Here is an 85,362-nt window from a genome sequence, read left to right on the forward strand (position 1 = left end):
TAGTATTAGCTCTGTATGGTTCTTTTTTATTTAAGGATAGATTAATCCAACAATGGAATGAGATTAGAAAAGCTAAGAGAAAATTCTTCTTTGGCGTCTTAATAGGATGGCTCTTTCTCATTCTGATGACGGTTTTCTTTGGCTTTATATCAGGAATATTGAGACAGTTTTTGGGGCTAGACGGACAAGGTCTAAACCAGTCGAATATTCAAAGTACCTTTCAAGAACAACCAATACTGATAGCCGTTTTCGCCTGCATCATTGGACCTTTGGTGGAAGAACTCTTTTTCCGTCAGCTCTTATTGCATCACTTGCAGAAAAATCTGCCAAGTTGGTTAAGCATTCTTCTGGTAGGACTTGTTTTTGCTCTGACTCATATGCACAGTTTGGCTTTATCAGAGTGGGTCAGTGCAGTCGGTTATCTAGGTGGAGGCATCGCCTTTTCTATTATTTATGTGAAAGAAAAGGAGAATATCTACTATCCCCTACTTGTTCACATGTTAGGTAACAGCCTTCCCTTGATTAGTTTAGTTATCAGTAGTATGTGACGTTTTAGTAGTTATACAAGAGAAAAAGCTGAGAAATTCCTCTCAGCTTTCTTTGTTATAGTCAAAGCGAATGACTTGCTCCTGTGCATCTACATAAGCGTGAACACCAAAGGGCACAATGGCTCTTGGTGTGGCGTGCCCAACGTTTAGATTATAGACAATTGGGATATTGCTGTCAACGATGCTCATTAGTGCCTCTTTATAGTCGTCATAGAAGGCTTCATCCATTGGCTTTCCGACCAAGAGTCCACTGATGACCTCAAATACCCCAGTTTCTTTCAAAGCCTGTAACATCTTTTTGAAGTTTTCCGGTTCAGGCTTTTCTTCGCTTGTTTCTAACAAGAGAATCTTTCCTTCCCAGTCGGATAAGTCAGGGAAGAGTTTGTACTTTTGGCAGAGGTCCGTGCTGTCTGCGTATCGAGAATTGTCAAAGATATCATAGAGAGATTCAAGACAACCGCCGAGAATTTCTCCCTCAAACTGAGCACTTCCTTGCAACAAGTCAAAACCAGTATTTGCATGACTGACACGAGCTGTTCCCAGAGCCTTGGGACTAAAATCAGTCCGTTCCTCATACCAAACGTCGCTAGGGCGGATTTCTGAAATTCTTCCAGTCTCAATCAATTCTTTAAAGTAGTGAAGGCTATAGGGCAACATCTCCTTGTCTAATTCACAAATGTCTGCTAGAAAGGATTGACCATAAAAAGTCTTGATTCCTAGTTTATGCAACATAAGGTGGTTCATGGTTGTATCTGAGAAGCCAAGAAAAATCTTTGGTTTGATAACCTTTTGGAGTTGGTTATTTTCAAAAAGATAAGGTAGCAAGCGATAGGTATCATCCCCACCGATGGCGCAGAGGATCATGTCGATGCTATCATCAGAAAAGGCCTGCATCAAATCCTCTGCACGTGCTTCAGGACGGTCCTTGATAAAGTCCAAGCCCTTTAGCGAATGGGGCAAAAAGACAGGATTGAGTCTCAGATCCTTGAGACGTTGGACACCCAAATCGACTTCGTGTTTGACAAAATCCTCTCCGATAATGCCACTAGACAAACTAACAATACCAATAGTAGAAACCATATCTTATCCTCCTAGAAATAGATTGAGCCTATTTTATCACAAATGGTGAGAGAAAACTACAAGAATGAGACTCAGAAGTTCTATTGAATCTCAAGAAAGCAAGTGAAAAAGCAACCACCTTTGCAGTTGCTTTTCGTTTTTCTAATTTCTAATCTCACTAGATATGAGTTACTTGGTTAACTCTTGATTATAGGAGAGGGCTAAATCAATCCAGTAAGGAAGTTCTTTTTGACCTTCGATATCTAGGTCTATATAGCCATGATAAGGTCGCCCTCTCATCAATGTAGTATGAGCTCCTGTTCGGGGTAGAACTTGCTTTTCCATTTCTTTGCCAATTCTCACCATAAGCAGCTCGTCTTTTCTGGAACTGACTGTAAGGACCATTTTCCCACGAATCATAAAGGCCAGGCCACCAAACAGTTTCTTTTCTTCTAACTCTTCTTCGAAAATTTGGGGAGGAAGTTTAAGTGCTAGAATTTTTCGAATCTGCTGAGCTAAAGATTGACTATATGCCATAGCTTTTCACTTTTCTTAATAACGTGATGGGCCCGCGCTTGCACTTCGGATGTTGAAACGTTTCTTGAGATAGAAGCGAAGGGCGAGAAGGGCAGCTCCCAGGATAGCCAAAGGCAATGGAGCAAGGACTGGATTGAGGTTGGCTGGTAGGAAGCTTGTTGCAAAGAAGACAACCAACCAAAGGACCATAGAGGCCAAAATTACTAGGATGGATTTCCAAAATGGAGGACGTTGGCTACGGTCTGTGTCTGGTCCATAGTACTGGTAGACAAAGTAGTACATCAAGTAGAAGGCAAGTCCTCCTACAAGTCCAACCAACAAGAGGGTAATCAACCCATAGCCAATAGCCTGATCTGTAGAGAAGAAGGTAGTCAGGGCGCTAATCAATGCAAAGAGGCTGGTGATGAAAAGGGCTGAGTCCATAATCATGAGTTTTGGATCGTCATTTTCTTTTGGATGCTCTTTTTCATATTGCTCCTTGGCAGTGAAGCTGTGAGCCCAGTGGGTTGGAGCTCCATAGAGGGAACGAGCGGTCGTTCCTTTGGCTTGTTCTTCAAGGATTTTAGGAATGACTTCCTCAAAGACAGCCTTGATTTCAGCGTCTGTTTTACCGTCTTTGATGAATTGTTGGGTAGCGATGTGGATAAATTCTTGGTTTTTTTTGGTTAGTTTTTGTAAATCAATCTGAGACATAGGGATTCCTCTTAGAACCATTTTTTATGGATGAGATAGAGAGTGAGCGAGACACTCATAGCAAAGGCGATAAAGACGATTAACCAGAAGGCGTGTGGTTCACCGTTTAGAGGGATTTCATTATCTTTAAAGTTCATCCCGTAGGCTGAGAAGATCATGGTTGGGATAGACATGACAATGGTCACGAGAGCCAGGGTTTTCATGATGTTGTTCTGGTTATTGGAAATGATAGAGGCAAAGGTCTCTGTCATAGAGTGAAGGACGTTTCCATAGATATCTGCCATCTCGATGGCCTGTTGAGTTTCAATCAGAGTGTCTTCGAGTAGGTCTTCGTCTTCTAGGTATTTCTTGATATTGCTAGTTGCGCTGGTCAATTTCTTAATCACGCGCTCGTTCGTCTTAAGTGAGGCCTTGAAATAGACGATGGTCTTTTCCAATTCCATGAGCTCGATTAGCTCTTCGTTTCGAGTAGATTTGTGAAGTTGACTTTCAATTTGTTCACTCTTACGGTCAATCGAACGAAGGGCAGTCAGGTAAAGCTCAGCATTGCGATAAAGGAGTTGAAAGATAAAGCGTGACCGCATGAAAGTGTAGAAGTTACGCAGCTTGCGGTTGATGAAGACATCGAGAACTGGGAGGGATTCCAAGCAGGTGGTGATAATGGTTTCCTCGGTGATGATAATCCCCAGCGGAATTGTTACATAGTAGGTGCGGTTGTTTCTCTCCTCTGTGATGGGGACGTCCACGATGATCAAAGTATACTCGTCTTCAATCGTAATACGAGACATTTCTTCCGCATCAAGCGGTGCTCGAAGGTCGGCGATATCAATGTCAAAGGCATTAGCAATTTCCAACGACTCATTTTGTGTAGGATTGACGAGGTTGATCCAAGTACCCGGTTCAAGCGTGTCGATCTCTTTAAATTCAGTCGTTGTTGAGAGAAAAACTTGTTTCATATCCCCTATCCTTTCCTACTATTTCAGTGATTCATTTTTTGCACCGTACTATTATACTACAAAAACAGCTTTTTGGGTAATAGAATTTCACATTTTTTGGTATAATGGAAAGCAATAATGGACTAGAAAGAACAAAGATGCAAGATAAAATTGTGATTCATGGGGCACGTGCCCATAACTTAAAAAATATCGATGTGGAGATTCCGCGAGACAAACTGGTTGTCGTGACCGGTTTGTCGGGTTCGGGGAAATCCAGTCTGGCCTTTGATACCCTCTATGCGGAGGGGCAACGTCGCTATGTAGAGAGTCTATCAGCCTATGCTCGACAATTCTTGGGCAATATGGAAAAACCAGATGTGGATGCCATTGATGGTCTCAGCCCAGCTATTTCCATCGACCAGAAAACCACCAGCAAAAACCCTCGTTCGACCGTGGGAACCACGACTGAAATCAACGATTATCTGCGTCTCCTCTACGCACGTGTGGGGACGCCTTACTGTATCAACGGGCACGGGGCTATCAAGGCTTCTTCTGTAGAGCAAATCGTGGATAAGGTCTTGGAATTGCCAGAACGTCAGCGCCTGCAAATATTAGCTCCTGTCATTCGTAAGAAAAAAGGGCAACATAAGAGCGTCATTGAAAAGATTCAGAAAGATGGCTATGTTCGTGTTCGTGTGGATGGGGAAGTCTATGACGTGACCGAATTGCCAGAACTGTCCAAGAGCAAGCAACACAATATCGATGTTGTGGTCGACCGTATTGTCATCAAGGAGGGCATCCGTAGCCGTCTCTTTGATTCCATTGAGGCTGCCCTTCGTATCGCAGAAGGCTATGTGATTATCGACACTATGGACGATTCGGAGTTGCTCTTCTCTGAGCACTATGCCTGCCCAGTTTGTGGCTTTACTGTTCCAGAGTTAGAGCCACGTCTCTTCTCCTTCAATGCTCCTTTTGGCTCTTGTAGTGAGTGTGATGGTTTGGGCATCAAGCTGGAGGTTGATACTGACTTGGTAGTGCCAGATGCCAGCAAAACGTTGCGTGAGGGAGCCTTGGCACCTTGGAATCCTATCTCATCCAACTACTATCCAAATATGCTGGAACAAGCCATGATAGCCTTTGGAGTGGATATGGATAAGCCTTTTGAGGACCTGTCAGAAGAAGATAAAAACTTGATTCTCTATGGGTCTGATGGCAAGGAATTCCATTTCCACTATGAAAATGAATTTGGCGGTGTGCGCGATATTGACATTCCTTTTGAGGGGGTTGTCAATAATATCAAGCGTCGTTACCATGAGACTAACAGTGATTACACGCGCACCCAGATGCGCCTCTACATGAATGAGCTGACTTGTGGAACCTGCCACGGCTACCGTCTCAACTATCAGGCCCTGTCTGTCCGTGTTGGTGGGGAGCAAGGACCACATATCGGAGAAATTTCGGACCTGTCTATCGCAGACCATTTGGAATTAGTGAGCCAGCTGACCCTGTCTGAAAATGAAGCCATCATTGCCCGTCCTATTCTCAAGGAAATCAAGGATCGCTTGACCTTCCTCAATAATGTGGGGCTTAACTATCTGACCCTATCTCGATCAGCAGGGACCCTTTCAGGTGGTGAGAGTCAGCGAATTCGCTTGGCAACCCAGATTGGGTCTAACCTATCAGGTGTCCTCTATATCCTGGATGAGCCGTCCATCGGTCTTCACCAGAGGGATAATGACCGCCTGATTGCCAGTTTGAAAAAGATGCGTGACTTGGGCAATACTCTCATCGTAGTGGAACACGACGAAGATACCATGCGTGAGGCGGATTATCTAATTGACGTTGGTCCGGGTGCCGGTGTTTTTGGTGGCGAGATTGTTGCTGCAGGAACACCCAAGCAGGTGGCTCGCAACAGCAAGTCCATAACAGGTCAGTATTTGTCAGGAAAACGTGCGATTCCAGTACCAGACGAGCGCCGTGCTGGAAATGGTCGCTTTATCGAAGTGACAGGTGCGCGTGAGAACAACTTGCAAAATATCACTGCTCGCTTCCCACTAGGAAAATTCATTGCGGTGACAGGGGTATCAGGTTCAGGGAAATCGACCTTAATCAACAGTATCCTCAAAAAAGCCATTGCTCAAAAACTTAACCGTAATTCAGACAAACCTGGTAAGTTTAAGACGATTACAGGGATTGAGCATGTAGACCGCTTGATCGACATTGACCAGAGCCCTATCGGACGAACGCCGAGGTCTAACCCTGCTACCTATACGGGAGTTTTTGATGATATACGTGACCTCTTTGCCCAGACAAATGAAGCTAAGATTCGAGGCTACAAAAAGGGGCGTTTCAGTTTTAACGTTAAGGGGGGGCGTTGTGAAGCCTGCTCGGGTGACGGGATCATCAAGATTGAGATGCACTTCTTGCCAGATGTATACGTAGCTTGTGAAGTCTGCCACGGAACTCGCTATAACAGTGAAACCCTTGAAGTTCACTATAAGGAAAAGAATATCTCGCAGGTTTTGGACATGACCGTCAACGATGCTGTGGAATTCTTCCAACACATTCCCAAGATTCAACGCAAACTTCAGACTATCAAGGATGTGGGACTGGGCTATGTAACGCTAGGGCAACCGGCTACCACCCTTTCTGGAGGAGAAGCTCAGCGTATGAAGTTGGCTAGTGAACTCCACAAACGCTCGACAGGGAAATCCTTCTATATTCTGGATGAGCCAACTACAGGGCTTCATACTGAGGATATCGCTCGCTTGCTTAAAGTTTTGGCTCGCTTTGTCGACGATGGCAATACCGTCCTTGTTATCGAGCACAATCTAGATGTCATCAAGACAGCAGACCATATCATCGATTTGGGCCCTGAGGGCGGTGTCGGTGGTGGAACCATCATCGCAACAGGAACTCCAGAAGAAGTAGCGGCCAACGAAGTCAGCTACACAGGACACTATTTGAAAGGAAAGTTACATCATGAATAAACGTGTGCAAGCATTTCTAGCTAAAATGCAAGAAAAAGAACTAGATGGAATCATTATCAACAACCTTAAAAATGTCTACTATTTGACAGGATTTTGGGGCTCAAATGGAACAGTCTTCATCAGCCGTGATCGTCAGGTCTTGGTGACAGACTCTCGCTATATCATTGCAGCTAAGCAAGAGGTGACAGGTTTTGAGATTGTGGCTGACCGCGATGAATTGGCTGTCATTGCAGGCATTGTTAAGGATATGAGCTTGTCTCGCGTCGGTTTTGAGGACGAGATTTCGGTCTCTTATTACCACCGTATGCAGGCAACTTTTGCAGGGATTGACTTGCTTCCTCAGACTCAGTTTGTTGAAGGTCTTCGAATGATTAAGGATGAGAAGGAGATTGCGACTATTCGTAAGGCATGTTCTATCTCAGACCAAGCTTTCCACGATGCACTTGACTTTATCAAACCTGGAAAGACTGAGATTGAAATTGCCAATTTCCTTGACTTCCGCATGCGGGAGCTAGGAGCATTTGGCTTATCCTTTGATACAATCCTAGCAAGCGGTATCAACTCTTCCAAACCTCATGCTCATCCGATGCACAAACCGGTTGAAGCGGGAGAAGCCATCACCATGGACTTTGGCTGTCTCTACGATCACTATGTCAGCGATATGACACGTACCATCTATCTAGGCCATGTCAGTGACGAGCAAGCAGAAATCTACAACACAGTTCTGAAAGCCAACCAAGCTCTGATTGACCAAGCCAAGGCAGGTCTAGGTTTCCGTGACTTTGACAAAATTCCTCGTGATATCATTGTGGAAGCAGGCTATGGAGAATACTTTACACATGGTATCGGACACGGTATCGGACTGGACATCCACGAAGAACCCTACTTTAGCCAAACTTCCAAAGAAGTCATTAAATCTGGTATGGTCTTGACTGATGAACCGGGTATTTATATTGAAGGTAAATACGGGGTTCGTATTGAAGATGATATCCTGATTACAGATAACGGTTGTGAGTTATTGACACTTGCTCCAAAAGAATTGATTGTTATCTAAAAAATGAGATAAATCGTTGACTTTTATATTTTAAAGGTTTATACTGATAGACGAAAACGGTAGGTGAGGCTACCATAGGGATACGGATGACTACCGCAAAGTAGTGGAGACACTACTCGTTGGTCAACAGTCCTGGTCGCGAAGGCCAAGACTAAGCTCATTTCATTGCCCTATGGAGTTAAAGCTTGAACGAAAAACAGATAATTAGTTTTTTAATCCTGCCATTTTATGGCAGGATTTTCTACTGTTTTAGAACAGGGAAAGGAGACAGACGATGCAAATTGACGACCACCCAGAACCGCACATACACAGCCAATCGCTGATTTGTGTCGTTCTGCCCTTATAAAGTGATTGGTCTCTGTGTATGAAACAATACAGATAGGAGAAACCAATGAAAACTACAAAAGAAAGATTAGCAACAGCTATTCGCACACCTTTAAACGAAACTCTATCTTTTTATAAGACAAGTCTAACAGGCTTGACTGAGGAGCAGGTGGAGAAAAATCGTGATCTATATGGCGAAAATACCATCACCAAGGGTCAAGAAGACAGTATCCTTAAAAAGATTTACGAATCTATTATCAATCCATTTACAATCATCCTTCTTGTCATCGCTATGATTTCCATGGTGACCAATGTCTGGTTGGCGAAGCCTGGACAAGAAGATCCGACGACCTCTATCATCATCGTTGTCCTAGTCCTCATTTCTGGTGGCATTCGATTTGTCCAAGAACTGCGAAGCGACAAAGCTGCGACCAATCTTTCAAAAATGATTGTGAATACAGCTACGGTTATTCGCGAAGGCCAGAGTTTAGAGATCGCAATTGAAGATTTGGTCGTTGGAGATATAGTCAAATTGAGTGCTGGGGATATGATTCCGGCAGACCTCCTTTTGATTGAATCACGTGATTTCTTTGTTCAACAGTCTGGCTTGACAGGTGAAAGTGATTCGGTTGAAAAATTGGCTTTGTCAAAAATGAGTCAGTCAAATTTTGATAGTCTGCTAGAAGCAGAAGCGCTCGCCTTCATGGGAACCAACGTGATATCAGGAAGTGCCAAGGCTTTGATTCTAGCAGTTGGTGATGACACCATGATGGGGAAAATAGAGCAGACTCTCAATACTTATGACGAGCCTACCTCTTTCGAACGGGATATGAACAGTATCTCCTGGCTTTTAATCCGTTTGATGTTGGTCATGGTTCCCATCGTATTTCTTTCCAATGGTTTGACGGATGGAGATTGGTTAGAAGCTGGCGTATTTGCTTTGAGCGTGGGTGTCGGGCTTACACCTGAGATGCTTCCCATGATCATCACGGCCAGTCTAGCAAAAGGCTCCATTATCATGGCCAAGGAAAAAGTCGTTATCAAAAAACTCAATGCCATACAAGATCTAGGTGCTATTGATATCCTGTGTACGGATAAAACCGGAACACTTACCCAAGACGAAATTGTCCTTGAATATCCTTTGGATATACATGGGGATTTGGATTTGTCTGTGTTGAGACGAGCCTACCTCAATTCCTATTTTCAAACCGGTTTGAAAAACTTGATGGACCGTGCCATTATCAGTAGAACTGAAAAAGAAGCTAAAGAACACGCTATTCTACAAAATTTGGATACTAGCTTCCAAAAAATAGATGAATTGCCCTTTGATTTTGAACGTAGACGGATGAGTGTCATCGTCAAGGATGAGAATGAAGCTGTTAGTTTGGTAACCAAGGGTGCCTTAGAGGAGATGCTTGCGATTTCAACCCATGTGGAATATCAAGGTCAGATTAGCCCTCTGACGGATGATATCCGAGTGGAAATCTTAAAAGAAGTGGACCAACTCAATCAACAGGGCTTACGAGTCTTGGGAGTCGCTTATAAAACAGGCTTAAAGGAAGGTTTTGCTTACTCTGTTGAAGATGAAAAGGAGATGATTCTAACAGGATATCTTGCCTTCCTAGATCCACCAAAACCATCTGCAGCCCCTGCTATCCAAGCTTTATTAGAGTATGGTGTTCAAACCAAGATCTTGACTGGGGATAATGAGAAGGTAACCCAAGCAGTATGCGAAAAAGTTGGTTTAGACGTTGATCAAATCTTGTTGGGTTCTGATATTGATGCCATGACGGACGAAGAGTTGTCCCAAGCAGTTGAGAAGGTGACGGTCTTTGCCAAACTCTCTCCGGATCAAAAAGCACGAATCATTTTACAAATTAAGTCTAATGGACACTGTGTCGGCTATATGGGAGATGGGATCAATGATGCCCCTTCTATGAAAGTGGCCGATGTGGGGATTTCTGTTGATACAGCAGTAGATATTGCCAAAGAAACGGCTGATGTCATTTTGCTAGATAAGGATTTGATGGTGCTTGAAAAAGGGCTGGTTGAAGGACGCAAAGTCTATGCCAACATGACCAAATATATCAAGATGACGGTCAGCTCTAATTTCGGGAATATTCTGTCACTCTTAGTGTCTGGTATCTTTTTACCTTTCCTCCCTATGGCTCCGATTCACTTGATTGTGTTGAACCTCGTCTACGACCTTTCTTGCATCGCCTTGCCATTTGATAATGTAGATGAAGACTTTTTGAAGCATCCCCATAAGTGGGAAGCTAAGTCTATTACTCGTTTTATGATTTGGATGGGTCCGATTTCTTCTGCCTTTGATATTTTGACCTTTATCTTACTCTATTTTGTCATTGTCCCAATGGCGACAGGCCAAGCCTATGCTCACGGAGCAGAGTCTGCAACGGGCTTTATCATCTTGTTCCAGACAGGTTGGTTCATTGAATCCATGTGGTCCCAAACTATGGTTATCCATATGCTCCGTTCAGCAAAACTTCCTTTCTTACAAAGTCGTCCATCATGGTTTGTTCTTGGAACAACCTTGCTAGCAGCTAGTTTTGTGACCTTCCTTCCCTACTCTTCAATTGCTAGCCTGCTTCATTTAACCCCTTTGGAACCCATTTATTTCCTCTTTTTGCTTTTGATTATCGTTCTCTATATGATAAGTGTTACAGTTGTAAAACGATTGTATATCAAAAAATTTAAAAGTTGGTTATAAATTGATTTTGTCAAGAAAAAAGTACGAAAATCGCGAAAAAAGTTAATTTTTTTTAAAAATAGGTCGCAAGTCGGATGTTTTTTATGGTATAATAGACTAAACTGATAGTAACATGTAGCGAAAGGGGTAGGCACATGATTAAGATTTATACCGTCTCCAGTTGCACAAGCTGTAAGAAAGCGAAGACTTGGCTCAACGCACACCAGTTAAGTTATAAAGAACAAAACCTTGGTAAAGAAGGGATTACGAGAGAAGAACTACTTGATATTCTGACAAAGACAGATAATGGAATTGCCAGCATTGTATCATCAAAAAACCGCTATGCGAAAGCTTTAGGGGTTGACATCGAAGATTTGAGTGTGAATGAAGTACTCAACTTAATCATGGAAACACCACGGATCTTAAAGAGTCCGATTCTCGTTGATGAGAAGCGCCTGCAAGTCGGCTATAAAGAAGATGATATCCGTGCCTTCTTGCCACGCTCTGTCCGTAATGTAGAAAATGCAGAAGCACGTCTACGTGCAGCTCTGTAAAACATCAAGGCTGGGAGTGATTCCTGGCCTTGTTTTCTCTTTTATTTCAAAATCATGTGAGGAATTATGAAAAAGTTACTAATTGCTAGTTTTGCTCTCCTCTTTTTGCTTGCAGGATGTGGGCAAAAAAAGGAAACCCCTGCTGCTTCCACAACAGCATCTGAACCTCTCCAATCAAACCTTCCCGTTTTGGACAATGCCGAAAAGAATACGGTTGTCACCAAGACCCTGTTGATGCCGAAGTCAGAAAATGGAACGCAGCAGATTCAGACTATTACCTATAAAGGCAATCAATTTTTGACCTTAACCATCCAGCAAAAACGACCTGTCGGGGATGAACTCAAGAACTTTATCTCTGAAAATGGCCTAGAGGAGACACAAAAAGCGCTTCAAGAAGCTGAAGAGAAGGATGAGACCATCCAAGAGGCACGCAAACTAGCAGGATTTACACTGGAAACCAAGCTACTCAGCGAGACCGAAATCCAGACAACAACGACTTATGATTTTCAAGTATTGGATGTCAAAAAGGCATCTCAGATCGAATATTTAAAAAATATCGGTCTTGAAAATCTCTTAAAAAACGAACCTAGCCAATATATTGCAGACAGAGTGGCAAATGGGGCGACAGAACAATAGAAAATCCAAATTAATAGACTGACTTATTTGTAGAACGTCAGGGAATGTGCTATAATAGTACTATTCTAAGGAAAGAGGGTGTTAGAATGGGATTTACTGAAGAAACTGTACGGTTTAAATTGGATGATTCCAATAAGAAAGAAATTAGCGAAACGTTGACAGATGTTTATGCTTCTTTGAATGACAAGGGCTACAATCCGATTAACCAGATCGTCGGTTATGTATTGAGTGGTGACCCTGCCTACGTTCCTCGTTACAACAATGCACGAAATCAAATCCGTAAGTATGAGCGTGATGAAATTGTTGAAGAACTGGTACGCTACTACCTTAAAGGACAAGGAGTCGATCTATAATCTATGAGAATTATGGGATTGGACGTCGGTTCAAAAACAGTAGGGGTGGCTATTAGCGATCCCCTAGGCTTCACCGCTCAGGGACTTGAAATCATCCAAATCAATGAGGATCAAGGCCAGTTTGGTTTTGACCGTATCAAGGAATTGGTTGACAGCTATAAGGTGGAACGCTTTGTAGTAGGTTTGCCAAAGAACATGAACAATACCAGCGGTCCGCGAGTGGAAGCCAGTCAAGCCTATGGTGCCAAGCTAGAAGAACTCTTTGGTTTGCCAGTAGACTATCAGGATGAGCGTTTGACAACGGTCGCTGCGGAACGTATGTTGATTGAACAAGCAGATATCAGCCGTAACAAACGCAAGAAAGTTATTGATAAGTTGGCTGCTCAGCTGATTTTGCAAAATTATTTAGATAGAAAATTTTAAGACAGAGGAGAAACTATGTCACACGATCACAACCATGACCACGAAGAACGTGAATTGATTACACTAGTAGACGAGCAAGGAAATGAAACCTTGTTTGAAATTCTTTTGACCATCGATGGGAAAGAAGAATTTGGTAAAAACTATGTTCTGCTAGTGCCAGTTAACGCAGAAGAAGATGAAAATGGTGAAGTTGAAATCCAAGCTTACTCATTCATCGAAAATGAAGACGGAACAGAAGGCGAATTGCAACCAATCCCAGAAGACTCAGAAGACGAATGGAACATGATTGAAGAAGTCTTCAACAGCTTTATGGAGGAGTGATACAGTCTGGGAGACTGTATCACCCCAACTCCTAGAAATTGGAAGAGTTGGAACATCCAGTGGATGTTTTTAGCCCTGCGCCAGAAATTAGAAACGCAGGAATGTCCGGTGGACGTCTTTAGCCCATGTTGAAATTCATAGTAGCTAGTGATTAGCTAACCAGGTAAGAGGTCGGGATTTTAGTCCCGACCTCGTTTTTTATTTATAATCATACTTTGATACTGTAGTTGATTGGACTTTTGTTAAGGAGACATGTATGTTTGAAGTAGAAGAATGGCTTCATAGTCGGATTGGTTTAAACTTTAGATCTGGTCTTGGACGAATGCAGCGAGCTGTGAATTTGCTGGGGAATCCAGAGAGGACTTATCCTATTATCCACGTAACAGGGACTAACGGTAAGGGGTCAACTATTGCCTTTATGAGAGAGTTGTTTGTAGCTCATGGTAAAAAAGTTGGTACTTTTACCTCTCCTCATATCATCAGTATCCATGATCGAATCTGTATTAATGGGCAACCAATCGCTGGTGAAGACTTTGTTCGTATAGCTAACCAAGTCAAGGAGATGGAAAAAACTCTCTTAGAAACACATGATCAATTGTCTTTCTTTGAGTTGTTGACCCTGATTGCTTTGCTTTACTTTAAAGAGCAGGGAGTGGATCTAGTCCTGCTAGAGGTGGGAATTGGTGGTTTGCTTGACACGACTAATGTCGTAACAGGCGAGATTGCAGTTATTACTTCGATTGATCTAGATCATCAGGAGACCTTGGGCGATAGTCTGGAGGAAATAGCCGAGCAGAAAGCCGGTATTTTCAAGGCTGGAAAGAAGGCGGTCATTGCTAAGCTCGCTCCAGAAGCTGAGCTTGTCTGTCAAAAAAGAGCAAGAGAGTTAGATGTTGAACTTTATCAAGCTGGGCGAGACTTCACTTTGAAAGCTGGGAATTTTTCAAGTAAACTAGCAAGCTTTTCCCAGCTTGAAATCGGGTTGGAAGGTGCTTATCAGCAAGAAAATGCTTCCTTGGCTTTACAAACTTTTCTTCTGTTTATGACGTCAAGAGAGGAAAAAGTCGAAGAAGAGCTTGTCAGACAGGCTTTGAAGGAGACACACTGGGCGGGTCGATTAGAACGGATTCGCCCGCAGATTTACCTAGATGGGGCTCACAATCTGCCAGCCTTGACTCGTCTAGTAGAGTTTATCCAGGGGAAAATCCAGCAAGGTTACCAGGTTTGCATCCTTTTTGGAGCACTTAAACGCAAGGATTATCAGGGGATGCTAGGCTATCTATCTAAGCAGTTGCCTCAGGTGGAACTTAAGGTAACAGGCTTTGACTACCAAGGCTCTCTGGATGAAAAGGATGTGGTAGGTTATGATTTGATTCCTTCCTATGGCGACTTTATCAGAGAATTTGAAGATAAGGCCAATGGCCAGGACTTGCTTTTCGTGACGGGATCCCTCTACTTTATCTCGGAAGTCCGAGCAAGTTTGGTAGAAAGCGACGAGATTAGTTGACCTTATAGGTTTATGTTGCTATACTGTAGGTAGGAGGTGTATCTGGAAACGATTCCAGCAAAACATTGGCACAAAAGAAAGGAAATCGCTATGAAAACGAAAACATTCACACTTTCTATTGCTTCCCTAGCAATTCTTAGTCTTTTAGCAGCTTGTGGACCTAAGGCACAAGCCCCTACCCAGCAATCTGCTCAGCAATCATCTACTCAACAAGAATCATCTTCTAGCGCTACGACAAGTGCTAGTCAACCGCAGGCATCCTCAAGTCAGGACACTACTGTAGCTCAACCTACGAATATCGATGGTACCTATACTGGAAAGGATGAGAATGACCAAATCACTCTTGTTGTAACAGGTAAAACTGGTACATGGACTGAAGTCGAACCAGATGGAGATAAGGAAATCAAGCAAGTTAGCTTTGAGCCAGAAAATCAACGTGTCATTATCGGTGATGATATCAAAATTTACACGGTTAATGGTAATCAATTGATTATCGATGATATGGACCGAGAGCCATCTGACCGAGTGGTATTAACTAAGCAATAATCATTCAGTAAAAGTTCCAATGAGATAAAATCCATCTTTTTGGAGCTTTTTTGTTAAAAAACGTGACCAGTGCTTCTTTACCGTTTTTTTACTTAAAGCGCTTACAAATATTTGTAAAACTTCTTATAAGGTCGTATACTTATAGTAAATAATCAAATAGCGCAAAGGCGCAGGAGGAAAAACATATGGCTACATTTTACGTTCCATCAGTTAACCTTATCGGTAAAGGTGTTGTAAATGAAGTAGGTCCGTATATCAAGGAACTGGGGTATAAAAAGGCTCTTTTGGTGACAGACAAGTTCATCGAGGGAAGTGATATTTTACCTAAGGTCCTAAAACCATTAGATGCTGAAGGGATTGAATATGTGATCTTTAGCGATGTGGAGCCAAATCCGACTTGCAAGAACGTCACAGACGGAGTGGCTGCTTTGAAAGAGCATGGTTGTGACTTCATCATCAGTCTTGGAGGAGGCTCTCCTCAGGATGCGGCTAGTTGCATCTCTATCATTGCTACAAATGGTGGCAAACCACAGGATTACGAAGGCCTCCACAAGTCTGCTAAAAAAGGGTTGCCAGTGGTTGCGATCAATACAACTGCAGGAACTTCAGCAGAAATCACCATCAACTATGTCATTACTGATGAAGAACGCAAGGTCAAGATGGTAATGGTTGATAAGAACAGCCTCGCCCTTATCTCTGTAAATGATCCAGAACTCATGCTTTCAAAACCGAAAGGATTGACAGCAGCGACAGGTATGGATGCTCTTACTCACGCTGTCGAGGCTTTAGTAACACCAGGTGCTTATAATGTTACCAAGAAACTCTCTATCGGAGCGATTGAACTCATCAAAGAGTATCTTCCTCGTGCTGTGGCAAATGGTCAAGATATTGAAGCGCGTGAGGCGATGGTCAATGCCATCTTCCTCGGTGGTATGAGTTTTAACAACGCTGGTTTGGGCTACGTTCACTCAATGGCTCACCAACTCGGTGCAGTGTATAATTTACCACATGGCGTCTGCTGTGCCATGCTTCTTCCAGTTGTTGAACGTGAAAATGCTAAACGCGTGCCAGAAGCTTTCCGCAATGTAGCCAAAGCTTTGGGACTCCATATTGAAGGGAAAACAGACCAGGAATGCGCTGACTATGCTATTGCTGAAATTGAGAAACTGTCTGAAACAGTAGGAATTCCGAAGAAACTCACTGAACTTGGTATCCAAGAAAAAGACTTTGACTTTGACTATCTTTCTAAAAATGCTTTGATCGATGCTTGTGCGCCAGGCAATCCATTCATGCCGACTTTAGAAGAGACCATTGCTCTTTATAAAGAACTCTTCTAGAGATTAACTTAAGAGGAAGTGACGTATTCCCGATAATATAAATAATAATGGAAAGAACTATCATTATGGTAGTTCTTTTTTTAAAAATTTGCTATCCTAGACATATGAGAAAAATCAAAATTGATGTGGTTGTAGTACCCTTAAGTGGGCATCTCTTCCCGACACTCAATCTACTCGCACCCTTGTTGAAGGATCCCCTGTATGAGATTCGATTATTTACAGGACCGCAACGAAAAGCGGTCGCAGAGGAGATGGGATTTCAGGTGCTTCCCATTCTAGAAAATTCTGTAGATGAGTTTGAGCGAGTAGCCAACAATGAAGGGCAATTAAACCTGTTTTCTGCTTATCGACAGTTGTCAGCTAGTCTTGATTTGATCAATGTGGTGTCTGACCATTTAATAGAAGAGTGGCAGAAAAATCGGCCAGATATTGTGATTGCGGATTTTATAACCCTCTCTGGAGGACTTGTAGCGGAACAGTTGAATATTCCCTGGATTACCACTATGGCGACACAGTTTGCCATTGAAACAACAGATGGACCGCCTTGTTTCTTTGGGGGAATGGGCAGTCCAAAGAATCCTTTCCAATCTACCCAGCAATGGCTAGGAAGAAAAGGGACTCGTTTAGGGAAACGAATCGTAACCTTTTTATTGAGAGAACGATTGAAACGTTACGATTTTAAGCTCTACAATCAGAAAGGTCAGGAAACCATTTATTCGCCCTATTCCATCTTGGGAATTGGGATGAAAGAGTTGGAGCTGAAAAGTGGTTTTCCAGAGCATTACCTTTGGGTGGGACCTTTTGGGTCTTCGATTGAGAGGGCAGAGAATTATCCCCTAGATTTGGCTCCTTATGCAAATCATAAGAAAGTCCTCGTATCTTGTGGGACTCAGCTAGCATGGGCCAAAGACAACCTCCTCTACCAGACCCAACAATTGGCAAAAGCCCATCCAGACTGTCACTTCTTTGTGACTCTGGGGTTTGGCGGACAAGACTTCCAATGTGAGGAGATCATGGACAATGTTTCTGTGGTATCTTATCTTCCCTATAAGGAATACATTCCCCAGATGGACTATGTGATTCATCATGGCGGTGCGGGCATTTTTTACCAATGTATTATCTATGACAAGCCTGCCTTGATTCTCCCCCATGACTATGATCAGTATGACTATGCGGTTCGTGGCTTAGAGACAGGGATTGCTTTGACCGCTAAACGAGAGGATACGGAAGCGATTGGGCGAGCTTTTGATGAATTATTGGCTCGGGAGAACTGGCCAGATTTGAAGAACCTCAGTCGTGCAGCTCAAATCTATCAGCCAACAGAGATTCTGAAGAGCGAAATACATCGGCTCTTAGGGGACAAGGAGAAGTAAAAAATGAAGAAAGTATTGGTAACAGGTGCTACGGGCTTTCTAGGCAAGTATGTTGTTGAAGAGCTCAGTCAGCAGGGCTATCAGGTACGCGCTTTTGGACGCAATCCCAAGGCAGGTCAGTCTTTGGAAAATTCCTTAGTAACATTTTTTCAGGGAGATTTGACCAAGCAAGAGGATTTGGCTCAGGCTTGTCAGGGGATGGACATGGTTGTGCATGCGGGTGCTCTTTCTACCGTTTGGGGTCCTTGGGAGGATTTCTACCAGACAAATGTCTTGGGAACCAAGTATGTTCTGGATGGTTGTCGAGAGGCCGGTATTCAGCGTTTAGTTTATGTATCATCGCCGAGCATCTATGCTGCGCCTCGAGATCAGCTTGCTATCAAAGAAAGCGAAGCTCCGCAGGAAAACAAGCTTAACAACTATATCCGTAGTAAACTGGCTTCGGAGAAGCTGTTTAAGGATTATCCCGATGTTCCGAGCATTATCTTACGACCTCGTGGACTTTTTGGAATTGGGGATACCAGTATCTTGCCCCGAGTTCTCAAACTCAGTCAGAGGATTGGCATTCCCTTGATAGGAGATGGCCGTCAGCTCATGGATATGACCTGTGTGGAAAATGTTGCTCTGGCCATTCGTTTGGCTCTAGAGACCCCTCAAGCTAGTGGCGAAGTTTATAATATTACCAATGGGGAACCAAGAGCCTTTAAGGATTTGATAGAAGAAACCTTAAGAGGGTTGGGCTATCCAATAACATACAGAAAAGTGCCAGCTCCTCTTCTTTCAGTTATTGCCAGTAGTTTAGAGTTTCTATATAGAGTCTTGAAACTCAAAGGTGAACCGGCTCTGACACGCTATACCTATTATCTGCTCCGTTATAGCCAGACGTTGGACATCAGCAAGGCGGAGCGAGACTTGGGGTATCGCCCTCAAATCAGTATTTCGGAAGGGATTGAACAATATGTCCAAGATTATCGAAAGTATTGATTATTTCCCTGCCGGATATTGTACTAGTTATGCGGGTTTGCTATTTAAAGGAGTCAAGAATAAAAAGATGACCTTCCCAGCTGGCGTCTTTCTGATTAAGCACAGAGACAAGGGCTATCTACTATATGATACGGGTTATCACTATAACATTAAAACTAAACTACGCTATGGTTTTTACCGTCTAGGAACTCCTGTTCAGATGACGGAAAAGGATCAGATTTCATACTTATTGAAGGCAAAAGGAATTAGACCAGAAGAGATTACTTATGTCATGTTGTCTCATCTCCATCCAGACCATTTAGGAGGGGCAAGTTTTTTCCCGAACGCTCAATTTATCCTGACTCAAGAGGTTTTTGAAGTTTACCAGAAACCCAAGCTCAAGGATTTGGTCTTTAAAGAGTTTTTACCAGCTGATTTTGAGAAAAGACTGACCGTTATCAAGGCAAATCAGCGCTATTCAAATTTTCCCTATGGTCCAATTTGTGACCTCTTTGGAGATGGCAGTATCCTAGTAGCATCAGTAGATGGACATGCCAAGGGGCAAGCCTGTCTCTTTACTCCTGATCATGAGCTTCTCATTGCAGCAGACCTCTGTTGGGGAATTGACCTTCTGCCTTACACCAAGCAGATGCACCTGCTTCCTTCCCTGGTGCAGGACAACAAGAAAGCCTATATCAAGGGGGCAGAGTTCTTAGAAAATGTTCTAAGAGATGGTATCGAGGTACTGGTCAGCCATGACCCTGTAGAAAGGATTGAGCGGATTTTGTATGAAAAAAATAACCTTTCTTAAAACTTTTATCCAAACTCGTTGGCTTCATAATTTTAAGTCTCGAGAAGCCTTAGAAAACTATCAGAAAAAGCAATTATCTGCTTATATGGATTTTTTGAAGCGAGAGTCACCTTATTTTAAAAATGGGATACCAGCCGACTTTAATCATATGGACAAGGCTTTTATGATGAGTCATTTCAATGAACTCAACACCCAAGGAGTTGATCGAGATGAAGCTCTAGCTCTGGCCATAGAAAGTGAGAAGACACGTGACTTTACGGAACTAAAAGGTGAAGTAGCGATTGGGCTGTCTTCAGGGACGTCTGGACATCGAGGCCTCTTTATCACGACAGAGAAAGAGCGCAGTATGTGGGCTGCGGCTATCTTAGCCAAGATGTTGCCCAAGGGCCAGCTGTTTTGCCACCGCATCGCCTTTTTCCTGAGAGCCGATAATGAACTCTATCAGACCATCAATACAGCGCTCATTCGTCTAGAGTACTTTGATATTTTTAAAAATACGGATGACCATATCGGCCGTCTCAATAGCTACCAACCGACCATAGTGGTGGCGCCTGCCTCTATGCTGCTCGAGTTGAGCAAACGACTAAAGGCTGGAGAGTTAGCCATTCATCCACAAAAAATCGTTTCGGTGGCAGAAATTTTGGAAGATAAGGATAGGGAACGCATCGCAGAAGCCTTTTCTCTATCCATTATTGACCAGGTTTATCAGGCAACTGAAGGTTTTCTAGCATGTACTTGCTCAGCTGGCAATCTGCATCTCAACGAAGACATTATCTTTGTGGAAAAGCAGTATCTAGATGACAGCCGTTTTTATCCAGTGATTACGGATTTTAAGCGAAGTAGTCAGCCTGTTTATCGCTACCAGCTCAATGATATTTTGGTTGAAAATCCGGAGCCTTGTCCCTGTGGCTCCTGCTATACACGGATTGACAAGGTCGAAGGACGTTCTGATGATATCTTCTACTTTGAAGGGCAGAATGGGGGGCAGGTAACGATTTATCCAGACTTTATCAGACGTTGCATCCTCTTTGTGGAGAATGTAGGAGATTACCAAGTTAAGCAACATTCCGAGAAATTAGTGGAAGTTTGTCTAAGCCGACGAGATGAGGACGTAGAGACAGCAATTTTAGCACAGTTCCAACTCTTGGCCCAGCAAAAAGAGTTCATAGTTCCTCAAATCCAATTTTCAGATTATCACTGGAATACTAGCCGTAAACTCAAACGTATCCAACGTTTATGAAAGGAAGAAAGACAATGACAGAAGTAAAAAGACATGTGGAAATCGCAGGATATGGAGTTTACCTGCCAAAAAATACAGTACAATTTAAAGACCAAACGCGTTATCGTGTAGTTGAAAATGAAGAAACGCAACTCGACTTGGCAGAAGGAGCTATCCAGCGCGCACTTGAAAAGGCAAATTTAGAGATTAAGGATATCGATTGCCTTGTATCAGCTAGTGCAGTTGGTGTTCAGCCTATTCCTTGTACGGCTGCCTTGATTCATGAGCGCGTGGCAAAAGGACTTTCAATCCCAGCTATGGATATCAATACGACCTGTACCAGCTTTATTTCTGCTCTATCAACCATGTCCCACTTGATCGAGGCGGGCGAATACAATCGTGTTCTGATCGTGTCTAGTGAGGTTGGAAGTTTAGGGCTCAATTCCAAGCAAAAAGAAAGTTTTGAACTCTTTAGTGATGGAGCAGCAGCCTTTATTTTCCAAAAAAGCCATCAGGAAAAAGGGGTCATTGCTAGTCTCCAACGTACTTGGTCGGAAGGAGCTCACGATACGGAGATTCGTGGAGGTCTGACTTCTTTTCAACCAAAAGAGTACTCTGAGACGACGAAGACCAACTATATGTTTGACATGAAGGGGAAGAAAATCCTCCTCTTGTCTGCTCGTAAAATCCCAGTCATGTTTGAAGAGTTTCAAGAAAAAACACAGCTAGCCTTGGCAGACGTGGACTATATCATTCCTCACCAAGCAAGTCGTGCTCTTCCTTTGGTCATGGAAAAACTAGGTGTGGCCGAGGATCAGTACCTCAATCTCGTCACGGACTATGGAAATATGGTATCAGTTTCTGTACCGTTTGGCTTGGCTTATTCTTTGGACCATGGACTTATCAAGGAGGGAGATATCGTCTACCTTATGGGAACTGCTGCTGGTATGACGGTCAATATGTTAGCTCTCAAACTGTAATACGCATCTGAAAATGGAAGGGTAAGAGTAAAAGGTTGCCATCTCCCCCTGAACTGAGGTATACTAGTAGAAAGATTAGTTTATCAAGCAATTAAGGAGAATGTTAGAAAAGAAAGGGGATGTATGACAGCTAGAAAAATGCAGCTACTCATGTCCAAATATGGTTTTAGTATTACCATCATGTTAGCAGAGTTGTTTATCATCTTTGGTTTATTTCTCTATCTAGGTCAGATGGCTCCGATTCTCTGGATTATTCTAGTTATTTTGATGAGTATGGCGACCATTGTATCGATTGTCAATCGGTCCATGAATCCTGAGAGTAAAGTAACATGGCTGTTAGTAGCCTTTGTGCCAGTATTTGGCCCCTTACTCTATATCATGTTTGGAGAACGCCGTTTATCTAAAAAAGAAATGAAGCAGCTAAAGCAGCTCCAATCAATGGTTGACCGAGAGGACAATAGCAGAGCTCTCCGTTTGGAGTTAAAAGAACAAGACAAGTCGGCTTACGGTGTCATCAAATCTCTCCTCAGCATGGACACGAATGCCGATGTCTATGATCGAACGGATACACATTTTTTTGCATCTGGTGAAAGCATGTGGCATCAGATGCTAGAGGATCTCAAGAAAGCAGAGAAGTTTATCTTTCTCGAATACTATATCATCGAAGAAGGTTTGATGTGGAATAGTATTTTGGAGATTTTAGAAGAAAAGGCAGCTCAAGGGGTAGAGGTGAAGCTTCTCTATGATGATATTGGTTGTATGGCCACCTTGCCTGGAGATTACACCATCCACCTTCGTGGTCGAGGAATTGAGGCCCATAAATTTAATAAGGTGATTCCGCGCTTAACCGTCGCCTATAACAACCGTGACCACCGTAAAATCATGGTTATTGATGGCCAAATTGCCTATACAGGTGGTGTCAATCTGGCCGATGAGTATATCAACCATATCGAACGCTTTGGTTACTGGAAGGATAGCGGTATTCGCCTGGATGGATCGGCGGTTAAGGCTTTTACTAGACTCTTTTTGTCAACCTGGTATATCAACCGTGGGGAAATTAGCGACTTTGACCAATACCATCTCGAAAATCAACCCAAAGATGGGATGGGGCTCTGTATTCCCTATAGTAGTGGACCAAAACCCATCTACCGAGCCCAGGTTGGAAAAACGGTCTATCAAAACCTTATCAATCAATCCACAGACTATGTTTATATCACGACTCCCTATCTGATCGCTGACTATGATCTAACTGAAAGTATCAAAAATGCGGCTCTGAGAGGGGTAGATGTGCGAATTGTGACGCCTTGTATCCCAGATAAGAAGGTTATTCAGTTAGTTACTCGAGGAGCCTATCCAGACTTGCTATCTGCGGGGGTTCGAATTTATGAGTATAGCCCGGGATTCCTTCATAGCAAGCAAATGCTTGTCGATGGAGAGGCAGCTACTGTGGGAACCATCAATTTTGACTATCGGAGTTTGCTTCACCACTATGAAAATGCCGTCTTGCTTTATAGGACGCAGTCCATCATCGATATTGAAAGGGATTTCGAAGAGATTTTTAAAGTTTCTCAAGAAATTTATCCCCACACCATCAAAACAAGCTGGTATCAAAGCCTGATCAAGGAAATTGTCCAGTTGTTTGCACCTATGCTCTAACTATCCATCAAGATCTAGCCCAAGGCTGGATCTTTTTTGTCTTCTTACGAATAGATAGGTAAAGGAGAAAACCATGCTTAATCTAGAAGATGACGATTTCATTAGAGAGTATAGAGACAGTCGATTCCACCGTTTTCGTGAAATCGAACGCTTTGCGCTATTGGATAAGAAATTCAGCAAATATCAATCCCAAGCTGACATTCCTGTAAGATTTTGATATACTAAAACAGATAAACTTAGAGGAGAAATTGAATGAATGTATATGGGAAAATAGATGAGAAACAAGAAGAATCTCATTACCAAGACTGGTCCGTTCCAGAAAAGCGAGAAGGAGCTCCGATTCCCTTTTTTAGTATCTTGCTTTGGAGTTTAGTGGCTACAGCTATTTCTGTGGTTATCCCCCTTATTTTTGGTTTAGTGAGTCCGCGACAAACTCAGGATCTTTATACCGGTTGGGCTTTGCATCAAAATGGTCAAATGTATACAGATTATTTTGGGACGGAGGGATTGCTCTATTACCTGCTTACCTATCTTTCACAAGGCAGTATTCTGATTGCTTTGGTTGAGTGGTTGGCCTTGTTTGGAGCAGGCGTTTTTCTTTTTAAATCTGCGGATAGTCTTACAGACCGTGTAGAAGAAGCCAAGCAGCTTGTGTTTGTGTTTAATTTGTTGGTAGCAGGTCTCGCTTTTGGTGGTGGCTATGCTCTCTTGCTAGCCTTGCCTTTCCTATTTTATTCACTTAGCATTGTTACGAACTACCTAGCTTATCCAAACGGTGACAAAGGATTTTTACGTGTTGGTATGAGCCTTGCTCTCGCTTTCTTCCTTGCGCCAATCCCAACAGCCTTATTTGCAGCTACACTAGCCTTGGGAATTATCGGCTTTAACTTAGGCAAAGGTCACTTTGTTCATGGTTTATATCAATTTTTTGCGTCAGCCTTAGGGTTCTCACTCTTATTCTATCCTTTGGGCTACTATACAGTATTAACAGGTAGTTTTGGGGATGCCATTAGCCAGACCTTGTATCTGGTAAATACTCTTAGCCTCTTTTCAAATGCACATTTGCTTGAAAATGCAGCCTTCTACGGCTTACTTGCCATTGGGCTAGGTTCCCTTACTTTGCTCTTTTCTGGTTTGTTCCAGTCAAAACCAGCTAAGCAGTATTCCCTATCAATTGCTGCTAGTTTGGGATTGTTGGTTTCTTTGGGGCTCTTGATTTTTTCCAAAGAACCCATCAACGGTACTCATCTTGTGGTACTAATTCCTTTCTTGGTCTTGCTCCTTCTGACAGGAATCAAGGAAGATGTTTCGGATGGAGGCAGTCGTCGTAGAAGAGGACGTGAGAAACAAACTTCTTTCCTTAAAGGAAATTTCTATCTACCACTGATTGCCCTTGCCTATCTTATTGTTCTTCCTATCGTGAGTCGCTACCTTTCGCATCCAGCGACTTATCAGGAGAGAGAACGTCTTGCTAGCATGGTAAAACAGCAAACGAGTTCTGAGGATCGTGTCTATGCTTGGGATGATCGTCCTGATTTCTACCGTGCAAGTGAACGCTTGGCGCCGACTTCTCTATCAACTCCAACACTCTATACTGCAAGCGACGAAAATAAAACCAAACTGATGAATGATCTGAAAGAGAATCAACCGAAGATGATTGTGGTCAATCAAAAAGTTGCCTTGTGGTCAGATGTAGAGAGCTGGCTCAGTGAAAACTATGAGCTTGTTCAGACAGATACTAGCGAGTTTAAGCTTTATAAATTCAAATAACAAAAATCAATATCTTGTGGAATTTTAAAAAATTTAGGATTTTTAACACAAGATATTGATTTTTATTTTTAGAGTGGTATAATACTGAATATAAACTATTTAACAATATTTTAGAAAAGAGCATGGATATGATTGTATTAGAAGAAAAGCTTGCAACCGTTCCCACCTTGTTCGTTGAAAAACGAGATGGTAGACGTGTAGTATTTGATGTAGACAAGATTGACAAGGCTCTCCACAAGGCGGCGGAAAAGGTTATGGACGTTACGCCTCTAGTAGAAAAACGCCTAAATGGTCTAGTTGAAAGAATCGTTACCGAAATTCACAGTCGTTTCCCTAAAGGTGTGAAGATTTATGAGATTCAGAATATCGTAGAACATGAACTTCTTGAAGCCAAAGAGTATGCCTTGGCTGAGGAGTATATCACCTATCGGACACAGAGGGATTTTGAGCGCTCAAAAGCGACAGATATCAACTTTAGCATTCATAAGCTTCTTAATAAAGATCAGGCAGTTGTCAATGAAAATGCCAATAAAGACAGCGATGTTTTTAATACCCAGCGTGATTTGACAGCAGGGATTGTGGGAAAATCAATCGGACTGCAAATGCTTCCTAAGCACGTAGCCAATGCTCACCAAAAAGGGGATATCCACTATCATGATTTGGATTATAGCCCCTACACACCGATGACCAACTGCTGTTTGATTGATTTTAAAGGCATGTTGGAAAATGGTTTTAAGATTGGTAATGCGGAAGTAGAAAGTCCCAAGTCTATCCAGACTGCGACAGCTCAAATTTCACAAATCATCGCCAACGTTGCTTCTAGCCAGTACGGGGGCTGTTCAGCTGACCGTATCGATGAAGTCTTGGCTCCTTATGCAGAGAAGAATTATCAAAAGCACCTCAAGGATGCGGAAGAGTGGGTCCTACCTGACAAACGGGAAGATTACGCTTGGAAGAAAACGCAAAAGGACATCTACGATGCCATGCAATCTCTCGAGTATGAAATCAACACTCTCTTCACTTCAAATGGCCAAACACCTTTTACTTCGCTAGGTTTTGGTCTGGGAACAAATCGTTTTGAGCGTGAAATTCAAAAAGCTATCTTGAGCATTCGTATCAAGGGTCTTGGTTCAGAACATCGAACAGCCATCTTCCCTAAACTCATCTTTACGCTGAAAAGAGGCCTCAACTTAGAGGAAGGTTCACCTAACTACGACATCAAACAGTTGGCTCTTGAGTGTGCAACCAAGCGGATGTATCCAGATGTCTTGTCCTATGATAAGATTATCGAGCTGACAGGCTCCTTCAAGGTTCCTATGGGCTGCCGTTCTTTCCTCCAAGGATGGAAGGATGAGAATGGCGTAGAAGTCAATTCTGGTCGGATGAATCTAGGTGTTGTGACGGTCAACCTTCCTCGCATTGCCCTCGAGTCTGAGGGCGACATGAATAAGTTCTGGGAAATCTTCAACGAGCGGATGAACATCGCAGAAGATGCTCTAGTTTACCGTGTTGAACGGACCAAGGAAGCAACACCAGCAAACGCCCCTATTCTCTATCAGTACGGGGCCTTCGGACGCCGTCTTGGAAAAGACGAGAGCGTTGATCAGCTCTTTAAGAATCGTCGTGCGACAGTTTCATTGGGCTACATCGGTTTGTACGAGGTAGCGACAGTCTTCTTTGGAAATAGCTGGGAACACAATCCAGAAGCCAAGGAATTCACACTGGATATCATTCGCGATATGAAACGTCGGGTGGAAGAGTGGTCTGACCAATATGGCTACCATTTCTCTATCTACTCGACACCGTCTGAAAGTCTAACAGATCGCTTCTGTCGCTTGGATACAGAAAAGTTCGGTTCTATTCCTGATATTACAGACAAGGAATACTACACCAACTCGTTCCACTATGATGTGCGTAAAAATCCAACGCCGTTTGAAAAATTGGACTTTGAGAAGGCTTATCCAGAAGCAGGTGCAACAGGTGGTTTCATCCACTACTGTGAGTATCCAGTTCTCCAACAAAATCCAAAAGCCTTGGAAGCTGTCTGGGACTACGCCTATGATCGTGTAGGGTATCTAGGGACCAATACTCCGATTGATCATTGTTATAAGTGTGACTTTGAAGGGGATTTTGAACCGACAGAGAGGGGCTTTGCTTGTCCAAACTGTGGGAATAGCGACCCTAAAACAGTAGATGTAGTCAAACGAACTTGTGGCTATCTAGGTAACCCTCAGGCTCGTCCGATGGTCAATGGGCGCCATAAGGAAATCGCTGCGCGTGTGAAACATATGAATGGTTCAACCATTAAGACACCTGGACATAAAGTAACAAACTAGAAAGAGACGGAATGGGGAAATACCAATTGGATGATAAGGGACGCGCTCAAGTGACTCGTTATCATGAAAAACATTCTAAAGGTGGGACGGGCAAAAAAGAACGCTTGCTCAATCTTAGAGAACAGTTTTTAAACAAGAACAAGAAAAAAGAAAAGTGAGAGTCCGCTCTCGCTTTTCTCTTAATTGGAGGTGAAAATGATACTACGCAGGCCAACATTGGCAGATAAAGAAACAGTTTTAGAGATGATGGCAGAGTTTGAACAGACTCAATCAGCCCACGATGGTGGGTTTTGGAACGCCAACAATTTTGTTTATGAAGAGTGGCTAGAAGATAATCTTCAAGCGGAAGCGGGACTCAATATTCCTGAAAACTGGGTTCCTGCTATCCAGCTGGTTAGTTTTGACGTAGCAGGCCAGGCTCTTGGCTTTCTCAACCTTCGTCTCCGATTAAATGACTACTTACTAGAAAATGGGGGCCATATTGGCTACTCCATTCGTCCATCTGAAAGAGGCAAAGGTTATGCCAAAGAATCCCTCAGACAAGGCCTGCAAGTTGCCAAGGAAAAGAACATCAAAAAAGCGCTTGTGACCTGTAGTGTGGAAAACCCAGCTAGTAGGGCGGTGATTGTGGCAAATGGTGGGGTGTTTGAAGATGTTCGCAATGGCGTAGAACGTTACTGGATAGATTTGGAGTAGAAGGATGACATGGAATACACCAAAACCAGGTGAATGGAAAAGCGAGGAGCTTAGTAAAGGGCGAATCATTGATTACAAGGCCTTTAACTTTGTCGATGGAGAAGGTGTGCGCAACTCTCTCTATGTATCAGGTTGCATGTTTCACTGCGAGGGGTGCTATAATGTTGCGACTTGGTCTTTCAACGCAGGCATTCCCTATACAGCAGAATTAGAAGAACAGATTATGGAAGATCTTGCCCAGCCCTATGTTCAAGGATTGACCTTACTGGGAGGAGAACCTTTTCTTAATACAGGTATCCTCTTACCTCTCGTTAAACGTATTCGAAAGGAATTGCCAGATAAAGACATCTGGTCCTGGACGGGCTACACGTGGGAAGAAATGATGCTGGAGACTCCAGATAAACTGGAACTCTTATCGCTGATTGACATCCTTGTCGATGGACGGTATGATAAAAGCAAGCGCAATCTCATGCTCCAGTTTCGAGGTTCCTCTAATCAACGGATTATCGATGTGCAAAAATCTCTCAAAAGTGGGCAAGTGGTGATTTGGGACAAGCTTAATGACGGAAAAGAAAGCTATGAACAGGTGAAGAGAGAATGAAGAAAAAAGACCTGATAGAACAACTGGTTTCAGAGATTGAAACGGGAAGGGTTAGGACGCTGGGGATTTACGGTCATGGAGCTTCAGGCAAGTCAACCTTCGCTCAGGAATTATATCAGGCCCTAGATTCTACTACAGTAAATTTACTAGAAACAGATCCCTATATCACTTCGGAACGTCACCTGGTAATACCGAAGCAAGCACCTGATCAAAAGATAACAGCTTGTCTGCCAGTGGCGCATGAACTGGCAAGTTTGCAGAGAGATATTCTCGCCTTGCAGGCAGGTATGGATGTCTTAACAATCGATGAACCGTGGAAGGCTAGCGAGATCTTATCTGGAGCCAAACCGATTCTGATTGTTGAAGGGATGTCTGTGGGTTTTCTACCCAAGGAACTCTTTGACAAAACCATCTGCTTCTACGCGGACGAAGAAACAGAAATAAAAAGGCGTCTAGCTCGAGATACGATGATGAGAAATCGAGATGCTTCCTTTGTGTTAGCTAGCCATCAGATGAGACGGGAGCAGTATCTGCGTTACTATAGAGAAACCGAGTCTAAAGCAGATATCTTAGTGGATCAATCGCAAGACAAATTCAAAGTCAAAATGACTCGTATTACATAGAAGAAAAGATTAGTTTTAATAGTCGTAAATTAGTAATTGTATGAAGATGAAATAGGAAAACAGTTTCATCCCAAAAAAACGAAAAAAAGCTCACAAATCCCTTGCAATCGCAGGGGCTTTGTGTTATTCTATTATGGTGCTGTAAATTACAGCCTTAGCTTTGATGCAAGAGGTTGCGACACGCTCGGTTGCATTGCCACGCAACGCGCGTCGGTTTTCTTGTGGAGCTAGCCTATTATCTTAAATAGACGAAAAGGAGAAAAAGATGGCAAACAAAAAAATCCGTATCCGTTTGAAAGCTTACGAACACCGTACGCTTGACACAGCGGCTGCAAAAATCGTAGAATCAGCTACTCGTACAGGTGCACAAGTTGCAGGTCCAATCCCACTTCCAACTGAACGTAGCCTCTACACAATCATTCGTGCGACTCACAAATACAAAGACTCTCGCGAACAATTTGAAATGCGTACACACAAACGTTTGATCGATATCATCAACCCAACTCAAAAAACAGTTGATGCTTTGATGAAATTGGATCTTCCAAGTGGTGTAAACGTAGAAATCAAACTTTAATCTAAAATATAAAAGAGCAGAAGCTAGTGTATCAATTTAATTGAACACGGGCTAAACTCGGTGTGAAAAAGACAAACTTCCTAGTGTCTGTTAGGCACTGCGTCAGTTTCCTATTTTCGCTTTGAGTTTGACGCCCTTTGCATCTTAGACTTGAGCATGAAAAACGCTCGTTAAAAACTTTTTGAATAAAAAATATAGAAAAGGAACTATTTTCTCATGACAAAAGGAATCTTAGGGAAAAAAGTGGGAATGACTCAAATCTTCACTGAAGCTGGCGAATTGATCCCTGTAACAGTTATTGAAGCAACTCCAAACGTTGTTCTTCAAGTTAAAACTGTAGAAACAGACGGATACAACGCTATCCAAGTTGGTTTCGATGACAAACGCGAAGTATTGAGCAACAAACCTGCTAAAGGACATGTAGCGAAAGCTAACACGGCTCCTAAGCGCTTCATTCGTGAATTCAAAAACGTTGAAGGCTTGGAAGTTGGTGCTGAAATCACAGTTGAAACATTCGCGGCTGGAGACGTTGTTGACGTAACTGGTACTTCTAAAGGTAAAGGTTTCCAAGGTGTTATCAAACGCCATGGACAATCACGTGGACCAATGGCTCACGGTTCTCGTTACCACCGTCGTCCTGGTTCTATGGGACCTGTTGCACCTAACCGCGTGTTCAAAGGTAAAAACCTTGCAGGACGTATGGGTGGCGATCGCGTAACAATTCAAAACCTTGAAGTTGTACAAGTTGTTCCAGAAAAGAACGTTATCCTTATCAAAGGTAACGTACCAGGTGCTAAGAAATCTCTTATCACTATCAAGTCAGCAGTTAAAGCTGGTAAATAATAAGGAAAGGGGAATACAGTCAAAATGGCAAATGTAACATTATTCGACCAAACTGGTAAACAAGCTGGCGAAGTTGTTCTTAACGATGCAATCTTTGGTATTGAACCAAACCAATCTGTTGTGTTTGATGTGATCATCAGCCAACGTGCTAGCCTTCGTCAAGGAACTCACGCGGTTAAAAACCGCTCAGCTGTTTCAGGTGGCGGACGCAAACCATGGCGTCAAAAAGGAACTGGACGTGCTCGTCAAGGTTCTATCCGCTCTCCGCAATGGCGTGGTGGTGGAACTGTCTTCGGACCAACTCCACGTAGCTATGCGTACAAACTTCCTCAAAAAGTTCGTCGCCTTGCGCTTAAATCTGTTTACTCAGAAAAAGTTGCTGAAAACAAATTTGTAGCCGTTGATTCTCTTGAATTTACAGCTCCAAAAACTGCTGAATTTGCAAAAGTTCTTGCAGCTTTGAGCATCGATTCTAAAGTCCTTGTTATTCTTGAAGAAGGAAACGAATTCGCAGCTCTTTCAGCTCGTAACCTTCCAAACGTGAAAGTTGCGACTGCTACAACTGCAAGTGTTCTTGACATCGCAAATAGTGACAAACTTCTTGTTACTCAAGCAGCTATCTCTAAAATCGAGGAGGTTCTTGCATAATGAATTTGTATGATGTTATCAAAAAACCTGTTATTACTGAAAGCTCAATGGCTCAACTTGAAGCAGGAAAGTATGTATTTGAAGTTGACACTCGTGCACACAAACTTTTGATTAAGCAAGCTGTTGAAGCTGCTTTTGAAGGTGTTAAGGTTGCAAATGTCAACACAATCAACGTAAAACCTAAAGCTAAACGTGTTGGACGTTACACTGGTTTTACTAACAAAACTAAAAAAGCTATCATCACACTTACAGCTGATTCAAAAGCAATCGAGTTGTTTGCTGCTGAAGCTGAATAATCTAAGGAGGAAATATCGTGGGAATTCGTGTTTATAAACCAACAACAAACGGTCGCCGTAATATGACTTCTTTGGATTTCGCTGAAATCACAACAAGCGCTCCTGAAAAATCGTTGCTTGTTGCTTTGAAGAACAAGGCTGGTCGTAACAACAACGGTCGTATCACTGTTCGTCACCAAGGTGGTGGGCACAAACGTTTCTACCGTTTGGTTGACTTCAAACGTAACAAAGACAACGTTGAAGCAGTTGTTAAAACTATCGAGTACGATCCAAACCGTTCTGCAAACATCGCTCTTGTACACTACACAGACGGTGTGAAAGCATACATCATCGCTCCAAAAGGTCTTGAAGTTGGTCAACGTATCGTTTCAGGCCCAGAAGCAGATATCAAAGTCGGAAATGCTCTTCCACTTGCTAACATTCCAGTTGGTACTTTGATCCACAACATCGAATTGAAACCAGGTCGTGGTGGAGAATTGGTGCGTGCAGCTGGAGCTTCTGCTCAAGTATTGGGTCAAGAAGGTAAATATGTTCTTGTTCGTCTTCAATCTGGCGAAGTACGTATGATTCTTGGAACTTGTCGTGCAACAGTTGGTGTTGTCGGAAATGAACAACATGGGCTTGTAAACCTTGGTAAAGCAGGACGTAGCCGTTGGAAAGGTATCCGCCCAACAGTTCGTGGTTCTGTAATGAACCCTAACGATCACCCACACGGTGGTGGTGAAGGTAAAGCACCAGTTGGTCGTAAAGCGCCATCTACTCCATGGGGCAAACCTGCTCTTGGTCTTAAAACTCGTAACAAGAAAGCGAAATCCGACAAACTTATCGTTCGTCGTCGCAACGAGAAATAATTTAAAACTAGTCGCATAAGCGCTAGATAATCCGCCAGCTCGGTAGCGCTCCATGTGAGCGCAAGCCGCTGTGGTACAACATTTAAAGGAGAAAACATAAAAATGGGACGCAGTCTTAAAAAAGGACCTTTCGTCGATGAGCATTTGATGAAAAAAGTTGAAGCTCAAGCTAACGACGAAAAGAAAAAAGTTATCAAAACTTGGTCACGTCGTTCAACGATCTTCCCAAGTTTCATTGGTTACACTATTGCAGTTTATGACGGACGTAAACACGTACCTGTTTACATCCAAGAAGACATGGTAGGTCACAAACTTGGTGAATTCGCACCGACTCGTACTTACAAAGGTCACGCTGCAGACGACAAGAAAACACGTAGAAAATAAGGAGAACATAAATGGCAGAAATTACTTCAGCTAAAGCAATGGCTCGTACAGTACGTGTTTCACCTCGTAAATCACGTCTTGTTCTTGACAATATTCGTGGTAAAAGCGTAGCCGACGCTATTGCAATCTTGACATTCACTCCAAACAAAGCTGCTGAAATCATCTTGAAAGTTTTGAACTCAGCTGTAGCTAACGCTGAAAACAACTTTGGTTTGGACAAAGCTAACTTGGTAGTATCTGAGGCATTCGCAAACGAAGGACCAACTATGAAACGTTTCCGTCCACGTGCGAAAGGTTCAGCTTCACCAATCAACAAACGTACAGCTCACATCACTGTAGCTGTTGCAGAAAAATAAGGAGGTAACATCGTGGGTCAAAAAGTACATCCAATTGGTATGCGTGTCGGCATCATCCGTGATTGGGATGCCAAATGGTATGCTGAAAAAGAATACGCGGATTACCTTCATGAAGATCTTGCAATCCGTAAATTCGTTCAAAAAGAACTTGCTGACGCAGCAGTTTCAACTATCGAAATCGAACGCGCAGTGAACAAAGTTAACGTTTCACTTCACACTGCTAAACCAGGTATGGTTATCGGTAAAGGTGGCGCTAACGTTGATGCACTCCGTGCAAAACTTAACAAATTGACTGGAAAACAAGTACACATCAACATCATCGAAATCAAACAACCTGATTTGGATGCTCACCTTGTAGGTGAAGGAATTGCTCGTCAATTGGAGCAACGTGTTGCTTTCCGTCGTGCACAAAAACAAGCAATCCAACGCGCAATGCGTGCTGGAGCTAAAGGAATCAAAACTCAAGTATCAGGTCGTTTGAACGGTGCAGATATTGCCCGTGCTGAAGGATACTCAGAAGGAACTGTTCCACTCCACACACTTCGTGCAGATATCGATTACGCTTGGGAAGAAGCAGATACTACATACGGTAAACTTGGTGTTAAAGTATGGATCTACCGTGGTGAAGTTCTTCCAGCTCGTAAAAACACTAAAGGAGGTAAATAACCAATGTTAGTACCTAAACGTGTTAAACACCGTCGTGAATTCCGTGGAAAAATGCGCGGTGAAGCAAAAGGTGGAAAAGAAGTAGCATTCGGTGAATACGGCCTTCAAGCTACAACTAGCCACTGGATTACTAACCGCCAAATCGAAGCTGCTCGTATCGCTATGACTCGTTACATGAAACGTGGTGGTAAAGTTTGGATTAAAATCTTCCCACACAAATCATACACTGCTAAAGCTATCGGTGTGCGTATGGGATCTGGTAAAGGGGCACCTGAAGGTTGGGTTGCACCAGTTAAACGCGGTAAAGTGATGTTCGAAATCGCTGGTGTATCTGAAGAGATTGCACGTGAAGCGCTTCGTCTTGCTAGCCACAAATTGCCAGTTAAAACTAAATTCGTAAAACGTGAAGCAGAATAAGGAGAAGGCATGAAACTTAATGAAGTAAAAGAATTTGTTAAAGAACTTCGTGGTCTTTCTCAAGAAGAACTCGCGAAGCGCGAAAACGAATTGAAAAAAGAATTGTTTGAACTTCGTTTCCAAGCTGCTACTGGTCAATTGGAACAAACAGCTCGCTTGAAAGAAGTTAAAAAACAAATCGCTCGTATCAAAACAGTTCAATCTGAAGCGAAATAATAGACTAGGGAAGGAGAAATTTCAATGGAACGCAATAATCGTAAAGTTCTTGTTGGACGTGTTGTATCTGACAAAATGGACAAGACAATCACAGTTGTAGTTGAAACAAAACGTAACCACCCAGTCTATGGTAAACGTATTAACTACTCTAAGAAATACAAAGCACATGATGAAAACAATGTTGCCAAAGAAGGCGATATCGTACGTATCATGGAAACTCGTCCGCTTTCAGCTACAAAACGTTTCCGTCTTGTAGAAGTTGTTGAAGAAGCGGTTATCATCTAATCAAGCCTGAAAGGAGAAAACTGAAATGATTCAAACAGAAACTCGTTTGAAAGTCGCAGACAACAGCGGTGCACGCGAAATCTTGACTATCAAAGTTCTTGGTGGTTCTAAACGTAAATTTGCGAACATCGGTGATGTCATTGTGGCATCTGTAAAACAAGCTACTCCTGGTGGTGCGGTTAAAAAAGGTGACGTTGTAAAAGCTGTTATCGTTCGTACTAAATCAGGTGCTCGTCGCGCTGATGGTTCATACATCAAGTTTGACGAAAATGCAGCTGTTATCATCCGTGATGACAAAACTCCTCGCGGAACACGTATCTTTGGCCCGGTTGCACGTGAATTACGTGAAGGTGGCTTCATGAAGATCGTGTCACTTGCTCCAGAAGTACTTTAATTTTTAGAAACAAACTAGTCCCCTAGCTTCAAGCTAGGGTGCCCTTGTGGGCGTAAGAAAAATCAAGGAGAAACCTAATGTTTGTAAAAAAAGGCGACAAAGTTCGCGTAATCGCTGGTAAAGATAAGGGAACAGAAGCTGTTGTCCTTACTGCCCTTCCAAAAGTAAACAAAGTTATCGTTGAAGGTGTTAACATCGTTAAGAAACACCAACGTCCAACTAACGAGCTTCCTCAAGGTGGTATCATCGAGAAAGAAGCAGCTATCCACGTATCAAACGTTCAAGTATTGGACAAAAATGGTGTAGCTGGTCGTGTTGGTTACAAATTTGTAGACGGTAAAAAAGTTCGCTACAACAAAAAATCAGGCGAAGTGCTTGATTAATCACGAAGGAAAGGAGAAGTATAATGGCAAATCGTTTAAAAGAAAAATATCTTAATGAAGTAGTTCCTGCTTTGACAGAACAATTCAACTACTCATCAGTGATGGCTGTGCCTAAAGTAGATAAGATCGTTTTGAACATGGGTGTTGGTGAAGCTGTATCAAACGCTAAAAGCCTTGAAAAAGCTGCTGAAGAATTGGCGCTTATCTCAGGTCAAAAACCACTTATCACTAAAGCTAAAAAATCAATCGCCGGCTTCCGTCTTCGTGAAGGTGTAGCGATCGGTGCAAAAGTTACCCTTCGTGGTGAACGTATGTACGAATTCTTGGATAAATTGGTTTCAGTTTCACTTCCACGTGTGCGTGATTTCCACGGTGTTCCAACAAAATCATTTGACGGACGCGGAAATTACACACTTGGTGTGAAAGAACAATTGATTTTCCCAGAAATCAACTTTGATGACGTTGACAAAACTCGTGGTCTTGACATCGTTATCGTAACAACTGCTAATACTGACGAAGAGTCACGTGCATTGCTTACAGGCCTTGGAATGCCTTTTGCAAAATAATATAGGAGGTAAATCTAATGGCTAAAAAATCAATGATTGCTAAGAACAAACGTCCAGCGAAGTTCTCTACTCAAGCTTATACTCGTTGTGAAAAATGTGGTCGTCCACATTCAGTTTACCGCAAATTTAAACTTTGCCGTGTTTGCTTCCGTGAATTAGCTTACAAAGGACAAATTCCTGGTGTAACAAAAGCATCTTGGTAATATCATGATACAAAGAGCGTAACAACCACAGCAAAAATAGGAAATTTGGTGAAGGAGCGATGCTCCAAAACAAATTTATCTTTTTTGCACAGGTTGTAGCTCGTGTTCAAATAAGAGTTCTCTCATTTGAATGTGTCAATACTATCTGAGCCCAGCTCAATCATTAACTAGCAAGTGCAACTTGCAAACTACTAGTAAGAGGAGAAAAACAAAATGGTTATGACTGACCCAATCGCAGACTTCCTAACTCGTATTCGTAACGCTAACCAAGCGAAACACGAAGTACTTGAAGTACCTGCATCAAACATCAAAAAAGGGATTGCTGAAATCCTTAAACGCGAAGGTTTTGTTAAGAACGTAGAAATCATCGAAGATGACAAACAAGGCATCATCCGTGTATTCCTTAAATACGGACCAAACGGTGAAAAAGTTATCACTAACTTGAAACGTGTTTCTAAACCAGGACTTCGTGTCTACAAGAAACGTGAAGATCTTCCAAAAGTTCTTAACGGACTTGGAATTGCTATCCTTTCAACTTCTGAAGGTTTGCTTACTGATAAAGAAGCTCGCCAAAAGAATGTTGGTGGTGAGGTTATCGCTTACGTTTGGTAAAATCAAGATACAAAGCTCGTAAAGAACAAAGCAAAATTAGGAAGTTGGAGAAGTTTGTTTACAAACAAGCCAACTTATCTATTTTGCACAGTTCTTAGAGCGTGTTCAATTTAGCTATTGAACTCAACAAGTATCTTTAACCCCGTGAAAACTGGCCGTCAAGGCCTGACAATTTAACAGGAGAAAATAAACATGTCACGTATTGGTAATAAAGTTATCGTGTTGCCTGCTGGTGTTGAAGTCACTAACAATGACAACGTAGTAACTGTAAAAGGACCTAAAGGAGAACTTACTCGTAAGTTCTCAAAAGATATTGAAATTCGCGTGGAAGGTACTGAAGTAACTCTTCACCGTCCAAACGATTCAAAAGAAATGAAAACTATCCACGGAACTACTCGTGCCCTTTTGAATAACATGGTAATTGGTGTATCAGAAGGATTCAAGAAAGAACTTGAAATGCGTGGGGTTGGTTACCGTGCACAACTTCAAGGATCAAAACTTGTTTTGGCTGTTGGTAAATCTCATCCAGATGAAGTTGAAGCTCCAGAAGGGATTACTTTTGAACTTCCAAACCCAACAACAATCGTTGTTAGCGGAATTTCAAAAGAAGTAGTTGGTCAAACAGCTGCTTACGTACGTAGCCTTCGTTCACCAGAACCTTACAAAGGTAAAGGTATTCGTTACGTTGGAGAGTACGTTCGTCTTAAAGAAGGTAAAACAGGTAAATAATGTTGAGTGGTTGATTTTCAACCATCAACCTATTTTCCAATTTTGTGCATAGCACGCGATTTAAAACTAAAGAGGTGAAAACTGTGATTTCTAAACCAGATAAAAACAAACTCCGTCAAAAACGCCACCGTCGCGTTCGCGGAAAACTCTCTGGAACTGCTGATCGCCCACGTTTGAACGTATTCCGTTCTAATACAGGCATCTACGCTCAAGTGATTGATGACGTAGCGGGTGTAACGCTCGCAAGTGCTTCAACTCTTGACAAAGAAGTTTCAAAAGGAACTAAAACTGAACAAGCCGTTGCTGTCGGTAAACTCGTTGCAGAACGTGCAAACGCTAAAGGTATTTCAGAAGTGGTGTTCGACCGCGGTGGATATCTATATCACGGACGTGTGAAAGCTTTGGCTGATGCTGCTCGTGAAAACGGATTGAAATTCTAATAGGAGGACACTAGAAAATGGCATTTAAAGACAATGCAGTTGAATTAGAAGAACGCGTAGTTGCTGTCAACCGTGTTACAAAAGTTGTTAAAGGTGGACGTCGTCTTCGTTTCGCAGCTCTTGTTGTTGTCGGTGACCACAACGGTCGTGTAGGATTTGGTACTGGTAAAGCTCAAGAAGTTCCAGAAGCAATCCGCAAAGCAGTAGAAGATGCTAAGAAAAACTTGATTGAAGTTCCAATGGTTGGAACAACAATCCCACACGAAGTTCTTTCAGAATTCGGTGGAGCTAAAGTATTGTTGAAACCTGCTGTAGAAGGTTCTGGAGTTGCCGCTGGTGGTGCGGTTCGTGCCGTTGTGGAATTGGCAGGTGTGGCAGATATTACATCTAAATCACTTGGTTCTAACACTCCAATCAACATTGTTCGCGCAACTGTTGAAGGTTTGAAACAATTGAAACGCGCTGAAGAAGTTGCTGCCCTTCGTGGTATTTCAGTTTCTGATTTGGCATAAGAAAGGGGATAAAATGGCTCAAATTAAAATTACTTTGACTAAGTCTCCAATCGGACGCATTCCATCACAACGTAAAACTGTTGTAGCACTTGGACTTGGCAAATTGAACAGCTCTGTTATTAAAGAAGATAACGCTGCTATCCGTGGTATGATCACAGCAGTATCTCACTTGGTAACAGTTGAAGAAGTAAACTAATGATTTTTAGGGGATGTGGCAATACTCATCCCCTAAAACTAGATATAGTCATCTAAGATGACGATGTATAGGCGAGTTGATAAGGGAGACAACCTTTTCTCTCTTATCGGCGCTAGCATTTTACAAAAGAGGAGAAAATAATAATGAAACTTCATGAATTGAAACCTGCAGAAGGTTCTCGTAAAGTACGTAACCGTGTTGGTCGTGGTACTTCATCAGGTAACGGTAAAACATCTGGTCGCGGTCAAAAAGGTCAAAAAGCTCGTAGCGGTGGCGGAGTTCGCCTTGGTTTTGAAGGTGGACAAACTCCATTGTTCCGTCGTCTTCCAAAACGTGGATTCACTAACATCAACGCTAAAGAATACGCAATTGTAAACCTTGACCAATTGAACGTCTTTGAAGATGGTGCTGAAGTGACTCCAGTTGTGCTTATCGAAGCAGGAATTGTGAAAGCTGAAAAATCAGGCGTTAAAATTCTTGGTAACGGTGAATTGACTAAGAAATTGACTGTGAAAGCAGCTAAATTCTCTAAATCAGCTGAGGAAGCTATCACTGCTAAAGGTGGTTCTGTAGAAGTCATCTAAGAGAGGTGACCCATGTTTTTTAAATTATTAAAAGAAGCGCTCAAGGTTAAACAAGTTCGATCAAAAATTCTCTTTACGATTTTTATCATTCTTGTTTTCCGTATTGGGACAAGTATTACTGTTCCAGGTGTGAATGCGAAAAGTTTGGAAGCTCTCAGCGGATTATCTTTCTTGAACATGCTTAGTCTTGTTTCAGGGAATGCCATGAAGAACTTCTCCGTTTTCGCACTCGGAGTAAGTCCGTATATCACTGCTTCCATCGTTGTTCAATTGCTACAAATGGATATTTTACCGAAGTTTGTAGAATGGGGCAAACAAGGAGAAGTAGGACGGAGAAAACTAAACCAAGCTACTCGATATATTGCACTTGTGCTTGCATTCGTTCAATCTATCGGGATTACAGCAGGGTTTAATACTCTATCTGGAGCGAAATTATTAACGACAGATTTAACTCCGCAAGTCTTTGTTACCATTGGGATCATCCTAACAGCAGGTAGTATGATTGTAACTTGGCTTGGGGAACAAATTACAGATAAAGGATATGGTAACGGTGTTTCTATGATCATCTTTGCAGGTATTGTCGCTTCAATTCCTGAGATGATTAAGGGTATCTATGTTGACTACTTTGTCAATATCCCAAGTAGCCGATTGACTTCATCTATTATCTTTGTTGTTATTTTGATTATCGCTGTCTTGTTGATTGTCTACTTTACAACATATGTTCAACAGGCAGAATATAAAATCCCAATCCAATATACAAAAGTTGCTCAAGGAGCCCCATCAAGTTCATACCTCCCTTTGAAGGTAAACCCAGCAGGGGTTATCCCAGTTATCTTTGCAAGTTCCATTACAGCAGCACCTGCAGCCATTCTTCAATTTTTGAGTGCTACAGGTCATGATTGGGCTTGGGTACGTACAGCACAGGAAATGTTATCTACAACATCTCCGACAGGTGTTGCTATGTATGCCTTGTTGATCATTCTCTTTACATTCTTCTATACGTTTGTACAGATCAATCCAGAGAAAGCAGCAGAAAACTTGCAAAAGAGTGGGGCCTACATTCATGGGGTCCGTCCTGGTAAAGGGACAGAAGAATACATGTCGAAACTTCTTCGTCGTCTTGCTACTGTCGGCTCTCTCTTCCTAGGTGTTATTTCTATCTTACCTATCGTAGCTAAAGATGTATTTGGCCTTTCAGAAGTTGTTGCTTTTGGGGGAACAAGTCTACTAATCATTATCTCGACAGGTATTGAAGGAATTAAACAATTGGAAGGGTATCTATTGAAACGTAAGTATGTTGGTTTCTTAGACACAACAGAATAGTTGTAATAGGAAATAAAATTGACTATTGCTCAGAGAGTGGAGTGTAAAAATCGAAGACTTTGTCAGATTTTTATCTCCTCTCTTCTATTTTGTTTTTAAATAGGGGTTGAAATAGATTTCTGCTTCTATTTAAATACAAAATAAGGAGATCCTATCATGAATCTTTTGATTATGGGCTTACCTGGAGCAGGTAAGGGAACGCAAGCAGCTAAAATTGTGGAGAAATTCCATGTTGCACATATCTCAACAGGCGATATGTTCCGTGCTGCAATGGCAAATCAAACTGAAATGGGTGTACTCGCAAAGTCATACATTGACAAAGGTGAGTTGGTCCCAGACGAAGTTACAAATGGTATTGTTAAAGAACGCCTTTCACAGGACGATATCAAAGAAACAGGTTTCTTGTTAGATGGTTACCCACGTACGATTGAACAAGCGCATGCCTTGGACAAAACATTGGCTGAACTTGGTATTGAACTTGAAGGAGTAATCAACATCGAAGTGAATCCAGACTGTCTCTTGGAACGCTTGAGTGGCCGTATCATTCACCGCAAAACAGGTGAAACTTTCCACAAAGTTTTCAATCCACCAGTTGACTACAAAGAAGAGGATTACTACCAACGCGAAGATGATAAACCTGAGACAGTTAAACGTCGTTTGGATGTCAATATCGCACAAGGTGAACCAATCATTGCTCACTACCGTGCCAAAGGTTTGGTCCACGATATCGAAGGAAATCAAGATATCAATGATGTGTTCAAAGACATCAAAAAAGTATTGACAAATTTGAAATAAAGCGTTTTTCACACTTGCAAAAAATCGCTACAAATGTTATACTGAGATAGTCTGACTTATAATTGTTGTCTCTATGTTTAGAGGCATCAAATCGAAATTTATGGAGGTGCTTTTGCGTGGCAAAAGACGATGTGATTGAAGTTGAAGGCAAAGTAGTCGATACAATGCCTAACGCAATGTTTACGGTTGAACTTGAAAATGGACATCAGATTTTAGCAACAGTTTCTGGTAAAATTCGTAAAAACTATATTCGTATTTTAGCGGGAGATCGTGTTACTGTCGAGATGAGTCCATATGACTTGACACGTGGACGTATCACTTACCGCTTTAAATAATCGAAAAACTTGGAGGGATAAGAAATGAAAGTAAGACCATCGGTCAAACCAATTTGCGAATACTGTAAAGTAATTCGTCGTAATGGTCGTGTTATGGTAATTTGCCCAGCAAATCCAAAACACAAACAACGTCAAGGATAAGATAGAAAGGAGAAAACATGGCTCGTATTGCTGGAGTTGACATTCCAAATGACAAACGCGTAGTAATCTCATTGACTTACGTTTATGGTATCGGACTTGCAACATCTAAGAAAATTTTGGCTGCTGCTGGAATCTCAGAAGATGTTCGTGTACGTGACCTTACATCAGATCAAGAAGATGCTATCCGTCGTGAAGTGGATGCAATCAAAGTTGAAGGTGACCTTCGTCGTGAAGTAAACTTGAACATCAAACGTTTGATGGAAATCGGTTCTTACCGTGGTATTCGTCACCGTCGTGGACTTCCTGTCCGTGGACAAAACACTAAAAACAACGCTCGCACTCGTAAAGGTAAAGCTGTTGCGATTGCTGGTAAGAAAAAATAATATAGGAGGTAAAAGTCTTGGCTAAACCAACACGTAAACGTCGTGTGAAAAAGAATATCGAATCTGGTATTGCTCATATTCACGCTACATTTAATAACACTATTGTTATGATTACTGATGTGCATGGTAATGCAATTGCTTGGTCATCAGCTGGTGCTCTTGGTTTCAAAGGTTCTCGTAAATCTACACCATTCGCTGCTCAAATGGCTTCAGAAGCTGCTGCTAAATCTGCACAAGAACACGGTCTTAAATCAGTTGAAGTTACTGTAAAAGGTCCAGGTTCTGGTCGTGAGTCAGCTATTCGTGCGCTTGCTGCCGCTGGTCTTGAAGTAACAGCAATTCGTGATGTGACTCCAGTGCCACACAATGGTGCTCGTCCTCCAAAACGTCGCCGTGTATAATCATCGCATTACACTGCTTTTCGTTTAAGAGGGAGTAACTAAATGATTGAGTTTGAAAAACCAAATATAACAAAAATTGATGAAAATAAAGATTATGGCAAGTTTGTAATCGAACCACTTGAACGTGGCTACGGGACAACTCTTGGTAACTCTCTTCGTCGTGTACTACTAGCTTCTCTACCAGGAGCAGCAGTGACATCTATCAATATTGAAGGTGTCTTGCATGAGTTCGACACAGTTCCAGGTGTTCGTGAAGACGTGATGCAAATCATTCTGAACATTAAAGGGATTGCAGTGAAATCATACGTTGAAGACGAAAAAATCATTGAACTTGACGTTGAAGGTCCTGCTGAAATTACAGCTGGAGATATTTTGACTGACAGTGATATTGAGATTGTAAATCCAGATCATTATCTCTTTACAATCGGTGAAGGTTCTTCCCTAAAAGCGACAATGACTGTTAACAGTGGTCGTGGATATGTACCTGCTGATGAAAACAAAAAAGATAATGCACCAGTTGGAACACTTGCTGTAGATTCTATTTATACACCAGTTACAAAAGTCAACTATCAAGTTGAACCTGCTCGTGTAGGTAGCAATGATGGATTTGACAAATTAACCCTTGAAATCTTGACTAATGGAACAATTATTCCAGAAGATGCTTTAGGGCTTTCAGCACGTATCTTGACAGAACATCTTGATTTGTTTACAAATCTTACTGAGATTGCTAAGTCAACTGAAGTGATGAAAGAAGCTGATACTGAATCTGACGATCGTATTTTGGATCGGACGATTGAGGAACTGGACTTGTCTGTGCGTTCATACAACTGTTTGAAACGTGCCGGTATCAATACTGTGCATGATTTGACAGAAAAATCTGAAGCAGAGATGATGAAAGTACGAAATCTTGGACGCAAGAGTTTGGAAGAAGTGAAACTCAAACTCATTGACTTGGGTCTTGGATTAAAAGATAAATAAAGGAGGAATACATGGCTTACCGTAAACTAGGACGCACTAGCTCACAACGTAAAGCAATGCTTCGCGATTTGACAACTGACCTTTTGATCAACGAATCAATCGTGACAACTGAAGCTCGTGCTAAAGAAATCCGTAAAACTGTTGAAAAAATGATTACTCTAGGTAAACGTGGTGATTTGCATGCACGTCGTCAAGCAGCAGCTTTCGTACGTAATGAAATCGCATCTGAAAACTATGATGAAGCAACTGATAAGTACACTTCTACTACAGCACTTCAAAAATTGTTCTCAGAAATCGCACCTCGTTATGCTGAACGTAACGGTGGATACACTCGTATCCTTAAAACTGAACCACGTCGTGGGGATGCTGCGCCAATGGCGATCATCGAATTAGTATAAAATCATCAATTTTGTTGAGTGTTATGATGATGGAGTCTTGTGCTCTTAGTCTAGCTCTGGTCTACCGCTGGGACTTCGGTCCTAGCGGGAACACTCATCATCATTTGATAGGGTAGACGCTTGTTTACGAAATTGTTTTTTTCTTAAGAACAACTTCGTAAGCAGGCGTTTTTTTATTATTCTTATTATATAGAAATAATTTGAAAATTAAACTTTTTGACTTGTCTTAATTAAATAAATGTGCTACGATGTAGTTAGGGCTGTATTTATCAAGATTTCACACTTGTATAAGTATGTAACACAACCAATGATTGAAAGTGTCCAGTGTGTAAGAAAGCGTTAGCTTGTTTCAGCTAACAAACACCATGAGGAACTCTCGTTTGTTGGGATTTTCTTTTGGGCTTCGTTAAATCAAGGTCCTAGAGGGAATGGTATAACTTCCATACAGAAATGAATTTCGTCCGGAAGGTGAAATAATTTTAGAAAAGGAGAGGCAATGAAGAAAAAAGGCAGTCTATTTTTAGTTCTAATTCTGCTTATGAACACAATTTTACAAGGAGTGAGTGGTGCTTCTATTGCTTTTGCACAAGGACAGACCAGCCCGTCTTCTGCTCTAGTGAGTAACCCTGCTGAAACTACCAAAAAAGAAGACTCGGACAGCACGAATAGTGAAAAACAGGACAGTTCTAGTAGTTCTTCTAGTCAAGAAAGTAGCAATTCAACGAGTCAAACAACCTCAGCTGCGACTAGATCAGAAGATGATGACGATGCATTGCCACCGGGCCCTCCTCCTACACCGACGGCAACAGTTCCAACTGTCACGATAAAGCCAAATACAAAGACAGCTTATCGTACAGATGAACAGATTACCACTTATGTGGATATTGATGGAACTAGTTTAACCTCAGATTTAGAAGGACCTTATCTAGATATTGAAATGCCAACCACTCTATATCCGGGCGGTAAGGTGCTAAACACAGATGCTTATCTAGATAACTTTACGGTTCCGACCGAAGGTATCCCTCTAATCAAAAGCGCAGAAAAAATAGTGGAAAATGGGAAGACGATTTATCGTATTCGTTTCAATTCCATTACATCAACAACCAAGATTAGCATACCTTATGTTTTTAGCTTTACAAACGGGTTAGTTCCAAAAGACTATAAGCTACAACCAAAGGTTACTCTTAAGGATAAGAATGGCACAGTTTTATATACAGGCGATGATAAGGAGTATACTCCAACTTATCCAAATATGAACCTAACAAAGGTAGTTGCTACTAGTAGCGAAGATGGTCAGCTTCTCTACGGAGGAACAGCTAAGACAGAAGATCCGACTAGAATTTCTGAAACCGGTGCAGAGCCTATACCGTTCAGTTTCACATATCAAGTACAGGCAAATTCAGGTCAGCAGCGGATGATGAAAAAAGTCGTCATCAAGGATACGCTACCGACTTATACGAATAGTCAGGGTCAAAAGGTTACTGCTAAATTTGACCAAGCCCTTAATCCTGGCTGGACTTATGATAGTAGCACTGGCACAGTGACCTATACAAAGGAATTCTTAGAAAGTGAATTTGATACGGACTTCCGTCACAATATTGACGTCAGTAAGGCTATGTTGTACCTATCTTTCCCTGATGCTAAGTATAAAGACGGCAACAACAAACCTAATTTTACAAATCAGGCAGAAATCACTGCAACTCCTTTTAATCCGTCAGCAAATGAAGAATATAAAAATAGTGACGATATAACTTTTAATCTCATTGCAGATGATTTCAGTGGGACGGGGCTTCTTTCCAAGAGGACAGAACACCAGACGGTGCAACACGATGTAGCTGGACTTTACGCACAGCGACTAGACTATACAGTCAAGGTAGAAAACAAGCTATCAAAACCAATGCAAGAGATTACTCTGGTTGAAGATGCCAGCAAGTTTGACTCAAGACTGTATTTCACTAGTGTTGATTCTTTCTTTGAAAGACAAGGCTCAAATAGTAAACCTATCAATGATAAGATGGAAATACGTGCCTATAAGAGCGATGGAACTTATGACACTTTTGCTCCGGGGGATCAAATTAATAAGGATGCACAAGACGAACTAAATACTGCGGCTGAAAAGATCCGAAATGGTGAGTTAACGGAAGCAGACGCGCCGGCCGTCACTCCAAAATATACTAAAATAACCATCCACTTTATTAAGGGCTATGAATTACCAGTTGGAAAGTACATTGATGGTTTCGTCTATATGGCTTTTAAAGACCCTTATCATGTTCCTTATTCTGCTGCAAAGGATATAAAAAATGTGGTCGGTCTTGAAGCTAAAGTGAAAAACTCTCAAAATCAAGATGTTCCAATTAATATATCCGATGAATGGAGCAAACAGTTTGTACCATTTGTTGAAAAGATTGGTCTATCAAAGTCTACAGATGGACAAACTTCAGGCGTTGAAGGAGAATCACTTTTCTTCCTCTTAGGGTTACAACTTGGACAACTTTCCAAAGCCCGCTATCTAAAGAATCCAACGCTTGTTGATCTTCTTCCTAAAGGGGTTAGTATTGCACCAGGTGTAGACAAAACAAAAGCGGAAGATATGCTCGAAGCAATTGGGCTAGCAAATCTGGACATGATTGATAAATTTTCAGTCATTGAAAACTACAATGGTAGTGGTCGGACAGCGATCAAAATCAAATTAAAATCAGGTCTGGTAAAAGACTTAAATAACGGGACAGGTTATGCTTTCAAACTAAAGGGATTAAAAATCAATAGTGACATTATCCCAAGTAAAGCAGAGACCCCAACTTTCAATAACACGAATGAACTTTATTTCTACCAAGACAATGGCCAACCGTTCCCGGATGCCATTCATTCCGATTCAAATCAGATTGTGGATGACGAAAGAGATATCAATATAAACGGCGACACTACGGACAAGGTCGTAAAGGCTACTTCAAAGGTTATAGGGAATGTAACAGAGAGTCTGCAGAGTGTCAAGACGATCCGTAGCACGGAGCCGCTGGTGGAAGGTGGACCTCAATATTATGGTCGAGACTTCAGTAAAGACGGTATTGAAACAGAGTACGGTGGGTTAACTTCCACTTCGGGACATTTCCAATATGACCTGCAAGTGCGAAATTACTACGATAGTGATCTGACAAGAGTAGAAATCTACGATGTTCTTCCTCATGTTGGAGACAGCGGTCGAACGACAGCGGGTGGTGCTGAATCTGCCTTTTCAAACACCTTGACAGGCCCAATCACTGTGAAAGTCGGTGATGAAGATAAGACAGCGGATTTTGATATTTACTATCGAACGGATAAATATCCGACCATGAATGCTGACACAGAGGTAAATAGTTCAAATTGGACAAAGAACCCAAGCGACTACAAAGATGTAACAGCGATCAAGATTGTTTCTAAACCAACAACGGTCATTCATAAATACACCATTTTGCATGCAATCATGAATATGAAAGCTCCGGCTTATGACAAGGATAATAATATTGGTGGCAAGACGGCTGTTAATACTTTCCAAGTAAAATATAATACCGATCCAAAATTCGGTGAATCTAATGTAGTTACCAATAAAGTCAACAAGCGGATTACCATTCCGGTTGAGAAGAAGTGGCGTGACTCTGAAACAACACATTCTAAAATAACGGCACAGCTCTACGCGACTTGGAAGGAAGACGGTGTTGCAAAAGAAGAGCTTAAAGAAGAAAAAGAGCTCTCTGACAGCAATAACTGGAAAGACACCTTTAGTCCGATACCAGATGAGGAATCTGCTGCGAAACTATTACAAAAAGCCGCAGCGGAGAAGAAAATCACCGACTTTAAGTACGTGGTCAGAGAAAAGGAGATTCCACCTGAATACGATGCCGATTATAGCGGTGACGCTCAAAATGGATTTGTCATCACCAACACGAGGTATCCGTCAATTAAGATCCAGAAACTCTGGTATGACAAGGACGGCAATCCGATTGCGAATGACCAGCTACCGAAGAAACTAGAGGTTAAGTTGTACCGGACAACGGACGGACAAACTCAAAATGGAGAGCTTGTTGAGACAATTCAGTTGGAACGAAATGCGACAGCTCCATATCTATGGGAAGCTACAAAACGCTACCCACCTAAGGATAAGACCACCGGTAAGTACTACACCTACTACATCGAGGAGGTTGTTCCAAAGTATTATTTGGAAATCAGTAATGCCTCTGAAAAGAAAGTTACCTTTACAGATACAAATATCAGTGAAACGGCAACCCTGACGGTGAAAAACAAGGTGAATCCGACTTATCCAAACACAGGTGGCTCAGGTATCCTACCATATATTTTGATGGGAGCTTTAACATTAACATTGGCAGTAATTTTACATTATATGCAAAAAAATAGAAAGGCTTTTTAGGAGGCAAAACAATGAAAAACGTAAAACGATATTTCCTCTCGTTCTTAGCAGCTCTTAGTATCGTGCTTTTAGCATTTGGAGCAGTTAAAGCTTTTGCGCAAGACAACGCACCTGGCGAAAACGATACCTACGATGTTGTTTTGACAAAGGTTAAACTGTCAGACTTGACAGGTTGGCCAAAACAAACTGGTGTAAACAATGAAGATTACACTGGTCAAAAATTGAATGTGACAGACTATTTTGGTTCTGGAGCTAAAACATTGGCAAATGTTTGGTTTGATGTCTACAAAGACACTCCAACAGGTACTCCTGTAGCTGGAGCAGCAACAGGAGCTGATGGTACTGTTACATTTACTGGTCTCAAAGCTGGTAAATACTATATCGTTGAAAACAAAGCAAAATCAACACTTACTTCAGATGAACAATTGGCTAACTCAGCTGCTGTTCCTGTGGAAATCAATCTTCCAGTCTTTAAGGCTACAGGTGGATGGTACACAACTGGTACTGACGCTGTTCATGTTTATCCCAAAAATACCGTTGACAAACCAAGTATTGACAAAGTAGTTAGCGAAGATGCTAAACACGATACTGCTCTTGTTGGTGAAACAAAGACCTTCAATGTCACTTCTACAATGCCAGAAGGTATTAAAGACTATAAAGTTTTAAAATTCACCGATAAGTTCTCAGCAGGTCTGACTTACACAGGCAACCTTGTTGTTAAAAATGGTGGCACTGTTGTAAATCCTTCTAACTATTCAACTACTGGTACAGCTGCAGTTGGTACAAAAGGAGCAGCAATTAGCATTGCTTTCAATGAAGATTACATCAAAACATTAAATCCAAAAGATGTTATCACTATTACTTATGACGCAGTCATCAATGAAGAAGCGGTTATGGGTGCAGCCAACCCCAATGATGTTAAGTTGACTTATGGTACTAACCCAGATTCAACAAAAGAAGTTAAACCTAATGAAACTCCAGAACTCCACACTGGTGGTGCTAAGTTTGAAAAAATTGACAAAGCGACATCAGCTAAACTTGCAGGGGCTAAGTTTGTTGTTACAAATGAAGCTGGTGACAAGTATTTGAAACAAACAGCTGCATCAGGAACAACTCCTGCTAAAAATGAGTGGGTTGCTAATAAAGCAGATGCAACTGTCTTCACTTCAGCAGCTGATGGTACTTTTGAAGTTAAGGGGCTTCCTTATGGTGTAAAAGGAAATGACAACGCCACTGGTGAAACTAAGTACAAATTGGTCGAAGTTGAAGCACCAACAGGTTACGCTTTGTTGCAACAACCAGTTGAGTTCACTATCTCATCAACAACTTACACAGGTGGAATTAACCAAGTTAACAACAACAAGGTAACAATTCCACAAACAGGTGGTATCGGTTCTGCTCTCGTGATTGCAGCGGGTGTCTTGGTTGTTGGTTTAGGTTTCATTGCGAAACGTCGTTCAGCTAAGTAATAAAATGAAGAAGTAAGGACAATCCTTACCTCTTCACTAGGGTATTTAAAAGAGTTGAATATCCTAGTGAAGAGTGCAAGTGCTATGTTTTAGGAGGATACTATGACAAGAAAAAGTATATTGAGCAGTCTGCTATCCATACTTACGGCCATTGTTATTTTGGTAGCTTTGCGGCCATTTACAACCGTCTCATCTCAGGAAAATCAAGCCTCGTCAGATGCAACCTACGATATTGTGTTAACCTTGGTTAAGTTAAAAGATTTGAATGGTTGGCCCAAAGGTGGAGGAAAAGATAGTTATTCTGGACAACCATTAGACATTGAGAATTATTTTGGTAGTGAGGCCTCAACCATTGATGGCGTTGCCTTTGATATTCATAAGGATAAGGCGGATGGAGAGCTTGTTCAAACAAAGATAACTGAAAATGGTGGTCGTCTCATCTTTAGCGCTTTGAAGGCAGGTAAGTACTATATTGTTGTCAATAAAGAAAAATCAAAGTTAGCAGGAAATCAGACGTTGGGTGATGCGACACCAGTTCCATTAGAAGTGGAATTGCCTGTGACAAAACCCGACGGTAGCTATTTCACGGTAGGAAATGACGCCGTTCATGTCTATCCCAAGCAGGTTTTAAAACAGAGAGAGGACAAGACCAGCTTTAAAGTTCGAAAAGAATGGAAAGGTAAAAAGTTAAATAGTATCACTGTTCGTCTCAAACAAAATGGGCAAGTCATTGATGAAATTGAGTTGAATGACAGCAACAACTGGGAACATACCTTTATGAATTTAGAAAAAACAGATGCGGCAGGGAAAGATTACACCTACACAGCTGAGGAAGATGTTCCTAACGGCTATATAGCAACTTATCAAAACATGGTAGATAAAACTGGCACTGTGATTACCAATACTCTGGTGCCGCCTACTTCGCCAAGAACACCGATTATCAAAACGGGAACCTTAGCCATTTATTGGTTTTTAGGAATTGCCGTTGTCTTAATCGGGATAGGATATAAGCTTTATAAAAGCGAGAAAAAACACTGATGAATCAGTGTTTTTTTATGATATTCCATAGCCGTTTGCTGAAAAAGAGAAAGATCGCTGTTCCGACAATCACAATCAAATAAGGGGCAAGCCTTTGTAATTTGAAACCAAGTTTAATATGTTGGTTGCTAACAAAGGGAATCAAGGGATTAGTAGATACATTTTGCTTTTTTTCACTATCTGAAACAACTCTTTTTGCATTGACAAGGAGCCGTTTGTCATAGCTTGGTTCGTTCATACAGGTCATGAGCGTAACCATGTCTTCATTTTCGATTGGTTTAAGTTTTTCGCCTTCGTATTCATCAATGATCTCGCTATCGGTCACTTCGTATTCTAGATTTTTTCCAAGAATATCGAAATAAATTTTATCTCCTTTTTTGAGAGAGGGGAGAAAGTAGAAAGACACGTCATTATAATTAATTCTATGTCCTGCAATAATCGGTCGCTGCCCTTTTATACCCAGAGGAGCAGATGTTCCGACGAGAGTCGCTACGCCCTTTAGGAGCTTATCATAGTCAGCGTCAAGATAGAGGTCGAAATGCTGTCCTAAAGCAGGAATGGTCATGCGTCCAGCGACTTGATTGGTATCTAGCAGATCTGAGTAGGGCGTTTTTTGCTTGGCGTCGGTCTCTTTTTTTGTTAGGAAAATATCTTGGATAGCTCCGGTGACAGTGGTTTGTTCTAAGGCTGTTCGTAGTTTTTGGAATGTTTCCTCGCTGGTCTGCTGATAGGTGCGCTGGGCATTGGATTGCCAGATGTCCTCTTTAATCATAGATAAAAAAGGAAAGAGGAAGAGCGCGATTCCAATCAATAGAAGGCTCAGCCCGAGTAATTGTTTTTTCTTCTTCATGAAAGTGATGTTTCTTTTCCTTTCTTTCTTAACATTTTAAAGAGCAGATAGCCTATGAGTAGGAGGACGAGTCCGGCAGCAAGAAGGATAAACCATTTGTATTGGGCAAAAAAGTCAATCTTTGTTTTTTCCTTCTTTTCAGCTTCGTGGAAAGGTATGCGTTTGCCTTGAACGAGTAGGCGATGAGAATTAATCATATAAGGCGTGCAAGTCAAAAGAGTGGCACGATCTTCGCCTTCTTTAACCAGTATTGGTTTGAAATCGGTAGGCTCAACGGTTAAAATCTCATCTACCTGATAAGCCAAGGTTTCCTTGATATTAGTGATGTAAAAGACATCTCCAACCTTCACCTTATCCAGGTCAGTGAAAAGTCTGGCTGTGGGCAGTCCCCTGTGGGCGGTGATGACCGTATGGGTGCTAACTCCACCGACAGGGAGGCTAGTTCCTTCTAAGTGGCCTGCTCCATTTTGCAAGACATTCTCAGATGAACCTGCTCGGATGGGAATTTTTTGATTGATAGAAGGGATAGTGACATAGCCGATCTTTTCTTGCAGTTGCAACATGCGAGCATATTCGGCTACACCTTCCTCTTTTTTTTTGCTTGAGAAAGGATCTCCTATTTTTTCCGGGGACAAGGTGCTGTTATAGGCTTTAGCGAGTTCAATGCGTTTTTCAACATCTTGATCAACTAATTTACCTTTCTCGTCGTCAAATTGCTTTGTTTCCTGCATAGTCACATATTGGTAATAAATCTGACTGACAAAGGGATAACAGATTATCAAGCAACCCAGAATGGTAAGTATCTTATGGCTTAGTTGTAACCATTTTTTGTTTTTCTTTTTTCTTGACATGATAGCTCTTTCTATGCTTTTTTCGATTTCCACTTATTCCAAGCCAAAATAATGAAAATGAGGAATAGAATTGCGAAAACGACTAGATAAAGCGGTGGAATAGAGATATGACTAATCGGACTTTTCACTTTTTCTTCACTTGGTTTGTAAGGGATACGGTGGCCTCGCACAAGTAAACGGTGTGAATTGATCATATAAGGAGTACAAGTCAGCAAAGTCACATAATCTTTGTCAGGTACGATATTTAAGGAATCAAATTGAGTCGGTTCAATCACCGTTATGGAATCAACCTCGTAGGCAAGTGTTTCAGCGATATTTTGAATGAAAAATTTATCGCCTACCTTCATTTTATCCAAGTCGGTAAAAAGGCGATTATTGGGCAAGCCCGTGTGGGCAGTTAGAACAGTGTGGGTGTTCTGACCACCAATCGGCAAACTGGTTCCTTCAAGGTGCCCCACCCCTTTTTGTAAGACTTCTTCACTTGAACCGGCATAAATAGGCAGGTCAACATCAATTTTAGGAATGGAGATTCTACCTATTTTTTCATGAACAGTCAGCATTCGAGCATATTCTGCTTGCCCTTTAGCGTTTTCTTCTTTGGTATAGGGATCTGTTATTGTCAAATTTTGTAAAGAGCGGTTGTAAGCAGTAGCTAGTTTTATCCGTTCCGTCACGTCTTCAGAAGTTAATTTTTGTGCAGACGAATCAAAGTCCTTAACCTCTTGTTTGGTCTGGTAATTGTAATAAATTTGGCTAACAACAGGGTAACTGATGATGAGGATACCGGCTATAATCGTTAAGTTTGTCAATAAATTAAAAAATTTTTTCATTATATTCCTTTGATGTTGGCAGTTATTTTTGTCGCTGGTAAGATTATTATATTTTTATCTACTTAACCATTATATCATAAATAGCGGTTCTATTTGCTGATTCGTTACTAAAAAAATCCCAGCTCCAATCTTTACCTCCTTTTTCAAAAAATGCTATACTGGTCATAAGGAAATAAGTGAGGTGTTTTATGTACGATTTCAAAATCCTAGTGATTACATGATTCAGACCTATTTGGAGATGAGCAAAGTGATTGCAGTTGTCGGACTTTCTGACCGTGAGGAAACGACTAGCAATCGTATTTCAAAGATCATGCAGGGACTGGGTTATCAGATCATTCCGGTCAATTCTAAGTTAGCGGGTCAAAAGATTTTGGGCGAGACGGCTTATGCGCGTTTGCAGGATATTCCTATTTCCGTGGATATTGTCAATGTTTTTCGGCGAAGCGAATTTTTGCCGGATGTGGCGCGTGATTTTATTGAGACGGATGCCAAGATTTTTTGGGCGCAGCTGGGACTTCAAAGTCAAGAAGCGGAAGAAATTTTGCGGGTGGCAGGTCGCAATCATATCGTCATGAACCGTTGTATCAAGCGCGAGTACAATCGTTTGGTGAAGGAGATTGACTAATGGCGCAACTAGTCATCATTCGGGGTAATTCCGACTCTGGGAAAACCAGCCTAGCTAAAAAATTACAAAATCATTTTGGTCGTGGGATGCTTGTGATTTCACAGGATCTTGTCCGGCGTGAGATGCTAAAGGAAAAGGTGGAACCAGATAACTTATCTATTTTTCTAACAGAAACGTTTCCACTTGTAGCCTTTCATCAATGATTTACTCTCGCGAATAACTCCAAGCGGCCTTGCATAACGTCTCTCAGTAATCTGATCGTAAAGAACCTACTCTGTTTGAGAATAAGCATAATATTTAGGCAGGTAGATAGATAGTCCAATGATACCGAGGGGAATACTAACAATGATTGCAATGATTGCTACGGTGATCAACCCGTTGTTTAGCAGGTACTCATTATTAAATGCATTAGGGAGCTGCTCAAAAGATTCACTAACTATTCTACCCCAGTGTTCAATTCCTCCATTAGCTATTACGATGTACCACATCAGTACATAGATTAATACCCCGAAGGTGAAAGTCATGGACAGCGCCCATATTAGACCCCATAGAAAAAGTAATAATGATTTAACAAGAACTGTTACAAAGATCTTTCCGATCAAATCACTTTAAAAGCCACGAAGAGAATCTTTAAAGCTGACAATTTCTGTTTGCTTGCGGATAAGTTCAATCGTTCGGAAAATAATAGATGCTAGCGCAATAGCAAGAATAAAACTGTTGAAAAAATGATTACTCTAGGTAAACGTGGTGATTTGCATGCACGTCGTCAAGCAGCAGCTTTCGTACGTAATGAAATCGCATCTGAAAACTATGATGAAGCAACTGATAAGTACACTTCTACTACAGCACTTCAAAAATTGTTCTCAGAAATCGCACCTCGTTATGCTGAACGTAACGGTGGATACACTCGTATCCTTAAAACTGAACCACGTCGTGGGGATGCTGCGCCAATGGCGATCATCGAATTAGTATAAAATCATCAATTTTGTTGAGTGTTATGATGATGGAGTCTTGTGCTCTTAGTCTAGCTCTGGTCTACCGCTGGGACTTCGGTCCTAGCGGGAACACTCATCATCATTTGATAGGGTAGACGCTTGTTTACGAAATTGTTTTTTTCTTAAGAACAACTTCGTAAGCAGGCGTTTTTTAGTATTTTCTATGGAAATATGCTATACTAGGAAAAAAGAAAATCAAAAACGTTCAGGTTTTCTAAAAATTGTAGAAATGGGGTATAAGGATGAAGGCTATTATTACAGTGGTTGGTAAGGACAAGGCTGGGATTGTTGCAGGTGTGTCTACTAAGATTGCAGAGTTGGGTTTGAATATTGACGATATTTCTCAAACAGTACTGGATGAATACTTTACCATGATGGCGGTCGTTTCTAGTGACGAAAAGCAGGATTTCACCACTCTTCGAAATGAGTTTGAAAGTTTTGGGCAAACCTTGAATGTTAAAATCAATATTCAAAGTGCGGCGATTTTTGACGCTATGTACAATATCTAGGAGGTTATCATGGATATTAGACAAGTTACGGAAACCATTGCCATGATCGAAGAGCAGAACTTCGATATCAGAACCATCACCATGGGGATTTCCCTTTTGGACTGTATTGATCCGGATATCGAACGTGCTGCTGAAAAAATTTACCAAAAAATCACCACTAAAGCTGCAAATCTAGTGGCTGTGGGAGATGAAATTGCTGCAGAACTTGGGATTCCTATTGTTAATAAACGGGTATCGGTGACTCCGATTTCCTTGATTGGAGCTGCGACTGACGCGACGGACTATGTTGTTTTGGCAAAGGCACTTGATAAGGCTGCCAAGGAGATTGGTGTTGACTTTATCGGAGGTTTTTCGGCCTTGGTACAAAAAGGCTACCAAAAAGGAGATGAAGTTCTCATCAATTCTATCCCACGCGCTCTAGCTGAGACGGACAAGGTCTGCTCGTCCGTCAATATTGGCTCAACCAAGTCAGGTATCAACATGACTGCAGTTGCAGATATGGGACGTATCGTCAAGGAAACAGCGAACTTATCAGATATGGGAGCTGCCAAATTGGTTGTATTTGCTAACGCCGTTGAGGACAATCCTTTTATGGCGGGTGCCTTCCATGGTGTCGGTGAAGCAGATGTTATCATTAATGTTGGAGTTTCGGGCCCTGGTGTTGTCAAGCGTGCCTTGGAAAAAGTTCGTGGACAGAGCTTTGATGTAGTAGCGGAAACAGTCAAGAAAACGGCCTTTAAGATTACTCGTATCGGTCAATTAGTTGGTCAGATGGCCAGCGAGAGACTGGGTGTTGACTTTGGAATTGTCGACCTAAGCTTGGCGCCAACTCCTGCAGTTGGTGATTCTGTGGCACGTGTCCTTGAGGAAATGGGATTAGAAACAGTTGGTACGCATGGGACGACTGCTGCACTCGCTCTTTTGAATGATCAAGTTAAAAAGGGTGGAGTCATGGCTTGTAACCAGGTTGGTGGCTTGTCAGGGGCTTTTATCCCTGTCTCTGAAGACGAGGGTATGATTGCTGCAGTGCAAAATGGCTCTCTGAATTTAGAGAAACTAGAAGCTATGACGGCTATCTGTTCTGTTGGGCTGGATATGATTGCCATTCCGGAAGATACGCCTGCTGAAACCATTGCGGCTATGATTGCGGATGAGGCGGCAATCGGTGTTATTAATATGAAAACAACGGCTGTCCGTATTATTCCAAAGGGCAAAGAAGGCGATATGATTGAGTTTGGAGGTTTGCTAGGGACAGCTCCAGTGATGAAGGTCAACGGGGCTTCGTCTGTTGATTTCATCTCTCGCGGTGGGCAAATCCCAGCTCCAATCCATAGTTTTAAAAATTAATAAAAAAGAGAGAAGATTTAAGTTGAGTTTAAGGATGACTGTGTATACTATAATCATTAAATAAAGACCTCCTAACTTTATTTAATAGAAATCCTAAACTTTTTCATAATAATCTCCTAGGGAAGCTACCATGAGGGTAGCTTTTCTTTTGGATAATTTACAAATGTTGGCTTTGCTTTTGAAAGCCGAATATTTCTTTGATCCATGATATAATAGAAGAAAATGGAGGATAGAAAATGTCTAAAGTAAGATTGTACTTGGTCCGTCATGGGAAAACCATGTTTAACACGATTGGACGTGCTCAAGGATGGAGTGATACGCCTCTAACCGCAGAAGGTGAGTTGGGAATTCATGAGTTAGGAATTGGCTTGAGAGAATCTGGTTTACAATTTGACCGCGCTTATTCCAGCGATTCAGGGCGGACTATTCAAACCATGGGAATTATCCTAGAAGAACTTGGATTGCAGGGGAAAATCCCTTACCGCATGGACAAGCGTATCAGAGAGTGGTGCTTTGGTAGTTTTGATGGGGCCTATGATGGGGACCTTTTTATGGGATTGATTCCGAGAATTTTCAATGTAGACCATGTTCATCAGTTGTCCTATGCAGAGCTAGCAGAAGGTTTGGTAGAAGTTGATACAGCTGGCTGGGCAGAAGGTTGGGAAAAACTCAGTGGTCGAATCAAGGAAGGCTTTGAAGCGATTGCCAAAGAGATGGAAGAACAAGGTGGGGGCAATGCTCTTGTCGTCAGCCATGGAATGACCATTGGTACCATTGTTTATCTGATTAATGGCATGCATCCACATGGTCTGGATAATGGTAGTGTGACCATCCTTGAATATGAGAACGGCCAGTTTAGCGTTGAGGTTGTTGGTGACCGTAGTTACCGAGAGCTCGGACGTGAGAAGATGGATGAAATAAAAAATTGATAGAAGTTAGCTCCGATTAGGAGCTAATTTTTTTACTGTTAAATAAGTTAGATTGGCGACTCAGTATTTCTCGTCATCTAAGTTTAAAAGAACATTTCTCGACTTTCAAATTCCCCCAAAAATGGTATAATAGTAACATCATAAAATTGGAGAAATAGCATGAGTTTTTACAATCATAAGGAAATTGAGCCCAAGTGGCAGGGCTACTGGGCAGAACATCATACATTTAAGACAGGAACAGACGCATCAAAACCGAAGTTTTATGCTCTCGATATGTTCCCATATCCATCAGGAGCTGGATTGCACGTAGGACACCCAGAAGGTTATACAGCAACCGATATCCTCAGTCGTTACAAACGTGCGCAAGGCTACAATGTCCTTCACCCAATGGGTTGGGATGCCTTTGGATTGCCTGCAGAGCAATATGCTATGGATACAGGAAATGACCCAGCAGAATTTACGGCGGAAAATATTGCCAACTTCAAACGCCAAATCAATGCGCTTGGCTTCTCTTACGACTGGGATCGTGAAGTCAACACAACAGATCCAAACTACTACAAGTGGACGCAGTGGATCTTCACCAAGCTGTACGAAAAAGGCTTGGCCTATGAAGCGGAAGTGCCAGTAAACTGGGTCGAAGAATTGGGAACGGCCATTGCCAACGAAGAAGTCCTTCCTGACGGAACTTCTGAGCGTGGAGGCTATCCAGTTGTCCGCAAACCAATGCGCCAATGGATGCTCAAAATCACTGCCTATGCAGAGCGCTTGCTCAATGACTTGGATGAGTTGGATTGGCCAGAGTCTATCAAGGATATGCAACGCAACTGGATTGGTAAATCAACTGGTGCTAATGTAACTTTTAAAGTTAAGGGAACAGACAAGGAATTTACAGTCTTTACCACTCGTCCTGATACTCTTTTCGGTGCGACTTTCACCGTTTTGGCTCCTGAGCATGAACTAGTAGATGCTATCACAAGTCCAGAACAAGCTGAGGCAGTAGCTGACTACAAACACCAAGCTAGTCTCAAGTCTGACTTGGCTCGTACCGACCTTGCCAAGGAAAAAACAGGGGTTTGGACGGGTGCTTATGCCATCAATCCTGTCAATGGAAAGGAAATCCCAATCTGGATCGCGGACTATGTTCTTGCTAGTTATGGAACAGGTGCTGTCATGGCTGTGCCTGCCCATGACCAACGTGACTGGGAATTTGCCAAACAATTTGACCTTCCAATCGTAGAAGTGCTTGAAGGTGGAAATGTAGAAGAAGCTGCCTATACTGAAGATGGTCTTCATGTCAATTCAGACTTCCTAGATGGACTGAACAAAGAAGATGCGATTGCTAAAATTGTAGCTTGGTTGGAAGAAAAAGGTTGTGGTCAAGAGAAGGTTACCTACCGTCTCCGCGACTGGCTCTTTAGTCGTCAACGTTACTGGGGTGAGCCAATCCCAATCATTCATTGGGAAGATGGGACTTCAACAGCTGTTCCAGAAAGTGAATTGCCACTTGTTTTGCCTGTAACCAAGGATATCCGCCCTTCAGGTACTGGGGAAAGCCCATTGGCTAACTTGATCGACTGGCTAGAAGTGACTCGTGAAGATGGTGTCAAAGGTCGTCGTGAAACAAACACTATGCCACAATGGGCTGGTTCAAGCTGGTACTACCTCCGTTATATTGACCCACACAATACTGAGAAATTGGCTGATGAGGATCTCCTCAAACAATGGTTGCCAGTCGATATCTATGTGGGTGGTGCAGAACACGCTGTGCTTCACTTGCTTTACGCTCGTTTCTGGCATAAATTCCTCTATGACCTCGGTGTTGTTCCGACTAAGGAACCATTCCAAAAACTCTTTAACCAAGGAATGATATTGGGAACAAGCTACCGTGACCACCGCGGGGCTCTTGTGGCAACTGATAAGGTTGAAAAACGTGATGGTTCCTTCTTCCATGTGGAAACAGGAGAAGAGTTGGAGCAAGCGCCAGCCAAGATGTCTAAATCGCTCAAAAACGTTGTCAACCCAGACGACGTAGTGGAACAATACGGTGCTGATACCCTTCGTGTTTATGAAATGTTCATGGGACCACTTGATGCTTCAATTGCTTGGTCTGAAGAAGGTTTGGAAGGAAGCCGTAAATTCCTCGACCGTGTTTACCGTTTGATTACAAGTAAAGAAATCGCTACGGAAAACAATGGTGCTCTTGACAAGGTCTACAATGAAACAGTCAAAGCTGTCACTGAGCAAATCGAGTCCATGAAATTCAACACAGCCATTGCCCAACTCATGGTCTTTGTCAACGCTGCCAACAAGGAAGACAAACTCTATGTAGACTACGCCAAAGGCTTTATCCAATTGATTGCCCCATTTGCACCTCACTTGGCAGAAGAACTCTGGCAAACTGTTGCTGCAACAGGTGAATCCATCTCTTACGTAGCTTGGCCAACATGGGACGAAAGTAAATTGGTTGAAGACGAAATCGAAATCGTCGTCCAAATCAAAGGTAAAGTCCGTGCCAAACTCATGGTTGCGAAAGACCTATCACGCGAAGAATTGCAAGAAATCGCTCTAGCAGATGAAAAAGTCAAAGCAGAGATCGACGGTAAGGGAATCGTGAAAGTGATTGCGGTACCTAATAAACTCGTTAATATCGTCGTTAAATAACGAGTTTATTAGCTCTATCTGCCACCTTCAATAGTCCACTGGACTATTGAAGCCAACTAAATTGGTTAATATCGTTGTGAAATAATTTTAAATTATAGTCAATTAAGAAGAGAAACAGTTTTTGTTCATTTTTCGGAGGTATTGATGGTAAATAAAAGTCAGAAGGAGATTGTTGAAGAATATTCTGATTCACGTGGGAGTTATGAAGATTGCTTAAATTATGTAGAGAATACTGTAAAGAATATTATTAAAAGTAAATCTATTAACGTTCATGAAATAATTGGGAGAGTAAAAACTGTAGAGTCTCTTGAAGGCAAAGTAAAAAGGAAAAATTATTCTAATTTAGCTGAGATTACCGATTTATGTGGTATTCGTATCATAACGTACTTTAGTGATGATGTTGATAAAATAGCTGAGTTAATCAGTCAAGAATTCGAGGTTGATGTCAAGAATACTATTGATAAACGTAAAAGTGAGGATCCAACAAAATTTGGTTATGTTTCACTTCATTATGTGGTGGGTTTAAAAGAAGAGAATACTTCACCTACTTTATATGGTAGATTTAAGAATATAAAATTAGAGATACAAATTAGGACAGTTATGCAACATGCTTGGGCTGAAATTGAACATGATCTAGGATATAAAAGTGAGGAAGATATACCCGATAAATATAGAAGGCAGTTTTCAATATTGGCAGGATTAATTGAATTAGCTGACGATAATTTTGTACAGTTAAAAAATAATATTGTTAACTATGAGAAAGAGGCAAAAGAAAAATTAGCTAATTTAAAAGCAGAATTGCCAATAGATCGTACTACACTTGAAACTTATATAAAAGAAGATCAGTTTTATGCTGATTGCTTGAGTGAGGTAATTCAAGCATTGAATAGTATAAAGTGCATTACTACTATTAATATCCCTTTACTATCTTCCCTAATTCAGAGGTTGAAAAAATTAGATCTGAGGACTATTGATGATGTGGATGAATTACTAAAAAAATATATTGATGTCTATATAAGAACATTGAAAAAGCGAGATATTTCAGATTTGAAAGCTATTTCGATATTAACTCCATTATTAACAATCACTAGTGTGCTAATATCCGCTGATAGTGTAAGAATTTCTGATGGAGAATTTGAGAAACTATCGGCTGAAATATATTAGGAAGCGCTTTACGAGTTCAAATCAATCCGATGATTAAAAACAACACAAGAGTTCGCTTTGTTTATATTGTTAGATTGATTTTAATTAGAAAGAAAGTGCTTATCTTGTGATTGTATAGAGAAGTGGATTTTTTAGACAAAAATAACTACGTTATTCACTCGTTTGCAAACTCAAACAGTTCCCCAAACTGTTTGAGCCAACTAAACTTGTTAATATTGTTGTGAAATAAGAAATGAATCCTTCAGAGTAGAATCTGGAGGATTTTTTGAATCTTCTTATGAAAGTATGATATACTATGGGCAACTATAAAGTTTGAAAAGTAAAACAAGGAGAAAGCTATGCCAGTAAACGAATATGGTCAGATGATTGGCGAGTCTGTAGTCGGTCACACGTCTGGTGAATTGCCTGCTATTGATTTTTTAGAAGGGCGTTATGCTCGGATAGAGGCTCTTTCGGTGGAAAAGCATGCGGAGGATTTACTAGCTGTTTATGGTCCAGATACTCCTCGGGAGATGTGGACCTACCTCTTTCAGGAGCCAGTGGCAAATATGGAGGGACTTGTTAGCCTTTTAAACCAGATGTTGGCTCGCAAGGATCGCTTTTACTATGCGATTGTAGACAAGGTAACTGGTAAGGCTTTGGGGACTTTTTCTCTCATGCGAATTGATCAGAATAACCGAGTAATAGAAGTGGGAGCTGTCACCTTTTCACCAGCACTTAAGGGGACGAGGATAGGGACAGAGGCTCAGTATCTCCTGGCGAGCTATGTTTTTGAGGAGCTTAACTATCGTCGCTACGAGTGGAAATGCGATGCTCTAAATCTGCCATCAAGACGAGCAGCAGAACGTTTGGGTTTTGTCTATGAAGGCACTTTCCGTCAGGCTATCGTTTATAAGGGACGGACTAGAGATACGGATTGGCTCTCTATGATTGATAAGGACTGGCCTCAAGTCAAAGCTCGTTTGGAAGCATGGCTGGCTCCTGAAAATTTTGATAAAAATGGGCAGCAGTACAAGAGCTTGAGAGAACTCTAAGAGGTGGTGACATGATTAGCGTTAGAAAGCAAGAAGTTGTCAAGTTAGAGAATGTTTTGCATCTCTATCAGGCAGTCGGTTGGACAAATTATACACATCAACCCCAGATGCTGGAGAAGTCCTTGTCTCACTCATTAGCGATTTACCTGGCACTTGATGGTGAGGCAATAGTTGGCTTGGTTCGTTTGGTCGGAGATGGTTTTTCATCGGTTTTTGTTCAGGATTTAATTGTTTTGCCGAGCTATCAGCGCCAAGGAATTGGAAGCGCCTTGATGAAAGAGGCTTTAAGGGATTTCAAAGATGCTTATCGAGTTCAACTATCGACCGACCAAACAGAGAAAAATTTGGAATTTTATCGTTCCTTGGGCTTTGAAACCTTATCTACTTATGATAGCACAGGAATGATTTGGGTAGAACGAAAAAAATAAAATAATTATTTTTTCTTAAGTAAAGTTTAAGTATCCTCGTGTATTATATAGATATTAGATAAAGACCTCCTATCTTTATTTAATGAAATCCCAAACTTTTCTTTTTCATCATAATCTCCTAAAGAAGTCACCCAATCAGGTGGCTTTTTTATGGCTTGGAGAGGAAAATTCCATTCGAAAAAAATTTTTAAAAAAATGATAAATCAGAGAAAAAATTAAGTTAGCTTTAAGATTCATCTTGTATTATATAATCATTAAATAAAGACCTCCTAACTTTATTTAATGAAATCCTAAACTTTTCTTTTTCATAATAATCTCCCTAAAGAAGCCACCCAATCAGGTGGCTTTTTTGTTTGAAAAAACTCCTTAGAAAAGACTACGGAGAAAGAATCATGTTTTCTTTTTAAGTTGTTGATTTCGATACTGTCTAGGTGTTAAGTGATAGTGTTGCTTAAATTGACGATTGAAGTTAGAAAGGTTGGTGAAACCGACCTGGCTTGCAATTTCTTGAATGCTGAGGTTGGTTTGGACGAGTTTCTCACAGGATTTTTCAAGACGTAACTGGAGCAGGTAGTCCATACAACTGGCTCCAGTATGCTGCTTAAAAATACTCATAAAGTGATTTTTACTATATCCAAATGTTGCAGCTAGTTGCTCGATATGAACAGGTTCTGCGTAGTGCTGTTCAAGGTAGCAAATCACTTCTTTTAGTTTTTGGTATTTTTGGTAGGTATCATCTGTATAGTGTCGATTGACATATCTATACTTAAAGAGAAGATGAAGCAATTCGTATAGTTTAGATTTTACGAGTAAATCGTAGTATATGCCTTTTTCTTCAAGGATAGAAAAGAGGGAAAGAAGGCAGGATTGAATTTGATTATAGCCCTTATCGCCTGATGATATTCGAGGAGTAAGGCAAAAGTGACCAGAGTGGAGGGGTTGGATATAGCGTTGGCTAAAGCTGTCAATTTGACTTCTACCAAGATAATCTAGATGAATCCGAAAGCTGGTAGAAAATAGTTCTTGATCTTTGTGAGAATAGATAGCATGGAGAGAGGTCGGTTGGATAAGAAATATATCTCCTTCGCGACTTTCAAAGCGTTCTGAGTTGATATGAACGATGGCAGAACCCTTTGTAACGTAAATAATCTCTAGTTCAGGATGACAATGATAGATTGTGTCAGGAGATGTTTTGGATAGGATTTGTTTTTCAAAATCATATGGGAAGTCAGATGGGTTATCTCGTAAGAAACGTGAACGGTCTGCCATAGTAAATCCTCCCAATATACTATTACTACTTTTATTATACAAAAAAAACTTCCTTATCTAGGAAGTTTTCTAGATTTAAGCTTTCTTTTTCATATAAAAAAGAGTAAGCATAAGTCCAATGAAGGCCAAAGCGATAGCAACATAGAAAGCTACACTATAATTTCCATTATTAGCCATTGCCATTTGAACAGCGACTTTGGGAGCGAAAAATGCTGCTAAAGAATATCCAGTGAAGACGATACCGTAGTTGACTCCCTGATTTGCAGGACCGTAATTTTCCATGACGATAGATGGGAAGACCCCCATAACACCACCAAAGCAGATACCAAGTCCTATAATTCCTAAGGTGAAGCCGAGTTGACCAGGGACGATAGTTAGGGAGAATAAAGCTAGGACAATGACAGAATAAATAATCAATAAGGTCTTTGAACGGCCTATTTTATCAGAGAGTGATCCCCAGATAAAACGACCACTAGAGTTTGCGATTGAATAAAGAGAGACATAGAGAGCTGCAGTGCCTGCAGAGAGTCCAAACATTGATTGACCGATTGGTGATGCTTGAGAGGCAATCATCAAACCAGAAAAGGCGCCAACAAAGAACATGCTAATGATAATGTAAAACAGAGGACTTTGTAGCATTTGTTTCCAGTTTTTATTAGTAGGTCCTTGCTTAGTTTGTACTGGAGCTTTCCAGCCTGCTGGTTGGTAGCCGCTTGGAGCTGCCTTAATAAAGAAAATTGCACAGCTGATAACAACAATATAGACTAGCCCAATTGTACGAAAAGCAAAGAAGGCATCTTGTTGTTGAATGAGACTGCTTGCGACTGGAGAAGCAATAACCGCAGCAAATCCCATGCCGCCTGTCAGAATTCCAGAGGCTAAGCCACGTTTATCAGGGAAGAGGCGAAGTGAATTGGAGAGGGCACCTGAATAGGCAAAACCTTGACCAAGCCCGGCCATTAATCCATAGGTCAAATAAAGCATGGCTGGTGAATTGGCATAGCCGGTTAAGCAAAATCCGCTAGCAAATAGGAGAGCGCCAAGGGCGATGGTCCATTTTACATAACCTTTGTCAACTAAATAACCTCCTAGAATCATGGGGATAGGGCCGATTGCAGAGTTGATAGCAAATGCTAACATAATATCAGACATGGACCAGCCTGTTGAACTGCTAAGTGGTCCGGCAAAAACAGAAAAGGAATAGACGGCACCTGTGCAAAGAAGAATGGCTGTAGACGCGACTAAAACCCGCCAACGATTGAATGTCTCTTTCATAAAAACATCCTCCTTAAATGTATATTTTTTCACCAAGACTATATCATAGTTAAGGAAGATGGTCAATAGTTTATGAAGATATTTTGTTAATTTTTTCACTAACTTATACTAAAGTACGATAATATGATAGAATAACACTATCTTTATTATCAAGGATTTACAAGATTTTTTAAAGTAGTATAATGAAAGTAGATTAAATAAATGAAAGGGGTACCAAGATGAAACTAGTTGCTATCGTTGGAACCAATTCGGATCGCTCAACCAATCGGAAACTCTTGAAATTTATGCAAAAGCACTTTTCGGATAAAGCCGACATTGAGGTATTGGAAATCAAACAATTGCCAGCATTTAACGAACCTGAGGACAAGCAAGCGCCAGCTGAAGTTCAAGCTTTTTCAGAAAAAATTCTTGCCGCAGATGGTGTGATTATTTCAACACCTGAGTACAATCACACAATACCAGCACCTTTGGCCTCCGCTTTGGAGTGGATTGCTTATACCAGTCGTGCCTTAATTAATAAACCAACTATGATTGTAGGTGCTTCTCTAGGCTTGCTAGGAACATCTAGAGCGCAGGCACATTTACGTCAGATTTTAGATGCGCCGGAGCTTAAAGCGAGAGTTATGCCGGGTACAGAGTTCTTTTTAGGTCATTCTGAGCCAGTCCTAGATGATGAGTGTCATTTGAATAATCCTGAAAAGGTTGCAGAACTAGAAGAACATTTTTCAGAGTTTCAAAATTTTGTTGAATTAACAAAAGCTTTAGTAAAACCTGAAGATACAAATCGAAAAAAATCATTCATCTGGGAAGAATGGTTGAAAGCATAAGTATTTCAAGAAAGGAGAGCAGTCCATGAAATTAGTAGCTATTGTTGGAACTAATGCAAAAAAATCCTATAATCGCAACCTGTTGCAATTTATGAAAAGACATTTTGCTCAGAAAGCGGATATTGAGATTTTAGAAATAACAGATGTACCAATGTTCAATGAAACAGATGATCAAACAGATACACCTATTATTCAGAAGTTTAATAAAGCTATTTCAGAAGCTGATGGTGTCATTATCTCGACACCCGAGCACAATCATACGATTCCATCAAGTTTGAATAGCTTGCTCGAGTGGTTGTCTTTTAACATTCATCCACTAGACGGAAAGCCGACAATGATTGTCGGAGCTTCCTACGATATTCAAGGTTCTTCACGTGCCCAACTTCATCTTCGTCAGATTTTGGATGCTCCTGGGGTAAATGCAACAGTTATGCCAGGTAGTGAGTTTTTACTTGGTCGAGCGCATCGAGCGTTTGATGACAATGGAGATTTGATTGATGAGCGAACCGTTGATTTCCTAGATAGTTGTTTTTATCGCTTCCTTCGCTTTGTATCTATTACAAACCAACTAAACCTTCCTGAAGAAGTTCGATTTGAACCGGGGACTTACCATGTTACAACTGAAGGTCATAATGGTAAATTACCAATGGATGTAACGGTTTCTGAGGACCGTATTGAAAAAATCGAAATCGATTCTTCTGGAGAATCTTCAGGAATCGCAGATGTCGTCTTTACCCGTATTCCAGCAGAAATCATTGAGGGGCAAACATTAAACGTTGACGCGGTGTCAGGAGCTTCTGTGACTTCAAATGGTGTTTTAGATGGAGTTGCGCATGCAGTCAAACAAGCGGGTGCAAATCCAGATGTTTTACGCAAGCGTTCAAAAGCGCCATCTGCCCTAGATAAAGAAGATAAAACCTATCAGGCAGACGTTGTCATCGTTGGAGGTGGAGGAGCTGGTTTAGCTGCGGCTGCTGCAGTCTTACAAGCTGGTAAGAAGCCGATTATTGTTGAGAAATTCCCAGCAATTGGAGGAAATACTGTTCGTGCAGGTGGTCCAATGAATGCACCAGATCCAGCATGGCAAGGAACCTTCGCAGCTCATCCAGGTGAGGCACATACGCTTCAAGAATTGATTGCGACAGATGAATCAACGATTGACCCAGAATATTTAGAGGACTTTAGAGCCTTGAAAGTTGAGGTTGAACAGTATTTACAGGACCCGAGCTATTTGTTTGACTCTACCTTACTTTACCGTATCCAAACCTATATCGGTGGGAAACGAAAAGATTTACAAGGAAATGAAATTCATGGCCAATACGATTTAGTATCTGTTTTAACCGAACGGGCCCTAGAGTCTGTTCGTTGGTTGGAAGACATTGGTGTTGAATTTGTTCGTAGCGAAGTGACAATGCCAGTTGGAGCCCTTTGGCGTCGTGGTCATAAGCCGGTTCAACCAATGGGGTATGCCTTTATATCCGTCTTACAAAAATATGTTCTAGAAAATGGAGGCAAAATCTTGACTGACTCTCCAGTTAAAGAATTGCTTGTAAAAGACGGGGCTGTCAAGGGTGTCAGAGCAGAAGGTCGAAACGGTCAAACCATCATTGTCAATGCAGATGCTGTTGTTCTAGCTTCTGGAGGATTTGGTGCCAATACCAAGATGCTACAAAAATACAATACCTACTGGACTGAAATTGCAGATGATATTGCCACATCTAATACACCAGCTGTAACAGGGGATGGTATTCTTTTAGGTCAAAGTGTAGGTGCAGATTTGGTGGGTATGGGCTTTAGTCAAATGATGCCAGTATCCGATCCAGTGACAGGAGCTCTCTTCTCAGGACTTCAAGTTCCTCCAGCTAACTTCATCATGGTAAATACTCAAGGGAAGCGATTTGTAGATGAGTACGGTAGCCGAGACAAGCTATCTCAAGCGGCGATTGATAATGGTGGCTTGTTCTACTTGATTGCGGATGACCGCATCAAGGAAACTGCCTACAACACTAGCCAAGAAAAAATCGATGCCCAAGTCAAGGCAGGAACTCTCTATCGTGCAGATACGATAGAAGAGTTGGCGGTTCAGATTGGTATGGATCCACAAGTTCTAGTGGAAACGATTAAGAATTACAATTCCTATGTAGATGCAGGTTTTGATCCTGAATTTAATAAAGGAAGTTTTGATCTCAAGTGTGAGGTTGCGCCATTTTACGCAACACCGAGAAAACCGGCCGTTCACCATACAATGGGTGGACTCAAGATTGATACTTCAACACACGTTTTGAACGAAAAAGGTCAGATTATTCCTGGTTTGTATGCTGCCGGAGAAGTCGCAGGTGGACTCCATGCAGGTAACCGTCTAGGAGGAAATTCGCTTACGGATATCTTTACTTTTGGACGTATTGCAGGTCAAACAGCTGTTCAAGAAAATTGTTAGTAATGGATTTAAAAATTAAGGGAATTTTAAGTCTCCTTGTGTATTATATAATCATTAAATAAAGACCTCCTAATACTCTTCGAAAATCTCATCAACCTTCGTTAGAGTCGACTTAGCTAACCATAGTTATGCTTGCGTCTATCTGCCTAGTCTGATTTCGATTTTCATTGAGTACCCTTTATTTAATGAAATCCTAAACTTTTCTTTTTCATAATAATCTCCCTAAAGAAGTCACCCAATCAGGTGGCTTTTTTGTTTGTAGGCTGGATTTTTGCTATAATAGGAGCATGAGTAGAATTTTAGATTATGAAATCATGGGTGATGAGGAGTTGGTAGAACGTACCCTCCGTCCCCAATATTTACGTGAATATATTGGGCAGGATAAGGTCAAGGACCAGCTCCAAATCTTTATCGAAGCCGCCAAAATGCGGGATGAAGCACTGGATCATGTACTCTTATTTGGGCCTCCAGGTTTGGGGAAAACGACCATGGCCTTTGTTATTGCCAACGAACTGGGAGTCAATCTCAAGCAGACCTCTGGGCCTGTCATTGAAAAAGCGGGTGACTTGGTAGCGATTTTGAATGATTTGGAACCTGGAGACGTCCTCTTTATTGACGAGATTCATCGCCTGCCCATGTCGGTGGAAGAGGTACTTTATAGTGCCATGGAGGACTTTTACATCGACATTATGATTGGGGCTGGTGAAGGCAGTCGTAGTGTACATCTGGATTTGCCACCTTTTACCTTGATTGGTGCGACGACAAGGGCGGGGATGCTTTCAAATCCTCTACGGGCACGTTTTGGGATTACAGGTCATATGGAATACTATGCCCACGCTGACTTGACGGAAATTGTTGAGCGGACGGCTGATATTTTTGAGATGAAAATTACCCATGAGGCAGCTGCAGAGCTGGCCTTACGCAGTCGAGGAACTCCCCGTATCGCTAATCGCCTCCTTAAGCGCGTGCGCGACTTTGCACAGATTATGGGTGATGGCTTGATTGATGATGTGATTACGGATAAGGCCTTGACCATGCTGGATGTAGACCACGAAGGCTTAGACTATGTGGACCAGAAAATCCTTCGTACCATGATTGAGATGTACGGTGGTGGTCCTGTAGGACTGGGAACCCTTTCTGTTAATATTGCCGAGGAGCGTGAGACGGTAGAAGATATGTATGAACCTTACCTAATCCAAAAAGGCTTTATCATGCGGACAAGGTCTGGACGGGTGGCGACAGCTAAGGCATATGAGCATTTAGGGTATGAATACAATGAAAAATGAGCACGAAATTCTAGAGGCTTTCAGAGAAAATCCGGATATGATGACCATTCTGACCATCCTTCGTGACCTTGATCTGAAAGACTCGTGGTTGGCGGCAGGTTCGGTCCGAAATTTCATCTGGAATCTCTTGTCAGATAAATCAGCCTTTGACCGTGAAACGGATGTGGATGTGATTTTCTTTGATCCAGATGTTTCTTATGAGGAAACGGTATCCCTAGAGAAAAAGCTGAGAGAGGACTTTCCTCAGTATCAGTGGGAGTTGAAAAATCAGGTCTATATGCATCTGCACAGTCCCCACACAGCGCCTTACACGAGTTCTCGTGATGCCATGAGTAAATATCCGGAACGCTGTACGGCGATAGGCCTTCGCTTGCATGCCGATGCAACTTTAGAGCTCTTTGCCCCCTATGGTTTAGAGGATGTTTTAAAGTTTCAAGTTTCTCCGACTCCTCATTTCTTAGAGAATGAGGACCGGATGGAGCTCTATCAAGAACGCTTGTCCAAGAAAAAGTGGCAAGAAAAATGGGAAAATCTCACTTTTTCAAAAAAACTTAAGAAAAATTTAAGTTAGGAACAGTATACTAAGTCCATAAGTTAAGAGGAACTTAACTTAAACTCCTAAAACTTTTTCATAATAATCTCCCTATAAAACTAAGTCGCCCAATCAGGCGGCTTATTTTTTGTTACTTACAAGTAATGATAGTAACTTAGCAATAGAAGAAAATAGGGAAGTATGGTATAATAAAACGATAGATTTTTGAATAGGAATAAGATCATGTTTGGATTTTTTAAGAAAGATAAAGCTGCAGAAGTAGAGGTTCCAATACAGGTTCCTAATCATATTGGCATCATCATGGATGGGAATGGTCGCTGGGCTAAGAGACGCATGCAACCACGGGTTTTCGGACACAAGGCAGGGATGGAATCCCTTCAAAAGGTGACCAAGGCAGCCAACAAACTGGGCGTTAAGGTTATTACGGTCTATGCTTTTTCTACGGAAAATTGGACTCGTCCGAATCAGGAAGTCAAGTTTATCATGAACTTGCCAGTCGAGTTTTATGACAACTATGTTCCTGAATTGCATGCAAATAATGTTAAAATTCAGATGATTGGTGAGACGGACCGTCTGCCTAAGCCGACTTTTGAAGCTTTGACAAAAGCAGAGGAATTGACTAAGAACAATACGGGTTTGATTCTCAATTTTGCCCTTAACTATGGTGGACGTGCTGAGATTACACAGGCTGTTAAGCTGATTTCTCAGGATGTTTTAGATGCGAAAATCAATCCGGGTGATATCACAGAGGAATTGATTGGCAACTATCTCTTCACCCAACATTTGCCTAAGGATGTGCGAGATCCGGACTTGATTATTCGTACCAGTGGAGAATTACGCTTGAGCAATTTTCTTCCATGGCAGGGAGCCTATAGTGAGCTCTATTTTACGGATACCTTGTGGCCTGATTTTGACGAGGAAGCTTTACAGGAAGCAATTCTTGCCTATAATCGTCGTCATCGCCGATTTGGAGGAGTTTAGGAGAAAATATGACCAAGGATTTACAAGAGAGAACACTATTTGCTGGACTGGCTCTGGTTATCTTCCTTCCCGTCTTGTTTGTTGGCGGGCTCCTGTTGCAGATAGGGATTGGCTTGTTAGCAATGCTAGGCGTCCATGAGCTCCTGCACATGAAGGGACTAAAGACTATGACCATTGAGGGCACCTTGACCCTCCTTGCAACCTTTGCCCTCACAATCCCCTTAGAAAATTACCTAACTTTTTTGCCGGTTGATGGCAATGTAGTTGCCTACAGTGTTTTGATTACAATTATGTTAGGGACGACCGTTTTCAGTAAAAGCTATACGATTGAAGATGCCGCCTTTCCGATTGCTGTGAGTTTTTATGTTGGTTTTGGCTTCAATGCCTTACTAGATGCTCGTATAGCTGGATTTGATAAGGTTCTTCTGGCTCTCTTTATCGTTTGGGCGACAGATAGTGCAGCTTATCTGACGGGGGTGAATTTTGGCAAGCATAAGTTAGCCCCGAGAGTTTCTCCTAATAAGAGTATTGAGGGCTTTGTTGGGGGTATTCTAGGTGCGGTATTGATAACAGTACTCTTCATGCTAGTGGACAGTACAGTTGCTCTTCCCTATGGAATTTATAGGATGAGTCTTTTTGCCGCCTTCTTCAGTGTGGCAGGCCAGTTTGGTGACTTGATTGAGAGTGCCATGAAACGCCATTTTGGTGTCAAGGATTCTGGAAAATTTATCCCTGGACATGGCGGTGTGTTGGATCGCTTTGACAGCATGCTGATTGTATTTCCAATGATGCACTTATTTGGCCTGTTTTAAAGAAAGGAAGATTGAATGATTGGATTGCTAACCTTTATCCTGGTTTTTGGGATTATCGTGGTGGTGCATGAGTTTGGACATTTTTATTTTGCCAAGAAATCAGGCATTTTAGTCCGTGAGTTTGCTATTGGTATGGGCCCTAAGATTTTTGCCCATATCGGTAAGGACGGTACTGCTTATACCATTCGGATCCTTCCTTTAGGAGGGTATGTTCGTATGGCTGGTTGGGGTGACGATGCGACGGAGATTAAGACAGGAACTCCGGTCAGTTTAACACTTGCAGAGGATGGTAAGGTCAAACGGATCAATCTATCTGGGAAGAAACTGGATCAAACAGCTCTCCCTATGCAGGTAACCCAGTTTGACTTTGAAGACAAGCTCTTCATTAAAGGCTTGGTCTTGGAAGAAGAAAAGATTTTTGCAGTGGATCATGATGCGACGGTTGTTGAAGAAGACGGAACCGAAGTGCGCATTGCCCCTCTGGATGTACAGTATCAAAATGCTTCTATCTGGGGCAAGCTCATCACCAACTTTGCAGGTCCTATGAATAACTTTATCTTAGGAGTTGTTGTTTTTTGGATCCTGATCTTTTTGCAAGGCGGTGTTAGAGATACTCAAACCAATCTCTTTCATGTCATGCCTGAGGGAGCTTTGGCTAAGGTAGGTGTAGCTGAGACCGCCCAAATTACCAAGATCGGCTCGCATGAGGTTAAGAATTGGCAAGACTTGACCCAGGCTGTGGAAGCAGATACCAAGGACAAGACCGCCCCGACCTTAGATGTGACCATTTCTGAAAATGGTAGCGAAAAACAAGTCACGGTGACTCCAGAAGAGAATCAAGGGCGTTACATTCTCGGGGTTCAACCGGGAGTCAAGTCAGACTTTCTATCCATGTTTGTTGGTGGATTTACAACTGCTGCTGACTCAGGGCTCCGTATCCTTTCGGCTCTGAAAAACTTGATTTTCCATCCAGATTTGAACAAACTCGGTGGTCCCGTTGCTATTTTTAAGGCAAGTAGCGATGCTGCTAAAAATGGTCTTGAGAATGTCCTTTACTTCTTAGCTATGATTTCCATCAATATCGGGATTTTTAACTTGATCCCTATCCCAGCTTTGGATGGTGGAAAGATTGTGCTCAATATCCTAGAGGCTATCCGCCGGAAACCCCTTAAACAAGAAATTGAAACCTATGTCACCATGGCTGGTGTAGTTATCATGGTTGCCTTGATGCTAGCTGTGACCTGGAATGACATTATGCGACTCTTCTTTTAGATAATCGAGGAATATTATGAAACAAAGTAAAATGCTAATCCCTACGCTTCGCGAAATGCCAAGTGATGCTCAAGTTATCAGCCACGCCCTTATGTTGCGTGCTGGTTATGTTCGTCAAGTTTCTGCTGGTGTTTATTCTTACCTACCACTCGCTAACCGTGTGATTGAAAAGGCTAAGAACATCATGCGCCAAGAGTTTGATAAGATTGGTGCGGTGGAAATGTTGGCTCCTGCCCTTCTCAGTGCCGATCTTTGGCGCGAATCAGGTCGTTATGAAACCTATGGTGAAGACCTTTATAAACTGAAAAACCGTGAAAAGTCAGACTTTATCCTAGGTCCGACACACGAAGAAACTTTTACGGCTATTGTTCGTGACTCTGTGAAATCTTACAAGCAATTGCCACTCAACCTTTACCAAATCCAACCGAAATACCGTGATGAAAAACGTCCACGTAACGGACTTCTCCGTACGCGTGAATTTATCATGAAAGATGGATATAGTTTCCATGCTAATTACGATAGTTTGGATGTGACTTATGACGAGTACAAGGCGGCCTATGAACGAATTTTCACTCGTAGTGGTTTGGATTTCAAGGCTATCATCGGTGACGGTGGTGCCATGGGTGGTAAGGATAGCCAAGAATTTATGGCCATCACTCCTGCTCGTACAGACCTTGACCGCTGGGTTGTCTTGGACAAGTCAGTTGCCTCATTTGACGAAATTCCTGCAGAAGTGCAAGAAGAAATCAAGGCAGAATTGCTCAAATGGATGGTTTCTGGTGAAGACACCATTGCCTACTCAAGTGAGTCTAGCTATGCAGCTAACTTAGAAATGGCAACAAACGAGTACAAACCAAGCAACCGTGTCGTTGCGGAAGAAGAAGTAACTCGCGTGGAAACACCAGGTGTTAAATCTATTGACGAAGTCGCAGCCTTCCTAAATGTCCCAGAAGAACAAACAATCAAAACCCTCTTCTACATGGCAGATGGTGAGCTTGTTGCAGCCCTTCTAGTTGGAAATGACCAACTCAATGAAGTCAAGTTGAAGAACCACTTGGGTGCAGATTTCTTTGATGTTGCGAGCGAGGAAGAAGTAGCAAATGTTATCCCAGCTGGCTTTGGTTCACTTGGTCCAGTTGGTTTGCCAGAAAATGTGAAAATCATTGCAGACCGTAAGGTGCAAGATGTTCGCAATGCTGTTGTGGGGGCTAACGAAGATGGCTACCACTTGACGGGTGTGAACCCAGGTCGTGACTTTACTGCAGAATACGTGGATATCCGCGAAGTTCGTGAGGGTGAAATTTCACCAGACGGACAAGGTGTTCTTAACTTCGCGCGTGGTATCGAGATCGGTCATATTTTCAAACTCGGAACTCGCTACTCAGCAAGCATGGGTGCGGATGTCTTGGACGAAAATGGACGTGCGATCCCAATCATCATGGGCTGCTACGGTATCGGTGTTAGTCGTCTCCTTTCAGCGGTTATGGAGCAACATGCTCGACTCTTTGTCAACAAAACGCCTAAAGGGGAATATCGTTATGCTTGGGGAGTTAACTTCCCTAAAGAATTGGCACCATTTGATGTGCACCTGATCACTGTCAATGTCAAAGACGAAGAAGCACAAGCCTTGACAGATAAACTTGAAGCTAACTTGATGGATGCTGGTTACGAAGTCTTGACAGACGACCGTAACGAACGTGTCGGAGTGAAGTTTAGCGATAGTGACTTGATTGGTCTGCCAATCCGTATCACTGTTGGGAAGAAAGCAGCCGATGGCATCGTAGAAGTTAAGATTAAGGCGACTGGTGACACCATCGAAGTTCACGCAGACAACTTGCTCGAAACCCTTGAAATCCTAAGCAAGAAATAAAAACTATAATCAGAAGAAAAACAAGGCAAAAATGTAACTAGTTTTTACCTTGTTTTTTCTATATAATGAGAGTGAATAAATACATAATCAAGTTAAGAGGTATAATAATGTTAAAATTTCCAAAGGATTTTGTCTGGGGTTCCTCTACTTCTGGACCACAGACAGAAGGTCGTGTACCTGGTGACGGAAAGGGAGACAATCTCTGGGATTATTGGTTCCAAGTAGAGCCAAATCGCTACTACAATGGGATTGGACCTGACAAAACATCAACTTTCTATGAAAACTGGGAAAAGGATATTGAGCTTTTGGTAGAGACTGGGCATACAGCCTTCCGAACTTCTATCCAGTGGTCTCGTATTTTCCCACAGGGCCGTGGAGAAGTCAATCCACAAGGTGTGGTTTTCTACCGTCAGGTCTTTGAAGCGATTAAGGCCAAGGGGATTCGTCTCTTAGTCAATCTCTATCACTTTGACCTGCCTTTTGCCCTCCAAGAAGATGGGGATGGTTGGGAAAATAAGACAACCGTCAAGACTTATGAAGACTATGCTCGTTTTTGTTTTGAGACTTATGGTGACTTGGTGGACCAATGGATCACCTTCAATGAACCCATCGTTCCTGTAGAATTTGGCTATTTTTACGATGCCCACTATCCTCACAAGGTAGATGCCAAAGCGGCGGTTAAGGTTGCTTATCATACGCAACTGGCTAGCAGTCTTGCGGTTAAGGTCTGTCATGAAGTTTTGCCTGATTCCAAGATTGGAATTGTCCTTAACTTGACACCAGCCTATCCACGTAGCCAGCATCCTGCAGATGTCAAGGCTGCTCGCATTGCCGACCTCTTCCAAGCCCAATCTTTCCTAGATCCGTCTGTCTTGGGGGCTTATCCACAGGAGTTGGTAGAAATCTTGTCTGAGCATGATTTGCTGCCAGATTCTACAGCTGAAGAGTTGGACCTTATTCGGGAGCATACTGTGGACTTTCTTGGAGTCAACTATTACCAACCCTTGCGCGTCATGGCTCCACGTTTTGCTAAACATCCTGATAGCCCGCTTTTGCCAGAGCATTTCTATGAGCCTTACGTCATGCCGGGCCGTAAAATCAATCCTCACCGCGGTTGGGAAATCTACGAGCAGGGGATTTATGATATCGCTCAAAATATCAAGGAAAATTATGGTAATATTGAGTGGATGCTGACAGAGAATGGCATGGGTGTTGAAGGGGAAGAAAAATTCCGTCAAGATGGGATGATTCAAGACGACTATCGTATTGACTTTATAAAAGGACATCTGCGTGAACTCCACCGTGCCATTGAAGACGGGGCCAACTGTAAGGGTTACTTGATTTGGACCTTTATAGACTGCTGGTCATGGCTCAACAGCTATAAAAATCGTTATGGTTTGATTGAACTTGACTTGGAAACACAGGAACGTCGCCTGAAGAAATCAGGCCATTGGTTCAAAGAACTCAGCGACCATAATGGATTTTAAGAATAAAAAGAGTGAGATGGTGTTCATCTCACTTTTTATTACAATATCATCACCAAGATCCCAATCGTAATCAGGATACAGCCAATAACTGTTTTAAACGTCAGGACATCCTGTAGGAAGAAAAAGGCTAGAACGAGGGTAATGACGAGACTGAATTTATCGACAGCAGATACCTCAGTCGCATTGCCCATCTGTAGGGCCTTGTAGTAGCAGAGCCAGGAGGCGCCAGTGGCTAGACCAGATAAGATGAGAAAGAGCCAACTTTTTCTACTGATGTTGACAATTTCGGTCTGACTATTGGTAAAGAAAACCATGGCCCAGGCCATAAGAATGACGACGACCGTACGAATAGCAGTTGCTAGATTGGATGGAACTCCCTCGATCCCAATCTTGGCTAAAATTGATGTTAAGGCTGCAAAGATAGCAGATAAAAGTGCGAAGAAAAACCACATGGCAAATACCTCCTCTTTTTATTATAAGTAATTGATGCTGACTTGTCAGGTATCAAGTGAAATCTTGATAAAATACCAGATAGAAAAACTATACCAATTTTTATTCTTGACAAGTGAGAAAAACAAGTATATACTGTTTTTGCTGATTCCGTAAAGTGAGAATTAGACTATACCAATTCAAGGAGAAAGCACAGCTGGTCTGTGTCGTATATACTATGTGTGGAATTGTTGGTGTTGTTGGAAACACAAATGCAACTGATATTTTGATTCAAGGGCTTGAAAAGCTCGAATACCGTGGCTATGATTCTGCGGGGATTTTTGTCCTAGGTGGTGCTGAAAATCATCTAGTTAAGGCTGTCGGTCGTATCGCAGAATTGTCTGCCAAGACAGCAGGTGTTGAGGGGACAACTGGTATCGGACATACGCGTTGGGCGACTCACGGAAAACCAACTGAGGATAATGCTCACCCACACCGCTCTGAGACAGGACGTTTTGTCTTGGTGCACAATGGGGTGATTGAAAACTACCTTGAAATCAAGGGAGAATACCTTGCAGGTCACCACTTCAAGGGGCAAACCGATACGGAAATCGCTGTTCACTTGATTGGGAAATTTGCAGAAGAAGAAGGTCTCTCAGTTCTAGAAGCCTTCAAAAAAGCCCTTCACATCATCCGTGGTTCTTATGCCTTTGCCTTGATTGACTCTGAAAATCCAGATGTCATCTATGTCGCTAAGAACAAATCACCACTCTTGATTGGTCTTGGGGAAGGTTATAACATGGTCTGCTCAGATGCTATGGCTATGATTCGTGAGACCAACCAATACATGGAAATCCATGACCAAGAGTTGGTTATCGTGAAAGCTGATAGCGTTGAAGTTCAAGACTATGATGGCAATCGCCGTGAACGTACTAGCTATACTGCGGAACTTGACTTGTCAGATATCGGTAAGGGAACTTACCCTTACTACATGCTCAAGGAAATTGATGAGCAGCCAACGGTTATGCGTAAACTCATCCAAGCCTACACAGATGAGGCAGGTCAAGTTGTCGTAGATCCAGCTATCATCAAGGCTGTTCAAGATGCAGACCGCATCTACATCCTTGCAGCTGGAACATCGTACCACGCAGGATTTGCTTCTAAGAAGATGTTGGAAGAATTGACAGATACACCAGTAGAACTTGGAATCTCATCTGAGTGGGGCTACGGTATGCCACTTCTCAGCAAGAAACCGCTCTTCATCTTTATCAGCCAGTCTGGTGAAACAGCTGACAGCCGTCAGGTTTTGGTTAAGGCTAATGAAATGGGGATTCCGAGTTTGACAGTGACAAACGTACCAGGCTCAACTCTTTCACGTGAAGCCAACCATACAATGCTTCTTCACGCGGGTCCTGAAATTGCTGTGGCGTCAACCAAGGCCTATACAGCGCAAATCGCAGCCCTTGCCTTCCTTGCAAAAGCAGTCGGAGAAGCAAACGGGAATGCCAAAGCGCAAGCCTTTGACCTGGTTCATGAGTTGTCAATCGTAGCTCAGTCTATCGAATCAACTCTTTCAGAAAAAGAAACCATTGATGCCAAGGTTCGTGAGCTTCTTGAAACCACTCGCAACGCCTTTTACATCGGACGTGGTCAAGACTACTATGTAGCCATGGAAGCCAGTCTTAAGCTCAAAGAGATTTCTTACATCCAATGTGAAGGCTTTGCGGCAGGAGAACTCAAGCACGGAACCATTGCCTTGATTGAAGATGGGACACCTGTCTTGGCTCTCTTGTCAGATCCAGTTCTTGCCAACCACACTCGTGGAAATATCCAAGAGGTCGCAGCCCGTGGTGCTAAGGTTCTCACTATTGCAGAAGAAAATGTTGCTAAAGAGACAGACGATATCGTCCTTACGACCGTCCACCCTTACCTCTCACCAATCTCAATGGTCGTACCAACGCAATTGGTCGCTTACTTTGCAACACTTCACCGTGGCCTTGATGTGGACAAACCACGTAACCTTGCTAAGTCAGTAACAGTAGAATAAACAAAGAAAGTCTAGTTGATCTAGGCTTTTTTGCTCTGTCTTGGTATCCTTGGGTAAGGAGGCACTGTATTAATGACTAAGTTATTTATCCTGAAAAGAAATCAAGTATTATTGCTATGCTAGTCTGGATCAGTCCCAAACTCAGAGGGAATCAAAAGAACAGAGAGAACGATTTTTGATAGTGTAGATAGAACTTCCATTCAGATGAAAGACTATGACAGCTACACACCGATTAATGGGGACTACAGTTTTGGTACAAGGGATAGAGCATACTTTCTAGGGAATATATACCAGCTTATACCAACTACAAGATAAAATAGCAAAAAAGGCGATTATCCAAGCGGAAATCGTCTTTTTGATATTTAGAATAAGTCCAGCCTAATATTTCCACCAAAATGTGGTTTTTCAAGAGCTATCTGTGCTAATTGATTGAGTGTTTGTTTACTATTTTCTTGATTATAGAATTTAAGTCCTTTGATGATAACTCCATCAATTTCATCTTCGAAAATCAAATCTTCTTGATGGTCGTTGATGTATGAAAGAAGTTCCTCCTTCCATCTATCTTTTTTTGCCAATTGTTCACCTTTGGGTTCAATGAAGATTTGAAGATAGTAATCCTTATTTTGAAGAAGTAGGATAAAGTCTGGTTGAAACCCTGAAAAATTGATTTCCCGTGGATTCTCTTCAAATTGGTGCAATTTCAATCGTTCAACTTTATCTGTCCCCTTTAGCATGTTTTCGTCCATTCGAACGAGGAAAACATCACCGTATTGTTCTCTTAGTTCATCAATGTGATTGGCGATAGCATTAACTAGATTTTCTTCATTTCTATTGATTATAGCAGATTGGTAAGCAAAAAAGTCAAATTTTTCAAAACTAATATTAGCTACTTTTTGTTCGATGAAGGAGCTACTCTGTTTAGCCGTATCATAATTAGGTATTCGTTTGCGATAATCAACGAGATATTCTGTAATTGGATATCCGATAAAGCGGTTCGTACCTCTTGCCTTGCGATAACCTGCCTTTATTTGGGCAGCCAGTAGGTTAAAAAAGTTATCAACAATTTTCAACTTTTCCATAGCGGAAAAATCTTCTACAATGGTTTCTTTTTCTGTTGTGACAGAGAGTGTAAGATTTTGCAAATCTAGCCAATTTTCTCCCCAAAAATCTTCCATAGACTTGAGATTTGGAAGATATCTTTTCAGATTTTCAAATCGGAAAAAGTTAGAGCGGCTAATTGATTTTTTAAAATAACGAATATCAATTCCCCTCAATTGGGACGTTTTTAACTCTATTGCTTCAGCTGAAAGGTAAGCTGTTTCATAGGTGGATTTTAAATAGGTTACATTGGCTAGCTTAGAAATTTCAATACCATATGCACGTAAATTTACATAGTGACTGTCAGGAATTTCCTCAGTTTCATTATAGTAAAGCTTACCTGTTTTAAAGATTTGGGTTTTCTTGAAAGAGGGTTTCAGTTTGATTTCAATTGGAGGATTTTTTTCATCAGTCCCAGTCGCAAGATTCATCTTATCAAGTGATGCCATCAAATTCTTAATGTATTGTGGCTCATTAAGGGTATGGTAGTGTAGTGTTTCCAACAAAAGACTTGCTGTTTCATCTGATTCATCAAATCGTCTTTGGTAAGAAATCTTTTGATTTAAGGAGAAAGGATTGTATCGCGCCCCACGTCCGATCAACTGAGCCTCGGAATTGGTTGATTTAGCATCTCTTTTATCATTCATTTTTCCCAAGTTGCTAATACGAACGATATCGTAAAGATTGAGGACATCCCAACCTTCTGTTAATTTTGCTACGGCAAAGACTACACGGTACAGATTATTGGGCGATTCAAGCGAATTGAGGGCTTGATACTGTCCTGTTTCTAGCAACCCTTTTGAGCCACTATCTGAATCATTTGCATTTAGAATTCTAGCTGGTGAAAAACCACGCTTAATTTCTCGAACAACAGTTGAAAGATCATCCTTTTCGAGATAATACTGATAAGCTAGCTGTAGAGTATGGCTTTGCTCTTCTGATACACTTCTCAATTGTGAAATAAGGAACGACCTTAAACTTTCTACAGTCAGACTATCAATCATCTCATTGAATAGATTATTTGCTTCATAGGAAGCATCAATTTTATGTGATTTGAAAAGAATGACTGGTTTTATCTCAATCCCAAATTTTTCTAGAGCAAATTTGCGACGATATTCACTCAGAAGAACGGTGCTAAGCATGTTATCTTCGTTGGAATTTCCCGTCTGAATGCGTCTTACATTTTTTGAATATCGCTCTTTGATGTATGAATCCAAGGTATAACGGTAAATAATCTTATCTCGATATTTTTGATAAATGGTCTCATCGTCAAAATCAAGTGTTGCGGTAAATTCTAGCAAGAGATTATCAGCATGTGCATGAAGAAGAGAAAGTAGGCTTTTTTCCCATGAGATTTTTTCCAATTCTGCTTTATTTTTCTTTTTCGTAGAAGCAGAATAGTGATGGGCTTCATCCGCCAGAATAATCATTTTTGTCTTCTGGTAATCTTTTAATGACATGATATTTTCTGCCTGTGTGAAGAGGTCATTTGTCAATGTTTGAATTGAAACAAATTTAATATTAATTACATTTTTATTAGGAAAATCTGGAAATCTTCCTGAAATCTGGTTGATAAAGATATGTTCCCCATTAATTTCTAAGTTAGAATTGAAAAGAAACTTAGTAGATTTAGCACTCGTTAGGTTATCAATAGTCTTATTCAGAACACCATTTGTATTCACTGTAAACAGAAAATTTTGATACCCTTTTTCTTTATAAAGATAGAGGATTAAACCAGCCATCAAATCAGTCTTTCCCGAACCAGTTGCCATATTGAACATCAGCTGTCTTGGTTTTCGAAACTTGAAAGTATCTGATGCTTGAGTGTAATGAAAATAGCGAATAGCTTCACTCTGATAAGAACGTGGTTCATGCTTGAGATTTTCTACAATATACTGTGGTAATTCCCAACCATGCTGTTCGTTCAAAATATCCATATCCAGCTGTTTCAATTCATCGAAGAGTTCAAAGATCAGTTCTTTTTTCTTTGCTTTTCTAACCATCATTTCTCTCCATAAAAACTCTTATTGAAATCATAATCTGATTGGGATAATTGCGATTTAATGGTTTCATCATCAATTTCAGAGTAGTTGTGATAGAGCTGGTTTTTGTCAATAATCTTCACAAGAATTTTTTTCTGCATTTCAAAATCTTCATCCCAGATAGATTGGTCGACTTCTTGTAAATCCACTCTGAAATCAAAATCAAGTGTGGCTTTCATGTCGTCAAAGATAGCCTTTAATTCATCAGAATGTTTAGAGTTAAGAACAGCATCAATAAAGGTTGCATTTTTGTCCATTAATTCAGCATAAATGAATGAACCACCGCCAGACCAAGCAACATCTTGAGAAATGCCACCTTGTTCTCCATCAATAACTTTCTTTAATCTCTCTACCGCTACGGTTTCAATATAATCCATTTGTTCAATACCGATGTACTGACGATTCATCTTGTGAGCAACTGCTGCAGTAGTTCCCGAACCCATAAAGAAGTCAAGGACAAGATCACCTTCATTTGTAGATAGTTCTAAGACGCGTTTAATTAACTCTTCTGGTTTTGGATTAGTAAATACTTCTTCTCCAAATAACTCCTGTTGGTGCTTTGTTGCAGAAGTATTTGTATTGGTTTCTCTCCAAGTAATACTATTAGGCTGAATTGTCCAAATTGAACTACTTGCCTTACCTTTACCTGCCATTTTTACTTCTGAATAATAGGCTTTAAGTTGTGGTTTTGATGTTCCGTTGACACCAAATCGAATACGATTATCAGCCAACCATCTTTCATAATTCTCTTTTGTAGTTCTCCAGCATCGTCCTTTTGGAGGTATGTAGATATCTCTGGTATTGGGATTGGTTATTTCATATTGAAGATTTTTTCGGATATTTGGAGCATCGAATGGTTCAAGCCTATATGGACCTCGTCCATCATTATCATCATACTTAAATGTTTCAATATCAAGAGCTAACCTAAAATCATTTTTATCAATGGCGTCTTTATTTTTAGCATAGACCAAAATATGATTACTGTTCATTGAAAACAAACCATCACTTGAAACTGAACTTCTAGCTTCCCAAGTAACATCGGCAATAAAGTTTTCAATTCCAAAAATCTCATCCATCATGACTTTAAGATAGTGAGTTCCTTCATCACTCATGCTTAAAAAAAGTAAACCATCATACGATAAAAGCTGATAAGCGATTGATAGCCTGTTCTTTAAGAAGGTTAACCAGCTGGATAAACTAAAATTAGAATTATAGGTAAACGTATCTGTCGGTTTAGTTTTCAGGAAGTAGTACGGTGGGTCAATATAAATCAATTTCACCTTTCCAGCAAATCGTTCTTTCAAACTATAGAGTGCTAGGAGATTATTTCCTTTTATAATTAGATTATCTGTATCCTGAATTTCTGAAGCTTCAAAAACACCATCTTTAGTATATTTCTTTGCATTTTTTAAAATCTTTTTATCTAGAAGAACATCAATTTCCTCTCGAGCAACTATCTCATTTAAAAAGGATTCTTCAGCATCTTCCTTCGATACATCATCTTTAGTCATACCAGCTTTTAAAATAGTATCTTTGTAAGGAAAATCTAGGACGACATCTGTCATTTCGTCTAAATAGTGATTATTTGTCGCTAATCCGATTTTATTGGTGTAACGCGTATAAGAGTTTGACCAATATTCATCAACTTCAAGCATTTGAATGATATCATTGATTTTCAAAATTGTCGCACCAGCAATATCCTCGGTAAATGCTTCATTTAGAATTGCATTTGTTAAGATGCTTTCCACCAATTCAGGTGTATACTTGTCTAAGTCTGTTATGATGGCATCCTTCTTCAAAAGTCCATCAACAATATAGCGTTCACTAAAACTTTCCACCACTTCACGAAGTGCCTGCTGAATCACTGTTTCCAATGTCTGACTCATACAAGCACCTCACTTTCATACACAACAGAAAAGACCTTCTCACAAAAATGTGAAAAAGTCTGTTTTAGGGCTTGACAAAAAATACGCTTGATTACATAATCAGCGTGAGCTGTGAGCTGTGAGCTGTGAGCTGTGAGCTGTGAGCTGTGAGCTGTGAGCTGTGAGCTGTGAGCTGTGAGCTGTGAGCTGTGAGCTGTG

General features: G+C 41.5%; 87 protein-coding genes, 3 pseudogenes and 1 riboswitch (1 of these 91 running past the window's edge). Of the genes and pseudogenes, 77 read left to right on the plus strand and 13 right to left on the minus strand.

The annotated features are described in order from the left end of the window. Window positions 1–548, plus strand: the 3' portion of a protein-coding gene (locus tag B7725_RS04695; RefSeq protein WP_084874839.1) for a CPBP family intramembrane glutamic endopeptidase. Its footprint begins 127 nt before the window's first position; only the last 548 of its 675 coding nucleotides appear in the window; the start codon falls outside the window, past its left edge; the stop codon is at window positions 546–548. A 42-nt stretch (window positions 549–590) separates the two neighbouring features. Here the strand turns inward: B7725_RS04695 and B7725_RS04700 are convergent, their stop codons facing one another. The 4 genes from B7725_RS04700 to B7725_RS04715 all read right to left on the minus strand — a co-directional run bounded on the left by B7725_RS04700 (window position 591) and on the right by B7725_RS04715 (window position 3,793). Beyond that, window positions 591–1,628, minus strand: coding sequence for a S66 family peptidase (locus B7725_RS04700; protein ID WP_084874841.1), 1,038 nt, complete (start codon window positions 1,626–1,628; stop codon window positions 591–593). A 168-nt stretch (window positions 1,629–1,796) separates the two neighbouring features. Beyond that, window positions 1,797–2,144 (minus strand): TfoX/Sxy family protein, encoded by a 348-nt coding sequence (locus tag B7725_RS04705; RefSeq protein WP_084874843.1) that lies wholly within the window; start codon window positions 2,142–2,144, stop codon window positions 1,797–1,799. Between the two features lie 15 nt (window positions 2,145–2,159). Then, on the minus strand, window positions 2,160–2,837 hold the full coding sequence (locus B7725_RS04710; RefSeq protein WP_057488830.1) for a DUF1129 domain-containing protein: 678 nt from the start codon (window positions 2,835–2,837) through the stop codon (window positions 2,160–2,162). Between the two features lie 11 nt (window positions 2,838–2,848). Next, window positions 2,849–3,793 (minus strand): magnesium transporter CorA family protein, encoded by a 945-nt coding sequence (locus B7725_RS04715; protein ID WP_033585835.1) that lies wholly within the window; start codon window positions 3,791–3,793, stop codon window positions 2,849–2,851. Between the two features lie 137 nt (window positions 3,794–3,930). On the opposite strand from B7725_RS04715, the gene uvrA reads away from it, so the two are divergent. From uvrA to B7725_RS04990, 56 genes are all read left to right on the plus strand, one after another. Further along, window positions 3,931–6,762, plus strand: a complete 2,832-nt coding sequence (gene uvrA, locus B7725_RS04720) for an excinuclease ABC subunit UvrA (protein WP_084874845.1) — start codon at window positions 3,931–3,933, stop codon at window positions 6,760–6,762. After that, complete coding sequence (locus B7725_RS04725; RefSeq protein WP_084874847.1) at window positions 6,755–7,816, plus strand: M24 family metallopeptidase; 1,062 nt, start codon at window positions 6,755–6,757, stop codon at window positions 7,814–7,816. Before uvrA ends, B7725_RS04725 begins: the two co-directional genes overlap by 8 nt. A 53-nt stretch (window positions 7,817–7,869) precedes the next feature. Beyond that, window positions 7,870–8,020: riboswitch (M-box (ykoK) riboswitch) on the plus strand. A 187-nt stretch (window positions 8,021–8,207) separates the two neighbouring features. Continuing rightward, window positions 8,208–10,868: a magnesium-translocating P-type ATPase gene (mgtA, locus tag B7725_RS04730; RefSeq protein WP_084874849.1), complete on the plus strand. Its 2,661-nt coding sequence runs from the start codon at window positions 8,208–8,210 to the stop codon at window positions 10,866–10,868. Between the two features lie 134 nt (window positions 10,869–11,002). Next, the gene (gene spx, locus B7725_RS04735) at window positions 11,003–11,401 is read left to right on the plus strand and encodes a transcriptional regulator Spx (protein WP_000591165.1); all 399 of its coding nucleotides are present in this window, start codon (window positions 11,003–11,005) and stop codon (window positions 11,399–11,401) included. Between the two features lie 66 nt (window positions 11,402–11,467). Next, entirely contained in the window at window positions 11,468–12,037 is a 570-nt protein-coding gene (locus B7725_RS04740) for an SP0191 family lipoprotein (protein ID WP_084874851.1), read from the plus strand. 86 nt (window positions 12,038–12,123) lie between these two features. After that, window positions 12,124–12,390: an IreB family regulatory phosphoprotein gene (locus B7725_RS04745; protein ID WP_000507059.1), complete on the plus strand. Its 267-nt coding sequence runs from the start codon at window positions 12,124–12,126 to the stop codon at window positions 12,388–12,390. A gap of 3 nt (window positions 12,391–12,393) precedes the next feature. Continuing rightward, a complete protein-coding gene (ruvX, locus tag B7725_RS04750) occupies window positions 12,394–12,813 on the plus strand; it encodes a Holliday junction resolvase RuvX (RefSeq protein WP_002876031.1) in 420 nt (139 codons plus the stop codon). A 15-nt stretch (window positions 12,814–12,828) separates the two neighbouring features. Next, the gene (locus B7725_RS04755) at window positions 12,829–13,134 is read left to right on the plus strand and encodes a DUF1292 domain-containing protein (protein WP_000017624.1); all 306 of its coding nucleotides are present in this window, start codon (window positions 12,829–12,831) and stop codon (window positions 13,132–13,134) included. 256 nt (window positions 13,135–13,390) lie between these two features. Then, window positions 13,391–14,641 carry a bifunctional folylpolyglutamate synthase/dihydrofolate synthase gene (locus B7725_RS04760; RefSeq protein ID WP_084874853.1) on the plus strand — a complete coding sequence of 417 codons (1,251 nt, stop codon included), beginning with the start codon at window positions 13,391–13,393 and terminating at the stop codon, window positions 14,639–14,641. A gap of 90 nt (window positions 14,642–14,731) precedes the next feature. After that, window positions 14,732–15,187 (plus strand): SP_0198 family lipoprotein, encoded by a 456-nt coding sequence (locus B7725_RS04765; RefSeq protein ID WP_084874855.1) that lies wholly within the window; start codon window positions 14,732–14,734, stop codon window positions 15,185–15,187. A 185-nt stretch (window positions 15,188–15,372) separates the two neighbouring features. Continuing rightward, complete coding sequence (locus B7725_RS04770; protein ID WP_084874857.1) at window positions 15,373–16,524, plus strand: iron-containing alcohol dehydrogenase; 1,152 nt, start codon at window positions 15,373–15,375, stop codon at window positions 16,522–16,524. Window positions 16,525–16,628: 104 nt separating this feature from the next. Next, entirely contained in the window at window positions 16,629–17,897 is a 1,269-nt protein-coding gene (locus B7725_RS04775) for a glycosyltransferase (RefSeq protein WP_084874925.1), read from the plus strand. 3 nt (window positions 17,898–17,900) lie between these two features. Then, on the plus strand, window positions 17,901–18,881 hold the full coding sequence (locus tag B7725_RS04780) for an NAD-dependent epimerase/dehydratase family protein (protein WP_084874859.1): 981 nt from the start codon (window positions 17,901–17,903) through the stop codon (window positions 18,879–18,881). Further along, on the plus strand, window positions 18,856–19,671 hold the full coding sequence (locus tag B7725_RS04785) for an MBL fold metallo-hydrolase (protein ID WP_084874861.1): 816 nt from the start codon (window positions 18,856–18,858) through the stop codon (window positions 19,669–19,671). The genes B7725_RS04780 and B7725_RS04785 overlap by 26 nt, the downstream gene beginning before the upstream one ends. After that, a complete protein-coding gene (locus tag B7725_RS04790; protein WP_084874863.1) occupies window positions 19,649–20,911 on the plus strand; it encodes a F390 synthetase-related protein in 1,263 nt (420 codons plus the stop codon). Before B7725_RS04785 ends, B7725_RS04790 begins: the two co-directional genes overlap by 23 nt. 14 nt (window positions 20,912–20,925) lie before the next feature. After that, entirely contained in the window at window positions 20,926–21,870 is a 945-nt protein-coding gene (locus B7725_RS04795) for a 3-oxoacyl-[acyl-carrier-protein] synthase III C-terminal domain-containing protein (protein WP_084874865.1), read from the plus strand. A 123-nt stretch (window positions 21,871–21,993) separates the two neighbouring features. Beyond that, entirely contained in the window at window positions 21,994–23,526 is a 1,533-nt protein-coding gene (gene cls, locus B7725_RS04800) for a cardiolipin synthase (protein ID WP_084874867.1), read from the plus strand. Between the two features lie 73 nt (window positions 23,527–23,599). Continuing rightward, window positions 23,600–23,743: a hypothetical protein gene (locus tag B7725_RS09990; RefSeq protein WP_193431820.1), complete on the plus strand. Its 144-nt coding sequence runs from the start codon at window positions 23,600–23,602 to the stop codon at window positions 23,741–23,743. A 35-nt stretch (window positions 23,744–23,778) separates the two neighbouring features. Beyond that, complete coding sequence (locus tag B7725_RS04805; protein WP_084874869.1) at window positions 23,779–25,296, plus strand: damage-inducible protein CinA; 1,518 nt, start codon at window positions 23,779–23,781, stop codon at window positions 25,294–25,296. Window positions 25,297–25,424: 128 nt separating this feature from the next. Further along, on the plus strand, window positions 25,425–27,632 hold the full coding sequence (gene nrdD / locus B7725_RS04810) for an anaerobic ribonucleoside-triphosphate reductase (RefSeq protein WP_162279011.1): 2,208 nt from the start codon (window positions 25,425–25,427) through the stop codon (window positions 27,630–27,632). Window positions 27,633–27,643: 11 nt separating this feature from the next. Further along, complete coding sequence (locus B7725_RS09995; protein ID WP_061598879.1) at window positions 27,644–27,790, plus strand: hypothetical protein; 147 nt, start codon at window positions 27,644–27,646, stop codon at window positions 27,788–27,790. A gap of 37 nt (window positions 27,791–27,827) precedes the next feature. After that, window positions 27,828–28,328: a GNAT family N-acetyltransferase gene (locus tag B7725_RS04820; RefSeq protein WP_084872430.1), complete on the plus strand. Its 501-nt coding sequence runs from the start codon at window positions 27,828–27,830 to the stop codon at window positions 28,326–28,328. A 4-nt stretch (window positions 28,329–28,332) separates the two neighbouring features. Next, on the plus strand, window positions 28,333–28,929 hold the full coding sequence (gene nrdG / locus B7725_RS04825) for an anaerobic ribonucleoside-triphosphate reductase activating protein (protein WP_000220159.1): 597 nt from the start codon (window positions 28,333–28,335) through the stop codon (window positions 28,927–28,929). Beyond that, a complete protein-coding gene (locus tag B7725_RS04830) occupies window positions 28,926–29,552 on the plus strand; it encodes a uridine kinase family protein (RefSeq protein ID WP_084874873.1) in 627 nt (208 codons plus the stop codon). The genes nrdG and B7725_RS04830 overlap by 4 nt, the downstream gene beginning before the upstream one ends. 265 nt (window positions 29,553–29,817) lie before the next feature. Then, the gene (rpsJ, locus tag B7725_RS04835) at window positions 29,818–30,126 is read left to right on the plus strand and encodes a 30S ribosomal protein S10 (RefSeq protein WP_003009585.1); all 309 of its coding nucleotides are present in this window, start codon (window positions 29,818–29,820) and stop codon (window positions 30,124–30,126) included. Window positions 30,127–30,342: 216 nt separating this feature from the next. Beyond that, window positions 30,343–30,969 carry a 50S ribosomal protein L3 gene (gene rplC, locus B7725_RS04840; RefSeq protein ID WP_000160197.1) on the plus strand — a complete coding sequence of 209 codons (627 nt, stop codon included), beginning with the start codon at window positions 30,343–30,345 and terminating at the stop codon, window positions 30,967–30,969. A gap of 24 nt (window positions 30,970–30,993) precedes the next feature. Further along, window positions 30,994–31,617 (plus strand): 50S ribosomal protein L4, encoded by a 624-nt coding sequence (gene rplD / locus B7725_RS04845; RefSeq protein ID WP_000024550.1) that lies wholly within the window; start codon window positions 30,994–30,996, stop codon window positions 31,615–31,617. Continuing rightward, the gene (locus B7725_RS04850; RefSeq protein ID WP_001055347.1) at window positions 31,617–31,913 is read left to right on the plus strand and encodes a 50S ribosomal protein L23; all 297 of its coding nucleotides are present in this window, start codon (window positions 31,617–31,619) and stop codon (window positions 31,911–31,913) included. Before rplD ends, B7725_RS04850 begins: the two co-directional genes overlap by 1 nt. A gap of 17 nt (window positions 31,914–31,930) precedes the next feature. Next, window positions 31,931–32,764: a 50S ribosomal protein L2 gene (gene rplB, locus B7725_RS04855; RefSeq protein ID WP_000512901.1), complete on the plus strand. Its 834-nt coding sequence runs from the start codon at window positions 31,931–31,933 to the stop codon at window positions 32,762–32,764. Between the two features lie 102 nt (window positions 32,765–32,866). Further along, window positions 32,867–33,148, plus strand: a complete 282-nt coding sequence (gene rpsS / locus B7725_RS04860; RefSeq protein WP_000533766.1) for a 30S ribosomal protein S19 — start codon at window positions 32,867–32,869, stop codon at window positions 33,146–33,148. A gap of 11 nt (window positions 33,149–33,159) precedes the next feature. Beyond that, window positions 33,160–33,504, plus strand: a complete 345-nt coding sequence (gene rplV / locus B7725_RS04865; RefSeq protein ID WP_000818137.1) for a 50S ribosomal protein L22 — start codon at window positions 33,160–33,162, stop codon at window positions 33,502–33,504. 12 nt (window positions 33,505–33,516) lie between these two features. Continuing rightward, the gene (gene rpsC, locus B7725_RS04870; RefSeq protein WP_000529936.1) at window positions 33,517–34,170 is read left to right on the plus strand and encodes a 30S ribosomal protein S3; all 654 of its coding nucleotides are present in this window, start codon (window positions 33,517–33,519) and stop codon (window positions 34,168–34,170) included. Window positions 34,171–34,173: 3 nt separating this feature from the next. After that, window positions 34,174–34,587 (plus strand): 50S ribosomal protein L16, encoded by a 414-nt coding sequence (gene rplP / locus B7725_RS04875; protein ID WP_000960947.1) that lies wholly within the window; start codon window positions 34,174–34,176, stop codon window positions 34,585–34,587. Between the two features lie 9 nt (window positions 34,588–34,596). Continuing rightward, window positions 34,597–34,803 carry a 50S ribosomal protein L29 gene (gene rpmC, locus B7725_RS04880; RefSeq protein ID WP_000772918.1) on the plus strand — a complete coding sequence of 69 codons (207 nt, stop codon included), beginning with the start codon at window positions 34,597–34,599 and terminating at the stop codon, window positions 34,801–34,803. 24 nt (window positions 34,804–34,827) lie between these two features. Continuing rightward, on the plus strand, window positions 34,828–35,088 hold the full coding sequence (gene rpsQ, locus B7725_RS04885; RefSeq protein ID WP_000440801.1) for a 30S ribosomal protein S17: 261 nt from the start codon (window positions 34,828–34,830) through the stop codon (window positions 35,086–35,088). A gap of 25 nt (window positions 35,089–35,113) precedes the next feature. After that, window positions 35,114–35,482 carry a 50S ribosomal protein L14 gene (gene rplN, locus B7725_RS04890; RefSeq protein WP_000616547.1) on the plus strand — a complete coding sequence of 123 codons (369 nt, stop codon included), beginning with the start codon at window positions 35,114–35,116 and terminating at the stop codon, window positions 35,480–35,482. Window positions 35,483–35,559: 77 nt separating this feature from the next. Beyond that, entirely contained in the window at window positions 35,560–35,865 is a 306-nt protein-coding gene (rplX, locus tag B7725_RS04895; protein ID WP_000497691.1) for a 50S ribosomal protein L24, read from the plus strand. Window positions 35,866–35,888: 23 nt separating this feature from the next. Beyond that, window positions 35,889–36,431: a 50S ribosomal protein L5 gene (rplE, locus tag B7725_RS04900; protein WP_000013542.1), complete on the plus strand. Its 543-nt coding sequence runs from the start codon at window positions 35,889–35,891 to the stop codon at window positions 36,429–36,431. Window positions 36,432–36,448: 17 nt separating this feature from the next. Then, the gene (locus tag B7725_RS04905; RefSeq protein ID WP_001085697.1) at window positions 36,449–36,634 is read left to right on the plus strand and encodes a type Z 30S ribosomal protein S14; all 186 of its coding nucleotides are present in this window, start codon (window positions 36,449–36,451) and stop codon (window positions 36,632–36,634) included. A gap of 213 nt (window positions 36,635–36,847) precedes the next feature. After that, entirely contained in the window at window positions 36,848–37,246 is a 399-nt protein-coding gene (gene rpsH / locus B7725_RS04910) for a 30S ribosomal protein S8 (RefSeq protein ID WP_000245504.1), read from the plus strand. A 192-nt stretch (window positions 37,247–37,438) separates the two neighbouring features. Then, window positions 37,439–37,975, plus strand: a complete 537-nt coding sequence (gene rplF / locus B7725_RS04915; protein ID WP_000086642.1) for a 50S ribosomal protein L6 — start codon at window positions 37,439–37,441, stop codon at window positions 37,973–37,975. Window positions 37,976–38,058: 83 nt separating this feature from the next. Continuing rightward, window positions 38,059–38,415, plus strand: coding sequence for a 50S ribosomal protein L18 (rplR, locus tag B7725_RS04920; RefSeq protein ID WP_000624044.1), 357 nt, complete (start codon window positions 38,059–38,061; stop codon window positions 38,413–38,415). Window positions 38,416–38,432: 17 nt separating this feature from the next. Beyond that, window positions 38,433–38,927 carry a 30S ribosomal protein S5 gene (gene rpsE / locus B7725_RS04925; RefSeq protein ID WP_000874204.1) on the plus strand — a complete coding sequence of 165 codons (495 nt, stop codon included), beginning with the start codon at window positions 38,433–38,435 and terminating at the stop codon, window positions 38,925–38,927. Between the two features lie 13 nt (window positions 38,928–38,940). After that, window positions 38,941–39,123, plus strand: a complete 183-nt coding sequence (gene rpmD, locus B7725_RS04930) for a 50S ribosomal protein L30 (RefSeq protein WP_000057241.1) — start codon at window positions 38,941–38,943, stop codon at window positions 39,121–39,123. 143 nt (window positions 39,124–39,266) lie between these two features. Further along, window positions 39,267–39,707, plus strand: a complete 441-nt coding sequence (rplO, locus tag B7725_RS04935; protein ID WP_000766089.1) for a 50S ribosomal protein L15 — start codon at window positions 39,267–39,269, stop codon at window positions 39,705–39,707. A gap of 12 nt (window positions 39,708–39,719) precedes the next feature. Continuing rightward, window positions 39,720–41,030: a preprotein translocase subunit SecY gene (secY, locus tag B7725_RS04940; RefSeq protein ID WP_000465390.1), complete on the plus strand. Its 1,311-nt coding sequence runs from the start codon at window positions 39,720–39,722 to the stop codon at window positions 41,028–41,030. Window positions 41,031–41,186: 156 nt separating this feature from the next. Beyond that, a complete protein-coding gene (locus B7725_RS04945; protein WP_084874875.1) occupies window positions 41,187–41,825 on the plus strand; it encodes an adenylate kinase in 639 nt (212 codons plus the stop codon). Between the two features lie 116 nt (window positions 41,826–41,941). Continuing rightward, the gene (infA, locus tag B7725_RS04950; protein WP_001029883.1) at window positions 41,942–42,160 is read left to right on the plus strand and encodes a translation initiation factor IF-1; all 219 of its coding nucleotides are present in this window, start codon (window positions 41,942–41,944) and stop codon (window positions 42,158–42,160) included. A 24-nt stretch (window positions 42,161–42,184) separates the two neighbouring features. Further along, complete coding sequence (gene rpmJ / locus B7725_RS04955; RefSeq protein WP_001808836.1) at window positions 42,185–42,301, plus strand: 50S ribosomal protein L36; 117 nt, start codon at window positions 42,185–42,187, stop codon at window positions 42,299–42,301. Window positions 42,302–42,318: 17 nt separating this feature from the next. Then, the gene (gene rpsM / locus B7725_RS04960; RefSeq protein WP_000090781.1) at window positions 42,319–42,684 is read left to right on the plus strand and encodes a 30S ribosomal protein S13; all 366 of its coding nucleotides are present in this window, start codon (window positions 42,319–42,321) and stop codon (window positions 42,682–42,684) included. A 17-nt stretch (window positions 42,685–42,701) separates the two neighbouring features. Next, on the plus strand, window positions 42,702–43,085 hold the full coding sequence (gene rpsK / locus B7725_RS04965) for a 30S ribosomal protein S11 (protein ID WP_001118385.1): 384 nt from the start codon (window positions 42,702–42,704) through the stop codon (window positions 43,083–43,085). Between the two features lie 42 nt (window positions 43,086–43,127). Then, entirely contained in the window at window positions 43,128–44,063 is a 936-nt protein-coding gene (locus tag B7725_RS04970) for a DNA-directed RNA polymerase subunit alpha (RefSeq protein WP_000568993.1), read from the plus strand. Between the two features lie 11 nt (window positions 44,064–44,074). Continuing rightward, window positions 44,075–44,461 (plus strand): 50S ribosomal protein L17, encoded by a 387-nt coding sequence (rplQ, locus tag B7725_RS04975; RefSeq protein WP_000331493.1) that lies wholly within the window; start codon window positions 44,075–44,077, stop codon window positions 44,459–44,461. 496 nt (window positions 44,462–44,957) lie between these two features. Continuing rightward, window positions 44,958–48,863 (plus strand): Cna B-type domain-containing protein, encoded by a 3,906-nt coding sequence (locus tag B7725_RS04980; RefSeq protein ID WP_084874877.1) that lies wholly within the window; start codon window positions 44,958–44,960, stop codon window positions 48,861–48,863. 11 nt (window positions 48,864–48,874) lie between these two features. Next, on the plus strand, window positions 48,875–50,332 hold the full coding sequence (locus tag B7725_RS04985) for a SpaH/EbpB family LPXTG-anchored major pilin (protein ID WP_084874879.1): 1,458 nt from the start codon (window positions 48,875–48,877) through the stop codon (window positions 50,330–50,332). 102 nt (window positions 50,333–50,434) lie between these two features. Continuing rightward, window positions 50,435–51,370 (plus strand): Cna B-type domain-containing protein, encoded by a 936-nt coding sequence (locus B7725_RS04990; protein WP_084874881.1) that lies wholly within the window; start codon window positions 50,435–50,437, stop codon window positions 51,368–51,370. Window positions 51,371–51,374: 4 nt separating this feature from the next. On the opposite strand, the gene B7725_RS04995 is transcribed toward B7725_RS04990, so the two are convergent. Genes B7725_RS04995 through B7725_RS05005 form a run of 3 tightly spaced genes read right to left on the minus strand, consistent with a single transcriptional unit; the run spans window position 51,375 to window position 53,901 of the window. Beyond that, window positions 51,375–52,220, minus strand: coding sequence for a class C sortase (locus B7725_RS04995; protein WP_084874883.1), 846 nt, complete (start codon window positions 52,218–52,220; stop codon window positions 51,375–51,377). Next, window positions 52,217–53,071 carry a class C sortase gene (locus B7725_RS05000; protein ID WP_049538487.1) on the minus strand — a complete coding sequence of 285 codons (855 nt, stop codon included), beginning with the start codon at window positions 53,069–53,071 and terminating at the stop codon, window positions 52,217–52,219. Before B7725_RS05000 ends, B7725_RS04995 begins: the two co-directional genes overlap by 4 nt. 11 nt (window positions 53,072–53,082) lie before the next feature. Next, window positions 53,083–53,901 (minus strand): class C sortase, encoded by an 819-nt coding sequence (locus B7725_RS05005; RefSeq protein ID WP_049538489.1) that lies wholly within the window; start codon window positions 53,899–53,901, stop codon window positions 53,083–53,085. Window positions 53,902–54,118: 217 nt separating this feature from the next. On the opposite strand from B7725_RS05005, the gene B7725_RS05010 reads away from it, so the two are divergent. The 10 genes and pseudogenes from B7725_RS05010 to B7725_RS05060 all read left to right on the plus strand — a co-directional run bounded on the left by B7725_RS05010 (window position 54,119) and on the right by B7725_RS05060 (window position 63,593). Continuing rightward, window positions 54,119–54,526, plus strand: coding sequence for a CoA-binding protein (locus tag B7725_RS05010; protein ID WP_029746018.1), 408 nt, complete (start codon window positions 54,119–54,121; stop codon window positions 54,524–54,526). Next, a pseudogene (locus tag B7725_RS05015) lies at window positions 54,526–54,702 on the plus strand (phosphotransferase-like protein); the annotation flags it as partial. The gene B7725_RS05010 and the pseudogene B7725_RS05015, both read left to right, overlap by 1 nt. A gap of 534 nt (window positions 54,703–55,236) precedes the next feature. Beyond that, window positions 55,237–55,500: pseudogene (gene rplQ / locus B7725_RS05025) on the plus strand (50S ribosomal protein L17); the annotation flags it as partial. A gap of 263 nt (window positions 55,501–55,763) precedes the next feature. Continuing rightward, a complete protein-coding gene (locus B7725_RS05030; RefSeq protein WP_000644110.1) occupies window positions 55,764–56,030 on the plus strand; it encodes an ACT domain-containing protein in 267 nt (88 codons plus the stop codon). Window positions 56,031–56,039: 9 nt separating this feature from the next. Next, entirely contained in the window at window positions 56,040–57,377 is a 1,338-nt protein-coding gene (locus tag B7725_RS05035; RefSeq protein WP_084874885.1) for a PFL family protein, read from the plus strand. Window positions 57,378–57,613: 236 nt separating this feature from the next. Next, complete coding sequence (locus B7725_RS05040) at window positions 57,614–58,306, plus strand: histidine phosphatase family protein (protein ID WP_084874887.1); 693 nt, start codon at window positions 57,614–57,616, stop codon at window positions 58,304–58,306. A gap of 159 nt (window positions 58,307–58,465) precedes the next feature. Continuing rightward, window positions 58,466–60,967 carry a leucine--tRNA ligase gene (gene leuS / locus B7725_RS05045; protein WP_084874889.1) on the plus strand — a complete coding sequence of 834 codons (2,502 nt, stop codon included), beginning with the start codon at window positions 58,466–58,468 and terminating at the stop codon, window positions 60,965–60,967. A 144-nt stretch (window positions 60,968–61,111) separates the two neighbouring features. After that, window positions 61,112–62,131 carry a GTP pyrophosphokinase gene (locus B7725_RS05050; RefSeq protein ID WP_084874891.1) on the plus strand — a complete coding sequence of 340 codons (1,020 nt, stop codon included), beginning with the start codon at window positions 61,112–61,114 and terminating at the stop codon, window positions 62,129–62,131. A 338-nt stretch (window positions 62,132–62,469) separates the two neighbouring features. After that, window positions 62,470–63,165: a GNAT family N-acetyltransferase gene (locus B7725_RS05055; protein WP_084874893.1), complete on the plus strand. Its 696-nt coding sequence runs from the start codon at window positions 62,470–62,472 to the stop codon at window positions 63,163–63,165. Between the two features lie 11 nt (window positions 63,166–63,176). Continuing rightward, window positions 63,177–63,593: a GNAT family N-acetyltransferase gene (locus B7725_RS05060; RefSeq protein ID WP_084874895.1), complete on the plus strand. Its 417-nt coding sequence runs from the start codon at window positions 63,177–63,179 to the stop codon at window positions 63,591–63,593. 390 nt (window positions 63,594–63,983) lie between these two features. Here B7725_RS05060 and B7725_RS05065 read toward each other — a convergent pair whose 3' ends face one another. Further along, a complete protein-coding gene (locus B7725_RS05065; RefSeq protein ID WP_084874897.1) occupies window positions 63,984–64,862 on the minus strand; it encodes an AraC family transcriptional regulator in 879 nt (292 codons plus the stop codon). Between the two features lie 75 nt (window positions 64,863–64,937). Further along, a complete protein-coding gene (locus tag B7725_RS05070) occupies window positions 64,938–66,137 on the minus strand; it encodes an L-lactate MFS transporter (RefSeq protein ID WP_084874899.1) in 1,200 nt (399 codons plus the stop codon). A gap of 218 nt (window positions 66,138–66,355) precedes the next feature. Here B7725_RS05070 and B7725_RS05075 point away from each other — a divergent pair, with 218 nt between their 5' ends. The 9 genes from B7725_RS05075 to B7725_RS05115 all read left to right on the plus strand — a co-directional run bounded on the left by B7725_RS05075 (window position 66,356) and on the right by B7725_RS05115 (window position 77,662). Next, a complete protein-coding gene (locus B7725_RS05075; RefSeq protein WP_084874901.1) occupies window positions 66,356–66,964 on the plus strand; it encodes an NADPH-dependent FMN reductase in 609 nt (202 codons plus the stop codon). Window positions 66,965–66,989: 25 nt separating this feature from the next. Next, complete coding sequence (locus B7725_RS05080; protein ID WP_084874903.1) at window positions 66,990–69,401, plus strand: flavocytochrome c; 2,412 nt, start codon at window positions 66,990–66,992, stop codon at window positions 69,399–69,401. Between the two features lie 287 nt (window positions 69,402–69,688). After that, complete coding sequence (gene ruvB / locus B7725_RS05085; protein ID WP_345788700.1) at window positions 69,689–70,687, plus strand: Holliday junction branch migration DNA helicase RuvB; 999 nt, start codon at window positions 69,689–69,691, stop codon at window positions 70,685–70,687. Then, window positions 70,668–71,258, plus strand: a complete 591-nt coding sequence (locus tag B7725_RS05090; protein WP_084874904.1) for a nucleotidyltransferase family protein — start codon at window positions 70,668–70,670, stop codon at window positions 71,256–71,258. Before ruvB ends, B7725_RS05090 begins: the two co-directional genes overlap by 20 nt. 204 nt (window positions 71,259–71,462) lie before the next feature. Further along, complete coding sequence (locus B7725_RS05095; RefSeq protein WP_084874906.1) at window positions 71,463–72,221, plus strand: isoprenyl transferase; 759 nt, start codon at window positions 71,463–71,465, stop codon at window positions 72,219–72,221. Window positions 72,222–72,229: 8 nt separating this feature from the next. Continuing rightward, window positions 72,230–73,033: a phosphatidate cytidylyltransferase gene (locus tag B7725_RS05100; RefSeq protein ID WP_084874908.1), complete on the plus strand. Its 804-nt coding sequence runs from the start codon at window positions 72,230–72,232 to the stop codon at window positions 73,031–73,033. 15 nt (window positions 73,034–73,048) lie between these two features. Next, entirely contained in the window at window positions 73,049–74,305 is a 1,257-nt protein-coding gene (rseP, locus tag B7725_RS05105; RefSeq protein ID WP_084874910.1) for an RIP metalloprotease RseP, read from the plus strand. A gap of 16 nt (window positions 74,306–74,321) precedes the next feature. Next, window positions 74,322–76,175, plus strand: a complete 1,854-nt coding sequence (locus B7725_RS05110) for a proline--tRNA ligase (RefSeq protein ID WP_084874911.1) — start codon at window positions 74,322–74,324, stop codon at window positions 76,173–76,175. A 107-nt stretch (window positions 76,176–76,282) separates the two neighbouring features. Further along, on the plus strand, window positions 76,283–77,662 hold the full coding sequence (locus tag B7725_RS05115) for a glycoside hydrolase family 1 protein (protein ID WP_084874913.1): 1,380 nt from the start codon (window positions 76,283–76,285) through the stop codon (window positions 77,660–77,662). A gap of 38 nt (window positions 77,663–77,700) precedes the next feature. Here B7725_RS05115 and B7725_RS05120 read toward each other — a convergent pair whose 3' ends face one another. Further along, window positions 77,701–78,114, minus strand: a complete 414-nt coding sequence (locus B7725_RS05120) for an EamA family transporter (RefSeq protein WP_084874915.1) — start codon at window positions 78,112–78,114, stop codon at window positions 77,701–77,703. 215 nt (window positions 78,115–78,329) lie between these two features. Between B7725_RS05120 and glmS the strand changes: the two genes are divergently transcribed. Next, window positions 78,330–80,138 (plus strand): glutamine--fructose-6-phosphate transaminase (isomerizing), encoded by a 1,809-nt coding sequence (glmS, locus tag B7725_RS05125; RefSeq protein ID WP_084874916.1) that lies wholly within the window; start codon window positions 78,330–78,332, stop codon window positions 80,136–80,138. 362 nt (window positions 80,139–80,500) lie between these two features. On the opposite strand, the gene B7725_RS05130 is transcribed toward glmS, so the two are convergent. The 3 genes and pseudogenes from B7725_RS05130 to B7725_RS10030 form a co-directional block, all read right to left on the minus strand. Next, window positions 80,501–83,239, minus strand: coding sequence for a DEAD/DEAH box helicase family protein (locus B7725_RS05130; RefSeq protein ID WP_084874918.1), 2,739 nt, complete (start codon window positions 83,237–83,239; stop codon window positions 80,501–80,503). Beyond that, window positions 83,239–85,164 (minus strand): site-specific DNA-methyltransferase, encoded by a 1,926-nt coding sequence (locus B7725_RS05135; RefSeq protein ID WP_084874919.1) that lies wholly within the window; start codon window positions 85,162–85,164, stop codon window positions 83,239–83,241. The genes B7725_RS05130 and B7725_RS05135 overlap by 1 nt, the downstream gene beginning before the upstream one ends. Continuing rightward, window positions 85,161–85,362: pseudogene (locus B7725_RS10030) on the minus strand (hypothetical protein); the annotation flags it as partial. The gene B7725_RS05135 and the pseudogene B7725_RS10030, both read right to left, overlap by 4 nt.

Source organism: Streptococcus oralis subsp. tigurinus, from assembly GCF_002096275.1.
Taxonomy (GTDB): Bacteria; Bacillota; Bacilli; order Lactobacillales; family Streptococcaceae; genus Streptococcus; species Streptococcus oralis_CN.

What these genes read in the sequence shown, in the direction of transcription:
- B7725_RS04700 (WP_084874841.1), bottom strand. Translation starts at nt 1,628, where the DNA reads ATGGTTTCTACTATTGGTATTGTTAGTTTGTCTAGTGGCATTATCGGA.
- B7725_RS04705 (WP_084874843.1), bottom strand. Translation starts at nt 2,144, where the DNA reads ATGGCATATAGTCAATCTTTAGCTCAGCAGATTCGAAAAATTCTAGCA.
- B7725_RS04710 (WP_057488830.1), bottom strand. Translation starts at nt 2,837, where the DNA reads ATGTCTCAGATTGATTTACAAAAACTAACCAAAAAAAACCAAGAATTT.
- B7725_RS04715 (WP_033585835.1), bottom strand. Translation starts at nt 3,793, where the DNA reads ATGAAACAAGTTTTTCTCTCAACAACGACTGAATTTAAAGAGATCGAC.
- uvrA (WP_084874845.1), top strand. Translation starts at nt 3,931, where the DNA reads ATGCAAGATAAAATTGTGATTCATGGGGCACGTGCCCATAACTTAAAA.
- B7725_RS04725 (WP_084874847.1), top strand. Translation starts at nt 6,755, where the DNA reads ATGAATAAACGTGTGCAAGCATTTCTAGCTAAAATGCAAGAAAAAGAA.
- mgtA (WP_084874849.1), top strand. Translation starts at nt 8,208, where the DNA reads ATGAAAACTACAAAAGAAAGATTAGCAACAGCTATTCGCACACCTTTA.
- spx (WP_000591165.1), top strand. Translation starts at nt 11,003, where the DNA reads ATGATTAAGATTTATACCGTCTCCAGTTGCACAAGCTGTAAGAAAGCG.
- B7725_RS04740 (WP_084874851.1), top strand. Translation starts at nt 11,468, where the DNA reads ATGAAAAAGTTACTAATTGCTAGTTTTGCTCTCCTCTTTTTGCTTGCA.
- B7725_RS04745 (WP_000507059.1), top strand. Translation starts at nt 12,124, where the DNA reads ATGGGATTTACTGAAGAAACTGTACGGTTTAAATTGGATGATTCCAAT.
- ruvX (WP_002876031.1), top strand. Translation starts at nt 12,394, where the DNA reads ATGAGAATTATGGGATTGGACGTCGGTTCAAAAACAGTAGGGGTGGCT.
- B7725_RS04755 (WP_000017624.1), top strand. Translation starts at nt 12,829, where the DNA reads ATGTCACACGATCACAACCATGACCACGAAGAACGTGAATTGATTACA.
- B7725_RS04760 (WP_084874853.1), top strand. Translation starts at nt 13,391, where the DNA reads ATGTTTGAAGTAGAAGAATGGCTTCATAGTCGGATTGGTTTAAACTTT.
- B7725_RS04765 (WP_084874855.1), top strand. Translation starts at nt 14,732, where the DNA reads ATGAAAACGAAAACATTCACACTTTCTATTGCTTCCCTAGCAATTCTT.
- B7725_RS04770 (WP_084874857.1), top strand. Translation starts at nt 15,373, where the DNA reads ATGGCTACATTTTACGTTCCATCAGTTAACCTTATCGGTAAAGGTGTT.
- B7725_RS04775 (WP_084874925.1), top strand. Translation starts at nt 16,629, where the DNA reads ATGAGAAAAATCAAAATTGATGTGGTTGTAGTACCCTTAAGTGGGCAT.
- B7725_RS04780 (WP_084874859.1), top strand. Translation starts at nt 17,901, where the DNA reads ATGAAGAAAGTATTGGTAACAGGTGCTACGGGCTTTCTAGGCAAGTAT.
- B7725_RS04785 (WP_084874861.1), top strand. Translation starts at nt 18,856, where the DNA reads ATGTCCAAGATTATCGAAAGTATTGATTATTTCCCTGCCGGATATTGT.
- B7725_RS04790 (WP_084874863.1), top strand. Translation starts at nt 19,649, where the DNA reads ATGAAAAAAATAACCTTTCTTAAAACTTTTATCCAAACTCGTTGGCTT.
- B7725_RS04795 (WP_084874865.1), top strand. Translation starts at nt 20,926, where the DNA reads ATGACAGAAGTAAAAAGACATGTGGAAATCGCAGGATATGGAGTTTAC.
- cls (WP_084874867.1), top strand. Translation starts at nt 21,994, where the DNA reads ATGACAGCTAGAAAAATGCAGCTACTCATGTCCAAATATGGTTTTAGT.
- B7725_RS09990 (WP_193431820.1), top strand. Translation starts at nt 23,600, where the DNA reads ATGCTTAATCTAGAAGATGACGATTTCATTAGAGAGTATAGAGACAGT.
- B7725_RS04805 (WP_084874869.1), top strand. Translation starts at nt 23,779, where the DNA reads ATGAATGTATATGGGAAAATAGATGAGAAACAAGAAGAATCTCATTAC.
- nrdD (WP_162279011.1), top strand. Translation starts at nt 25,425, where the DNA reads ATGATTGTATTAGAAGAAAAGCTTGCAACCGTTCCCACCTTGTTCGTT.
- B7725_RS09995 (WP_061598879.1), top strand. Translation starts at nt 27,644, where the DNA reads ATGGGGAAATACCAATTGGATGATAAGGGACGCGCTCAAGTGACTCGT.
- B7725_RS04820 (WP_084872430.1), top strand. Translation starts at nt 27,828, where the DNA reads ATGATACTACGCAGGCCAACATTGGCAGATAAAGAAACAGTTTTAGAG.
- nrdG (WP_000220159.1), top strand. Translation starts at nt 28,333, where the DNA reads ATGACATGGAATACACCAAAACCAGGTGAATGGAAAAGCGAGGAGCTT.
- B7725_RS04830 (WP_084874873.1), top strand. Translation starts at nt 28,926, where the DNA reads ATGAAGAAAAAAGACCTGATAGAACAACTGGTTTCAGAGATTGAAACG.
- rpsJ (WP_003009585.1), top strand. Translation starts at nt 29,818, where the DNA reads ATGGCAAACAAAAAAATCCGTATCCGTTTGAAAGCTTACGAACACCGT.
- rplC (WP_000160197.1), top strand. Translation starts at nt 30,343, where the DNA reads ATGACAAAAGGAATCTTAGGGAAAAAAGTGGGAATGACTCAAATCTTC.
- rplD (WP_000024550.1), top strand. Translation starts at nt 30,994, where the DNA reads ATGGCAAATGTAACATTATTCGACCAAACTGGTAAACAAGCTGGCGAA.
- B7725_RS04850 (WP_001055347.1), top strand. Translation starts at nt 31,617, where the DNA reads ATGAATTTGTATGATGTTATCAAAAAACCTGTTATTACTGAAAGCTCA.
- rpsS (WP_000533766.1), top strand. Translation starts at nt 32,867, where the DNA reads ATGGGACGCAGTCTTAAAAAAGGACCTTTCGTCGATGAGCATTTGATG.
- rplV (WP_000818137.1), top strand. Translation starts at nt 33,160, where the DNA reads ATGGCAGAAATTACTTCAGCTAAAGCAATGGCTCGTACAGTACGTGTT.
- rplP (WP_000960947.1), top strand. Translation starts at nt 34,174, where the DNA reads ATGTTAGTACCTAAACGTGTTAAACACCGTCGTGAATTCCGTGGAAAA.
- rpmC (WP_000772918.1), top strand. Translation starts at nt 34,597, where the DNA reads ATGAAACTTAATGAAGTAAAAGAATTTGTTAAAGAACTTCGTGGTCTT.
- rpsQ (WP_000440801.1), top strand. Translation starts at nt 34,828, where the DNA reads ATGGAACGCAATAATCGTAAAGTTCTTGTTGGACGTGTTGTATCTGAC.
- rplN (WP_000616547.1), top strand. Translation starts at nt 35,114, where the DNA reads ATGATTCAAACAGAAACTCGTTTGAAAGTCGCAGACAACAGCGGTGCA.
- rplX (WP_000497691.1), top strand. Translation starts at nt 35,560, where the DNA reads ATGTTTGTAAAAAAAGGCGACAAAGTTCGCGTAATCGCTGGTAAAGAT.
- rplE (WP_000013542.1), top strand. Translation starts at nt 35,889, where the DNA reads ATGGCAAATCGTTTAAAAGAAAAATATCTTAATGAAGTAGTTCCTGCT.
- B7725_RS04905 (WP_001085697.1), top strand. Translation starts at nt 36,449, where the DNA reads ATGGCTAAAAAATCAATGATTGCTAAGAACAAACGTCCAGCGAAGTTC.
- rpsH (WP_000245504.1), top strand. Translation starts at nt 36,848, where the DNA reads ATGGTTATGACTGACCCAATCGCAGACTTCCTAACTCGTATTCGTAAC.
- rplF (WP_000086642.1), top strand. Translation starts at nt 37,439, where the DNA reads ATGTCACGTATTGGTAATAAAGTTATCGTGTTGCCTGCTGGTGTTGAA.
- rpsE (WP_000874204.1), top strand. Translation starts at nt 38,433, where the DNA reads ATGGCATTTAAAGACAATGCAGTTGAATTAGAAGAACGCGTAGTTGCT.
- rpmD (WP_000057241.1), top strand. Translation starts at nt 38,941, where the DNA reads ATGGCTCAAATTAAAATTACTTTGACTAAGTCTCCAATCGGACGCATT.
- rplO (WP_000766089.1), top strand. Translation starts at nt 39,267, where the DNA reads ATGAAACTTCATGAATTGAAACCTGCAGAAGGTTCTCGTAAAGTACGT.
- secY (WP_000465390.1), top strand. Translation starts at nt 39,720, where the DNA reads ATGTTTTTTAAATTATTAAAAGAAGCGCTCAAGGTTAAACAAGTTCGA.
- B7725_RS04945 (WP_084874875.1), top strand. Translation starts at nt 41,187, where the DNA reads ATGAATCTTTTGATTATGGGCTTACCTGGAGCAGGTAAGGGAACGCAA.
- rpmJ (WP_001808836.1), top strand. Translation starts at nt 42,185, where the DNA reads ATGAAAGTAAGACCATCGGTCAAACCAATTTGCGAATACTGTAAAGTA.
- rpsM (WP_000090781.1), top strand. Translation starts at nt 42,319, where the DNA reads ATGGCTCGTATTGCTGGAGTTGACATTCCAAATGACAAACGCGTAGTA.
- B7725_RS04970 (WP_000568993.1), top strand. Translation starts at nt 43,128, where the DNA reads ATGATTGAGTTTGAAAAACCAAATATAACAAAAATTGATGAAAATAAA.
- rplQ (WP_000331493.1), top strand. Translation starts at nt 44,075, where the DNA reads ATGGCTTACCGTAAACTAGGACGCACTAGCTCACAACGTAAAGCAATG.
- B7725_RS04980 (WP_084874877.1), top strand. Translation starts at nt 44,958, where the DNA reads ATGAAGAAAAAAGGCAGTCTATTTTTAGTTCTAATTCTGCTTATGAAC.
- B7725_RS04985 (WP_084874879.1), top strand. Translation starts at nt 48,875, where the DNA reads ATGAAAAACGTAAAACGATATTTCCTCTCGTTCTTAGCAGCTCTTAGT.
- B7725_RS04990 (WP_084874881.1), top strand. Translation starts at nt 50,435, where the DNA reads ATGACAAGAAAAAGTATATTGAGCAGTCTGCTATCCATACTTACGGCC.
- B7725_RS04995 (WP_084874883.1), bottom strand. Translation starts at nt 52,220, where the DNA reads ATGAAGAAGAAAAAACAATTACTCGGGCTGAGCCTTCTATTGATTGGA.
- B7725_RS05000 (WP_049538487.1), bottom strand. Translation starts at nt 53,071, where the DNA reads ATGTCAAGAAAAAAGAAAAACAAAAAATGGTTACAACTAAGCCATAAG.
- B7725_RS05005 (WP_049538489.1), bottom strand. Translation starts at nt 53,901, where the DNA reads ATGAAAAAATTTTTTAATTTATTGACAAACTTAACGATTATAGCCGGT.
- B7725_RS05010 (WP_029746018.1), top strand. Translation starts at nt 54,119, where the DNA reads ATGATTCAGACCTATTTGGAGATGAGCAAAGTGATTGCAGTTGTCGGA.
- B7725_RS05030 (WP_000644110.1), top strand. Translation starts at nt 55,764, where the DNA reads ATGAAGGCTATTATTACAGTGGTTGGTAAGGACAAGGCTGGGATTGTT.
- B7725_RS05035 (WP_084874885.1), top strand. Translation starts at nt 56,040, where the DNA reads ATGGATATTAGACAAGTTACGGAAACCATTGCCATGATCGAAGAGCAG.
- B7725_RS05040 (WP_084874887.1), top strand. Translation starts at nt 57,614, where the DNA reads ATGTCTAAAGTAAGATTGTACTTGGTCCGTCATGGGAAAACCATGTTT.
- leuS (WP_084874889.1), top strand. Translation starts at nt 58,466, where the DNA reads ATGAGTTTTTACAATCATAAGGAAATTGAGCCCAAGTGGCAGGGCTAC.
- B7725_RS05050 (WP_084874891.1), top strand. Translation starts at nt 61,112, where the DNA reads ATGGTAAATAAAAGTCAGAAGGAGATTGTTGAAGAATATTCTGATTCA.
- B7725_RS05055 (WP_084874893.1), top strand. Translation starts at nt 62,470, where the DNA reads ATGCCAGTAAACGAATATGGTCAGATGATTGGCGAGTCTGTAGTCGGT.
- B7725_RS05060 (WP_084874895.1), top strand. Translation starts at nt 63,177, where the DNA reads ATGATTAGCGTTAGAAAGCAAGAAGTTGTCAAGTTAGAGAATGTTTTG.
- B7725_RS05065 (WP_084874897.1), bottom strand. Translation starts at nt 64,862, where the DNA reads ATGGCAGACCGTTCACGTTTCTTACGAGATAACCCATCTGACTTCCCA.
- B7725_RS05070 (WP_084874899.1), bottom strand. Translation starts at nt 66,137, where the DNA reads ATGAAAGAGACATTCAATCGTTGGCGGGTTTTAGTCGCGTCTACAGCC.
- B7725_RS05075 (WP_084874901.1), top strand. Translation starts at nt 66,356, where the DNA reads ATGAAACTAGTTGCTATCGTTGGAACCAATTCGGATCGCTCAACCAAT.
- B7725_RS05080 (WP_084874903.1), top strand. Translation starts at nt 66,990, where the DNA reads ATGAAATTAGTAGCTATTGTTGGAACTAATGCAAAAAAATCCTATAAT.
- ruvB (WP_345788700.1), top strand. Translation starts at nt 69,689, where the DNA reads ATGAGTAGAATTTTAGATTATGAAATCATGGGTGATGAGGAGTTGGTA.
- B7725_RS05090 (WP_084874904.1), top strand. Translation starts at nt 70,668, where the DNA reads ATGAATACAATGAAAAATGAGCACGAAATTCTAGAGGCTTTCAGAGAA.
- B7725_RS05095 (WP_084874906.1), top strand. Translation starts at nt 71,463, where the DNA reads ATGTTTGGATTTTTTAAGAAAGATAAAGCTGCAGAAGTAGAGGTTCCA.
- B7725_RS05100 (WP_084874908.1), top strand. Translation starts at nt 72,230, where the DNA reads ATGACCAAGGATTTACAAGAGAGAACACTATTTGCTGGACTGGCTCTG.
- rseP (WP_084874910.1), top strand. Translation starts at nt 73,049, where the DNA reads ATGATTGGATTGCTAACCTTTATCCTGGTTTTTGGGATTATCGTGGTG.
- B7725_RS05110 (WP_084874911.1), top strand. Translation starts at nt 74,322, where the DNA reads ATGAAACAAAGTAAAATGCTAATCCCTACGCTTCGCGAAATGCCAAGT.
- B7725_RS05115 (WP_084874913.1), top strand. Translation starts at nt 76,283, where the DNA reads ATGTTAAAATTTCCAAAGGATTTTGTCTGGGGTTCCTCTACTTCTGGA.
- B7725_RS05120 (WP_084874915.1), bottom strand. Translation starts at nt 78,114, where the DNA reads ATGTGGTTTTTCTTCGCACTTTTATCTGCTATCTTTGCAGCCTTAACA.
- glmS (WP_084874916.1), top strand. Translation starts at nt 78,330, where the DNA reads ATGTGTGGAATTGTTGGTGTTGTTGGAAACACAAATGCAACTGATATT.
- B7725_RS05130 (WP_084874918.1), bottom strand. Translation starts at nt 83,239, where the DNA reads ATGGTTAGAAAAGCAAAGAAAAAAGAACTGATCTTTGAACTCTTCGAT.
- B7725_RS05135 (WP_084874919.1), bottom strand. Translation starts at nt 85,164, where the DNA reads ATGAGTCAGACATTGGAAACAGTGATTCAGCAGGCACTTCGTGAAGTG.